General features: G+C 65.7%; 112 protein-coding genes and 1 tRNA gene (1 of these 113 cut by a window edge). 59 read left to right on the top strand and 54 right to left on the bottom strand.

Annotated features, from left to right (window positions below; translation table 11 throughout):
• The 5 genes from hpf to lptC form a co-directional block, all read right to left on the bottom strand.
• On the bottom strand, positions 1–196 hold the 5' end (the start) of the coding sequence (gene hpf / locus GGR00_RS08130) for a ribosome hibernation-promoting factor, HPF/YfiA family (protein WP_055981365.1). It extends 389 nt beyond the left edge of the window; the window shows 196 of its 585 coding nt (coding positions 1–196); it begins with the start codon at positions 194–196; the stop codon falls past the left edge of the window.
• A 280-nt stretch (positions 197–476) separates the two neighbouring features.
• Positions 477–2,012 (bottom strand): RNA polymerase factor sigma-54, encoded by a 1,536-nt coding sequence (rpoN, locus tag GGR00_RS08125; RefSeq protein WP_184699114.1) that lies wholly within the window; start codon positions 2,010–2,012, stop codon positions 477–479.
• A 196-nt stretch (positions 2,013–2,208) separates the two neighbouring features.
• Positions 2,209–3,030: an LPS export ABC transporter ATP-binding protein gene (gene lptB, locus GGR00_RS08120; protein WP_055981359.1), complete on the bottom strand. Its 822-nt coding sequence runs from the start codon at positions 3,028–3,030 to the stop codon at positions 2,209–2,211.
• Complete coding sequence (locus tag GGR00_RS08115; protein ID WP_184699113.1) at positions 3,030–3,611, bottom strand: LptA/OstA family protein; 582 nt, start codon at positions 3,609–3,611, stop codon at positions 3,030–3,032. Before GGR00_RS08115 ends, lptB begins: the two co-directional genes overlap by 1 nt.
• Positions 3,580–4,299, bottom strand: a complete 720-nt coding sequence (lptC, locus tag GGR00_RS08110; RefSeq protein WP_055981352.1) for an LPS export ABC transporter periplasmic protein LptC — start codon at positions 4,297–4,299, stop codon at positions 3,580–3,582. Before lptC ends, GGR00_RS08115 begins: the two co-directional genes overlap by 32 nt.
• 265 nt (positions 4,300–4,564) lie before the next feature.
• Between lptC and sppA the strand changes: the two genes are divergently transcribed.
• The 12 genes from sppA (at position 4,565) to GGR00_RS08050 (ending at position 15,146) form a co-directional block, all read left to right on the top strand.
• Positions 4,565–5,539, top strand: a complete 975-nt coding sequence (sppA, locus tag GGR00_RS08105) for a signal peptide peptidase SppA (RefSeq protein WP_184699112.1) — start codon at positions 4,565–4,567, stop codon at positions 5,537–5,539.
• 42 nt (positions 5,540–5,581) lie between these two features.
• The gene (locus GGR00_RS08100; protein WP_055981346.1) at positions 5,582–5,866 is read left to right on the top strand and encodes an integration host factor subunit beta; all 285 of its coding nucleotides are present in this window, start codon (positions 5,582–5,584) and stop codon (positions 5,864–5,866) included.
• A 41-nt stretch (positions 5,867–5,907) separates the two neighbouring features.
• Positions 5,908–6,240, top strand: a complete 333-nt coding sequence (locus GGR00_RS08095) for a lipopolysaccharide assembly protein LapA domain-containing protein (RefSeq protein ID WP_055981343.1) — start codon at positions 5,908–5,910, stop codon at positions 6,238–6,240.
• 37 nt (positions 6,241–6,277) lie between these two features.
• On the top strand, positions 6,278–7,243 hold the full coding sequence (gene lhpI, locus GGR00_RS08090; RefSeq protein ID WP_184699111.1) for a bifunctional Delta(1)-pyrroline-2-carboxylate/Delta(1)-piperideine-2-carboxylate reductase: 966 nt from the start codon (positions 6,278–6,280) through the stop codon (positions 7,241–7,243).
• 154 nt (positions 7,244–7,397) lie between these two features.
• Positions 7,398–8,492 carry an RsmD family RNA methyltransferase gene (locus GGR00_RS08085; protein ID WP_184699110.1) on the top strand — a complete coding sequence of 365 codons (1,095 nt, stop codon included), beginning with the start codon at positions 7,398–7,400 and terminating at the stop codon, positions 8,490–8,492.
• The gene (locus tag GGR00_RS08080; RefSeq protein WP_055981329.1) at positions 8,489–9,325 is read left to right on the top strand and encodes a TrmH family RNA methyltransferase; all 837 of its coding nucleotides are present in this window, start codon (positions 8,489–8,491) and stop codon (positions 9,323–9,325) included. Before GGR00_RS08085 ends, GGR00_RS08080 begins: the two co-directional genes overlap by 4 nt.
• Before the next feature lie 9 nt (positions 9,326–9,334).
• Positions 9,335–9,826 carry a signal peptidase II gene (gene lspA / locus GGR00_RS08075; RefSeq protein WP_055981327.1) on the top strand — a complete coding sequence of 164 codons (492 nt, stop codon included), beginning with the start codon at positions 9,335–9,337 and terminating at the stop codon, positions 9,824–9,826.
• A gap of 355 nt (positions 9,827–10,181) precedes the next feature.
• Entirely contained in the window at positions 10,182–10,871 is a 690-nt protein-coding gene (locus tag GGR00_RS08070) for an SH3 domain-containing protein (RefSeq protein WP_184699109.1), read from the top strand.
• A gap of 91 nt (positions 10,872–10,962) precedes the next feature.
• The gene (locus GGR00_RS08065; protein ID WP_184699108.1) at positions 10,963–13,251 is read left to right on the top strand and encodes a PAS domain-containing hybrid sensor histidine kinase/response regulator; all 2,289 of its coding nucleotides are present in this window, start codon (positions 10,963–10,965) and stop codon (positions 13,249–13,251) included.
• A gap of 150 nt (positions 13,252–13,401) precedes the next feature.
• Complete coding sequence (gene olsB, locus GGR00_RS08060) at positions 13,402–14,283, top strand: l-ornithine N(alpha)-acyltransferase (protein ID WP_055981321.1); 882 nt, start codon at positions 13,402–13,404, stop codon at positions 14,281–14,283.
• A gap of 3 nt (positions 14,284–14,286) precedes the next feature.
• Entirely contained in the window at positions 14,287–14,640 is a 354-nt protein-coding gene (locus GGR00_RS08055) for an MmcQ/YjbR family DNA-binding protein (protein WP_184699107.1), read from the top strand.
• Between the two features lie 29 nt (positions 14,641–14,669).
• A complete protein-coding gene (locus GGR00_RS08050; protein WP_184699106.1) occupies positions 14,670–15,146 on the top strand; it encodes an SRPBCC family protein in 477 nt (158 codons plus the stop codon).
• 26 nt (positions 15,147–15,172) lie between these two features.
• Here GGR00_RS08050 and GGR00_RS08045 read toward each other — a convergent pair whose 3' ends face one another.
• From GGR00_RS08045 to grpE, 3 genes are all read right to left on the bottom strand, one after another.
• The gene (locus GGR00_RS08045) at positions 15,173–16,474 is read right to left on the bottom strand and encodes an NAD(P)/FAD-dependent oxidoreductase (protein WP_184699105.1); all 1,302 of its coding nucleotides are present in this window, start codon (positions 16,472–16,474) and stop codon (positions 15,173–15,175) included.
• Between the two features lie 69 nt (positions 16,475–16,543).
• The gene (locus GGR00_RS08040; RefSeq protein WP_055981311.1) at positions 16,544–17,176 is read right to left on the bottom strand and encodes a trimeric intracellular cation channel family protein; all 633 of its coding nucleotides are present in this window, start codon (positions 17,174–17,176) and stop codon (positions 16,544–16,546) included.
• A 119-nt stretch (positions 17,177–17,295) separates the two neighbouring features.
• Entirely contained in the window at positions 17,296–17,973 is a 678-nt protein-coding gene (gene grpE, locus GGR00_RS08035; protein WP_280137975.1) for a nucleotide exchange factor GrpE, read from the bottom strand.
• Between the two features lie 210 nt (positions 17,974–18,183).
• Here grpE and GGR00_RS08030 point away from each other — a divergent pair, with 210 nt between their 5' ends.
• Positions 18,184–18,381, top strand: a complete 198-nt coding sequence (locus GGR00_RS08030; RefSeq protein ID WP_184699103.1) for a hypothetical protein — start codon at positions 18,184–18,186, stop codon at positions 18,379–18,381.
• A 37-nt stretch (positions 18,382–18,418) separates the two neighbouring features.
• Here the strand turns inward: GGR00_RS08030 and GGR00_RS08025 are convergent, their stop codons facing one another.
• The 5 genes from GGR00_RS08025 to cysG are packed head-to-tail and all read right to left on the bottom strand — an operon-like array spanning position 18,419 to position 23,147.
• On the bottom strand, positions 18,419–18,958 hold the full coding sequence (locus GGR00_RS08025; protein ID WP_184699101.1) for a DUF934 domain-containing protein: 540 nt from the start codon (positions 18,956–18,958) through the stop codon (positions 18,419–18,421).
• 11 nt (positions 18,959–18,969) lie between these two features.
• Complete coding sequence (locus GGR00_RS08020) at positions 18,970–19,728, bottom strand: phosphoadenylyl-sulfate reductase (RefSeq protein WP_184699099.1); 759 nt, start codon at positions 19,726–19,728, stop codon at positions 18,970–18,972.
• Entirely contained in the window at positions 19,703–21,373 is a 1,671-nt protein-coding gene (locus GGR00_RS08015) for a nitrite/sulfite reductase (protein WP_184699097.1), read from the bottom strand. Before GGR00_RS08015 ends, GGR00_RS08020 begins: the two co-directional genes overlap by 26 nt.
• A 20-nt stretch (positions 21,374–21,393) precedes the next feature.
• Positions 21,394–21,699 carry a DUF2849 domain-containing protein gene (locus tag GGR00_RS08010; protein WP_055981290.1) on the bottom strand — a complete coding sequence of 102 codons (306 nt, stop codon included), beginning with the start codon at positions 21,697–21,699 and terminating at the stop codon, positions 21,394–21,396.
• The gene (cysG, locus tag GGR00_RS08005) at positions 21,696–23,147 is read right to left on the bottom strand and encodes a siroheme synthase CysG (RefSeq protein ID WP_184699095.1); all 1,452 of its coding nucleotides are present in this window, start codon (positions 23,145–23,147) and stop codon (positions 21,696–21,698) included. The genes GGR00_RS08010 and cysG overlap by 4 nt, the downstream gene beginning before the upstream one ends.
• Before the next feature lie 444 nt (positions 23,148–23,591).
• Between cysG and GGR00_RS08000 the strand changes: the two genes are divergently transcribed.
• Positions 23,592–24,041, top strand: a complete 450-nt coding sequence (locus GGR00_RS08000; RefSeq protein WP_184699093.1) for a baeRF12 domain-containing protein — start codon at positions 23,592–23,594, stop codon at positions 24,039–24,041.
• Positions 24,042–24,235: 194 nt separating this feature from the next.
• Complete coding sequence (gene ybaL / locus GGR00_RS07995; protein ID WP_184699091.1) at positions 24,236–26,044, top strand: YbaL family putative K(+) efflux transporter; 1,809 nt, start codon at positions 24,236–24,238, stop codon at positions 26,042–26,044.
• Positions 26,045–26,122: 78 nt separating this feature from the next.
• On the opposite strand, the gene GGR00_RS07990 is transcribed toward ybaL, so the two are convergent.
• From GGR00_RS07990 to GGR00_RS07955, 8 genes are all read right to left on the bottom strand, one after another.
• On the bottom strand, positions 26,123–26,977 hold the full coding sequence (locus tag GGR00_RS07990) for an outer membrane beta-barrel protein (protein WP_184699089.1): 855 nt from the start codon (positions 26,975–26,977) through the stop codon (positions 26,123–26,125).
• A gap of 193 nt (positions 26,978–27,170) precedes the next feature.
• Entirely contained in the window at positions 27,171–29,366 is a 2,196-nt protein-coding gene (locus GGR00_RS07985) for a transglycosylase domain-containing protein (protein ID WP_184699087.1), read from the bottom strand.
• Positions 29,367–29,555: 189 nt separating this feature from the next.
• Positions 29,556–29,789 carry a hypothetical protein gene (locus tag GGR00_RS07980; protein ID WP_055981271.1) on the bottom strand — a complete coding sequence of 78 codons (234 nt, stop codon included), beginning with the start codon at positions 29,787–29,789 and terminating at the stop codon, positions 29,556–29,558.
• Positions 29,790–30,020: 231 nt separating this feature from the next.
• Entirely contained in the window at positions 30,021–30,221 is a 201-nt protein-coding gene (locus GGR00_RS07975; protein WP_184699085.1) for a hypothetical protein, read from the bottom strand.
• A gap of 35 nt (positions 30,222–30,256) precedes the next feature.
• Complete coding sequence (locus GGR00_RS07970) at positions 30,257–30,505, bottom strand: hypothetical protein (protein WP_184699082.1); 249 nt, start codon at positions 30,503–30,505, stop codon at positions 30,257–30,259.
• Between the two features lie 71 nt (positions 30,506–30,576).
• The gene (locus tag GGR00_RS07965) at positions 30,577–30,876 is read right to left on the bottom strand and encodes a hypothetical protein (protein ID WP_184699080.1); all 300 of its coding nucleotides are present in this window, start codon (positions 30,874–30,876) and stop codon (positions 30,577–30,579) included.
• A 186-nt stretch (positions 30,877–31,062) separates the two neighbouring features.
• A complete protein-coding gene (locus tag GGR00_RS07960) occupies positions 31,063–31,680 on the bottom strand; it encodes a ribonuclease D (protein ID WP_055981695.1) in 618 nt (205 codons plus the stop codon).
• Between the two features lie 77 nt (positions 31,681–31,757).
• Entirely contained in the window at positions 31,758–33,146 is a 1,389-nt protein-coding gene (locus tag GGR00_RS07955) for a M20/M25/M40 family metallo-hydrolase (RefSeq protein WP_184699078.1), read from the bottom strand.
• 322 nt (positions 33,147–33,468) lie between these two features.
• Here GGR00_RS07955 and GGR00_RS07950 point away from each other — a divergent pair, with 322 nt between their 5' ends.
• The 3 genes from GGR00_RS07950 (at position 33,469) to GGR00_RS07940 (ending at position 37,520) form a co-directional block, all read left to right on the top strand.
• On the top strand, positions 33,469–33,699 hold the full coding sequence (locus GGR00_RS07950; RefSeq protein ID WP_184699076.1) for a hypothetical protein: 231 nt from the start codon (positions 33,469–33,471) through the stop codon (positions 33,697–33,699).
• A 223-nt stretch (positions 33,700–33,922) separates the two neighbouring features.
• On the top strand, positions 33,923–36,889 hold the full coding sequence (gene polA / locus GGR00_RS07945; RefSeq protein ID WP_184699074.1) for a DNA polymerase I: 2,967 nt from the start codon (positions 33,923–33,925) through the stop codon (positions 36,887–36,889).
• A 1-nt stretch (position 36,890) separates the two neighbouring features.
• Positions 36,891–37,520, top strand: coding sequence for a LysE family translocator (locus GGR00_RS07940; RefSeq protein WP_184699072.1), 630 nt, complete (start codon positions 36,891–36,893; stop codon positions 37,518–37,520).
• A 3-nt stretch (positions 37,521–37,523) separates the two neighbouring features.
• On the opposite strand, the gene GGR00_RS07935 is transcribed toward GGR00_RS07940, so the two are convergent.
• The 4 genes from GGR00_RS07935 to GGR00_RS07920 all read right to left on the bottom strand — a co-directional run bounded on the left by GGR00_RS07935 (position 37,524) and on the right by GGR00_RS07920 (position 41,320).
• Positions 37,524–37,937: a Fur family transcriptional regulator gene (locus tag GGR00_RS07935; protein WP_055981692.1), complete on the bottom strand. Its 414-nt coding sequence runs from the start codon at positions 37,935–37,937 to the stop codon at positions 37,524–37,526.
• A gap of 373 nt (positions 37,938–38,310) precedes the next feature.
• Positions 38,311–39,363: an L-glyceraldehyde 3-phosphate reductase gene (mgrA, locus tag GGR00_RS07930; protein WP_184699070.1), complete on the bottom strand. Its 1,053-nt coding sequence runs from the start codon at positions 39,361–39,363 to the stop codon at positions 38,311–38,313.
• Between the two features lie 55 nt (positions 39,364–39,418).
• Positions 39,419–40,561 (bottom strand): Gfo/Idh/MocA family protein, encoded by a 1,143-nt coding sequence (locus GGR00_RS07925; RefSeq protein WP_184699069.1) that lies wholly within the window; start codon positions 40,559–40,561, stop codon positions 39,419–39,421.
• A 12-nt stretch (positions 40,562–40,573) separates the two neighbouring features.
• Positions 40,574–41,320, bottom strand: coding sequence for a sugar phosphate isomerase/epimerase family protein (locus GGR00_RS07920; protein WP_184699068.1), 747 nt, complete (start codon positions 41,318–41,320; stop codon positions 40,574–40,576).
• Between the two features lie 494 nt (positions 41,321–41,814).
• Here GGR00_RS07920 and GGR00_RS07915 point away from each other — a divergent pair, with 494 nt between their 5' ends.
• Positions 41,815–42,870 carry a LacI family transcriptional regulator gene (locus tag GGR00_RS07915; protein ID WP_082496727.1) on the top strand — a complete coding sequence of 352 codons (1,056 nt, stop codon included), beginning with the start codon at positions 41,815–41,817 and terminating at the stop codon, positions 42,868–42,870.
• Here GGR00_RS07915 and gndA read toward each other — a convergent pair.
• The 3 genes from gndA to GGR00_RS07900 all read right to left on the bottom strand — a co-directional run bounded on the left by gndA (position 42,867) and on the right by GGR00_RS07900 (position 46,000).
• Positions 42,867–44,285, bottom strand: a complete 1,419-nt coding sequence (gene gndA / locus GGR00_RS07910) for an NADP-dependent phosphogluconate dehydrogenase (RefSeq protein WP_055981242.1) — start codon at positions 44,283–44,285, stop codon at positions 42,867–42,869. The genes GGR00_RS07915 and gndA overlap by 4 nt on opposite strands.
• Before the next feature lie 151 nt (positions 44,286–44,436).
• Positions 44,437–44,877, bottom strand: coding sequence for a Fur family transcriptional regulator (locus GGR00_RS07905; RefSeq protein WP_055981239.1), 441 nt, complete (start codon positions 44,875–44,877; stop codon positions 44,437–44,439).
• 103 nt (positions 44,878–44,980) lie between these two features.
• Positions 44,981–46,000 (bottom strand): substrate-binding domain-containing protein, encoded by a 1,020-nt coding sequence (locus GGR00_RS07900; protein ID WP_184699066.1) that lies wholly within the window; start codon positions 45,998–46,000, stop codon positions 44,981–44,983.
• A gap of 354 nt (positions 46,001–46,354) precedes the next feature.
• Here GGR00_RS07900 and GGR00_RS07895 point away from each other — a divergent pair, with 354 nt between their 5' ends.
• The 5 genes from GGR00_RS07895 to GGR00_RS07875 all read left to right on the top strand — a co-directional run bounded on the left by GGR00_RS07895 (position 46,355) and on the right by GGR00_RS07875 (position 52,885).
• Positions 46,355–47,710: an ABC transporter substrate-binding protein gene (locus GGR00_RS07895; protein ID WP_055981233.1), complete on the top strand. Its 1,356-nt coding sequence runs from the start codon at positions 46,355–46,357 to the stop codon at positions 47,708–47,710.
• A gap of 192 nt (positions 47,711–47,902) precedes the next feature.
• Positions 47,903–48,919: a carbohydrate ABC transporter permease gene (locus GGR00_RS07890; RefSeq protein WP_184699064.1), complete on the top strand. Its 1,017-nt coding sequence runs from the start codon at positions 47,903–47,905 to the stop codon at positions 48,917–48,919.
• 1 nt (position 48,920) lies between these two features.
• Positions 48,921–50,075: a carbohydrate ABC transporter permease gene (locus GGR00_RS07885; RefSeq protein WP_055981227.1), complete on the top strand. Its 1,155-nt coding sequence runs from the start codon at positions 48,921–48,923 to the stop codon at positions 50,073–50,075.
• Positions 50,076–50,080: 5 nt separating this feature from the next.
• Positions 50,081–51,745 (top strand): beta-galactosidase BglA, encoded by a 1,665-nt coding sequence (bglA, locus tag GGR00_RS07880; protein ID WP_184699062.1) that lies wholly within the window; start codon positions 50,081–50,083, stop codon positions 51,743–51,745.
• Positions 51,746–51,775: 30 nt separating this feature from the next.
• Positions 51,776–52,885: an ABC transporter ATP-binding protein gene (locus tag GGR00_RS07875; protein ID WP_184699061.1), complete on the top strand. Its 1,110-nt coding sequence runs from the start codon at positions 51,776–51,778 to the stop codon at positions 52,883–52,885.
• A gap of 197 nt (positions 52,886–53,082) precedes the next feature.
• On the opposite strand, the gene GGR00_RS07870 is transcribed toward GGR00_RS07875, so the two are convergent.
• The 4 genes from GGR00_RS07870 to GGR00_RS07855 form a co-directional block, all read right to left on the bottom strand.
• The gene (locus GGR00_RS07870; protein WP_184699059.1) at positions 53,083–53,925 is read right to left on the bottom strand and encodes a metal ABC transporter permease; all 843 of its coding nucleotides are present in this window, start codon (positions 53,923–53,925) and stop codon (positions 53,083–53,085) included.
• 178 nt (positions 53,926–54,103) lie between these two features.
• On the bottom strand, positions 54,104–54,964 hold the full coding sequence (locus GGR00_RS07865) for a metal ABC transporter permease (RefSeq protein WP_184699055.1): 861 nt from the start codon (positions 54,962–54,964) through the stop codon (positions 54,104–54,106).
• On the bottom strand, positions 54,961–55,875 hold the full coding sequence (locus GGR00_RS07860; RefSeq protein WP_184699053.1) for a manganese/iron ABC transporter ATP-binding protein: 915 nt from the start codon (positions 55,873–55,875) through the stop codon (positions 54,961–54,963). Before GGR00_RS07860 ends, GGR00_RS07865 begins: the two co-directional genes overlap by 4 nt.
• Positions 55,872–56,732, bottom strand: coding sequence for a metal ABC transporter substrate-binding protein (locus tag GGR00_RS07855; RefSeq protein WP_377863434.1), 861 nt, complete (start codon positions 56,730–56,732; stop codon positions 55,872–55,874). Before GGR00_RS07855 ends, GGR00_RS07860 begins: the two co-directional genes overlap by 4 nt.
• Positions 56,733–57,008: 276 nt before the next feature.
• Here GGR00_RS07855 and GGR00_RS07850 point away from each other — a divergent pair, with 276 nt between their 5' ends.
• Positions 57,009–57,230 (top strand): DUF2171 domain-containing protein, encoded by a 222-nt coding sequence (locus GGR00_RS07850; RefSeq protein ID WP_055981204.1) that lies wholly within the window; start codon positions 57,009–57,011, stop codon positions 57,228–57,230.
• A gap of 9 nt (positions 57,231–57,239) precedes the next feature.
• On the opposite strand, the gene GGR00_RS07845 is transcribed toward GGR00_RS07850, so the two are convergent.
• Genes GGR00_RS07845 through GGR00_RS07835 form a run of 3 tightly spaced genes read right to left on the bottom strand, consistent with a single transcriptional unit; the run spans position 57,240 to position 59,970 of the window.
• Positions 57,240–58,742 (bottom strand): S8 family serine peptidase, encoded by a 1,503-nt coding sequence (locus tag GGR00_RS07845; protein ID WP_184699051.1) that lies wholly within the window; start codon positions 58,740–58,742, stop codon positions 57,240–57,242.
• Positions 58,739–59,401: an anti-sigma factor gene (locus tag GGR00_RS07840; RefSeq protein ID WP_184699048.1), complete on the bottom strand. Its 663-nt coding sequence runs from the start codon at positions 59,399–59,401 to the stop codon at positions 58,739–58,741. The genes GGR00_RS07845 and GGR00_RS07840 overlap by 4 nt, the downstream gene beginning before the upstream one ends.
• Entirely contained in the window at positions 59,398–59,970 is a 573-nt protein-coding gene (locus GGR00_RS07835) for a sigma-70 family RNA polymerase sigma factor (protein WP_055981680.1), read from the bottom strand. The genes GGR00_RS07840 and GGR00_RS07835 overlap by 4 nt, the downstream gene beginning before the upstream one ends.
• A 254-nt stretch (positions 59,971–60,224) precedes the next feature.
• Here GGR00_RS07835 and nhaA point away from each other — a divergent pair, with 254 nt between their 5' ends.
• Entirely contained in the window at positions 60,225–61,400 is a 1,176-nt protein-coding gene (gene nhaA, locus GGR00_RS07830; RefSeq protein WP_055981198.1) for a Na+/H+ antiporter NhaA, read from the top strand.
• Between the two features lie 97 nt (positions 61,401–61,497).
• Here nhaA and GGR00_RS07825 read toward each other — a convergent pair whose 3' ends face one another.
• Together GGR00_RS07825 and GGR00_RS07820 are read right to left on the bottom strand one after the other, a co-directional pair.
• Complete coding sequence (locus GGR00_RS07825) at positions 61,498–63,183, bottom strand: amidohydrolase (protein ID WP_184699046.1); 1,686 nt, start codon at positions 63,181–63,183, stop codon at positions 61,498–61,500.
• A 394-nt stretch (positions 63,184–63,577) separates the two neighbouring features.
• A tRNA-Arg gene (locus GGR00_RS07820) sits at positions 63,578–63,654 on the bottom strand.
• A gap of 263 nt (positions 63,655–63,917) precedes the next feature.
• Between GGR00_RS07820 and GGR00_RS07815 the strand changes: the two genes are divergently transcribed.
• Both GGR00_RS07815 and GGR00_RS07810 read left to right on the top strand, forming a co-directional pair.
• Entirely contained in the window at positions 63,918–64,505 is a 588-nt protein-coding gene (locus tag GGR00_RS07815) for an IMPACT family protein (protein ID WP_184699044.1), read from the top strand.
• Positions 64,506–64,652: 147 nt separating this feature from the next.
• Positions 64,653–65,054, top strand: a complete 402-nt coding sequence (locus tag GGR00_RS07810; RefSeq protein ID WP_055981190.1) for a (R)-mandelonitrile lyase — start codon at positions 64,653–64,655, stop codon at positions 65,052–65,054.
• A gap of 46 nt (positions 65,055–65,100) precedes the next feature.
• Here the strand turns inward: GGR00_RS07810 and GGR00_RS07805 are convergent, their stop codons facing one another.
• Complete coding sequence (locus tag GGR00_RS07805) at positions 65,101–66,054, bottom strand: D-alanyl-D-alanine carboxypeptidase family protein (protein ID WP_184699437.1); 954 nt, start codon at positions 66,052–66,054, stop codon at positions 65,101–65,103.
• A gap of 311 nt (positions 66,055–66,365) precedes the next feature.
• On the opposite strand from GGR00_RS07805, the gene GGR00_RS07800 reads away from it, so the two are divergent.
• From GGR00_RS07800 to GGR00_RS07790, 3 genes are all read left to right on the top strand, one after another.
• Complete coding sequence (locus GGR00_RS07800) at positions 66,366–67,451, top strand: hypothetical protein (protein WP_184699042.1); 1,086 nt, start codon at positions 66,366–66,368, stop codon at positions 67,449–67,451.
• A gap of 72 nt (positions 67,452–67,523) precedes the next feature.
• Entirely contained in the window at positions 67,524–68,132 is a 609-nt protein-coding gene (locus tag GGR00_RS07795; protein WP_184699040.1) for a nucleoside triphosphate hydrolase, read from the top strand.
• Positions 68,133–68,224: 92 nt separating this feature from the next.
• Positions 68,225–68,542: a hypothetical protein gene (locus GGR00_RS07790; protein WP_184699038.1), complete on the top strand. Its 318-nt coding sequence runs from the start codon at positions 68,225–68,227 to the stop codon at positions 68,540–68,542.
• A 24-nt stretch (positions 68,543–68,566) separates the two neighbouring features.
• On the opposite strand, the gene GGR00_RS07785 is transcribed toward GGR00_RS07790, so the two are convergent.
• From GGR00_RS07785 to GGR00_RS07775, 3 genes are all read right to left on the bottom strand, one after another.
• On the bottom strand, positions 68,567–69,271 hold the full coding sequence (locus tag GGR00_RS07785) for a glutathione S-transferase N-terminal domain-containing protein (RefSeq protein WP_055981176.1): 705 nt from the start codon (positions 69,269–69,271) through the stop codon (positions 68,567–68,569).
• Between the two features lie 165 nt (positions 69,272–69,436).
• Positions 69,437–70,648, bottom strand: a complete 1,212-nt coding sequence (locus tag GGR00_RS07780) for a beta-ketoacyl-[acyl-carrier-protein] synthase family protein (RefSeq protein WP_184699036.1) — start codon at positions 70,646–70,648, stop codon at positions 69,437–69,439.
• Position 70,649: 1 nt separating this feature from the next.
• Complete coding sequence (locus tag GGR00_RS07775; protein ID WP_055981169.1) at positions 70,650–70,904, bottom strand: acyl carrier protein; 255 nt, start codon at positions 70,902–70,904, stop codon at positions 70,650–70,652.
• A 199-nt stretch (positions 70,905–71,103) separates the two neighbouring features.
• Here GGR00_RS07775 and GGR00_RS07770 point away from each other — a divergent pair, with 199 nt between their 5' ends.
• The 12 genes from GGR00_RS07770 (at position 71,104) to GGR00_RS07715 (ending at position 79,275) form a co-directional block, all read left to right on the top strand.
• The gene (locus tag GGR00_RS07770; RefSeq protein ID WP_184699034.1) at positions 71,104–71,958 is read left to right on the top strand and encodes an urease accessory protein UreD; all 855 of its coding nucleotides are present in this window, start codon (positions 71,104–71,106) and stop codon (positions 71,956–71,958) included.
• 15 nt (positions 71,959–71,973) lie between these two features.
• Positions 71,974–72,276, top strand: coding sequence for an urease subunit gamma (locus GGR00_RS07765; RefSeq protein WP_184699032.1), 303 nt, complete (start codon positions 71,974–71,976; stop codon positions 72,274–72,276).
• 7 nt (positions 72,277–72,283) lie between these two features.
• A complete protein-coding gene (locus tag GGR00_RS07760) occupies positions 72,284–72,544 on the top strand; it encodes a DUF1272 domain-containing protein (RefSeq protein ID WP_184699030.1) in 261 nt (86 codons plus the stop codon).
• A gap of 13 nt (positions 72,545–72,557) precedes the next feature.
• A complete protein-coding gene (locus tag GGR00_RS07755; protein ID WP_055981158.1) occupies positions 72,558–72,863 on the top strand; it encodes an urease subunit beta in 306 nt (101 codons plus the stop codon).
• The gene (ureC, locus tag GGR00_RS07750; RefSeq protein ID WP_184699028.1) at positions 72,863–74,575 is read left to right on the top strand and encodes an urease subunit alpha; all 1,713 of its coding nucleotides are present in this window, start codon (positions 72,863–72,865) and stop codon (positions 74,573–74,575) included. The genes GGR00_RS07755 and ureC overlap by 1 nt, the downstream gene beginning before the upstream one ends.
• A gap of 161 nt (positions 74,576–74,736) precedes the next feature.
• Positions 74,737–75,282, top strand: a complete 546-nt coding sequence (locus GGR00_RS07745) for a peroxiredoxin (protein WP_184699026.1) — start codon at positions 74,737–74,739, stop codon at positions 75,280–75,282.
• A 224-nt stretch (positions 75,283–75,506) separates the two neighbouring features.
• Complete coding sequence (locus GGR00_RS07740; RefSeq protein ID WP_184699024.1) at positions 75,507–75,962, top strand: DUF29 domain-containing protein; 456 nt, start codon at positions 75,507–75,509, stop codon at positions 75,960–75,962.
• Positions 75,963–76,154: 192 nt separating this feature from the next.
• Positions 76,155–76,721, top strand: a complete 567-nt coding sequence (locus tag GGR00_RS07735) for an urease accessory protein UreE (protein ID WP_184699022.1) — start codon at positions 76,155–76,157, stop codon at positions 76,719–76,721.
• The gene (locus tag GGR00_RS07730) at positions 76,690–77,385 is read left to right on the top strand and encodes an urease accessory protein UreF (RefSeq protein WP_184699436.1); all 696 of its coding nucleotides are present in this window, start codon (positions 76,690–76,692) and stop codon (positions 77,383–77,385) included. The genes GGR00_RS07735 and GGR00_RS07730 overlap by 32 nt, the downstream gene beginning before the upstream one ends.
• Entirely contained in the window at positions 77,382–77,822 is a 441-nt protein-coding gene (locus tag GGR00_RS07725; RefSeq protein WP_055981150.1) for a DUF3995 domain-containing protein, read from the top strand. The genes GGR00_RS07730 and GGR00_RS07725 overlap by 4 nt, the downstream gene beginning before the upstream one ends.
• Positions 77,819–78,454: an urease accessory protein UreG gene (gene ureG, locus GGR00_RS07720; protein WP_184699020.1), complete on the top strand. Its 636-nt coding sequence runs from the start codon at positions 77,819–77,821 to the stop codon at positions 78,452–78,454. Before GGR00_RS07725 ends, ureG begins: the two co-directional genes overlap by 4 nt.
• A 62-nt stretch (positions 78,455–78,516) precedes the next feature.
• Entirely contained in the window at positions 78,517–79,275 is a 759-nt protein-coding gene (locus tag GGR00_RS07715) for a class II aldolase and adducin N-terminal domain-containing protein (protein ID WP_184699018.1), read from the top strand.
• A gap of 339 nt (positions 79,276–79,614) precedes the next feature.
• On the opposite strand, the gene GGR00_RS07710 is transcribed toward GGR00_RS07715, so the two are convergent.
• Entirely contained in the window at positions 79,615–80,250 is a 636-nt protein-coding gene (locus GGR00_RS07710; RefSeq protein ID WP_184699016.1) for an HAD family hydrolase, read from the bottom strand.
• 99 nt (positions 80,251–80,349) lie between these two features.
• A complete protein-coding gene (locus tag GGR00_RS07705) occupies positions 80,350–80,529 on the bottom strand; it encodes a hypothetical protein (RefSeq protein ID WP_244487921.1) in 180 nt (59 codons plus the stop codon).
• A gap of 132 nt (positions 80,530–80,661) precedes the next feature.
• On the opposite strand from GGR00_RS07705, the gene gcvA (GGR00_RS07700) reads away from it, so the two are divergent.
• Together gcvA (GGR00_RS07700) and GGR00_RS07695 are read left to right on the top strand one after the other, a co-directional pair.
• Complete coding sequence (gcvA, locus tag GGR00_RS07700) at positions 80,662–81,555, top strand: transcriptional regulator GcvA (protein ID WP_055981136.1); 894 nt, start codon at positions 80,662–80,664, stop codon at positions 81,553–81,555.
• Between the two features lie 184 nt (positions 81,556–81,739).
• A complete protein-coding gene (locus tag GGR00_RS07695; RefSeq protein ID WP_184699014.1) occupies positions 81,740–83,143 on the top strand; it encodes an MATE family efflux transporter in 1,404 nt (467 codons plus the stop codon).
• A gap of 35 nt (positions 83,144–83,178) precedes the next feature.
• Here GGR00_RS07695 and asnB read toward each other — a convergent pair whose 3' ends face one another.
• The 9 genes from asnB to speB form a co-directional block, all read right to left on the bottom strand.
• Positions 83,179–84,699 (bottom strand): asparagine synthase (glutamine-hydrolyzing), encoded by a 1,521-nt coding sequence (gene asnB, locus GGR00_RS07690; protein WP_184699012.1) that lies wholly within the window; start codon positions 84,697–84,699, stop codon positions 83,179–83,181.
• A 150-nt stretch (positions 84,700–84,849) separates the two neighbouring features.
• Positions 84,850–85,650 carry an ABC transporter permease gene (locus GGR00_RS07685; RefSeq protein ID WP_055981130.1) on the bottom strand — a complete coding sequence of 267 codons (801 nt, stop codon included), beginning with the start codon at positions 85,648–85,650 and terminating at the stop codon, positions 84,850–84,852.
• On the bottom strand, positions 85,647–86,501 hold the full coding sequence (locus tag GGR00_RS07680) for an ABC transporter permease (RefSeq protein ID WP_184699010.1): 855 nt from the start codon (positions 86,499–86,501) through the stop codon (positions 85,647–85,649). The genes GGR00_RS07685 and GGR00_RS07680 overlap by 4 nt, the downstream gene beginning before the upstream one ends.
• Positions 86,498–87,535, bottom strand: a complete 1,038-nt coding sequence (locus GGR00_RS07675; RefSeq protein WP_184699008.1) for an ABC transporter ATP-binding protein — start codon at positions 87,533–87,535, stop codon at positions 86,498–86,500. Before GGR00_RS07675 ends, GGR00_RS07680 begins: the two co-directional genes overlap by 4 nt.
• A gap of 176 nt (positions 87,536–87,711) precedes the next feature.
• Complete coding sequence (locus GGR00_RS07670; protein WP_184699006.1) at positions 87,712–88,800, bottom strand: ABC transporter substrate-binding protein; 1,089 nt, start codon at positions 88,798–88,800, stop codon at positions 87,712–87,714.
• 66 nt (positions 88,801–88,866) lie between these two features.
• Positions 88,867–89,514 (bottom strand): amino acid ABC transporter permease, encoded by a 648-nt coding sequence (locus GGR00_RS07665; RefSeq protein WP_184699004.1) that lies wholly within the window; start codon positions 89,512–89,514, stop codon positions 88,867–88,869.
• Positions 89,511–90,179 (bottom strand): amino acid ABC transporter permease, encoded by a 669-nt coding sequence (locus tag GGR00_RS07660; RefSeq protein ID WP_055981113.1) that lies wholly within the window; start codon positions 90,177–90,179, stop codon positions 89,511–89,513. The genes GGR00_RS07665 and GGR00_RS07660 overlap by 4 nt, the downstream gene beginning before the upstream one ends.
• A 2-nt stretch (positions 90,180–90,181) precedes the next feature.
• Positions 90,182–90,985: a transporter substrate-binding domain-containing protein gene (locus GGR00_RS07655; RefSeq protein WP_055981110.1), complete on the bottom strand. Its 804-nt coding sequence runs from the start codon at positions 90,983–90,985 to the stop codon at positions 90,182–90,184.
• Positions 90,986–91,077: 92 nt separating this feature from the next.
• A complete protein-coding gene (speB, locus tag GGR00_RS07650; protein WP_055981107.1) occupies positions 91,078–92,139 on the bottom strand; it encodes an agmatinase in 1,062 nt (353 codons plus the stop codon).
• Between the two features lie 208 nt (positions 92,140–92,347).
• Between speB and gcvA (GGR00_RS07645) the strand changes: the two genes are divergently transcribed.
• The 8 genes from gcvA (GGR00_RS07645) to GGR00_RS07610 all read left to right on the top strand — a co-directional run bounded on the left by gcvA (GGR00_RS07645) (position 92,348) and on the right by GGR00_RS07610 (position 101,516).
• Positions 92,348–93,310 (top strand): transcriptional regulator GcvA, encoded by a 963-nt coding sequence (gene gcvA / locus GGR00_RS07645; RefSeq protein WP_055981104.1) that lies wholly within the window; start codon positions 92,348–92,350, stop codon positions 93,308–93,310.
• Between the two features lie 167 nt (positions 93,311–93,477).
• Positions 93,478–94,782, top strand: a complete 1,305-nt coding sequence (gene pncB, locus GGR00_RS07640; RefSeq protein WP_184699002.1) for a nicotinate phosphoribosyltransferase — start codon at positions 93,478–93,480, stop codon at positions 94,780–94,782.
• Positions 94,783–95,157: 375 nt separating this feature from the next.
• Positions 95,158–96,597 (top strand): hypothetical protein, encoded by a 1,440-nt coding sequence (locus GGR00_RS07635; protein WP_184699000.1) that lies wholly within the window; start codon positions 95,158–95,160, stop codon positions 96,595–96,597.
• Positions 96,598–96,762: 165 nt separating this feature from the next.
• A complete protein-coding gene (locus tag GGR00_RS07630) occupies positions 96,763–98,067 on the top strand; it encodes an ABC transporter substrate-binding protein (protein WP_055981094.1) in 1,305 nt (434 codons plus the stop codon).
• Between the two features lie 167 nt (positions 98,068–98,234).
• Positions 98,235–99,116: a branched-chain amino acid ABC transporter permease gene (locus GGR00_RS07625; protein ID WP_184699435.1), complete on the top strand. Its 882-nt coding sequence runs from the start codon at positions 98,235–98,237 to the stop codon at positions 99,114–99,116.
• The gene (locus GGR00_RS07620) at positions 99,113–100,078 is read left to right on the top strand and encodes a branched-chain amino acid ABC transporter permease (protein WP_184698998.1); all 966 of its coding nucleotides are present in this window, start codon (positions 99,113–99,115) and stop codon (positions 100,076–100,078) included. The genes GGR00_RS07625 and GGR00_RS07620 overlap by 4 nt, the downstream gene beginning before the upstream one ends.
• Positions 100,075–100,812 carry an ABC transporter ATP-binding protein gene (locus GGR00_RS07615; protein ID WP_184698996.1) on the top strand — a complete coding sequence of 246 codons (738 nt, stop codon included), beginning with the start codon at positions 100,075–100,077 and terminating at the stop codon, positions 100,810–100,812. The genes GGR00_RS07620 and GGR00_RS07615 overlap by 4 nt, the downstream gene beginning before the upstream one ends.
• On the top strand, positions 100,809–101,516 hold the full coding sequence (locus GGR00_RS07610) for an ABC transporter ATP-binding protein (protein ID WP_184698994.1): 708 nt from the start codon (positions 100,809–100,811) through the stop codon (positions 101,514–101,516). The genes GGR00_RS07615 and GGR00_RS07610 overlap by 4 nt, the downstream gene beginning before the upstream one ends.
• Before the next feature lie 131 nt (positions 101,517–101,647).
• On the opposite strand, the gene GGR00_RS07605 is transcribed toward GGR00_RS07610, so the two are convergent.
• Both GGR00_RS07605 and pncA read right to left on the bottom strand, forming a co-directional pair.
• Positions 101,648–103,072: a sodium:proton antiporter gene (locus GGR00_RS07605; protein ID WP_184698992.1), complete on the bottom strand. Its 1,425-nt coding sequence runs from the start codon at positions 103,070–103,072 to the stop codon at positions 101,648–101,650.
• Between the two features lie 56 nt (positions 103,073–103,128).
• Complete coding sequence (pncA, locus tag GGR00_RS07600; RefSeq protein ID WP_055981079.1) at positions 103,129–103,728, bottom strand: bifunctional nicotinamidase/pyrazinamidase; 600 nt, start codon at positions 103,726–103,728, stop codon at positions 103,129–103,131.
• 210 nt (positions 103,729–103,938) lie between these two features.
• Between pncA and GGR00_RS07595 the strand changes: the two genes are divergently transcribed.
• Genes GGR00_RS07595 through GGR00_RS07570 form a run of 6 tightly spaced genes read left to right on the top strand, consistent with a single transcriptional unit; the run spans position 103,939 to position 110,949 of the window.
• Positions 103,939–104,796, top strand: a complete 858-nt coding sequence (locus tag GGR00_RS07595; RefSeq protein WP_055981076.1) for an FAD binding domain-containing protein — start codon at positions 103,939–103,941, stop codon at positions 104,794–104,796.
• Positions 104,793–107,552, top strand: coding sequence for a molybdopterin-dependent oxidoreductase (locus GGR00_RS07590; protein ID WP_184698990.1), 2,760 nt, complete (start codon positions 104,793–104,795; stop codon positions 107,550–107,552). The genes GGR00_RS07595 and GGR00_RS07590 overlap by 4 nt, the downstream gene beginning before the upstream one ends.
• Positions 107,549–109,084 carry a 6-hydroxynicotinate reductase gene (locus GGR00_RS07585; protein ID WP_184698988.1) on the top strand — a complete coding sequence of 512 codons (1,536 nt, stop codon included), beginning with the start codon at positions 107,549–107,551 and terminating at the stop codon, positions 109,082–109,084. The genes GGR00_RS07590 and GGR00_RS07585 overlap by 4 nt, the downstream gene beginning before the upstream one ends.
• Positions 109,081–109,950 carry a UPF0280 family protein gene (locus GGR00_RS07580; protein ID WP_184698986.1) on the top strand — a complete coding sequence of 290 codons (870 nt, stop codon included), beginning with the start codon at positions 109,081–109,083 and terminating at the stop codon, positions 109,948–109,950. Before GGR00_RS07585 ends, GGR00_RS07580 begins: the two co-directional genes overlap by 4 nt.
• A complete protein-coding gene (locus GGR00_RS07575) occupies positions 109,943–110,524 on the top strand; it encodes an amino acid synthesis family protein (RefSeq protein ID WP_184698984.1) in 582 nt (193 codons plus the stop codon). The genes GGR00_RS07580 and GGR00_RS07575 overlap by 8 nt, the downstream gene beginning before the upstream one ends.
• Complete coding sequence (locus tag GGR00_RS07570) at positions 110,521–110,949, top strand: MarR family winged helix-turn-helix transcriptional regulator (protein ID WP_184698982.1); 429 nt, start codon at positions 110,521–110,523, stop codon at positions 110,947–110,949. Before GGR00_RS07575 ends, GGR00_RS07570 begins: the two co-directional genes overlap by 4 nt.
• Positions 110,950–111,187: the final 238 nt, after the last annotated feature.

Below are 111,187 nucleotides of genomic sequence, written 5' to 3'. Positions count from 1 at the left end.
TCGCTTGCAACGACATGCCCGAATCGAGCCGCACCACGCAATCGGCGGTGTAGCGCGAGCCAGCCTTCACGACGTTGACGTGTCCGGAGAATCCACGATCAAAATATTTACCGATCGCTTCGCCGATACGTCCTTCGATGCGCGCACGAAACGCATCGCCAACATCCATGTGCTTTCCTGATATACGCAGGCTCATCTGAAAACTGACCTTTTCTGTTCAGACTTCAAACTGGTCCGAGTTTATACCCGTGGCCGATGCAAACAAGCTTTGCCTCGCTTGCCACACCGATTTTAAGTCCGAACCTGTCGGCTGATCTTGGGCCACCACCTGGCAGTCGCTGGCTCGTGTCGCAAGCCATCCTGTGCCGCATCTTTCCTTGGCGGGCTCAGCCCTCTTCATGCGGGCGGGCTTCTAGACACTTCATTAGGGATTGTCAATCAAGGGCCCGGATCGGGCCAAAAACATCACTTTTCGGCTAGCTGGCGGTGCCTGCGATCGCCCGCTTTTCGCGCCGGCGCTGGACCGACGAGGCAATGTTCATGCCCTCGCGGTATTTGGCGACGGTGCGGCGGGCGATGTCGACGCCGCTTTTCTTGAGGATATCCACAATGGCATCGTCGGACAGCACGTCGGAAGCCTGCTCCTCCTCGATCATCTGCCTGATCCGGTCCCTGACGGCCTCCGAGGAATGGGCATCGCCGCCTTCGGCAGACGCGATCGAGGCGGTGAAGAAGTAGCGCAGCTCGAACACGCCGCGCGGCGTCAGCATGTATTTGTTGGCGGTGACGCGGCTGACGGTGGATTCATGCATGCCGATGGCATCGGCGATGGTGCGCAGGTTGAGAGGCCGGAGATGGCGCACGCCATGGACCAGGAAGGCATCCTGCTGGCGGACGATCTCGGCTGCGACCTTGAGGATGGTCTTGGCGCGCTGGTCGAGGCTGCGCGTCAGCCAGTTGGCGTTCTGCAGGCACTCGGTGAGGAAGTTGCGCTCGCCCTGGTCCTTGGTGCGGCCCGTGACCTCGGCGAAATAGACCTGGTCGACCAGCACGCGCGGCAACGTCTCGGGGTTGAGCTCGACGGCCCAGCTGCCATCGGCAGCCTGGCGTACCTCGACGTCGGGCACGATGGTGTCGGCAGAACCGCCGGCAAAGCCCCCGCCGGGCCTGGGGTCGAGGGCACGGATCTCGGCCAACATGGCAAGCAAATCCTCCTCGTCGACGCCGCAGAGGCGCTTGAGGGTCTGGAAATCGCGCTTGGCCAGCAGTTCGAGATTGTCGACCAGTGCCGCCATCGCCGGATCGAGGCGGTCGCGGCGCGCGAGTTGGATGCGCAGGCATTCGGCCAGATCGCGCGCAAACAGGCCGGCCGGATCGAAATCCTGGCAACCGGCCAGCACCTTGAGGACAAAAGGCTCGTCGACGCCGAACCGCGCGGCGATCTCGGCGGCTTCGCCACGGAAATAGCCGGCTTCGTCGAGCCAGTCGGTCAGTTCCGAAGCAACCAGCCGCTCCGCCGGATCGACAAAGGCGAATGAAATCTGCTCGCCGACATGATCGCGCAGGGTGACGGCTGCTGCGGCCATATCCTCCATGTCGAAGCCTTCGGACGAGCCGCCGGGGCCGGAACCGGCGGAAGCCGACTTCCACTGCATGGCAAGATCGGGGCCCATCCGCTCGACAGCGCCGGGATCGTCGGGAAACAGGTTCTCGAGCGAGGTGTCGAGCTTTTCCGAGATGGCCTCGGAGCTCCAGCCGGCCTCGCCTTCGAACCAGTCGTCGCTCGGCGCAGCATTGGCCTCGCCCGGCGCCTCGATCTTCGGAAACTGGTCGCCTGAGGGGTCTTCGGGCGCTTCCGCGCGCTCCAGCAGCGGATTGCGCTCGATCTCGTCGTCGATGAAGCGCTCCAGTTCGGCGTGGGTGAACTGCAGCAGCCGGATCGACTGCATCAGCTGTGGCGTCATCACCAGGGACTGCGACTGCCGTAGCTGGAGTTTTGCCGACAGCGCCATTGTTCAGAGTCACCGATCCCGAGCGAGGACGGCCGAAAACCGGCACGCCTACCATGTGGGATAGAACTGGCCCAGCTTTTGCATGTCAAGCCGATTGGGGCTTATTTGCCGTGCAGGACGCCGCCGACGTGCCGCACCCACACGCTATGGCCACAAACCGCCGCCCACTTCGCGCGCAGGCGGCGGCGGAGCCGGATCAGAGGGTGAAGCCCTCGCCGAGATAGAGGCGGCGGACGTCGGGATTGGCGACCACTTCATCGGCGCGGCCATGGGTCAGCACCTCGCCGGCATGGATGATGTAGGCGCGGTCGATCAGACCCAGCGTCTCGCGGACGTTGTGGTCGGTGATCAGGACGCCGATGCCGCGCTTGGTCAGGTGGCGGACCAGTTGCTGGATATCGGCGACGGCGATGGGGTCGATACCGGCAAAGGGTTCGTCGAGCAGCATGTAGTTGGGCCGGCTGGCCAGGGCGCGGGCAATTTCGAGACGCCGCCGCTCGCCACCCGAAAGGGCAATCGCCGGCGACTTCCTAAGATGGCTGATATGGAACTCGTCGAGCAGCGCATCGAGCGACTTCTCGCGCTCCTTGCGGCTCTTCTCGACCACTTCGAGGATGGCGCGGATGTTGTTTTCGACCGACAGGCCGCGGAAGATCGAAGCTTCCTGCGGCAGGTAGCCGATGCCGAGGCGCGCGCGTCGATACATCGGCATCGCCGTGACGTCGAAACCGTCGATCTCGATGGTGCCCTGGTCGACAGGCACCAGGCCGGTGACCATGTAGAAGCAGGTCGTCTTGCCAGCGCCGTTGGGGCCGAGCAGGCCGACGGCCTCGCCGGCGCGCACCCCGAGCGTCACGCCGCTGACCACCTGCCTGCCCTTGTAGCTCTTGGTCAGGCCCTTGGCGATCAGCGTGCCCTGGAACTTGCTGTTCTTGGCAGTGCCCATTGTCGCGGGCGCGGCAAGCTTTTGCGCCGAGCCAGGCTTCAGACGCGACAACAGCGGGGATGCTTCCGTCATTATTTTTTCTGCGAACCCGGCGTAATCGACATCATGACGCGGCCATTGCCCTTGGCGCCCTTGTCGCAGCCATCGACCTGGGCAAGGCCGGTCTTCATCTGCACGGTCAGCTTGCAGCCGACCAGGACATTGTCGCCCTCGGACAGGACGACTTCCTTGCCGGACATCACCAGCACCTCGGTCTTCATGTCGAACGTACCGCGATCGCCGGTGGCAACCTGCTTGTCGGATTTCACATAGACCTTGTTGTCGACCTCGAGCCGGTCGATGTTGGCCGAGCCGGTCGCCGCCGAGCCGCCGTCCTTGGCGTAATAGACGGTCATCTTGCCCGACTTCATGACGGTCGGGCCCTGGGTGACGCTGACATTGCCGGTGAAGATCGCCAGGTTCTCCGATTCGCGGACCTCGAGCTTGTCGCTCTCGATCTGGATCGGCTGGTCACCAGACAGCTTGAGGCCCGAAAGCCTGCTCTGGCTTTCCTGGGCGTAAGCACCCGTCACGCAAAGCGCTGCCCCTGCGCATGCTAGGGCGGCCAATGACCGCCAAGACCTAATTTGCCGCACTCCCGCCTCCGCTGCCATTCTGTGCCGCCTTCATTCGCGCCGGATCGATGTCCATGCGCACACGCTTCTCAAAGACGACAACCTTGCCGTTCTCAAGCATCGACATCGAATCGGACGTGATCCGCGAACCGTCAAGGCTTATTTCGACGGGTTCCTCGGTCTTCATCGCACCGCTGCCCATGTCGAGATACGCCGATTTGAGCTTGGCGACCATTCCGTCGCTGGTCTTTACCGTCACTTGTTCGGTCAGATTGAGCGTATTGCCTTCGCGGTCGTAGATGCCGCGTGCCGCATCGACCGAGGCGACGTTCTCCGCCGAGATCGGCAGATTGGCGTCAATGCCATGCAATTCGACGACGCCCTGGTTGGACGGATCCTGCACCGCTCGGTCGGCGGTCATCGAATAGGGCAGATTGTCCCGGGTGAAACCGCTGAGCTGGGGCTTGGCCATAACCAGCTTGCCTTCCGAGAAGGCAGCCCCTTCGGCCTTGACCTGGAGGGAAGGCGGTGCGGCAAGATAGGAATAGCCGCCGAACAGGGCGGTAAGCGCCACCGCGGCGGCCGGCAAGGCGCGCTTGAGGAAACGGACCCGGCGCGAATGCCGCGCCGCAAGGTCGAAGGCATCGGCGCGCGACGTCGCAAGCGCGATCGCGGTGTCCACCGCAACGCCGCTTCCGCCGCCGCTCGTCTCGATTGGTCGCGCCAACGCAAATGTCCTTCTTCGAACTATCCAGGCCGCACTCAGGCCGGCACGGTGAAACGGATGAAAGCCACAAAAATATGACCATAAGGTCAAAGAGTTGCGGCCGAACGCGCAAAAGCCGCGCGCCGGCTGCCGTAATGCAAACCCGAATATGGCTATTTACCTTACAAATCCAAGGTCCCGCAACGGCAGCTGCGTCAGGAAAGCGGTGGCTCTCGCCAAACCGTTGCGATAAAAGCGCAGGCTTGCACAGCATGCGAGGCCCGCAATGTCCATGAAAGCCGACGATCTGATCGACCGACGCCGGTTGCGGCGCAAGCTCACTTTCTGGCGTATCGCGGCCTTCGTCATCGCCGCAGCGGCCATCATCGGCCTGTCGACATGGCTTGCCGGCGAGCGAATTCCCGGTGTCGCCAGCGCTCACATCGCCAAGATCAAGATCGAAGGCACCATCACCGAGGACGAGGACCTGCTCGACCGGATCGACCAGGTGCGCAAGTCCGCCTCGGTCAAGGGCGTGATCCTGTCGATCGATTCGCCCGGCGGCACCACCGCCGGGGGCGAGGCGATCTTCGATGCCGTGCGCAAGCTGGCCGCCGAAAAGCCCGTCGTCGCCCAGGTCGGCACGCTGGCGGCATCGGCCGGCTACATGATCGCCTCGGCCACCGACCACATCGTGGCGCGCAAGTCGTCGATCGTCGGCTCGATCGGCGTGCTGGTGCAGTTTCCCGACCTGACCGGCCTGATGGACAAGCTCGGCATCAAGCTGGAAGAAGTGAAGTCGTCGCCGCTGAAGGCCGAACCCTCGCCCTTCAACCCGACGACCGACGAAGAGCGCGCGATGATGCGCAACATGATCCTCGACAGCTACGACTGGTTCGTCGGCATCGTCGCCGAGCGCCGGTCGATGTCGAAGGCGGAAGCCACCGCACTCGCCGACGGCTCGGTGTTCACCGGGCGTCAGGCGCTTGCCAAGAAGCTGATCGACGAAGTCGGCGGCGAAGACCAGGCCATCGCATGGCTCGGCACCAAGGGTGTCGACGCCAAGCTGTCGGTGGTCGAGTGGAAGCCGGCCGGCAGCGGCAGCATGTTCCTGCCGAAGGCGCTCGCCCAGGCACTTGGCCGCACGCTCGGTGTCGGCGACTTCTCCTCGGAACTGATCAGGGAAATCGGCGCGGAACGCTTGTTCCTTGACGGTATGCTGTCGCTCTGGCAGGCTGAAAAAGCCGTGTCAGGCGACTGAAAAACAAACAAAATCATCATAATCTCGACGGGGACCGCGCACATGATCAAGTCTGAACTGGTGCAAATCATTGCGACTCGCAATCCGCATCTTTTCCTGCGGGACGTCGAGAACATCGTCAGCGCCATCTTCGACGAAATCACCGATGCGCTGGCCGACGGCAACCGTGTCGAATTGCGCGGCTTCGGCGCTTTCTCGGTCAAGAACCGCCCCGCCCGCACCGGCCGCAACCCGCGCACCGGCGAATCCGTCGAGGTCGAGGAAAAGTGGGTGCCGTTCTTCAAGACCGGCAAGGAACTGCGCGAGCGCCTGAACTCGGCGAAATAGGCCGGCGAGCAGCCAACCCGGGGGCTCAAACGGGAAGACTTATGTTCAATCGCTTCATGCTCATCATCGTGTTCGTGCCGGTGGCGATCGTGCTCATCGCACTCGCCGTGGCCAACCGCGCCGCGACCGCCTTCACGCTCGATCCGTTCAACCCGGGCAACCCCGCGCTGACCGTGCAGGTGCCGCTGTTCGTGCTGCTGTTTCTGGCGCTGGCGCTCGGCGTGATCCTCGGTGGGGCGGTGACCTGGTTCAAGCAGGGCCGCTACCGCAAGGTGGCGCGCCAGCGCGGGCTCGAAGCCGAAAGCCTGCGCCAGGCGGCAGCACAGCGCCCGCCAGTTGCGCCGCAAGGCCCAGCACTGCCGCGCCCCAACTGATCCGCTCCGGCGCCCGGCGCCATTCAGGGAGACTTCCATGCTGCACTTCTCAGCCGGCGACATCGACCGGGCGCTGACCTTTCCCGGACTGGTCGAGACGTTGCGGACCGCCTTCCGCGACGGCGCGGTGCAGCCGGTGCGCCACCATCACACCGTCGAGCGCGCCCAGGGCACGGATTCGACGCTGCTGCTGATGCCCGCCTGGACCGACTTCAAAGCACCGGGGGCTGCCGCCGAAGGCCATATCGGGGTCAAGATCGTTACCGTCTCGCCCGACAACAACGACATCGCCAAGCCCGCCGTGGTCGGTCTCTATCTCCTGCTCGACGGGGTCACCGGCGAGCCGCAGGCGCTGATGGACGGACCACGCCTGACGCAATGGCGCACGGCCTGCGCCTCGGCGCTCGCTGCCAGCTACCTGGCGCGCGAGGACGCCTCGAAACTGCTGGTGATCGGCGCCGGCGCGCAGTGCCAGTTCCTCGCACGCGGCCACGCCGCGGTGCGGCCGATCAAGGAGATCCGCGTCTGGAACCGGACGCTTGCCAATGCCGAGAAGCTCGCCGCCTCGCTGCGTGGCGACGGTTTTGAGGCGAAAGCCGTGTCGGATCTCGACGCCGAACTCGGCTGGGCCGACATCATCACCGCCGGCACGATCTCGACGGTGCCGCTGGTCAAGGGCGCGAAGCTCAAGCCGGGCTGCCACGTCGACCTCGTCGGCGGCTTCACGCCCGGCATGCGCGAGGCCGACGACGACGCCATCGGCAGGGCACGCGTCTATGTCGACACCCGCGCCGGCGCCACCAAGGAAGCCGGCGACATCGTGCAGCCGATCGCCTCGGGCGTGCTCAAGGCCGACGACATCGTCGCCGACCTGCATGAACTCGCCCGCGACCAGAAGCCGGCGCGCCAGTCCGCGGACGAGATCACCCTGTTCAAGTCGGTGGGCGCCGCCCTCGAGGACCTCGCCGCCGGCATCGCCGTCTACAAGGCACTCAAGGCATAGCCGTCACGAACTCCGGCATGCATGGCACAGCACGCTTCCGGCGGCACGACGAGCCCTGCCGGAAGTCAGCCCCTCCGGGCGCGCGACAGCCCGTCCGGTTGCGGTGGGCGGTACCCTGTGTCAAAAGCGGCCAACCATCCGGAGACGCCGTTCCTTGAAGCACCCGCGTGACAAACGCCGCGACAGCCGCCCGCAGCCACCCCGCAAGGGCGGCGCTGCTCCCGTGCAGGCACGCGACCGCGTCGAGCGGCCACAGGAACGCAAGCCGGAACCGCAGCGACCTGCACCGCGCCAGGACCACCAGGCGGAGCCGAAGGCCGAGCCGCGCAAGCTGGTGCGCCGGGAAGGCGCGCTTCCGGCCGAGCGCCTGCCGCTGATCCTCGAGGTGGCGCCCAACGACGATTACGCCCTTTTGGACAGCGGCGACGGCCAGAAGCTCGAACAATATGGCCCCTACCGAATCGTCCGGCCCGAGGGCCAGGCGATCTGGCAGCGCGCGCTGCCCGCCAGGGACTGGGATCGCGTCGACGCCATCTTCACCGGCGACACCGACGAAGAAGGCCTTGGCCGCTGGCGTTTCCCGAAAGCGCCGCTCGGCGAGACCTGGCCGATGCGCCATGACGGCTTGCACTACCAGGGCCGCTTCACCTCGTTCCGCCATGTCGGCGTCTTTCCCGAGCAGGCGACCCACTGGGACCACATGGCCCGGCTGATCGAAACCGCCAAGCGCCCGGTCAAGGTGCTCAACCTGTTCGGCTACACAGGCCTCGCCTCGCTGGTCGCCGCACGCGCCGGCGCCGAGGTCACCCATGTCGACGCCTCCAAGAAGGCCATCGGCTGGGCGCGCGAGAACCAGGAGATGGCCGGCCTCGCCAGCAAGCCGATCCGCTGGATCTGCGAGGACGCGATGAAATTCGTCGAGCGCGAGGAGCGCCGCGGCAGCCGCTACGACATCATCCTGTTCGATCCCCCGGCCTATGGCCGTGGCCCCAAGGGCGAGGTCTGGCAACTGTTCGAGAGCCTGCCGGCAATGACCGACATCTGCCGCTCGATCCTGACACCAAAGCCGCTGGCCGTGGTGCTGACCGCCTATTCGATCCGCGCCTCGTTCTTCGCCATCCATGCGCTGATGCGCGACACCTTCACCGGCATGGGCGGCACCATCGAATCGGGCGAACTCGTCATCCGCGAGAAATCAGCGGGACGCGCACTTTCGACATCGCTTTTCTCACGCTGGGTAGCCCAATGAGCGAACACCGCACCGGGGCGCCTGGCCGCGTCAAGGAAGTGACCAGCCTGGCCAACCCGCTGGTCAAGGACATCAAGGCGCTGGCGCTGAAGAAATTCCGCGACCAGCAGAACGCCTTCATGGCCGAAGGCCTGAAGCTTGTCATCGACGCGCTCGACCTCGGCTGGACGATCAAGACGCTGATCTTCGCCAAGACCGGGCTCGGCAATCCGGCCATCGAGAAGGTCGCGGCGCGCACGGTGGCTTCCGGTGGCGACGTGCTCGAAGTCTCGGAAAAGGTCCTGACGGCGATCACCCGCCGCGACAATCCGCAAGCCGTGGTCGGCGTATTCACCCAGCGCTTCGTGCCGCTCAAGGACATCCGCCCGAAGAGCGACGACGTCTGGGTGGCGCTCGACCGGGTTCGCGATCCGGGAAATCTCGGCACGGTCATCCGCACCGTCGATGCCGTCGGCGCCAAGGGCGTGATCCTGGTCGGCGAAACCACCGACCCGTTCTCGCTTGAGACCGTGCGCGCGACCATGGGCTCGATCTTCGCCGTTCCCGTCGCCAAGACCACCCCCGAAGCCTTCCTCGCCTGGCGCAAGGAATTCCCCGGGACCGTTGCCGGAACCCACCTCAAGGGCGCGGTCGATTACCGCTCCGTCGATTTCGGCAGCCGCCCGGTCCTGCTGATGATGGGCAACGAACAGCAAGGGCTGCCGGACAATTTGGCAAACGCCTGCGACAGGCTGCTGCGCATCCCGCAGGCGGGCCGTGCCGATTCGCTCAACCTGGCGGTCGCCACCGGGGTCATGCTGTTCGAGATCCGGCGCAACGCCCTGAAGCTTTAGGAGCATCGTGTGAAGCCAGCCGCATTCTACGGGCTCGTGACGGTCATCGCCGTCGCCATCGACCAGTGGATCAAGGTGCTCGTCGAAGCCAACCTGGTGATGCAGGAGAAGGTCGACGTGCTGCCGTTCCTGGCGCTCTACCGCACCTACAACACCGGGATCGCATTCTCGATGTTCTCGAATGTCGGCGACACCGGCCTGATCGTGCTGACCGGCATCGTCATCGCCTTCGTGAGCTACCTGGCTGTCCGCACGACTCCGGAGCAGACCATATCGCGCTTCGGCTTCGCGCTGATCGTCGGCGGCGCGCTCGGCAATCTGATCGACCGCACCGTCTACGGCCACGTCATCGACTACATCCTGTTCCACACGCCGGTGTGGTCGTTCGCCATCTTCAATCTTGCCGACGTTTTCATCTCGCTCGGCGCGGCACTCGTGGTTTTGGACGAGTTCCTGGGCTGGCGGCGCAGTCGGCGTCCGACGGCCACGTCCGACGAATAGTCCAGGCCTTCACCGGCAACGCCGGGCCGGCCCGGGGGCGAATCAAGTTGTCTTACGTTCTGTTATCACAGCGTGAAGTTAGACGGAATTTTCCCAGAGACTTCATTTAGCGGTTAAGAATTTTTTGACGATGGTCGCAATCGGGTCCAAGCTCTGCCACAATCGGTGATCATGGTGCGTTCGGCGGACGTGCCGAAAGGCACCGCCTAAACTGTCTTGCGGCCACGTGGCGAAGATTTGCGGGTCGAAACGACAGGTGGGGACGCTCGATATTGCGAGCGCTTGGGGCCTGAGTGGAGAGTTGCTTGTGAAAATGCCCTTCGGGTTGGGCGCAGCGAATCAGCCGCGCTCCGCTATGATGTTCACAAAGACCGAGCCAGCCTCGTGGCGCGAGAATGCGCCCAACCGTGGCCTGGTCTGCGGCGTCCTTGCCATGACCGCGCTGATGAGCATAACCGCCGTATCGGCGCTGTTCATCCTGCCGCATATGGGCCAGCACTCCGCCGACGCGGTTCAGCAAGAGGTCCAGCAGGCCGCCGCCGAACCGGCACGGGAAAAGATCACCACCATCACCGCCGAGCCGACCGGCCGCAAGGAGCGGGTCGCCACCTCGCGCAGTTCGATCCTGGTCTCCGAAGCTTCCGCATCGGAAGCGCCCGACATGCCGCTGGCCGCCGATCCGCGCTGGGCGCAGGTCGTGGCCGCAGGCGCAACCCAGCCGCTCGAAGCGATGCCGGCCATTCCCGGCGCCGAAAAGGTGATCGCAAAAGATCTTAGCGAAACCGCACCGCTCGCGCTGGCCAAGACCGATCCGGGCGAGACTTCCGCCGTCAGGGCGCTCCAGGCCGAGATCAAGACCAGCGAAGGCACGCGCGGCGGCACGGTCAAGCGGTCGGTGAACATGCGCGCCAAGCCCCAGAAAGGCGGCGCGGTTCTGGGCGTCATACCTGCCAAGACCGCCGTCGAGGTGGTTTCGTGCACGCAATGGTGCGAAATCGTTTTCAACGGCAAGCGCGGCTACGTCTACAAGAGTTACGTCCAGTAGTTCGCACGATCCCGACCCAAAAGCGCGCGACCGCTAAAATTCGAACTATCCGCCAAAATCTTCCCTAAGCTCTCCGCGCTATGATTCCGCCATGACGACGGAATCCGAAACAGCGGAAGGAAAGACGACGCAAGGTGGCGCCGATATCGGGGCCGGCCCAGCAACGTCGCACCGTCGCATCATCACACCGCCAGCGCTGGCGCCGGAACTGCCAAAGGAGCCACCGCGCGGCCTCTATTTCGTCACGCTGGTGGCTGTTCTGGTGCTTGCAGGCCTCTCCCACCTGACCGGCGCGCCCACCTTCATCAGCCTCGGCCTGTTTGCAGCCGGGCTCAGCGGCCTGGTGCTGCTCGCCCGCAGCCTGGGCGAGCGCGAGCGCGCCGCGGAGGCGATCACCGAAAGCGCCTCGCGCAGCCGCGCCGAGATCGAAAACCTCGCCGACCGCATGTGGGAACTGCAGGAAAGCGAAGAGCGCTTCCGCGGCCTCATCGACGCGCTGGGCGACCTGGTCGTGCACCGCGACCGCGACGGGCGCATCGTCTATGCCAATAAGGTGTTCGCCGATCTCGTCGGGCAGGATCAGCGCGATCTCGCCGGCCGGACCCTGTCTGAAATCGGCGTCGACGTCGGCGTGGTGCCGGACGCGGCCTTCTCGGACGGCGAATGCCTGAGTTCGACCGATGTCGGTATCCGCTCGGCGGGCATGGTGCGCTGGTTCTCGTGGATTGAACTGTCGGTGCGCGACAAGAACAGCAACGCGGTGTCGCATCGCGCCATCGCCCGCGACATCACCGCCCGCAAGCGTGCAGAAACGGCGCTGATCAGCGCGCGCGAGCGAGCCGAATATGCGAGCCAGGCCAAGTCGCGCTTCCTCGCCACCGTCAGCCATGAGATCCGCACCCCGATGAACGGCATCATGGGCATGGCCAAGCTGCTGCACGACACCGAGCTGTCGCCGGAACAGCGCACCTATGTGGGTGCTGTCTCGACCTCGGCAAGCGCCCTGCTGGCGCTGATCGAGGACCTGCTCGACTACTCCAAGATCGAGGCCGGCCGTTTCGACCCCGAGCCCCAGCCTATGTCGCCGCGCGAAATCGCCGACAATGTGATCGAGTTGTTGGCCGCGCGCGCATTCGGCAAGGGCATCGGCCTCGGCTGCCACGTCGCGCCCAACGTGCCGCAGATGATCACCGCCGATCCCGGCCGCGTGCGCCAGGTGCTGCTCAACCTGATCGGCAACGCCATCAAGTTCACCGACGCGGGCGGCGTACGCCTGACGGTCGAGCGTACCGGCGACGATCACCCCGGCAGGATCCGCTTCACCGTCACCGACACCGGCGCCGGCCTGCGCGCCGAAGACATGGAGCGCATCTTCGAAGAGTTCGAGCAGGCCGACGGCACCTCGACCCGGTCACATGGCGGCGCGGGCCTCGGTCTCGCGATCTCCAAGCGCCTCGTGAACTCGATGGGCGGCACGATCGCCGCGCGGAGCATGCCCGGCGAGGGCTCGGAGTTCTTCTTCGACCTGCCGGCCTATGGCGCCACCGACGGCACGCCGGCGAAAACCGACATCCTGGCCGGCCGCTGCGCCGTGATCCTGTCCCGGAACACCACCGAGGCCGAAGCGATCGCCGATACCATCCGCGCCCATGGCGGCCAGGCCAATGTCGTCGTCACCCCTGAGCAGGCGGCAGCCATCGCCGATGGCTGCAACGCGATCCTGGTCGACGCGGCGATGGAAGAAAACGACGGCCGGGTGCTCAGGCAGTTGCGCGAAAACGGCTTTGCGGCAAGCGAGGCGGTGACGCTGATCGCACCGACCGACCGCGGCCTGCTGGGCGAACTGCGCGCCAGCGGTTACTCGACCTTCCTCGCCAGGCCGGTGCGCGCCGAAACGCTGCTGCGCGTTCTGCTGGCGAAGCAGGATGGCCTGCAGCCGCAGCCGGCGAGCCGCCACGCCGCGGCAAAGCCGGCCGCGAGCCGTCACCTGCAGGGCCTGTCGGTGCTGATCGCCGAAGACAACGAGATCAACGCCATGCTGGCCCGCGCCGCATTGCTGAAGGCGGGGCACCGAGTCGATGTCGTCAACAACGGCAAGGCCGCCGTCGAAGCCGTGACGGGGGCCGCCCGCAAGCGCCGCTACGACGTCGTGCTGATGGACATGCACATGCCGGTAATGGACGGGCTGGACGCGATCTCTGCCATCCGCAGGCACGAAGAACAACATGGCCTGGCTGCGGTGCCGATCATGGTTCTGTCCGCCGACAGCCAGGAAAAAACCCGCCATGCCGTGCTTGCCCACGGTGCCAGCGGCTTCGTCACCAAGCCGCTCGATCCCGACGTGCTGATCAATCTCGTCGAGCAACGGGCAGCGGCCTAAACTGCAACCGACTGATTTTCCTAGCCGGCTAGACTGTGTTGCCGACCGACCAAGCCTTGCCCGGGCGGGTCGATCACGATACTGTCACAATCCTGTAGCACCGACACCGTATCCCCGCGCCAGGAGGGATGGCTCGAAGGAGAATCACCCGTGCATACAGCCTTGCCGGACAGTGACACTCAGAAAGCCAATGGCGCCAAGGTGACCGTGCCTTCCAAACCCCTGTTGCCCGAAGCGCCGCTTGGACGGATCGGAACGCTCGAGGTTCGCCTCGCGCGCAACGAATCAGAGATCGCCGCCGCCCAGGAAGTGCGCTACCGCGTGTTCTTCGACGAGCTCGGCGCGAGGAAGCAGGCCCTGCACTCGATCGACCGCCGCGACGCCGACCGGTTCGACGACATCTGCGACCATCTGCTGGTCTTCGACACCTCGATTGCCGGCCCCGAGCATCGCCGCATCGTCGGCACCTACCGCCTGCTGCGCCAGGAACGCGCGACGGAAGCCGGCGGCTTCTATTCCGACGACGAGTTCGAGCTCAACAAGCTGATCGCCCGGCACCCGGGCCAGCGCTTCCTGGAACTCGGACGCTCCTGCGTGCTGCCGGAATACCGCTCCAAGCGGACCATCGAGGCGCTGTGGCAGGGCATCTGGGCCTATCTCAACCGCTACGACATCGACGTCATGACCGGCTGTGCCTCGTTCCACGGCACGATACCGGCGGCACATGCCGAAGCGCTGACCTATCTCGCCCACCACTGCCGCACCAGCGCCGACTGGGATGTGCGGGCGGTGGCAGGCCGTTATTGCGAGATGGACCTGATGCCGATCGAGGCGGTCAATGCCAAGGCGGCGATCACGGCCATGCCGCCGCTGGTCAAGGGCTACCTGCGCGTCGGCGCCAAGATCGGCGATGGCTGCGTGATCGACCACGACTTCGGCACCGTCGACGTCTTCGTCGTCATGCCGGTCAAGGAAATCGGCACCCGCTACATCAACTATTACGGCGGCGAAACGCAGCGTTTCGCGGCGTAGGCGGTGGCTGAAGACCTCCAGCCCGCCTTCGATAAGCTGCGACAAGCAGCCGAAGGGCTGGCGGAGGTGGTCGAGGGCACGTCCTACGGCACACCGTCGCTTCACGTCCGCAAGAAATTCCTCTGCCGCGTCAAGGACGCCGACACGGCTGCGGTGATGTGCGCGCTGGAGGAGAAGGAGATGTTGATGGAGGCAGATCCGCATCTCTATTTCGAAACCGCCCACTACAAGGGCTGGCCGGTCGTGCTGGTGCGCGTCCACGACATCCCGCCCGATCAGTTGCGGACCCGTCTCGAACGCGCCTGGCTGATGCAGGCACCGAAGAGCCTGGCCAAGGCACGGCAAGCGGCGGGCTGATCAGACAGCGGGACGGGGCGGAGAAGCACATGGCAAGCACGGAGCAGACCAGACGCACCGACACCGGGTCGCGCCTCATCAAGGCTGCGCCCTCGGTCATCTACCGCGCGCTGGTGGAGCCGGAGGCTGTGGCCAGCTGGCGCCCGCCAAAAGGCATGCGGGGGGAAGTCCTGGCCTTCGATGCGCGCGAGGGCGGCAGCTTCCGCATGGCCTTCATCTACGAGGACGCCGGACGGCACGGCAAGACCAGTGACAACGCCGACGTGTTCGAGGGCCGCTTCGCCGAACTGGTGCCTGACAAGCGGGTGGTCGAACTTGTCGCGTTCGAATCGGACGATCCCGCCTTTGCCGGGACGATGCGGATCGTGACCACGCTTGAACCGGTCGATAGCGGCACGCTGGTCAGCGTCAGCTGCGAGGACGTGCCGCTGGGAATCGGCGAGGACGACCATCGCGAGGGGATCGCCTCGTCGCTCGAAAACCTCGCCGCCTTCGCCGAAACATAGAGCCGGCTTGCGCCGGCCGCGCAGCTTTACCCGATCCTGCCCGAAACCGGCGGCTCGGCCTGCCTGCCCAGCGACTGTTCCGCCGCATCGCCTTGGGTGATCAGCCGCGCGCTGCGCTGGTTGCGGGCATGGATCCAGAGCCAGTTGATCGCCACGCTGAGCCGGGCGCGCGAGCCGATCAGGAAGTAGATATGGGCAGCACCCCATAGCCACCACGCCAGCGCGCCGCGCAGCCTGATGCGGCCGAAGTCGATCACCGCGCGCCGCTTGCCGATCTGGGCGAGGCTGCCCTGGTGGCTGTAGCGGAACGGCATCGCTTCGACCTTGCCGGCCAGCCGTGCCTTGATGATGGCGGCGACGTGCTTGCCCTCCTGCTTGGCCGCCGGCGCGATGCCCGGCACCGGCTTGCCGTTCGGGCCCGCCACGGTCACCGTATCGCCGACGGCAAATATCTCGGGATGGCCCGGGACCGTCAGGTCGGGCATCACCTCGAGCCGCCCTGCCCTGTCGGCAGGCGCGCCCAGCCACTCGGCCGCCGGCGAGGCGCGCACCCCTGCGGCCCAGATGATCGTCTTCGTCGGCAGCCTGACGTCGCCATAGGTGACGCTGTCGGCGGTGCAGTCGGAAACCGCGCGTCCAAGCTCGACCTCGACGCCGAGCTTGCGCAACGAACGCAGCGCATAGTCAGAGAGCTCGTCAGGGAAGCCTGCGAGCACGCGCGCCCCGGCCTCGATCAGCACGACACGGGCCCTGGCCGTGTCGATGTTGCGGAACTCGCGCGGCAGCGTGTCGCGCGCCAGCTCGGTGATCGTTCCGGCCATTTCCACCCCGGTGGGGCCGGCACCGACGATGACGAAGGTCAGCAATGCCGCCTGCCTCAGAGGATCGGTCTCCCGCTCGGCCTGCTCGAAGGCCAGAAGGATGCGCCGCCTGATCGTCGTGGCATCCTCGAGCGTCTTCAGGCCAAGGGCGAAGGCCTCCCACTCGTCATGGCCGAAATAAGCGTGGCGCGCACCGGTCGCCAGCACCAGCGTGTCATAGGGCACCGCCTGACCGTCCTGGAGCAGCACGCTGCGCCGCCCGGCATCGACGCCGGTCACCGTCGCCAAAACCGTGGTGACCTCGGGCCTGTCGCTGACCAGCGAGCGGATCGGCCACGCAATCTCCGAAGTCGCCAGCGAAGCGGTCGCCACCTGGTAGAGCAACGGCTGGAAAAGATGATGGTTGCGCCGGTCGATGAAGGTGATGCTGACGGGCGCACCGGCCAGATCCTTGACGACTTCCAGTCCGCCGAATCCGGCGCCGACGACCACTATCCGATGCTGCATCGATTCTGTCCTCTGCCTTGCCGAGACCCCGTAAGACCGGCTTTCCTGACAGGTATATAGGTTGGCGGCTCAGGGAATGTCTTCAGGTCTCCGGCCGGGGCGGCTGCGGTAGGCGGGAAAGGTCCAGCCGAATTTCAGCGCCCCGCCGCGCACCATGAAGGCGGCGACGAAGGCAACGACGGCCGAGACCGCAGGCGGCAGTTCGGCCAGTTCGGCCAGCGTGTAGATGCCGGCACCGACCATCGCGGCCGAGACGTAGATCTCGGGCTTGAGCAGGACCGACGGCTCGCCGGCAAGCAGGTCGCGCAGGATGCCGCCGAAAGTGGCGGTCAGCATGCCCATTATGACGGCCACCGTCGGCGAACCCGTGGCTTCCAGGCCCTTGGCCGCGCCGATGGCAGCATAGGCCGCCATGCCCAGGGCATCGAGCCAGAGCAGCAGCTTGTAGCGGGATTCAACGAGATGGGCGGTGAAGAAGACGAGCACCGCGACCGCGGCGCAGACCAGGACATAGGCCGGGTTGACCACCCAGAACACCGGCAGGCCGAGGATGACGTCGCGCACGGTGCCGCCGCCGATGCCGGTGAAGCTCGCCAGGAACAGGAAGCCGATGACATCGAGCTCCTTGCGCGAGGCGGCAAGCGCGCCGGTGGCGGCAAACACCGCCACGCCGGCGTAATCGAGATAGAGCAGCGGATTCATGCGGAAAGCGAATAGGGCGTGGTGATCAGCGAATAGAAAGAGGCCATGGCATCCCCCGGATTTACCGGCAGAATAGCCGCCAATTTCCTATTCGCTACTCCCTATTCGCCATTCGCCGCTTACGCGTCCTTCTCGGCCTGTTCGTTGACCGGGCCGGGCTCGGCAGGGGTCTCGCCGACATGCTTGGGACCGCCCTTGGCGACGCCGACCATGGCCGGGCGCAGCACGCGGTCGCCGATGGTGTAGCCGGACTGCACGACCTGCACGACCGTGTTGGCCGGCACGTCGGGATTGGGCACCTCGAACATCGCCTGGTGGAAGTTGGGATCGAACTTCTCGCCCTGCGGGTCGAGCTTGCGCACGCCATGGCGCTCGAGCGCCGAGAGCATGGAGCGCTCGGTCACCTCAACGCCTTCGATGAGGCTGGCAAGTCCGGCGCCGCCGGCAGCCTTGGCCTCGTCGGACACCGCCTCGATGGCGCGGCGCAGATTGTCGGACACCGAAAGCATGTCGCGGGCGAAATTGGCCACCGAATAGGCGCGGGCATCCTGCACGTCGCGCGCAGTGCGGCGGCGCAGGTTCTCCATTTCCGCCACCGTGCGCAGGTTGCGGTCCTTCAGTTCCTCGTTTTCTTTCAGCAGCCGCACGACGGCTTCGTAGTCGCCATCGATGCCGCCCTCGATCTTTTCGGCCTGGGCCTCGACAGCCGCCGTCTCATCGAGCGTGCGTTCGTCTTTTGCCTGGTCGCTCATCGCCAATTCCCGTTGTTCGGATACGTTGGAAGTTGCGCCCGATATCGAGGTTCGGTGCCCAAAAATCAAGGGGCAAGGGTCGCCGGGGCGCGATGCCGCGGCTTTCGCCGCCACTCGCGGCGGCCGGACAAGGTCCGATGCTTCAACGTTAATTCAAGTTTTACCATACCGGCGGACCATTGCCATGGCGGGGATCGGTTTGGGAACCATTTGCATCTGGCAGGAGTTTTGCCGAGAAAGTACAGGTCCTTTGCCATGCCGAGCAGACGCATCACCAAGACAGCGGCCAAGCTGGCGACAAACATCCGCAGCGAACTCGCCACGGAGAGCAACCTGCGCGTCCTGGAAGCGTTGCCCGCATTCCAGACCGAAGACCACCTGCCGCAGAAGCTGCGCCGCCTGCTCGACCAGCTGGAGACCGCCGAGCGGCGACAGCCTCAACCCAAGCGGTAGATCAGGGGCCAAGCGGTAAGTCAGGCCAAGCGGCAGATCAGGCCTTGGCCGGCACCCGCCGCCATGAATAGCCGGCGCCCTGGCCCGCGGGCTTTGCCGCAGGCTGGTAGTGCAGCGGCAAGCCGCCCACCTGCCCGGCTTCCAGCCGCTTCAGCAGCACCGGATGCGAAACCTCGAACTCATTGAAGCCGACCCGCAGCATGTGCGGCAGCTGGTCGATCAGCACCTGTCCGGTCGCGCGAACGGCACCTTCAAAACCATGGCGGCTGCGCAGCAGCTGAGCCTTGGAAAAGGAGCGGCCGTCGTTGAAGGCCGGAAAGGCAAGCGCCACCAGCGACAGCTGGTCGAGCAGATCGACGATCGAGTCCAGCTGATCGCCCGGCTGCAGCAGCACGCCGAGGCGCTCCCTGGCGGCCTCGCGCTGCTCGGGATCGAGTTCGAGGAAAGCGGGCAGCGGCAGGATCACGCGACGGTTGCCGGCCAGGGCACCGGCATCCTCAGCATGTACCCAGCCATCGTCGCGGAAACCCTCGGAGGTCCACAGGCGGGTCCTGCTCTCGGCTGTCGCTTCGGTCATATGCAAGTTTCCTAAAGGGAGGCGTCGGTCAGCGAATGTTCGAGGCCGGAGAGATGTATACCACATTCGGTCTTGCCCTGGCCGGCCCAGCGTCCGCTGCGGGCATCGTCGCCGGGCTTGACCGGCTGGGTACACGGGAAACAGCCGATCGACAGGTAACCGTAGGCGACCAGCGGGTTTTCGCGCAGAGCATGCTTGCGCATGTAATCGGCGAGATCCGACGTCGTCCAGCGCGCCAGCGGATTGATGCGGAAGCGCGGACCGATCTGCTCGATCACCGGCAAGGCGGCGCGGGTCGACGCCTGGAACCGCTTGCGGCCGGTAAACCAGGCCCTGAACGGCTCGACGCCGCGTGCCATCGGCTCGACCTTGCGCACGTCGCAGCAGGCGTCGGTGCTGGTCTGGTGCAGATTGCCGGTCGGGTCGATGCGGGCCAGGGCCGCCTCGTCGGGCGTGATGACCCTGATGTCGGTCAGGCCGAAATCGGCGGCCAGCGCATCGCGATAGTCGAGCGTTTCGCCGAAATGCTTGCCCGTATCGAGGAAGATCACCGGCAGGTTGCGATCAACCTCGGCGATCAGGTGCAGCAGCACCGCCGAATCCGCGCCAAACGAGGAAACGGCAGCAATTTCGCCGGCAAAGCGGTCGCCGGCCGTGCGCTCGATGATCTCCAGGGGCGACAGGTTCCCATAGAGTGCGTCGAGCGATGCGGCCTCGGCCAGAACCTGCGCTTCGATGTCGCCGTCAGGCGGCCTTGGCTTCGCTAGCATAAAGCGCCTCCTTGAACGGCGCGGGGCCGATGCGGCGATAGGTGTCGAGGAACTTTTCCGACCGGTCGAGCCGGATGGCAAGATAGGTCTCGACGATCGTCTCGATGGCGTCGGTGATCTCTTCCGGGCCGAAGCCGCGGCCGATGATCTCGCCGACCGAGGTGTGCTCGTCGGCCGAACCGCCAAGCGTCACCTGATAGAGCTCCGCACCCTTCTTTTCCACCCCCAAGATGCCGATGTGACCGACGTGGTGGTGGCCACAGGCGTTGATGCATCCAGAAATCTTGAGCTTCAGCTCGCCGATGTCGCGCTGGCGCTCCAGTGAGGCGAAGCGCTTCGAGATTTCCTGCGCCACCGGGATCGAACGGGCATTGGCCAGCGCGCAATAGTCGAGGCCCGGGCAGGCGATGATGTCGCTGATCAGGTTCGAATTCGCGGTGGCGAGGTCGATCGCCACCAGCGCGTCGTAGACCGCCTTCAGGTCGGTGCGGGCGACATGCGGCAGGATCAGGTTCTGCTCGTGGCTGACGCGAATTTCGTCGAAGCCGTATTTCTCGGCGATGTCGGCGACGGCCTCCATCTGGCTGTCGGTGGCATCGCCCGGGACTTCGCCGATGCCCTTGAGCGAGATGGTGACGGCGGCGTAGTCGGGATTGCGATGGGTGAAGACGTTCTGGTCGACCCAGTCGCCGAAGCTCTTGGAATCGAGCCTGGCCAGCTTGACGGCCTCGTCGCCCTCGGGCCGCGCAGCCAGCGGCGGCGGCGCGAAGTAGGACTGGATCGCCGCGACATCGGCCTCGGGCAGCTTGAGCTCGCCGTCCTTCAGCGCCTGCCACTCATGCTCGACCTGACGGATGATCTCGTCGACGCCGGTCTCGTGGACCAGGATCTTGATGCGCGCCTTGTACTTGTTGTCGCGGCGGCCATGGAGATTGTACACGCGCAGGATCGCGGTGGTGTAGGACAGAAGGTGCTGTTCCGGCAGGAAGTCGCGGATCTTCTTGGCGACCATCGGCGTGCGGCCCTGACCGCCGCCGATATAGACGGCGAAGCCGAGCTCGCCCTTGTCGTTCTTCTTCAGATGCAGGCCGATGTCGTGGGTCTGGATGGCGGCGCGGTCGCGCTCGGCGCCGGTCACTGCGATCTTGAATTTGCGCGGCAGGTAGGAGAACTCGGGATGCACCGAGGACCACTGCCTGAGGATCTCGGCATAGGGCCGCGGATCGGCGACCTCGTCGGCGGCTGCGCCGGCAAAGTGGTCGGCAGTGACGTTGCGGATGCAATTGCCCGAGGTCTGGATGGCGTGCATCTCGACCGAGGCGAGGTCGGCCAGGATCGCCGGAATGTCGGACAGGGCCGGCCAGTTGAACTGGATGTTCTGACGCGTGGTGAAGTGGCCATAGCCCTTGTCGTACTTGCGGGCGACGTGACCGAGCATGCGCATCTGCTTCGAACTCAGCGTGCCGTAGGGCACGGCGATGCGCAGCATGTAGGCGTGGAGCTGGAGATAGACGCCGTTCATCAGGCGCAGCGGCCGGAACTGGTCCTCGGTGATCTCGCCGGCAAGGCGGCGCTCGACCTGGTCGCTGAAATCAGCGACGCGGGCCTTCACGAAATCATGGTCGAACTCGTCATAGCGGTACATGGTCGTTTTCCGGTCTATCTTCAGGCGGCGCCGGCCGAAGGCCGGGCCTGCTTGCCAAGGTCAAGGCGGTTGGTCGGGCCGGCGGCGCGGATCACCTCGCGCAGCCGCAGCGGATGGATCGTGCCGCCGACCAGCGACACATCGATCAGATTGACGTCGACCACCTCGTTGTTGTCGTGGGCGGCCTTGCCGATCGCCTCGAGGCGGGCTTCGCCAGCCTTGTCGTCGACGGTCTCGGCAACGTCGATGGTCTCGGCCCAGGTGCCGTCGGCCGCGAACCACACGGCCTCGCCGTCGGTCAGCCGGTTGGCGGTCAGAATCTTCATGCCCTGCTTCCTTCGAGCGCCGCGCGCGCGGCCTGTTCGTGCCTGTGTGCCGCCAACGGCTCGGAAAGTTCGAAATTGGCGCCGGCGACGGCATCGCCGATGATGGTCATGACAGGTCCGTCGAGGTCGCTGCGCGCTTCGAGCGACGGCAGGTCGGCGAGCGTGCCGTGGAAACGGCGGCGGTTCTTCAGGCTGGCGTTCTCGACGACGGCAACCGCAGTGTCGGGCGACAGCCCGGCGTCGATGAGCCGGCCGGCGACATCGGCAGCCACCGAGCGGCCCATGTAGACGGCGACGGTGGCGCCCGAGATGGCGAGCTTGGCCCAGTCGGGCAGCGAGCCGCCCTTGAGATCATGGCCGGTGGTGAAGACCATCGAGGAAGTGACGCCGCGCAGCGTCAGCGGCAGCTCGAAATCGGCGGCGGCGGCAAAGGCCGACGTGACGCCAGGCACGACCTCGTAGGACACGCCGGCATCGCGCATCGCCTGCATCTCTTCGCCAGCACGGCCGAAGACCAGTGGATCGCCGGACTTGAGGCGCACCACGCGCCTGCCGGCCTGGGCCAGCTCGACCAGCAGATCGTTGATCTCGGATTGCGTCTTGGAATGGCAGCCCTTGCGCTTGCCGACCGGAAGGCGTTCGGCGTCGCGGCGGCCCATCGATACCACGGCCTCGGGCACCAGCGCATCGTGGACGATGACATCGGCCTCCATCAGCAGGCGGTGAGCACGCAGTGTCAGCAAATCCTCGGCGCCGGGGCCGCCACCGACGAGCGCGACATGGCCCTTGATCGACCCCTTCTGCAGCAGCAGTTCGGTTGCCGCGTCATGGGCCTGAGCAAGGGTGCCGCTGTCCAGCGTCCGCGCTGGCGCGCCTTCGAAGAACTCGCGCCAGAAGCCACGGCGGGCACTGCCCTTGGGCAGGATACGCTCGACGGCGTCGCGGAAGCCGGCACCCAGCGTGGCCAGCGCGCCGAGCTGCGGCGACAGCATGCGGTCGACGCGGGCGCGGATCATCTGGGCGAGGACAGGCCCTGCCCCTTCGGTGCCGATGGCGACCGCAACCGGCGCACGGTTGACCAGCGCAGGGGTGAAGAAATCGCAGAGCTCGGGACGGTCGACGGCATTGACGACGATGCCCAGTTCGCGAGCGTCCGCGGAGATGCGGCGATCGAGCGCTTCGTTGCCGGTGGCCGCAAAGACCATGACGGCGGGCCCGATCAGCGAGGCGGCGTAGGCGGCGTGGATGCGGGTGGCGCCGTTGGCGGCAATCCAGTCACGGAGCTGCGGCTCGACATGGTCGGCGATGATGCGTATCTCGGCGCTCGACTGGCCGAGCAGCCGCGCCTTGGCCAGTGCCTCGTCGCCGCCGCCGACGATGACCACGGCTTCGCCTTCGACCTTGAGGAAGATCGGGAAGGCGTTCAACTTGGCAGCGGCTTGGGTCATGACGCGAGGGTTTCCGGAATACCCGTCATTTCTAGCCGCCATTGCTGCGCTGCAGAAGAAACGCACTCGCGCGCCCCGAGATGGGAGGCAATCGCTTTTGCCCTCGCCCCAGCCTGAGGAGAAAAATATTCCACCGCGACGCTACCGGGGTAATTCCATCCGCTTCATCGCCGCTGCGGCCGTTGGAAGCCTGGCTGCCCCGATGATGCCGACAATCGCGCGCATTCAGGGGGTCCGCAGCCTGGTGCTGCCTCGATGGGCCGCCAATGGGCCATGCTTGCCGGCGCGAAGACGATGAAGCTCCGAAAAGCGTTTTTCCTAATATCTACCAAATTAGTAGAATTACGCACGGCACCCTTCGCCGCCATCTCCGCCGTCATCCGGAACCGTGGCGTCGCCCTCGCGTTCCCATGTCAGTGCAATGCGGACAAGAAGGAGCACGAGATGACGCACATCAATCTGAAGCACGGGATCTGGGTGCTGGTGGCGGATGGCGAAAAGGCGCTGTTCCTGAAGAACCGGGGCGATACCAAGTATCCGAATCTCGAGGTCGTGCGCGAAATGGAGCAGGACAACCCGCCGACGCGCGAACAGGGCAGCGATCGCCCCGGCCGCTACAGCGACGGCCCGTCGATCCACCGCAGCGCGGTGGACGATACCGACTGGCACAGGGTCGCCAAGGAGCGCTTCGCCGACGAGATCGCGCAGCGGCTCTACAAGTTTGCCCATGCCGGCGATTTCCGGGAGATCGTGCTGGTGGCGCCGCCGCTGGTGCTGGGCGAATTGCGCAAGAAGCTGCACAAGGAAGTGGACGAACGCATCTCGGCCGAGATTCCGAAGACGCTGACCAATCACAGCGTCGCCGACATCGAGACGATCCTGATGGCGGCCTGACCCGCGAAAGTAGTTGCCCAGCAACCAGACGACCTGTGCCGGCAGCGATTGCCGGCATTTTTTTCGGCGCGGGCGCAGTTTCTTGGTCGCATAGGGTTGCGCAGGTTCCCTTCGGTCCACCATATTGGAAATGCAGCGGATTTCACCGCCGCACCCCACACAATATTGACTTTCCGAAAGGTGCCGCCGGGACAATGCCGCATGACACGCCCCTCATCGCAACTATCGTCGCCGGTCTGGGGCTGGCATTCATCTTCGGCGCTCTCGCCAACCGCTTCAAGGTGCCTCCGCTCGTCGGATATCTGATCGCCGGCGTGCTGGTCGGACCGAACACGCCCGGTTTCGTCGCCGACCAGGAACTGGCGCTGGAACTCGCCGAGATCGGCGTCATCCTGCTGATGTTCGGCGTCGGCCTGCATTTCTCGCTCAAGGACCTGTTGTCGGTGCGCGCCATCGCGGTGCCCGGCGCGGTGGTACAGATTTCCTTTGCCACCGTGCTTGGCGTCGGCCTTGCCTGGATGCTCGGCTGGTCGCTGGGCGCGGGCCTCGTCTTCGGCCTGGCGCTGTCGGTCGCCTCGACGGTGGTGCTGCTGCGCGCGCTGCAGGAGCGCCGCATGATCGAGACCGAGCGCGGCCGCATCGCCGTCGGCTGGCTGATCGTCGAGGACCTCGCCATGGTGCTGGCGCTGGTGCTGCTGCCGGCGCTGGCCGGCGTGCTCGGCGGCGAGCAGCAGGCGGCAACGCAATCGCCCAACATCCTGGCCTTGCGCTTCGACGTCGGCGTGTGGGGCGTGCTCGGCATCACGCTCGCCAAGGTCGTGGCCTTCGTCGTGCTGATGATGGTCGTCGGCCGCCGCATCATCCCCTGGCTGCTGCACTACGTCGCCCATACCGGATCGCGCGAGCTGTTCCGCCTCTCGGTGCTGGCCATCGCGCTCGGCGTCGCTTTCGGCGCCGCCAAGCTGTTCGGCGTGTCGCTGGCACTCGGCGCCTTCTTCGCCGGCATGGTGATGAGCGAGTCCGAACTCAGCCACCAGGCAGCCGAAGAGACGCTGCCTTTGCGCGACGCGTTCTCGGTGCTGTTCTTTGTTTCGGTCGGCATGCTGTTCGACCCGACCAGCCTGCTCAGCAACACCTGGCCGATCCTCGGCACGCTGTTCATCATCCTGATCGGCAAGTCGGTCGCCGCCTTCCTGATCGTCATCGCCTTCGGCTATCCGATCGCAACCGCGCTCATCATTTCGGCGAGCCTGGCCCAGATCGGCGAGTTTTCCTTCATGCTGGCCGGTCTCGGCGTCAGCCTCGACCTCTTGCCCGAGCAGGGGCGCGACCTGATCCTCGCCGGCGCGATCCTGTCGATCGTGCTCAACCCGCTGGCCTTCGCCGGCGCGGCTCGGCTCAAGCCATGGCTCGAAAAGCGCGCCGGCAACGTGCCGGAAACAGTCGAGGCCGTTCCCATCGGCCCCGCGACCGAACCTGGCGAGGTCGCAACCATAACGGCCGTGCCGGTCAAGGACGACGAGGACGCGCCGCCGCCACCGACCAAGATGACCGGCCACACGATCCTGATCGGCTACGGCCGCGTCGGCTCGCTCGTCGGCCAGTCGCTCAAGGCCGCCGGGATCGAGTTCCTGGTCATCGAGGATGCCGACAAGACGATCGCCAAGCTCAAGTCCGAAGGCATCGAGACGGTGGCCGGCAACGCGGTGAAAGGCGAGGTGTTCGCCTCCGCCAATGCCGCCGGCGCCAAGCGGCTGATCCTGGCGATCCCGAACGCGTTCGAAGCGGGGCAGATCATCCTCAAGGCCAAGACGACCAATCCCGAGATGGTCATCATCGCGCGCGCCCATTCCGACGCCGAGGTCGACCATCTCACCGGCCTCGGCGCCGACAAGGTGATCATGGGCGAACGCGAGATCGCCCGCGGCATAGTGGAGCAGGTGATGACAAGCGTCTCGCCGGCGAACACGCCCACGCCCGAGACACCGCCTGCCGCGGCCTGACCGGGCGCACAGTCAAGCCAATCGAAAAAGCCGCGCAGTCGCCTGCGCGGCTTCTTTTCTTTGTATCAGGCTGTACGGTCAGCCGCCGACGAAGGGCAGGACGAAATTCGGCCGGTAGGTGTCCATCGTGGCGCCGTTGCGGTCCTCGTCGAGCAGCGTGCCGCTGCCGAAGCTGGCGCGCAGGCCGACCGAGAACTTGTGCAGGTCCAGGCTGTCCGATGCCTCCGATATGGAGACGTTTTCATACTGGTAGCGACCGAAGACCGACCATGGGGTGTCGGTGAAACGGTAGGTCGCCTGCAGCGCCAATGCGACGACGTCGAGATCCGCATCCGTGCCGCCCTGAGTGAGATTGACCCTGTGGAAGCCAAGCTCGGCGTCGAAGCGCAAATTGTCCTGCGCAAAGTAGCGCGCCACGCCGCGAATACCCATCAGATCGACGTCGACGGGGATCCCGTCAACTTCAAGCCCACCGTAGTAGGCCTGACCGTAAATGGTGACGTTGCCGAAATAGGCCTGGGCCTCCGGACCGACCTTCCAGTCCCAGATGTCCTGGTCGGGGCCACCGCCGGGCAAGCCATATGTCTTGACCTCGGCGAAGCCGCCAACGGCATAGGATGCCGGATCGCGCCAGTTGAGATGCAGGGCACCGCCGATGCTGTGCAGCCTGTTGCCTTCGATATCGATGGCATCGACGGTGAGATCGCCCTGTGCGTTCCAGCGTTCGGCGAAGGGCACGTTGACGCGCGCGGCGCCGCCATAGGCCCAGATGTCACCCTCGTCGAATTCGTCGAACCACACGCCGCCGCCGTAGATTTCACCATAGCCGGAGACCTGGCGGATGACGGTCTCGTCGACCGGCGCCAAGGCATCTGCGGCAAAAGCGGATGTGGTCAGCGCTGCAAGGCAGACGCTCGATAAAAAGGTCTTCACGGATGGCCCCTCGCCTGAGATTCGATGAGGCAACATACATCTCTAAATTAGAGATTCGTAATAAGATGAGCGCATGGCAGGCCACAACCCTGGCGGGTTTCCGCCGACCTGAAGCATTCGGGCAACACTATGGCCTCGAGTCCGGCCGCGCCGCGGGACAGGGACCTTTCACAAGCAGACGGATGGCCGGCGTCTAGTTGCCCATGATGACGTCGAGAATAGAGGTCTCGCGGCGCTGGACGGGACCGCCGACGTCGGCGGGCGGCACCGGGCGGCGGATCGACGCCGTCGGCTCCTGCGCCATGCCGCCGGCGTCGCCGACCTGCTGACGGACCGGTTGGGGTGCTGCCGGGAAGGTGTTCTCGTCGAATGGCTGGTCCTCGACGGCGACAGCGGGGGCCGCGGGCTGCGGCGTCCAGGAGCCCGGCAAGGCGGCCACCGGAACGCCTTCGTGCGCGGCGACCATGAACTCATGCCAGGCCAGCGCCGGCAGCGCGCCGCCGGTGACCTTCTTCATCGGCTTGCCGTCGTCGTTGCCGAACCACACGCCGGTGGTCAGATTGGCGGTATAGCCGACGAACCAGGCGTCGCGCGAATTCTGGCTGGTGCCGGTCTTGCCCGCCGCCGGCCATGCGAAGGCTGCCTTCTTTGCCGTGCCCTCCTCGACCGCGCCCGTCATCATCGCGTTCATCATGCCGACCACTTCGGGGCTGATGACGCGCGGGCCGCCGCCAGCCGTGTTCTCGTAGAGCACGTTGCCGTCGGTCGTGGTGACACGGCGGATCATGTGCACCTCAGGGCGGTAGCCGCCGTTGGCGAACGGCACATAGGCCGCCGTCAGCTCCAGCGGCGTGACCTCGGAGGTGCCGAGCGAGATCGAGACATTGGGCTGGAGGTCGGATTCGATGCCCATGCGATGCGCCGCCTCGACGACCGCGTTGGGGCCGACCTCCATCGCAAGCTGCGCCGCCACCGAATTCAGCGACTTCGCCAGCGCGGTCTTCAGCGTCACCCGGCCATAATACTTGCCGTTGTAGTTTTCCGGCGTCCACTTGCCGATCTTGATCGGCGCGTCGTTGCGCATGCTGTCGGGCGTGCGCCCCTGTTCCAGGGCCGCCATGTAGACGAACGGCTTGAAGGCCGATCCCGGCTGGCGGCGCGCCTCGGAGGCGCGGTCGAACTGGCTGGTCGAATAGTCGTAGCCGCCGACCATGGCGCGGACGGCGCCCGAATTGTCGATCGACACCAATGCGCCCTGGCTGACATTGAGCTTCTGTCCGCTCTCGTCGATCAGCCGGCGGATCGATTTCTCTGCAAGATCCTGCAAGGTCATGTCGACGGTGGTGTCGACGATGATGTCGAAGCGCACCTCGCCGATCAGGCCGGGCAGTTCCTCCATGACGCGGTCGGCGACGTAGTTTTCCGAACCGGTCCAGAACGAGGCGGCGCGCGTGGCCGGCGCGCTCATCGCCGTCTTCAGCTCCTTCTCGCCGATCATGCCTTCGCCGCGCATTGCCCCCAGAACGAGCTGGGCGCGGGCCTCCGCGGCCTTGGGATCGCGCGCCGGCGACAGGCGCGAGGGCGCCTTGAGCAGGCCGGCCAGGAGGGCTGCCTCGGACAAGGTGACATCGCGCGCGGACTTGCCGAAATAGCGCCGCGAGGCCGCTTCGACACCGTAGGATCCCGAGCCGAAATAGACCCGGTTGAGATACATTTCGAGGATCTGGTCCTTGGTGTGCTTCTGCTCCAGCCACAGCGCCAGCAGCACCTCCTGGACCTTGCGCTCGAGCGTGCGGTCGGGCTTGAGGAACAGGTTCTTGGCGAGCTGCTGGGTCAGCGTCGAGCCGCCCTGGGTGAAGCGGCCGTGCAGGACCCTGGTCGACAGCGCGCGCGCCAGGCCGATCGGATCGAAGCCGAAATGCGAATAAAAGCGGCGATCCTCGATCGCCATGACCGCCTGCGGAATGTAGGGCGACATCTCGTGCAGGCCGACGGCCTCGCCGCCGGTCATGCCGCGATTGGCGACAAGCCTGCCGTCGACGCCGATGATCTTGATGTTGGGCGAACGGTCGGGGATCGCCCAGGTCGTCGAACTCGGCATCTTGGCGCCGTAGTAGATGACGATGCCGGCAGCGGCGATGCCGCCCCAGATGGACAGCACGAAGCCCCAGTAGACCAGCCGGCCGAAGATGCCGAACATGCCGCGCCTGGGTTTTTTCGAGCGGCCGCGCGGCGTCGACCGTGCCTTGGACGATTTGCGCTTGGCCGGGGTCTTGCGGCGGCTGGGCACGACACGGTCCTCCTCGCGCACCGAAAAGACGTCGTCCTCCGGCTCATCGCGCGGTCCATCGAAGCGGGGTTCGATGCGTCTGTCGTTTCGGTTCGCCATACCTGTTTGTCCGGCCCCCATGCCAATGGCGTTCCGGTTGGACAGTAAATGCGGCGATTTAAGGGGGCGTTAAGTCAAGCCGGCTCGCGGCCTGTGGGCAAAGCGTGGCCAGGCGCCACGCGCAGGCAGCGCTCGACGCGGCAAAGCCGCCGTTCGTTCGAACGGCGGCGGCCACGGACGCAGGCGCGATCAACCCGGGATCGGATCGTTGGGACGCGGGTCGTTCGGCTTGTCGGGACGGTCCGGCCGGTCGCTGCTCTTGTAGCAAGGGCTCGACGGGTCGTTCTTGTTGCAGCAGTTGCTGCTCTCGAGATAACGAGGATCCTTCGGCTTCCATTCGCAGCGGCGGATTTCGGTCGACTGACAGGCAGTCACGGCGGAAGCCGCGACCATGGCCAGTATGATGTTGCGCAGTGCACTCATGGTTCTCTCCTTTGAAACAGATTTGTCCACCTCACGAAGCTTGGTCGGCTCGAGGGGAGAAAAGGTTCAAAGGGCGGTGGAGAAATTTTTCGCGCGCCTGAGGCCATCAGCCTTGGACGGGGGCAGGATCGCGGGTCGCCACAGGTTGCGGACGACGAAAAGGGGGCAAAGCGTCCGGCTTCGGGCAAGGCCCGGTCAGACACCTGGCAAGCGCGGGCTAACGGAGCGCGTTCAGGGACCGGTCGTCTTGTTGAGAGCGGCCGAGACCCGCTCGCGCAGCAACTCGGCCATGTCGGGGTTCATGTGGAGACGCACGCGGCCGCCGCGCGCGTCGACCAGCGTCACGGCAACGCCGTCGAGGCTGGACTCAGGTGCGGGCTCGACGCCTGCGACCATGAACTCGTGTTCTTTCCGATCGGGTTTTTCGGCCATGGTTCTTCTCCCGGCTGGCTATGCCGAGCATACGCTCATTCGTCGTCGTCGTCGCCACCGGGTGCCGCCCACGAATGCGGGACAATGCGTTTCTGGGTGTCGCTGTCGACATAGGCCCACCAGCCTTCGTCGCTTTCGTCCCACTGCCCGCCGGCCGCCTTCAGGCGGTCGAGCGACCGGTACTGGGCGACGGACTCGTTTTCCTGGCCGTCACGGTCGGTCCAGTAGACCGTGACCTTGGAACCGTCCGTCGGGGCGGTGGAGATCGGTGTCTTGGCGCTCATCGGGATCCCTCAGATTTGCTAACCAACGATAGCCGACCGCGCGGCCCGGTAAAGCCACGCGGCAGCAAAAGTCAGCGGCGGGTCAGCAGCGCCGCAAGCAGACCGAAGACCGCCACGCCAACAAGCGCCGTCGTCATCGGATTGTCCTGGGCTGTCTTCTGCGCCGCGCGGGCCTGCTTGCGCATGGCCGGCAGGGCGTCGGTGAAGCGGTCGTAGAAGCCGTCATAGAACTCGGACGCACTCTCGCGGCCTTCCGCCAATGCGCTTGCGCTGCGTTTGGACATCGCCTTCGTCAGCGACGAGACCTGCTTGGTCAGCTGGGCAACCTGCGCTTCGAGGTCGGACTGGATTTCTTCACGGGTCGTGGCCATTCGGATGCATCCTTTCACTGTGCACGACCCCGAAAATCGATCCCGATTTTTCGGAAAGGATCATGCACGATTTAAAAGTCTTGCAGCGTCCTTTGCGCGTCCCAAATGACGCGCTGCGCTGCAAGGTAACGCATCCCAAACGGCCAAACCTGTCCGTTCGTTCCCTCAAAGCAGGCTGCCGCAGCGTCAGCTATGGGCGAAAATGTCTTCCTCGTCCCAGCCCATCAGGTCGAGCTTGGCGCGGGTGGGCAGGAAGCGGAAGCAGGCCTCGGCCTCCCTGGTGCGGCCGTCACGCTCCAGCCTGCCGGCCAGCACGTCGCGCAGCCGGTGCAGGTAGAGCACGTCGGAAGCGGCGTATTCGAGCTGCTCGGGCGACAGCGTCTCGGCGGCCCAGTCGGACGACTGCTGCTGCTTCGACAGGCTGACGCCCAGCAGTTCGTTGCAGATGTCCTTGAGGCCGTGGCGATCGGTGTAGGTGCGGGTCAGGCGTGAGGCGATCTTGGTGCAGAACACCGGCTCGGTCACGACACCGAAGGCGTTGTAGAGCACGGCGATGTCGAAGCGGCCGAAATGGAACAGCTTCGTCACCTTGCGGTTCCTGAGCAGGCTCGTCAGGTTCGGCGCCTTCTTCTGCCCGGGCGCGATCTGGATGACGTCGGCGGTGCCGTCGCCGGGCGAGATCTGCACCACGCAGAGCCGGTCGCGATGCGGGTTCAGCCCCAGCGTCTCGGTGTCGATGGCGACCGCATCGACGTCGTAGTGCGTGAGGTCGGGCAGGTCGTGCTTGTGGAAGCGGATGGTCATCATTGTCTCCGATCGCGGCTTGGCTTCTCCCTTGCCGCGATCGGAAGAAAAATCAACAGAAAGTTGATCTTAGGCGGTCACGAACGGGTCAGCGCCTCGAGAATGCGGGCCCAGGAGCGCTGGCCCTTGTGGAACGAGTTCAGGTCGTACTTCTCGTTCGGCGAATGGATGCGGTCGTCGGCGAGCGCGAAACCGACCAGCAGCGACTCCATGCCGAGATAGGTCTGGAAGTCGCCGACGATCGGGATGGAGCCGCCCATGGCGATCATCACCGTCTGCTTCGACCACTCATCCGAGAGCGCGTCCTTGGCCTTGGCGAGGAACGGCGAGTCGTAGGACAGCTGGATCGCCGGCGAGCCGCCATGCTTCTCGAACTCGACGCTGCAATCGGCGGGAATGCGCGCGCTGACGAACTCGCGGAAGGCAGCGCGGAGCTTTTCTGGGTCCTGCTTGTGGACGAGGCGGAACGACACCTTGGCCGAAGCCTGGGATGCGATCACGGTCTTGAAGCCCTTGCCGGTGTAGCCGCCGATGATGCCGTTGAACTCGGCGGTCGGACGGGCCCAGACCAGTTCGAGCACCGAACGGCCCTTTTCGCCCGAGGGAATGGACAGGCCAACCTCGCCGAGGAACTTCTCGGCGGTCTCGCCGAGCGTCTCCCACGACTTCAGGATCTGCGAAGGCGTCTCCTCGACGCCGTCATAGAAGCCGGGAATGGTGACGCGGCCGGTTTCGTCGTGAATGTCGGCCAGCACCTTGGCCAGGATGCGCACCGGGTTGGCGGCGGCACCGCCATACTCGCCCGAATGCAGGTCGCGGTCGGCGGCGTGAACGGTTATCTCCTCGCCGACGAGACCGCGCAGCGCGATCGAGATGGCGGGCGTCTCGCGATCCCACATGCCGGTGTCGCAGACCATGGCGAAATCGGCCTTGAGTTCTTCCGCATTGGCATCGAGGAACGGCTTGAGCGACGGCGAACCCGACTCTTCCTCGCCCTCGAACAGGAGGGTGATCTTGCACGGCAGGCCGCCATGGACCTCCTTCCAGGCGCGGCAGGCCTCGACGAAGAGCATCAGCTGGCCCTTGTCGTCGGACGAACCGCGGCCGGTGATGACCTTGATGCCGCCTGCGATTTCCTTGATCTTGGGATCGAAGGGATCGTCTTCCCAGAGGTTCAGCGGATCGACCGGCTGGACGTCGTAGTGGCCGTAAAACAGCACGTGCGGCGAACCGGCAGGGCCGTCGTGATGAGCGACCACCATCGGGTGGCCCGGCGTGTCGCGGACGCTGGCGTCGAAGCCGATCGACTTGAGGTCGGCGACCAGCCATTCCGCGGCCTTGCGGCAATCCGACGAAAAGGCCGGGTCGGTGGAGATCGACTTGATGCGGAGCAGGCCGAACAGGCGCTCCAGGGACTGGTCGAGATTCTTGTCGAGACGGTCGAGGACCGGCGAGAGAGCGGACATTTGAGTGCCTTTCGATTCTTCTGCGGCGCAACCTAGTTGGCCAAAGGGAAAACGAAAAGCCGGCAGGATTGGGCCAACGGCCAAGGCTGCATGACGATCGCGGCAATGTCGGGATAAAAAAGTGCCGCCGTGGTGGAGGGGGGAGCCACGGCGGCACATTCTTCAAACGGTGCGGCAGCCCGGAGAGGGGGATGAGGCTGCCGCAGGGTCCGGATAGGCGGGGGACGGGCCTGAGACCGGACTTCGGCAAAAACTGCCGATGCCCATTATTTGTTCCTTTGAACATGGCGATTCAAGGGCACGAAGATTACACTTTTGTAACATGCGCGTGATCGGCCCTGCGCGCGCCATCGGCCCCTCCGACGCCACCGAGGTATTCATCGACCGGCAAGCCGCCGCTGCTGTGGGCACTGAAATCGATGTCATGGATAGCGAAGGAAAAGCTCTCCAGATCAATGTCGAAAAGGCAGGCCGCGACACCGGCGATACCCATGACTGGGTTGAATTCTTCCCCAACGTAAAGTACCCACTGGCAATCCTGGTCCCGACTTGAAGGATATCATCGCCCTGGGGCCTTGATTGCCGTTGCAACCGCAGCGAAGAATGGAAAAGCTTCGCCATGACCTGCCGCCGCCAACCGGCACCCGCGAGCGGCAAGGCAGGCCGCCCGTTCGGCAACGACGAGTATGCGGCGCGGGCAAAGGACTTGTCAGTAGACGGCGGCAGGACCAGCTTGACCATGGACAGCCGCGCTATGCCAAGCTACCCGTATCGCCATGAAAAAAGGCGATCATCTCTTTCTTGTCGACGGCTCCGGCTACATCTTCCGCGCCTATCACGCGCTGCCGCCGCTGACCCGCAAGTCCGACGGCCTTCCGGTCGGTGCCGTCTCAGGTTTCTGCAACATGTTGTGGAAGCTGATGCTGGACGCGCGCAACACCGAAGCTGGGGTCGTGCCGACCCATTTCGCCGTCATCTTCGACTATTCCTCGAAGACCTTCCGCAACGAGCTCTATCCCGAATACAAGGCCAACCGCTCGGCGCCGCCGGAAGACCTGATCCCGCAATTCGGCCTGATCCGGCAGGCGACCAAGGCTTTCGAGCTGCCCTGCATCGAGATGGAGGGTTTCGAGGCCGACGACCTGATCGCCACCTATGCCAGGCTTGCCTGCGAGGCGGGCGGTGACACCACCATCGTCTCCTCCGACAAGGACCTGATGCAACTCGTCGGTCCAAGCGTCACAATGTACGACCCGATGAAGGATCGCCAGATCAACATCCCCGAGGTCATCGAGAAGTGGGGCGTGCCGCCGGAAAAGATGATCGACCTGCAGGCGCTGACCGGCGACTCGGTCGACAACGTGCCCGGCGTGCCCGGCATCGGCCCGAAGACGGCAGCACAGCTGCTGGAGCAGTTCGGCGACCTCGACACGCTGCTCGCCCGCGCCTCCGAGATCAAGCAGGACAAGCGCCGCCAGTCGATCATCGACAACACCGAAAAGGCACGCATTTCGCGCGAGCTGGTGCGGCTCAAGGTCGACGTGCCGGTAGCCGATGGACTGGAAGACTTCGTGCTTCAGCCACCCAACGGGCCGAAGCTGATCGGCTTCCTCAAGACCATGGAATTCACCTCGCTGACGCGCCGCGTCGCCGAGGCCACCGGCACCGAGGCCGGCGAGATCGAGGCTGTGCCCGTCGCCGTGCAATGGGGCGCCGATGCGCATGGGCCCGATGTCGGCGCGGGTGCGGCACCAGCGGCGGCTCCTGCTGCGCGTGCGAACGGCGGCAACGCCGCTGCCGCAGCCTCGTCCGCCGCTGCCGAAAACGGCAACGTGGCCGACACCCCGACCGCCCTCGCAAACCGGCTGGCCGAAACGGCGGCGTCGCAGAAGTTCGACCATGCCGCCTATGCCACCATCCGCGACCTGGCGACCCTGACGCAGTGGATCGCCGAGGCAAGGGAGGCCGGCGTCGTTGCCTTCGACACCAAGACCACTTCGCTCGACCCCATGCAGGCCGAGCTGGTCGGCTTTTCGCTGGCAGTCGCGCCCGGCCGCGCCGCCTATGTGCCGCTGACCCACAAGAGCGGCCGCGGCGATCTTCTCGGCGGCGGGCTGGTCGAAAACCAGATTCCGGTGCGCGACGCGATCGCCGCCCTCAAGCCGCTGCTCGAAGACGCCTCGGTGCTCAAGGTCGCGCAGAACCTGAAATACGACCTCGTGGTCCTGGACCGGCACGGCATCGACCTCAGGTCGTTCGACGACACCATGCTGTTGTCCTACGTGCTCGACGGCGGCACCAGTGGCGGCCACGGTGCGGATTCCCTGTCGGAAAAATGGCTCGGCCACACGCCGATCCCGTTCAAGGAGATTGCCGGTTCGGGCAGGAATGTCGTCGGCCTGGACGAGGTCGATATCGACAGGGCCACCGCCTATGCCGGCGAGGATGCCGACGTGGCGCTGCGGCTGTGGCGCGTGCTCAAGCCGCGCCTCGCCGCCAAGGGCGTGGTCTCCGTCTACGAGCGGCTGGAACGGCCGCTGGTGCCGGTGCTGGCCCGCATGGAGCAGCGCGGCATCTCGGTCGACCGCCAGATTCTGTCGCGACTGTCGGGCGAACTGGCCCAGGGCGCGGCCCGTCTCGAGGACGAGATCAACGCCATCGCCGGCGAGCGCTTCAACATCGGCTCGCCCAAGCAGCTCGGCGACCTGCTGTTCGGCCGCATGGGCCTGCCCGGCGGCACCAAGACCAAGACCGGCCAGTGGTCGACCTCGGCCCAGGTGCTGGAAGACCTTGCCGCCGAAGGCCATGAACTGCCGCGCAAGATCGTCGACTGGCGCCAGCTGACCAAGCTGAAATCGACCTACACCGACGCCCTGCCCGGCTTCATCAATCCCGACACCAAGCGCGTCCACACCTCCTACGCGCTGGCCGCCACCACCACCGGCCGGCTGTCGTCGTCGGACCCGAACCTGCAGAACATCCCGATCCGCACCGCCGAAGGCCGCAAGATCCGCACCGCCTTCATCGCCGACAAGGGCAACAAGCTGATCTCGGCCGACTACAGCCAGATCGAGCTGCGCGTGCTCGCCCATGTCGCCGACATCGCCCAGCTCAAGCAGGCCTTCGCCGACGGCGTCGACATCCACGCCATGACGGCGTCCGAGATGTTCTCGGTGCCGGTGGAGGGCATGCCCTCGGAGATCCGCCGCAGGGCCAAGGCGATCAATTTCGGCATCATCTACGGCATCTCAGCCTTCGGCCTCGCCAACCAGCTGTCGATCCCGCGCGAGGAAGCCTCCGACTACATCCGGAAGTATTTCGAGCGCTTCCCCGGCATCCGCGCCTACATGGACGAAACCAAGGCGTTCTGCCGCGACAACGGCTATGTCGAGACCATCTTCGGCCGGCGCATCCACTATCCGGAAATCCGCTCGTCCAACCCGTCGGTGCGTGCCTTCAACGAACGCGCCTCGATCAACGCCCGCCTGCAGGGAACGGCCGCCGACATCATCCGCCGCGCCATGATCCGCATGGAGGACGCGCTTGCCACCGCCAAGCTGTCGGCGCGGATGCTGCTGCAGGTGCACGACGAACTGATCTTCGAGACGGTCGAGACCGAAGTCGAGGCGACGATCCCCGTCGTCCGCCATGTCATGGAAAACGCCGCCATGCCGGCGGTGTCGATGTCGGTGCCGCTGCGCGTCGACGCCCATGGCGCCCATAGCTGGGACGAGGCCCACTGAGATGGAGTTCGCGACGTCGCCGGATGCGTCGACGCTCGCCTCCTTCGCCCTGACATCGCTGATCATCGAGCTGACGCCGGGGCCGAACATGACCTACCTGGCGCTGGTGTCGGCCGGCGAAGGCCGGCGCGCCGGTTTCGCCACCGTGGCCGGCATCGCGCTCGGCCTCGCCGTCGTCGGCGTGGTGGCCGGGCTCGGCGTCACCGAGCTGATCCACACCTCCAACCTGCTCTACGAAGGCCTGCGCTGGAGCGGCGTGCTGTTCCTGCTCTACCTCGCCTATGAAGGCTGGCGAGGCCCTGGCGACGCGGCCGCCGAAAGCGGCGACCCGGGCCGGCGCTACTTCACGCGCGGGCTGGTGACCAACCTGCTCAATCCAAAGGCTGCGGTGTTCTATGTCGCGGTGCTGCCGACATTCATCGTCGCCGAACGGCCGGTGCTGGCGCAAACGCTGACGCTGACCGCCATCTATGTGGCGGTCGCCACCGTCATCCATTGCCTGATCGTGGTGCTGGCGAGCCAGCTGGAGCCCCTGCTCAACAACCCGAAGGTCGAAAAGGTCGCACGACAGGCGCTGTCGGCGCTTTTGGCGGCCGTGGCGATCTGGTTCGCGTTCTCGACGGCGCGCTGACCGTCAGGCGGCAATCGCGGCGCATTTGGCGCAAGTGCCGCGAAACTCGATGACCGCCTTCTTGGCGACGAAGCCGGTCGAGCCGACCCAATCGTCGAGCTGCTTGCCGACCAGTTCGTCGGACATCTCGATGACCTGGCCACAGGTGTCGCAGATGGCGAAAGCAGTCATGCGGTGGTTGTGATGGCTGTGGTCGTGCGGCTCGGAACAGGCGACGAAGGCGTTGAGGCTTTCGAGGCGGTGGACGAAGCCGTCCTTCACCAGCACCTCGAGCGCACGGTAGACCTGCAGCGGCGCGCGAAAACCATGCTCGCGCAACTGGTCGAGCAGCGTGTAGGCGCTGAGCGGGCCGCGTGCCGCTTCCAGTTTGTCCAGAACCATTCGCTGGTTCTTCGTCAGCGTAGCCCGCGCCGCCATCTTTCCGCTTTCACCTTCCTCGGCCGGGCCGATGCCCGGACGGAACAATCCATCGCCCCAAGATGGCGATTGGACACAGGTTTTGCTAGCGCGTCCCGCCGGCAAAGACAATGTTGGAGCACTTCGGGCAGATGTCGCACCTGTGGCGAACACCCTGACCAGACTTGAGCGCCCCGTACCCCCACCCCTAACCCCTCCCCACAAGGGGGAGGGGGATTGGCCGGCGGCGCCATACGCGAATCTCGAAAGACGACAGCCTTCAAAGGCTTTGAGTGGCGCAACGGTGCCGTTTCCCCTCCCCCTTGTGGGGAGGGGTAAGGGGTGGGGGTATCCTGACAAACGCAGCCGCGCCGAAGGACACGCCCCAGCCCCCCTACTTCTTCTGCCGCGCCGGGCCTTCGCGCTCGGCCGAGCGTGCCCAGAGGTTGATGTCGGCGTCGCGCGCATACTGGTCGATCTCGGCCAGCTCGGCATCGCTGAAGGCCAGGTTCCTGACCGCACCGACGCAATCCTCGACCTGCTCGGGACGGCTGGCCCCGATCAGCGCAGAGGTCACGCGGCCGCCGCGCAGCACCCAGGCCAGCGCCATCTGCGCCAGCGTCTGGCCGCGGCGCTCGGCGATGGCATTGAGCGCACGGATGTTGGCAAGCGTCTTGTCGCTGAGGAAAGCCTGCCGCAGCGACTTGCCCTGCGACGCACGGCTGCCTTCCGGCACGCCCTGGAGGTACTTGCCGGTCAGCATGCCCTGGGCCAGCGGCGAGAACACGATCGAGCCGATGCCGAGCCCGTCCAGCGCATCGAGCAGGCCGTCGTCCTCGACCCAGCGGTTGATCAGCGAATAGCTGGGCTGGTGGATCAGGCACGGCGTGCCGAGCCGCTTCAGGATGTCGGCAGCCTCGCGGGTGCGCTGGGCGTTGTAGGACGAGATGCCGGCATAGAGCGCCTTGCCAGAGCGCACGGCATGGTCGAGCGCGCCCATCGTCTCTTCGAGAGGCGTGTCAGGGTCGAAGCGGTGCGAGTAGAAGATGTCGACGTAGTCGAGGCCCATGCGCTTGAGGCTCTGATCGAGGCTCGCCAGCACATATTTGCGGCTGCCCCACTCGCCATACGGCCCGGGCCACATGTCGTAGCCGGCCTTGGTGGTGATGATCATCTCGTCGCGCAGGCCGGCGAAATCGGTGCGCAGGATCTCGCCGAAGGCGGTCTCGGCCGAACCGTGCGGCGGGCCGTAGTTGTTGGCGAGATCGAAATGGGTGATGCCGAGATCGAACGCCTTCTGGCAGATGGCGCGCTTGGTCTGGTGCGGCGTGTCCTCGCCGAAATTGTGCCACAGGCCAAGGGAGATCGCGGGCAATTTGAGGCCCGACCTGCCGACGCGGTTGTAGACCATGTTTTCGTAGCGGTTTGCGGCCGGCTGCCAGGTCATGATGCTGTCCTCGAAGAAGGGGAATCGGCGGATGACGCCGTCCCCTTCTCTTAGCCTATTTTGCCGATGCCAGCAGCCCCCTTGCTGCGGCGGGGCCGAGCCGCTCGGGCCGTTCGCAGGTGGTCTGCATGTCGACGAATTTCCTCGTCTCGCCCGATTTCAGGATTCCGGTCATGACGTCGATGACGTGGTTGGCGAGCTCCAGCGAGCAGCGGTGCGGCCTGCCCTGCAGGATCGCCAGCGCCATGTCGGCGAGGCCTGCTGTACGGTAATTGGCCATCATGCCTTCCGGATGCTTCTCGTTGGCTATCGAGAACGGGTGGTCCCACCTCGGCAGCGTCTTCACCGGCTTTTCACCCCTGGTGTAACGCAAGTCGCCGCCGAAGAAATTGGGGTCGGGCATGTGGATGGTGCCGGCCTCGCCATAGAGCTCCATCGGGGCATGGCCGCTGTGCCAGACGTCCCAGCTGGCATTGAAGGTGAAGACAGCGCCGGCGTCGAATTCCATCAGGGCCAGGATCGTCGTCGGCGTCGTCACCGGTATCCTTTCGCCGGCGCGCGGCTTCGACGAGATCGTCCGCTCCTTGGCCGGGATCGAGGCCAGTGCGGCGACACGCTTCACCGGACCGATGAGCTGCACCAGATTGGCGATGTAGTAGGGCCCGAGGTCGAGGATCGGGCCGCCGCCCGGCTGGAAGAAGAAATCCGGGTTGGGGTGCCACTGCTCCATGCCGTGGCTCATCACATGGCAGGTGCCTGACGTGATCTTGCCGAGCTTGCCGCTGTCGATCAGATGCCGCGCCAACTGGTGCGACCCGCCGAGGAAGGTGTCGGGCGCCGAGCCGATGCGGACGCCCTTCCTGTCGGCGCGCCTCTTGAGGTCGAGACCGTCCTTGATCGCCAGCACGAAGGGCTTTTCGGAATAGACGTGCTTACCGGCCTCGATGGCCAGCTTCGAGACCTCGTAATGCACGGCCGGAATGGTCAGGTTGACGATGATGTCGATGTCGGCTGACGCCAGCAGCCCCTCGACCGTCTCGGCGCGCAGCTTGAACTCCTTCGCCCGGCTGCGTGCGGCATCCATGTTGATGTCGGCGCAGGCGCGCATCTCGATGCCGCGGAACTGAGGTGCGTGCTGAAAATAGGTCTTCGAGATATTGCCGCAGCCGATCACCCCGACGCCAAGTTTCCGTGCCATGCGATGCTCCCCCTAGAAGGTCCTGGCAGCTTCGATCGACCGCTTTGCGAAGCGGTCGAAATCGGCTGGATTGTCGTGCTCCATGACGAAAAGGCGGGCCGGCGTACGGTTGCGCAGCGCGATCACCAATCCGGCCCAGTCGACGATGCCGTGACCGACGTCCGACCAGCCGTCCTCGCCGGCCGCCTCGCCCTGCTGCGCGATGTCCTTGACGTGGGCGGCGACGATGCGCGGGCCGAATTCCTCGATCCAGTGCAGCGGGTCAGAGCCGCCTCGAATCACCCAGGCGACGTCCATTTCCCAGCCGAGGTCGGGCGCCGCCTCCAGCAGGAGACGCTGCGGCACCGATCCGTCGTCGAGTGGCTGAAGCTCGAAGTCGTGGTTGTGCCAGGCAAAGTCGAAGCCTGCGTCCCTGGTTTTCGCGCCGATGGCGGCGAGACGCCTGCCGAAGGCGCGCCAGCCTTCGGCATCGGCCGGGCGGTCGGTGGGCTCGAGCCACGGACAGGCGATCAGCTCCATGCCGAGCGTCCCGGCGATGCCGGCGGCCCTGGCAAAATCCTGCTCCAGCAGGTTCATGTCGAAATGGCCGCTCGGCATGGCGAGGCCGCTCTCGTCGAGCAGGGCGCGGAAGGCCACGGCATCTCCGTAGACCGCGCCATAGCCCTCGACCTGGCGATAGCCGAGTGCAGCAAGGGTCTTCAGCACCTTGCTCCAGGGCTGGAAATTGCGGGCGCTGTAGAGTTGAAACGACCAGTCCATCTCATTCGTCCGGTTGGTTGCGCATGCGGTTCGTCCTGGCCGGCGCGACTCGAAACCGGCGGGCAAAAAGTGCCGAATCAGCTCGGCCGCGACAGGCGGCAGGCAAAAAGTTGCCGTTCCAGTCGCTGGAGACTTGCAACCTGTAACGTTACAGGTCTGAAGTGTAATTCAACTCGCGCGCCGACGCAATGGCCAGCGCGGCCAGCGAGGCGACTTTCTTCGGGTCCCGAACTAAAGCATCGTCGTTTCCGACGACAAGAACGCGGCCCGACTTGGGCATAACAGGCGATTTTCATTGTCAAATCGCCGAAGCATCCGGCGCGGGGTGTCGGCATCGCCAGGCACATCTGCCACCCGAACCTGAGCGCGCTTAACGTTCGGCACGGCCTCCGAGGGGATCGAGCTGCAACGTTACAGTTCTTGCCTGAAAAGCTTGCATGGTCCATGATGCAAATGCGATATGCGCCGAACGGAAAACACGGCGGGCAGCGGCGATGAACGACAAGACAGCGCCGGATGAAAGTGCCGCGCAGGTGACCGGGGGCGAGACCAGCCCGCCGACGCTGAAGACCATCGCCTTCATGACCGGGCTTGGCGTCACCACGGTTTCGCGCGCCCTTAAGGACGCCCCCGAAATCGGCGCGGCGACGCGGCAGCGCGTGCAGCTTGTCGCCAGGCAGATCGGCTATCGCCCCAACCGCGCCGGGGTGCGCCTGCGCACCGGCAAGACCAATGTCATCAGCCTGGTGCTCAACACCGAGGAACAGATCGGCGGCTTCGTCTCCGACCTGATCTACGGCATCTCGGAAGCCCTGGCACCGACGCCATACCACCTCGTGGTGACGCCCTACTCGCGCACCAACGACCCGCTCGAACCGGTTCGCTATGTCATCGAAACCGCATCCGCTGACGGCGTCATCATCTCGCATATCGAACCCGACGACCCACGCGTGCGCTACATGACCGAGCACGGCATGCCCTTCGCCACGCACGGCCGCACCCACATGGGCATCGAGCATCCGTTCCACGACTTCGACAACCGCGCCTATGCGCGCGAGGCGGTGCAGAAGCTTGCCGCGCTCGGGCGCAAGCGGCTGGCACTGCTCGCCCCACCCTCGAACCTCAGCTACTACACCCACATGCGCGACGGCTTTGCCGATGCCTTGATGGAGCATGGCTTGAGCGAGGTGCCGTTCCCGACGGCCACGGTCGACCATTCGATCGAAGACATCCGCAAGCTCGCCGCCGAGTTGCTGCTTCGGCCCAACCGCCCGGACGGTTTCGTCAGCGGCGCCGGTGCCGGCACCTTCGCGCTGGTGGCGGGCGTCGAGGACGCCGGCTTCAAGCTCGGCCAGGACGTCGACATCGTCTCGAAGCAGACATCTAAACTGCTGCACCTGCTGAGGCCGCAGCTTTACGTCGTCAACGAGGACGTCCGGCTGGCCGGAGCGGAACTCGCCCGCGCCGTGCTTGGCCGCATCGCAGGACGCGACCTCGCATCACTGCAGAGCCTGAGCCAGCCGAGCGCGGTGGAAGCCTACGAGGGCTAGCTGCCGCTCCCCCACGGGCCATGATGGGCGCCCGGCACATCGATGCGCTCGAAGCCGTGGGCGCCGAAGAAGTCGCGCTGCGCCTGCGTCAGGTCGGTCGAACCGCGGCCTTGGCGATAGCTGTCGAAATAGGCGAGCGCCGACGACAGCGCCGGCACCGGCAATCCGGCCTCGGCGGCGCGGGCGACGATGCGGCGGAGCGACGGATGCGCCTTGCCCATCATCTCGACGAAGGCCGGCACCATCAGCAGATTGGTCGACGGATCGGCCTTGCCGAAGGCCTCGGCGATGGTGTCGAGGAACTGCGAGCGGATGATGCAGCCGGCGCGCCAGATCTTGGCGATGGTCGGCATCGGCAGGTTCCAGCCGAACTCCTTCGAGGCGCCGGCCATGACGGCAAAGCCTTGCGCATAGGCGGCGATCTTGCCGGCAAACAATGCGAGCTCCAGGTCGCCGAGCACCTCGTCCCTGCCGCCGGCGAACTTCAGGGTGTTGGCGCCATAGGCCTTTTCCGCCGCCAGCCGTTCGTCCTTCATCGACGACAGCACGCGCGCCGCCACCGCCGCCTCGATCGCGGTCGCCGGGATGCCGAGCTGCTGCGCCTCGATGACCGACCACTTGCCGGTGCCCTTTTGGCCGGCGCGGTCGAGGATGACGTCCACCACCGGACGCCCGGTCGCGGGATCGTCGGCTTCGAGCACGGACGCCGTGATCTCGATCAGGTAGGATTCCAGCCTGCCCTTGTTCCAACCGGCGAAGACGGGTGCGATCTCCTTCGGCTTCATGCCGAGCCCGTCGCGCAGGATGCCGTAGATCTCGGCGATCATCTGCATGTCGGCATATTCGATGCCATTGTGGATGGTCTTGACGAAATGCCCGGCACCGTCGGTGCCCAGCCAGGCAGCGCAGGGCTCGCCCTTGAACTTGGCCGAGATCGCGGTCAGCACGCCTTCGACGCGCGTCCAGGATTCGGGCGTGCCGCCGACCATGATCGAGGGGCCGTGGCGGGCCCCCTCCTCGCCGCCGGACACGCCCATGCCGATGAAGGTCAGGCCCGAGCCCTCGAGCTCCTTGAAGCGGCGCATGGTGTCGCGGAAATTGGCGTTGCCGGCGTCGATGACGATGTCGTTGGCCGACATCGTGCCGCGGAGCGCCGCGATCTGCTCGTCGACGGGCGCACCCGCCAGAACCATGATGATGACCGGCCGCGGCGGGCGGATGGCGGCGGTAAGTTCCTCGATCGAAGCACAGGGCACGACCATGTCGCGCAAGCCGCCAGCCTGTTCGAGGAAGGCCTGGGTCCGCGCCGGCGTGCGGTTGAAGACGGCAATGCGATGGCCCTTCTCGGCGATGTTGAGCGCCAGGTTCGAGCCCATCGTTCCAAGCCCGATCAGTCCGATTTCGGCTTTTTCCATGGTTGCTGTCCTGTCTGCTGATTGCGCTGGCCTCGGGTGGCGGCATGATTGACCGCGCCCGTGCCGAGGTCAACTCGCGGCACCTTCAGGCGCCTGCAACGGCCGATCAACTCGTCGTGCCCTGACCTTGCGTCACCGATCCCTGCCGGCATCAGTCCTTGCGGCGGCGGCCGTAGAGCTCGAGCCGGTGATGGACGATGTCGTAACCGAGCTGGCGGGCGATTTCCTGCTGCAGCTGCTCGATCCTGTCGGAGCGGAACTCGATGACATTGCCGGTGTCGATGTCGATCAGGTGGTCGTGGTGATCGCCGCCGGCCTGCTCAAATCGCGACGGCCCGCCCTCGAAGGCGTGGCGGTGGATGGCGCCCATCTCCTCCAGCAGCTTCATCGTGCGGTAGACCGTGGACAGGGAGATGCTCTTGTCGATGGTCTCGGCGCGGCGAAAGATCTCCAGCGCGTCGGGATGGTCTTCCGTTTCCCCCAATATGCCGAGGATGATCTTGCGCGGCCGGGTGATGCGGATGCCCGCCTTGCGCAACGCCTTCTCATAGTCAGTCTTTTTCGAAACGGGCTTGGCGGCGGTTTTCATCATGGCGCGACTATGTGCCAGATGACACCCAGTTGCAAAAGATTATGTACGTGTTCATCCCCAGATGATCAGCCGCGAAGACGGCTCCGCGCGGAACCGCATCCCGCTATCGTGCGCCCGCAATCGAGCCGCGCACCACGAGATCGACAGGCCAGACCTCGCCGCGGGCACCGTCCTCCAGTCCCGAGATGCGGGCGGCGAGCCGCTCGGCGACGCGTGCGCCGGCAGCGCGGATCGACGAGCGCGTCGTCGTCAGCGGCACGGAGAAGTGTTCCGGCTTCAGCCAGGGAAAGACGTCGTCATGGCTGACCAGCGACAGGTCGCCGGGCAGCGACAAATTGAGGTCGCGCGCCGCCCTGACCACCCCCAGCGCCATGATCAGGCTCGAGCAGACGATTGCCGTCGGCGCGTCGGACGCCTCGAGCAGGCAGCGGGCGGCGCGATAGCCGTTCTCCTCGGTCATGACCTCGGAGCGAATGTGCCTGAAATCGAGTGCCAGCCCGCTTTCGGACAGGGCCCGCCTGACGCCGCGCTCGCGGAAGATGGCGAAGGTCTGGGTGTCGTCGCCGTTGATCACGGCAATGCGCTTGTGGCCGAGCTGGATCAGCAGCCGCGTCGCGTCGTGGAAGGCGCCCTCGTTGTCGATGTCGATGAAGGGATAGTCGAAATCGAGGCCCTCGCTGCGGCCGTGCACGATGAAGGGGATGCCGAGCTGGTGGGCAAGGGCGATGCGGCTGTCGGCGGCGCGCGGCGCGGACATGTAGAGCGCGTCGACCTGCTTGTTGGCGACGATGCGGCGGTAGGTCGTCTCCTCGTCCTGGGCATCGGCCGGGCTCAGCACCAGGTCGAGTTCATGGCCGCGGGCATAGTCGCCGAGGCCCGACAGGAACTCGACGAAGTGAGGGTCGATGTCGACGGCGGCGCCCGTCGGCATGACGTAGCCGATCATGCCGGCCTTGCCCGTCGCCAGCCTGCGGGCGCTGGGGTTCGGACGATAGCCATGGCGCTTGGCCGCCTCCACGACGCGCCGGCGCGTTTCCTCATTGACCTCGGGATAGCCGTTGAGCGCACGGCTGACCGTCGTCTGCGAAAGCTGGAGCATGGTCGACAGTTGCTTGAGGTTCACCTCGGCTCCAATTCCCAAAGCGCTTTAGATATGGCTCTGTCCGGTCGCCGAACCAAGTAGCCGTGTCACTTCCGCAAGACTAGGCCGTTGGCTGCTTGGTTTGAAGCGAAATTAACTGCTGCACCGCCCAAAAAGCATGCTGCGCCGCACATCCCCATAGCATTTAAATCGATTAATTCTCCCGACCTCTTGACTCTTTTCGATTCCAATGGCGTGATGCCGATAGCCAAAGCGCTTTGAAATGCCGTTGTGCGGTGTAGTTGCAGCTCGCGCAAGTCTGGGGCACAGTCGGGGCGGTGCAGGCGGGCGGAATGGAGGTTCCGTCCGGAGTTTTCGATCCACTGGGAGGAAGACATGAGGAAATCCCTGTTACTGGGCGTGGCATTGGCCGCCGTCGCCCTGAGCGCGCCCGCCTCGGCGGAGCTGAAGTTCAAGCCGGGCGAGGACGCCCGTTTCACCTGGGCCAATTTCGAAGAACTCAAGAAGGTCGACCTGAAGGGCGAAACGCTCTCGATCTTCGGACCGTGGCGCGGCGAAGACGAGGCACTGGCCCGCTCCGTGCTCGAATATTTCAGCGAGGCCACCGGGGCCACGATCAACTACTCGTCGTCCGAGAACTACGAACAGCAGATCGTCATCGACACCCAGGCCGGCAGCCCGCCCAACATCGCCATCCTGCCGCAGCCCGGCCTCATCCAGGATTTGGCATCCAAGGGCCTGCTCACCCCGCTCGACGAGGGCACAGCCAACTTCGTCAAGGAAAACTACGGCGCCGGCCAGTCCTGGGTCGACCTCGGCACCTACAAGGACAAGGAAGGCAAGCCCGGCTTCTACGGCTTCCCGTTCAAGGCCGACCTGAAGTCGCTGGTCTGGTATGTGCCGGAGAATTTCGAGGAAGCCGGCTATGAAGTTCCCAAGACATGGGAAGAGATGCAGGCCCTGACCGACAAGATCGTCGCCGATGGCGGCGTGCCGTGGTGCATCGGCCTCGGCTCGGGCGGCGCCACCGGCTGGCCGGCGACGGACTGGGTCGAAGACATCATGCTGCGCACCCAGGCGCCCGACGTCTATGACAAGTGGACCCGGAACGAGATCCCGTTCAACGATCCGGCCGTGGTCGGCGCGCTCGACATCTTCGCCAAGATCGCCACCAACGACAAATATGTCGACGGCGGCAAGGCGGCCGTCGCGGCGACCGACTTCCGCGACAGCCCGAAGGGCCTGTTTGCGGTGCCGCCCAAGTGCTACCTGCATCGCCAGGCGTCGTTCATCTCGTCCTTCTTCCCCGAAGGCACCAAGCTCGGCGAGGATGCCGACTTCTTCTACCTGCCGCCGATGGCTTCCAAGCCCGAGCTCGGCAACCCGGTGCTCGGCGGCGGCACGCTGTTCACGATCGCCAAGGACTCCAAGTCCGCGCGCGCCTTCATCGACTTCCTGAAGATGCCGCTGGCCCATGAGATCTGGATGGCCCAGTCGGGCTTCCTGACCCCGCTCAAGACAGCGAACAAGGAGGCCTATGGCAACGAGGCGCTGAAGAAGCAGGGCGACATCCTGGTCAACGCCTCGACCTTCCGCTTCGACGGCTCCGACCTGATGCCGGGCAAGATCGGCGCAGGCGCATTCTGGACCGGCATGATCGACCTCGTCGGCGGCAAGCCCGCAGCCGATGTCGCCGCCGACATCCAGAAGAGCTGGGACGCGATCAAGTAAGAGCGTCTTAGTTCGCCCCCTCGTCCTGCCGCTTCGCGGCCGCCTTCTCCCCTGGGGAAGGCACCGGCGGCGCCGTCCCGGTCCCTCTCCCGCTGGGAAGAGGTGCCCCGGGCGTCGCGGAGAGCGGATGAGGGGGCGTCTTTCCATCCCTGCAGTCTGTTCGAACCAGCCCGTTGAAAAGGGACTGATCCCATGACGGCACAGATAGTTTCAGCCATTTTCACCATCATCATCGGCGTCGGCGGCTGCGTCGTCTATTACTGGGGCGCCAACAAGATCCTCGACGCGGTCTTCCCGTCGCGCGGCGTCTCGGGCGCTGCCGCCGTCGACAACCTCCGCCGCCAGGGCCTCATCCGGCCATGGCTGTTCGTCGGCCCGGCGATGCTGATCGTCACCGTCTATCTCGTCTATCCCGTGATCGAGACGCTGAGGCTGTCCTTCATGGACCGCAGCGGCGAGAACTTCGTCGGGCTCGCCAACTACAGCTGGGCCTTCGGCGACCGCGAGTTCCGCAACTCGATCTTCAACAACCTGCTCTGGCTCGCCGTCGTTCCGGCCGCCTGCACCTTCTTCGGCCTGATCATCGCCGTGCTCACCGACAAGATCTGGTGGGGCAACATCGCCAAGAGCCTAGTCTTCCTGCCGCTCGCCATCTCGTTCGTCGGCGCCAGCGTGATCTGGAAATTCGTCTACGAGTACCGCGCCGAGGGCCAGACCCAGATCGGCATCCTCAACGCCGCCGTGCAGTATCTCGGCGGCAATCCGCAGGTGTGGATTTCGACGCCGTTCTGGAACAACTTTTTCCTGATGGTCATCCTGATCTGGATCCAGACCGGCTTTGCCATGGTCATCCTGTCATCCGCCCTGCGCGGCATTCCCGAGGAGACAATCGAAGCCGCAGTCATCGACGGTGCCAACCCGTTCCAGATCTTCTGGAAGATCATGGTGCCGCAGATCTGGGGCACCATCGCCGTCGTCTGGACGACCATCACCATCCTGGTGCTCAAGGTCTTCGACATCGTGCTGACGATGACCAACGGCCAGTGGAACAGCCAGGTTCTGGCCAACCTGATGTTCGACTGGATGTTCCGCGGCGGCGGCGACTTCGGCCGTGGTGCTGCCATCGCCGTCATCATCATGCTCGCCGTCGTGCCGATCATGATCTGGAACATCCGCCAGGCCAATCGCGAAGGCGGGGGAGGACACTGAGATGGCCAGTTCAAGCGGAAAGTCCTTCCTCGGCCGTTTCGGCGTCCACATCGCGGTGCTCGTCTTCGTCGCCATCTGGACCATCCCGACGCTCGGCATCCTGGTCAGCTCGCTGCGCGACAAGGACCAGCTCATCGTCTCGGGCTGGTGGACGGCACTGTCGACCTCGTCGCAGACCGAAGCCGGCCGCACCGACGCCGCCGACAAGCAGGTCGAGAAGGACGGCAAGTTCCACATCATGGGCAATCTGTTCGGCGCCGGCGATGCGCGCACGATCACGGCCTTCGGCACCAAGGCGCAGCAGCCGACGCAATACGAGGCCGGCGCGGTCGCAGATCTCGGCGACGGCGTGACGCTGCAGGTCAATGACGACGGCTCCTACGTCATGTCCTCGCCCAAGGCGTTCGAGGGCAGCCGCGGACAGCGCGTCTATTTCTCCGCCTCGTCGCCGCCGCGCTTCACCACCGACAACTACCAGACGGTGCTGTTTTCGGAGGGCATCGGCCGGTCCTTCATCAACTCGCTGACGGTCACCATTCCGGCGACCATCATCCCGATCCTGATCGCCGCTTATGCCGCCTATGCGCTGGCCTGGATGCGCTTTCCCGGCCGCGCACTTCTGATCGCCGTCATCATCGGCCTGCTCGTCGTGCCGCTGCAGATGTCGCTGATCCCGCTGCTCAAGCTCTACAACGGCGTCGGGCTGTTCTTCGGCGTGCCGGCCAAGACCTATCTCGGCATATGGCTGGCGCATACCGGCTTCGGCCTGCCCTTCGCCATCTACCTGCTGCGCAGCTACATCGCCGGCCTGCCGCGCGAGATCATGGAGTCTGCCCGCATCGACGGCGCCAGCGACTTCGAGATCTTCGTCAAGATCGTGCTGCCGCTGTCCTTCCCGGTGCTCGCCTCCTTCGCCATCTTCCAGTTCCTCTGGGTCTGGAACGATCTTCTGGTAGCGATGGTGTTCCTCGGCTCGGGCTCCGACCAGCTGGTGCTGACCGGCAAGCTCAACGCCCTGCTCGGCTCGCGCGGCGGCGACTGGGAAATCCTCACGACCTCGGCCTTCGTCACCATCATCGTGCCGCTGATCGTGTTCTTCTCGCTTCAACGTTATTTCGTCCGCGGCCTGCTCGCGGGCTCGGTCAAGGGAGGCTAGCTCCGATGCAGTCCGCTGTGCGCAAAATCGAAAATCCTGTTCCCGCCGCGGATCGCGACTGGTGGCGGGGGGCGGTGATCTACCAGATCTACCCCCGCAGCTTTCAGGACTCCAACGGCGACGGCATCGGCGACCTGAAGGGCATCATCTCGCGGCTGGCTCACATCGCCGACCTCGGCGCCGACGCCGTCTGGATCTCGCCCTTCTTCAAGTCGCCGATGAAGGATTTCGGCTACGACATCTCGGACTATCTCGACATCGACCCGATGTTCGGCACGCTGGCCGACTTCGACGTGATGATATCGGAGGCGCACCGGCTCGGCCTCAAGGTGATGATCGACGGCGTCATCTCGCACACCTCCGACCTGCATCCCTGGTTCCGGGAAAGCCGGGCGAGCCGCGACAACGCCAAGGCCGACTGGTACGTCTGGGCCGACGCCAAGCCCGACGGCAGCCCGCCCAACAACTGGCTGTCGATCTTCGGCGGCTCGGCCTGGCAGTGGGACACCAGGCGCATGCAGTATTACCTGCACAATTTCCTGTCCGAGCAGCCCGACCTCAACTTCCACAACCGCGACGTCCAGGACGCACTGCTCGACGTCACCCGCTTCTGGCTCGACCGCGGTGTCGACGGCTTCCGCCTCGACACGATCAATTTCTACTTCCACTCGGCCGGCCTCGAGGACAATCCCGCACTGCCGCCCGAAGAGCGCAACGACCAGACCGCACCCGCGGTGAACCCCTACAATTTCCAGGACCACATCTACGACAAGAGCCGGCCCGAGAACCTCGAATTCCTCGCCCGCTTCCGCGCCGTGCTCGACGAATATCCGGCTGCCGCTGCCGTCGGCGAGGTCGGCGATTCCCAGCGCGGCCTCGAAGTCGTGGCGTCCTACACCGCCGGCGGCGACAAGGTGCAGATGTGCTACGCCTTCGACTTCCTGGCGCCGGAAAAGATCTCGGCCGCCAAGGTACGCACGGTGCTCGAAGACTTCGGCAGGGCCGCCAGCGACGGGTGGTCGTGCTGGGCCTTCTCCAACCACGACGTCGTCCGCCACGCCTCGCGCTGGGGCATGGGCGAGGCCGACCGCACCGCCTATCTCAAGGTGGTCTCGGCGCTGCTGATGTCGCTGCGCGGCTCGGTCTGTATCTACCAGGGCGAAGAACTCGGCCTGACCGAGGCCAATCTCGCCTTCGAGGACCTGCAGGACCCCTACGGCATCCGCTTCTGGCCCGAGTTCAAGGGCCGCGACGGCTGCCGCACGCCGATGGTGTGGAACAAGGACGCGGCCAATGGCGGCTTCTCCAAGGCCAAGCCCTGGCTGCCGGTGCCGGCGGAACATCTCGCCAAGGCGGTCGACACCCAGATAGGCGACGCCGCCTCGCTGCTCGAACACTACCGGCGCTTTCTCGCCTTCCGCCGCTCGCATCCGGCACTTGCCAAGGGCGACATCTCTTTCCTCGACACGCAGGGCGACACGGTCGCCTTCAGCCGCCGCGAGGGTAATGAGGAGATCGTCTGTGTCTTCAATCTCGGCAGCGCGCCGGCCACGGTCGATCTCGGGGGCAAGAGCCTGCAGCCCCTGGCGGGACACGGGCTCGATGGAAAGACAGACGCCGGCGCGGTCCGGCTCGGCGGTTACGGCGCCTGGTTCGGGCGCTTCGCCTGACCGACGTTGAACGAAATCTGGGAGGAAACCATGGCCGATCTAACGCTCAGGGACGTCAAGAAGTCATACGGTAATCTCAACATTCTCCACGGCATCGACCTCGACATCAAATCGGGCGAATTCATCGTCTTCGTCGGCCCTTCGGGTTGCGGAAAGTCGACGTTGCTGCGCTCGATCGCCGGGCTCGAGGAGATCACCGGTGGCACGCTGGAGATCGCCGGCGAGAAGGTCAACGACGTGCCGCCGTCCAAGCGCGGCATCGCCATGGTGTTCCAGTCCTACGCGCTCTATCCGCACATGACGGTCTACGACAACATGGCCTTCGGCATGAAGATCGCCAAGGAAAGCAAGGCCGAGATCGACAAGCGGGTGCGCGCCGCCGCCGAGATCCTGCAGCTGACCAAATATCTCGACCGCCTGCCCAAGGCGATGTCGGGCGGCCAGCGCCAGCGCGTCGCCATCGGCCGCGCCATCGTGCGCAACCCGAAGGTCTTCCTGTTCGACGAGCCGCTGTCCAACCTGGATGCAGCACTCCGCGTCGCCACCCGCATCGAGATCGCCAAGCTCAAGGAATCGATGCCCGAGACGACGATGATCTACGTCACCCACGACCAGGTCGAGGCGATGACGCTGGCCGACCGCATCGTCGTGCTCAAGGACGGCCGCATCGAGCAGGTCGGCACGCCGATGGAGCTCTACAAGCATCCGGGCAACCTGTTCGTCGCCCAGTTCATCGGCTCGCCGGCAATGAACATCCTGCCGGCCACCATCGAACGCGCCGGCGAGACGAGCCTCGTGTCACACCTCGCCGGGCGCAAGTCGCCGGTGCCAGTGGCCACGCCCTCCGACGCCCAGGGCAAGGCCGTCAGCTTCGGCGTCCGGCCCGAGGACCTCTATGTCGCGACCGGCGACGACTTCCTGTTCGAGGGCATGGTCGACTATGTCGAACAGCTCGGCGAAGTCCAGCTCGTCTATGTCGACATCGGCCGGCCGGACCAGCCGCTGACCGCCAAGCTGCCCGGCAATGTCGAGATCAAGCGCGGCACGGTGATCCGCCTCGCCGCCAGCGCCGACGATTTGCACATCTTCGGCGGCGACGGCCGCTCGTATGCCCGGCGGCGCACTGCGGTCGCGGCCTGAGCTTTTTGCCCTGCCCCATGTGGGGAGGGTCGGCGCTGAAAGCGCCGGGGCGGGGGTAGGGGCTGGACGTCGAGGTCCCCCTCTCCCCGTTCTTCACGGGGAGAGGGTAAGGGTGAGGGGCAATCTGCAACGCTTGCGCCGCCCCTCATCTGCCTGCCGGCATCTTCTCCCCGTAATGACGGGGAGAAGAGCACCAATCACTCCACCGTCACCTGCCGCTGCTTCAGCTCGGTCCGCCGCTTGGAGACGAAGAACGCGACGACAAACGTCAGGCTCATCAAAAGCACGATTGTCGGCGCCGGCGCGCTGTCGATGAAGAAGCTGAGATAGACGCCGGCGAACGAGCACAGCACCGCCACCAGCACCGACACCGTCAGCATGCGCTCGAAGCGGTCGGTGAGAAGATAGGCGATGGCGCCGGGCGCGATCAGCATGGCGATGGCGATGATGATGCCGACCGCCTTCAGCGCCCCGACGATGGTCAGCGACAGAATCGTCAACAGCCCGTAGTGCAGCAGCCTGACCGGCAGGCCGATGGCCTGGGCGTGCTGCGGGTCGAAGGCATGCAGCAACAGGTCGCGACGGAAGATGCCGATCGCCCCGGTGGCGATCAGCGCGATCACGGCGGTCTGGCCGACGTCGCTCCAGCTCACGCCCAGCATGTCGCCGAACAATATGTGGTCGAGATGCACGTCGGTCTGGATCTTGGTGTAGAGCACGATGCCGAGCCCGAACATGCCGGAGAAGACGATGCCCATGACGGTGTCTTCCTTGATCCGGCTGTTCTGCTTGAGGTAGCCGGTCGCCAGGGCGCAGGTCATGCCGGCGGCGAAGGCGCCGATGGCAAGGGGGATGCCGGCGATGTAGGCCAGCACCACGCCGGGCAGCACCGCATGGCTGATGGCATCGCCCATCAGCGACCAGCCCTTCAGCACCAGGAAACACGACAACAACGCCATCGGCACTGCCACCAAGAGCGAGATGGCAAAGGCCTGCTGCATGAAGGGGAAGGCAATGGGGAGCGTGAGGGTTTCGATCATGGCTGTGCCTCGCGTTGCGAAGACACGCGGCCTTCAAAGCCCCTCATCCGCCTGCCGGCACCTTCTCCCCGTGAAGGACGGGGAGAAGGGAGAAGCGGCAGCGTCGGCGATCCCCCTCTCCCCGTCATTACGGGGAGAGGGCAAGGGTGAGGGGCAGCGATGACTGTCACAAACTCGCTCATGCCCCCGCCTCCAGCTCCTGCCGCGCCCTTCGCCTTGCCGCCAGCATGCCGTGCTTGGGCGCCAAGACGAACGCCGTGAGGAAGATCAGCGTCTGCGCCACCACGATGATGCCGCCCGTAGCCCCATCGAGAAAATAGCTCGCATAGGCGCCGACGAAGCTGGTCACGCTGCCGATCACAACGCTGATGACGATCAGCCGGGGAAAGCGGTCGGTGAGCAGGTAGGCGGTCGCGCCCGGCGTCACCACCATGGCGATGACCAGGAACGCGCCGACGGTCTGGAGTGCCGCCACCGTCGAGGCCGACAGCAGCATGAAGAACAGAACCTTGAGCCTGTCGGGGTTGAGGCCGATCGAGCGCGCGTGGTTCTCGTCGAAGAAGGCGACCATCAGGTCCTTCCACTTGGCGAGCAGGATGACCAGCGAAATGCCGCCGATCAGCGCCAGTTGCAGCGTGTCGGCCGGCGTCACCGCCAAGATGTTGCCGAGCACGATGGTCTGGATGTTCACCGAGGCCGGCGACAGCGAGATCATGAACAGGCCGAGGCCGAAGAAGGAGGTGAAGATCAGGCCGATGATGGCGTCTTCCCTGAGCTTGGTGCGCTGGTTGAGGAACAGCATCGCGCCGGCCGCCAGCCCGCCCGACAGGAAGGCACCGAGCGCGAAGGGCAGGCCGAGCATATAGGCGCCGGCGACACCCGGCACGATGGAGTGCGAGAGCGCATCGCCGATCAGCGACCAGCCCTTGAGCATGAGATAGGCCGAGAGGAAGGCGCAGACGCCACCGACCAGTGCCGACACCCACATGGCGTTGACCATGTAGCCATAGCCGAACGGCTCGAGGAGCGTGGCGATCATTTCTTGCGCCCGCCCTTCCTGTCCGTGGCGTCCTTCTCGGCGCCGTCGCCATAGATGACGAAGGGGCGTTCGTCGTCGGTCAACACCGTCACCTGGCGCGTGTCGGCGGCATCCTGGTGCAACTCGGCGCCGCCGAGGATGAACTGGCGCAGCACCCCGCCGAAGGCCTTTTCCAGATTGGCCTTGGTGAAGGTCTCGGCGGTCGGGCCGGCGGCCAGCACGGTCCGGTTGATCAGCACGGCACGGTCGCAGAAGCGCGGCACAGAACCCAAATTGTGGGTCGACACCAGCATCACCCGGCCTTCGTCGCGCAGGCCCTGCAAAAGCGCGATGATCGCTTCTTCAGTGCGCACGTCGACGCCGGTGAAGGGTTCGTCGAGCAGGATCAGCTCGCCCTCCTGCGCCAGCGCGCGCGCCAGGAAGACGCGCTTCTTCTGACCGCCCGAGAGCTCGCCGATCTGGCGCTTGCGGAAGTCGGCCATGCCGACGCGTTCGAGCGCGGCATCCACCGCCTCGCGATCGATGCCGCGCGTCATGCGCAGGAAGTTCATGTGGCCGTAGCGGCCCATCATCACCACGTCCTCGACCAGGACCGGAAAATTCCAGTCGACGTCCTCGCTCTGCGGCACATAGGCGACGAGGTTTTTCCTCAGCGCCTCGCGGCCGGGATGGCCCAATATCTCGACGCTGCCGGTGGCGAGCGGGACGAAGCCCATGATCGACTTGAACAGGGTCGACTTGCCCGAGCCGTTGACGCCGACCAGCGCCGTGATGGTGCCGCGCGGAATGGCGAAGGAAGCGTTGCGCAGGGCGGTGTGGCCGTTGCGGTAGGTCACAGAGATGTTGTCGACGCTCAGGCCGTCGCCGGCCTGCACCTGGGCCGCGGGGCGGCCCTTCAGCGGCACGTTCATTGGGCAAGTCCCTTGACGATGGTCTGGGTTGTGACGCTGAGCAGGTCGAGATAGGTCGGCACCGGGCCGCCTTCGTCGCTCAGCGAGTCGACATAGAGCACGCCGCCATATTTGGCGCCGGTTTCCCGCGCCACCTGCTCGGCCGGCTTGGACGACACCGTGCTTTCGCTGAACATCGCCGGGATGCCGTTGGCCTTGACGAGGTCGATCACCTTGCGCACCTGCTGGGGCGTACCTTGCTGGTCGGCATTGATCGGCCAAAGATAGACCTCCTTCAAGCCGAAATCGCGGGCGAGGTAGGAAAATGCGCCCTCGCTGGTGGCGAGCCAGCGGCGCTGCTCGGGAATGGTCTCGATGGCCGTGTGGATCGGCGCGACCGTTGCCTTGATCTTCTCCGCATAAGCGGCGGCGTTCTTGGCATAGGTCTCGGCATTGGCAGGGTCCTTCTCGGCGAAGGCCTTGCGGATGTTCTCGACATAGACCAGCGCCGCCTCGGGCGACATCCAGGCATGCGGGTTGGGCTTGCCGGTATAGGGGCCCTCGGCAATGCCCATCGGCGTCACCCCGTCGGAGACGACGGCCTGCGCGACGCCATCGAGGTTTTCGAAGAACTTCTCGAACCACAGCTCGAGGTTCAGCCCGTTCCACAGCACCAGGTCGGCCTTCTGGGCGCGCATGATGTCGCCCGGCGTCGGCTGATAGTTGTGGATCTCGGCATTGGGCTTGGTAATCGATTCCACCTCGGCAACGTCGCCGGCGACGTTGCGGGCGATGTCGGCGATGACGGTGAAAGTGGTCACCACTTTCATCTTGCCGCCGGCTTCGCTGTCCTGGGAGCAGGCCGAAAGCCCGAGCATGGCCGCGAGCATGGCGATGGCGGCAAGGGTGGTGCGTAGCGCTGTCATGGGGGTCCCGTTCGAGAATGCGCGCCGCTCAGGCGGCAGATACGTTGCCATTACCTAATGGCAGCCGGCCTGCCTGTCAATGCAATTGCAAATCGTTTGCAACAAGAAGTGCGAATTTCGGCCAAGGCAAGTTCGATCCGTGCATCCAATCGGGACCTAGCGCGTTTTCGTTTGCAATCCCAGACAAGGAGAACGGTCGTGTCAGCCAGCACAGCAATTCGCGAGCACATGGAAGTCATCGGCGCCGACGGCGTGCACATCGGCACCGTCGACAAGGTCGAGGACGGGCGCATCAAGCTCACGAAACGGGACAGCGGCGAAGGCAGCCATCGCGGCCATCATCACTACATCTCCATGGCGCTCGTTGCAGAGACCGAGGGGAATAAGGTGCGCCTGTCGGCCAATGCCGACGTCGCGGTGACCTTCGAAGAGGAAAGCAAGCCGGACTGAGGCGAGCCCCTACTCCCGGGCGGCTTCGGCGGCCTTGGTGTTGATCAGGCCGAAACCGAAATCGGTGTCGCGGCCCTTGTCGCCAAGGTCGGTGGCCGTGGCGGCGAGCGCCTTTTCGATCGAGTCGGCCGAGCGCCCAGGCTCATTGTGCAGCAGGTTAGCGATCGCGCCGCTGACCACGGCTGCGGCAAACGAGGTGCCCGTCACCAGGTCGGTGCCGCCGCCGACCGGCGCCATGAGATCGACGCCGGGGGCCGAGATGTAGACATAAGGCCCGCGATTGGCCTGCTTCATCAGCGCGTCCTTGGCGTCGGTCGCCGTCACCGCGATGACACCCTTGTAGGCAGCAGGGTAGCCATAGGGCGCGCCGGGACCATTGTTGCCAGCGGCAGCGACCAAGATCATGCCGCGGGCGCGGGCGCCACGGCTGGCCTGCTCCAGCAGCGCGTTCTTGGGCCCGACGAAGCTCATGTTGACGATCTGGACGTTCTGCTCGGCGGCCCAGTCGAGCGCGTTGAGAATGATCTCCATGTTGGACTTGCCGCCTTCGAAGGCGCGGGCATGGAAGATCTTCGAGCCCGGCGCCATGCCCTTGAACGGCCCCGTGCCGGCGATCAGGCCGGCGACCGAGGTGGCATGGTCGCGGGCGGTGACGGTCACCCCCGGCATGGCGTCGAAGCTCCCCGCGACAACGCCCTTCAGCGCCGGATGGGTGTCGTCGATGGCGGTGTCGATGACCGCGACGCTGACGTTCTCGCCATTAGCGGCGGCCTCGTCGAGCGCGATACGCTGGAAGGCGAAATTGGGCACCGCTGCCGCCTGCTGCAACTCGTAGATGTGATTGGGCTCGCGTGTCGTGGTGCGGCCGTCGCCGGCGAGCTGCGCAAGCACCGTGCCGACCGGACGGCCATCGGGGATGCCGTAGCGGACGAGACTGGTGCCGAGCAGGGCCGACAGTCGCTGCGACCGGATTTCCAGGCCATAGGCGGCAGCGACAGCCTGGGCGACAGGCGCACCGCCATCAACGGTGACCAGCACCTCGTCGGGCACGAAGGCGCCCGCTATGGCACGCGGCGGTGCGATGATCGCCGCTCCGGGCGGAGGCACATCAGGTGGCGGCGGTGTCGGCGTTCCGCCCGCCTGGGTGCCGCCACCAGACGGATCGGGGCTTGCGGCGGCCGGGTCGCGCAGCGGGTTTGGCGTCGGCACCGGAACAGCTGCCTGCCCGCCGGATGCGACACCGGGAAAGTCGCCGGGATTGGGAAAGAGGTCGACGAGCAATTCGGGCAAGCCGACCGCCCGGGGCGGGATTCCGCTACCATCGGCCGGGCCGCCTGGCGTCGGGCCGGCGCCGGGCTGCAGGCAATCGACGCTTGTTGCGGCAGTCGTTCGGTTGAGGCAATCCAGCTGCTGCGGCGTCAGGCTGGGATCGTTGGTCTGGGCAAGAGCAGGCGCGGCGGCAAACAATGTCGCCGCCAGCATCAACCCTGTAACCTGCCCCGGCAGTGTCATCCCGCTGGCTTCCTTCCCGCCGTTACCGTATCGGCGAAGGGTGCCGCCGCGATCAGGCCGACGATGCGGTCGTAGTCGGCGACGGTCTCGGCGGGAATGGCGACGCGGAAGACGCCGCTTGCCGTCGGGCCGTCGATGATCGCCGCCCCGTTGTCGCCGAGCAGCGCGGCAATGTCGGCCATCCTGGCATCCGGCTTGAACGTGACCAGCGCGAAGGGCAGCTTCGACTGCTCCTCGCCGGTGCCGGCGACCTGAACATCGTTGCCGCGGCCGCCGGGTTCGAGCACCGACTGCACCATGACCAGCGCCAGCAAGGCCGCAGCCGCACCCCAGGCGACGCCAACAGGCAGGCCCATGAACCTTTCCCAGACACGCGACAGCAACGACTGCGCCTGCGGCTCGCGCACCGGCCCGGCTTCGGCATCGAGCATCCTGGAGAAGCGGCTCAGCGCATCGGCCGGCGGGCGGATCACCTCGTTGGACGCCATTGTGCCGGAGAACTCTGCCTCGGCGGCCTCGAGGGCGGCGGGTGCGGCCGGATCGCTGGCGAGCCAGTCCTCGACAGTCGCCAGTTCGGCGCCTTCCAGCGTACCGTTCAGGTAGAACGGCAGCAGCGTTTCGATCTCGTCGCGGCGGGACATCTTCTCGGCAGCGCTCATGGCCAGCCCCTGTCGTATCCGGCGGCCTTCAAGGCTTCGCCAAGCTTCTTGCGGGCATAGAACATCCGCGTCTTCACCGTCGCCACCGGAATGTCCAGCACCTCGCCGATCTCGGTCACCGACTTGCCGTGATAATAAGCGAGGTCGATGACGGTGCGATGCTCCTCGGCCAGCGCATCGACGAAGCGGCGCAGGGCTGCGCCCTTGTCCAGCTTCATCGTCACCACTTCCGGGGTGTCCGAGCCGTCGGGCACGGCGGCTGCATCGTCGTCGTCGAGCCAGTCCTCCTTGCGCTTGCGCAGCGACGACAGCGCCTTGAAGCGGGCGATGCCGAGCAGCCAGGTCGAGACTTCCGAACGGCCTTCGAACTGCGGCGCCTTGCGCCACAACTCCAGGAACACTTCATTGGCAACGTCATCCGCCATGGCTTCCGACCCCGTCTGGCGCGCCACGAAACGGTAGACCCGTGCGTGGTGGCGCGTGAACAGGAGCCGCAAGGCGGCGCGGTCGCCGTTCGCGACCCGGCTCACGAGATCACGATCGGACATGGGGTCTGATGCGATGTTCATGGCCGGTGCAACCGCCGGGCTCCTGTCTGCTTGGTCGTCGTTGGCCGCAAAAAGGTTCACCGGAATGTTTCGGACGAAACGAAGCTAGCCGAACTTTGCCGGCATGGCCAGCGGGCGCGAGACGAGGACAAACACCGGTCGGGTTGCGATCGGCGTCCCCAGATGCCATATCCACGCTGGGTGTTCGCCTTGTGCGGGCAGGTTCCAGCGCTGGTCGGGCCGTCAGCGCCGAGAGCCTGTGTCCGGAGACGCCCATGACCAATCCCGTAAATCGCCAGCCAAGCGCCCTGCGCCGGTTCCTGGACAATCAGTCCTCTGCCGGACTGATCCTGATGGGGGCTGCCGCGCTGGCGCTGGTCGCCGCGAACTCGCCGCTTTGGCCCGCCTATGATGGCCTGCTCCGTACCTATGTCGGACCGATGTCCGTCTCCCACTGGATCAATGACGGGCTGATGGCGGTGTTCTTCCTGCTGGTCGGGCTGGAGATCAAGCGCGAGGTTCTCGACGGGCAGTTGTCCACCTGGTCACGACGTGCGCTGCCGGGCATCGCCGCATTTGGCGGCATGGTCGTGCCTGCCTTGATCTACCTGGCGTTCAACGCCGGTCCGAGTGCACGCGGATGGGCTATCCCCGCGGCCACAGACATTGCCTTCGCACTCGGCGTCATGTCGCTGCTCGGCGACCGGGTTCCGGCCTCGCTGCGCGTCTTCCTCGCCGCGCTGGCGATCATCGACGACCTCGGCGCGGTGGTCATCATCGCGCTGTTCTACACGGCAGGCCTGTCGCTCCCGGACCTCGCGGGCGCAGCCGCCGTGATCGCGGTGCTTTTCGGGATGAACCGGTTCGGCGTGAAACGACTGACGCCCTATCTGCTGCTCGGGCTGGTCCTGTGGGTGTTCGTGCTCCGCTCCGGCGTCCACGCCACGCTGGCCGGCGTGATCCTCGCCTTCACCATTCCCCTCAGGCCCACGCCCGGCCACCCGGACGACGAGAGCAAGAGCCCGCTGCACCACCTCGAACACCGCCTGCATGTGCCGGTCGGCTTCCTGATCGTGCCGATTTTCGGCCTGGCAAATGCCGGCGTGCCTTTCCTCGGCCTGCCGGCGGAAGCCCTGGCCGCACCCGTGACGATGGGCGTCGGGCTCGGGCTTCTGGCCGGCAAGCTTGTCGGCGTGTTCGGCCTTTCAACGCTGGCGATACGCCTTGGCGTCGCGGATCTTCCGGTCCATGCAAGCTGGCTGCAACTTGCGGGCACGGCCTTCCTGTGCGGCATCGGCTTCACCATGAGCCTGTTCATCACGCTGCTGGCCTTCGAAGGCGACGTCGACCTTCAGGCACAGGCGAAGATCGGCATCCTGCTGGGCTCGCTCGCCGCGGGGCTGGTCGGCTACCTGCTGCTCCGCGTCGCAGCTCCGGACGCGGCCCGATGACCTGACCACCCCGCTCTGTTCACGCAGTTTCGGGGCGCTTGGCGACGATTTGTTCGAACCGGGGCGGATGCAGCACATCCGCTCCTGCGCCAGGCTCCTATTCCTCGAACATCTCGTCGGGATCATAGACCGGCTTGCCTTGCAGCAGTGTCGCCACGACCCTTGCCTTGCCGATCTGCGCGACCGGAATGGCCGTGATGTCGCGGTCGATCACCACGAGGTCGGCGAATTTGCCGACCTCGAGCGAACCGGTCGTCCTGTCCTGGTGCAGCAGGCGCGCCGGGTTGATGGTCATCCATTCGATGGCGGTGGCGACATCGGGCGCGCCTTCGCTCTTGCGCGTGAGCGCCGCCTGTATCTTGACCAGCGGCGACAGTTCGTCGGCGTCGAAATCGCTGCTCATCACCACCTCGGCGCCCGTCGCCGTCAGCGACGCTGCCGGCAGCATGCGGTCGGCGCGGTCGCCGATGAACTGGCGGATGAACTTGTTGTATTCCGGATCGATCGAACTCGGCGCCAGCTGGAAATCGGCAACCACGCCGAGTTGCTTGAAACGGGGATAGTCCGCCTTGTCGAGCAGATAGAGGTGGGTCAGCCGATGCGGTCCGGGCTTGGGATCGGACTGCTCGATGGCGTCGAGGGCGAGGCGCGCGCCGCGATCTCCGGTCACATGGTAGTGCAGTTGGAAGCCCGACTTCGACAGCTCCCGGGAATAGCGATCCAGCGTGTCGACATCGAAATAGAGGAAGCCGCTGTCATGGCCGTGATCGATGCCGGCACCCTTCAGATAGGTTTGCAGCACGGCACCGGTGCGCTGCTCGAGAATGCCGTCGACATAGATCTTGGCCTGGTTGAAGCGCAGCAGGCTGGCGGGGTCGTTGGAATAGAGCTTGTTCAGCGCCGCCATCTGCTCGTCGAAGGGCAGGTCCGGATAGACATAGAGCGCATTCGACGCGCGCACCGTCAGCGTGTCGTTGGCCACCGCCTTCTGCCAGACCTTGAGGTGGCCCTGCGGCCAGAACCCGCCGGCGTCGCTGACCGAGGTGATGCCGTTCTCGGCCAGGGTCCGCAACGTCGGCAACAGGCTTTCATAAGCGAATTCGACGTTCTCCGGCGTGTCGGGAAAGGCCAGGTTGCGCAGTTTCTGCTGCGCGTTCTCCAGCACGACGCCGTTGGGCTCGCCGGTCCCGGCATCGCGCAGGATGATGCCTCCAGGCGGATCGGCGGCCATCGCGTCATAGCCTGCGGCCTGCATCGCGGCCGAGTTGGCCCAGGCGCCATGGCCGATGTCGTCGAGGATCAGCACCGGCCTGTCCGGAGAGATCTCGTCGAGCAAGGCTCTTGGGTTGTCGCTCTGGTCGAGCAGGTTCGTCATGCTGACGCCCGACCCCAGCACCCATTCGGTCTTGCTGGACTTCACGCAGTCGCGAACCGCATCGAGGGTGTTGTCGAGCGTGTCGAAGGGTTCGAACTCGCACAGGATCTCGTTCACGCCGGCTTCGATCAGGTGCATGTGCGCGTCTTGGAAACCGGGCAGCACCGACATGCCGTCGAGGTCGATCACATCGGCGTCCTTGCCCGCTGCGGCCAGCGCCGCCTCCTTCGTGCCCACGGCCAGGATGACGCCGTCATCGTCGATGGCAATCGCCTGCGCCGACGGCGCGGCCGGATTGACCGTGTGAACCCTGGCGTTGGTCAGGACCATCGGCTTTGCCAGGGCCGGAACCGTCGCCAAGCCCCCGGCAAGGATCGCCGCCGCCGTCTTGATGCCGCTGCTGGTCATTCGGTGTTCTCCTGGATGGGCGCCCCAACCTAGGCGCCGACGGGAACGCCGTCCATGGCGCCGGGTCGTCGGGTACCGGCGGGCCCGGACCGGCGGGAAGGCCCTATTTCTTCAGAGCGGCAAAATCCTTGGAGACCTTGTCGCCGTCCGACAGCCGGGACGGCTCAGCAACCCGACTTTCGCCACGATGCAGACTGGCGCGAGACAGTCGACGGCGATCGTATTGTGTTGCGATCCTGCGGGGAGTTCCGGAGGCGACATGACGGACTCGCGCCGAGTCATGTGCCTTTTCGCTTTTCGAATTGAAGCCATTTCAGGGTTCCAGTGCGTCCAGATTGCCCGCAGTGGAATGCATTCAATTCAAAAAGCGTACGGACGGAAAACTTCCGCCAATTGGCGCACCCGACAGGATTCGAACCTGTGACCTCTGCCTTCGGAGGGCAGCGCTCTATCCAGCTGAGCTACGGGTGCTCGTCGGTGGCAACCACCGAACACGCCCGGCGCACCGGACGACGCGCGTTCATAGCCGATGCGGCGGCAGGCTTCAACGGGGGAAATGGAGTTGCGCGACACGCACGGCAGTCGCGCACCCGAGGCGGCAGTTGTGGCGAGCAACGCACGCGCGTGCCGCGCCTTGCCTCGTCCCTGGCCGAGACAGAGACAGAAGCGGGGTGCCGGCGCACGCCGGAGCAGATTGACGAGGATCGCCATGCATTGTCTAACCGCCCCCAGCCATGTTCACCCTCGCGCACATCGAAAATTTCGCCCAGGACGTCAAGAAAAGCCGCTTCCTGGCGGTCGCCGGTCCGGTGGCCGACGAGGCTGCGGCCAAGGCGTTCATCGCCGCCCATTCGGATGCGTCGGCCAACCACAATTGCTGGGCCTGGCGCACAGGCCAGGCGTACCGCTTCAGCGACGACGGCGAACCCAGCGGCACGGCGGGAAAGCCGATCCTCCAGGCGCTCGACGGCCAGGCGCTCGACAATGTCGCGGTCGTGGTCACGCGCTGGTTCGGCGGCGTGCTGCTCGGCACCGGCGGGCTGGTCCGCGCCTATGGCGGCACCGCTTCGGCCTGCCTGCGCGCGGCCGCCAAGGTGCCGCTCGTCACCACCGTCGACGCCGTGGTGACCCTCGACTTCGCCGACCTGGCGATCGTCCAGGCGAGGTTAGCCGCCCTGCCTGGCGTCCGCACCGTCGTCGAAACCTTCACCGCCACCGGCGCTGTGCTGACCCTTGCCCTGCCCGAAGCCGATGCGGCGGCCATCGCCGGGATGGTCGTCAACCTGAGCAGCGGGCGGGCAACCGTGGCATTGCCCGACTGATTCCCGGTGCGGGCCTTGCAGCATGCCAGCCTGGGCGCGGCACGGATGGCGCTGGCCGGGAAACGGCCATAAGCTCGGGCAAGACACCCCCAGCCCGCGCCGCCGGCCGTCGCTTGCGCCACCATCTGCCTGAAAGGAGATTGCGAAATGGACATCAAACGCTGCGGATCGCGGCCGTCGGCAACCCCCTCGCCCGACTACTTCACCGGCGCCGTGCGCCAGGACCCGCTCATCGAGGCGCCGGCGCCGGCCATGGTCCGCGCCGTCAGCGTCACCTTCGAGCCCGGTGCCCGGACAGCGTGGCACACCCATCCGCTCGGCCAGACCCTGGTCGTGACGTCAGGCTGCGGCTGGGTCCAGGTCTGGGGCGGCGAGGTGCAGGAAATCCACAACGGCGACGTCGTCTGGTTCGCGCCCGGCGAAAAGCACTGGCACGGCGCCACGGCAACCACGGCGATGACCCACATCGCGATCCAGGAAGCGCAGGATGGCCGCGCCGTCGACTGGCTCGAGCATGTCAGCGCCGCGCAATACAAGGCGCCGGCCTGAGCCAACCCATGCTAGCCCCGGCGGATCGAGCGCCGGGGGACGCGCGTCAGTAGATTCCGGCCGCCGGCACCGGTTCCGGGGCCGCCGGCAGGCCCGGAGGCGCCGGCATCGCCGTCGCGGCGGGCATCGCAACCGCCGTCTCGGTCGGCATCTGCACCGGCTGGGCCGCGGGCGCCGGCTGGAACAGCGACGACGCCACGCTGCCACCCGAAGCCTGCGGCATGTAGCGCACGATCAGTTCCTCGACATGGGCGTTGCGCTTGCGCGCGCTGTCGCCGCCCATCACCACGATCACCAGCTTGCGGCCGCCGGCATTGACCGAAGTGACGATGTTGAAGCCCGACGCCCTGATGTAGCCGGTCTTGATGCCGTCGACGCCATTGACCCGGCCGAGCAGGTCGTTATGGCCGCGCACCCGCTTGCCGCGGAAATTGAAATCGGTGGCCGAGAAATAGTAATAATGCTGCGGGAAATGCTTGCGCAGCGCCATGCCGAGCACGGCCATGTCGCGCGCGGTGGTGCGCTGGGCGGCATCGGGCAGGCCCGACGCATTGCGGAACACCGTCGAGGTCATGCCGAGCTGGCGCGCCTTCGACGTCATCTGGCGGGCAAATCCCTCCTCCGAACCGCCGAGATATTCGCCGACGGCCACCGCCACGTCATTGGCCGACTTGGTGGCGAGCGCGCGGATCGCCGCTTCCAGCTCGATCTGCTCGCCACGCTTGAAGCCGAGCTTGGACGGCGGCTGCGCCGCCGCGTTGGCCGACACCGGGATCAGCGTCGTCTTGGCGACCCGACCCTGCTGCATCGCCTCGAAGGTCAGGTACAGCGTCATCATCTTGGTCAGCGAGGCGGGATAGCGCGGCGCCGTCGAATAGGCCTGGAACAGCGTGCGCCCGTTGGAGGCGTCGACGACGATGGCGGCATATTTTTCCGGCGCGGCCGGCGGTGCGACATCAAGCGCCTCCGATGTGGCGCAGCCGGCGAGCAGCACGGCCATGGCAAACAGCGCTGCGACCTGGCGGAGAAGCCGGGGCACTGGCAGCTGGAACGACCCGGGGAAGCGCGGAAGCAGGAAAACTTGGGCTAGCAACGAAAAACCTGTCGGTGGTCGCCAAAAACTCTGGCTGAGTGAGATGCCGGCCGGCAACAACAGCCGGAAACTACAGAATGTACGCCAAGCCGTCCATTTGGCTCGACGCGCCAGGCTCATGTTGCGCGGACGGTGTTGACTATTGGTTACACCTGCAAGCTTGCGCCAGCCGTGAAAAAGCGGCTTGTCTGGTGCAGCAACAGCGGGTGATTTGGCAGATGAACGTGCATCGATTGCAGGCCGGGGGCATTTCCGTCGCACTGGACCTCTCGGTCGGCCACCTCGCCGATCTGGCCATCGACGCCGGCGGGCGCAGCATCAGGCCGCTGCATCGCGCGCCGTGGATCGACAGGCCGGACCTGCCGGAAGGGCTGCCGGCGGGTGTCGCCAGGCTGTCTGGCGATTTTCTCTGCGCGCCGTTTTCGCGCAGCGACGTCGAGGCAGCACCGCTCCATGGCTGGCCGGCCAACAGCGCATGGGACCTCGTCTTCGATGAAGCCATTCCGGGCGGCCGCCGCGCCGGCTTCCGGCTGCAGCACAAGGTGATGGGCGCGACGGTCGACAAGACGCTCATCCTGCGCGACGGCCATCCCTTCCTTTACCAGGAACACAGCTTCACCGGCGGTTCCGGCGCGATCTCCGTCGCACATCACCCGATGACGGAGATGCAGGCAGGCGGGCGGCTGGCGTTTTCGCCGAAGCGGCTGGCGACGACTCCGCCGGATGCGACCGAACCCGACCCGGCGCGCGGCAGCCATCTGCTCGCCTACCCCGCCCGCAGCACCGATCTGGCGCGCTTTCCCGACGCTTCGGGCGGCGAGGTCGACCTCGCCGACTACAGCGCCAGCCGCCGGCACGAGGATTTCGTCACGCTTGTCGAAGCCGACCACGGCGGCATGGGCTGGACGGCGGTGGCGCGCAAGGCCGAGGGTGACGTCGTGCTGGTGCTGAAGAACCCGGACGAGCTGCCCGTTACCATGCTGTGGATCAGCAATGGCGGCCGCTACTACGCGCCGTGGAACGGCCGGGCCGGTGCCCTCGGCATCGAGGACGGCCGCACGGCGATCGGTCATGCCGCCTCGCTCGGTGACAACTGGCTGCGGCGCGAGGGCGTGGAGACCGCCTTTGCGCTCGGCGGCCATGTTGCCTTCCGCCAGGTCGTCGGCGCCCTGCCGCTGGAAGGCGGGCAGCCGCCGGTTTCGATCACTCCCGGCGCGGGAACGCTGCGGCTGGCATTCGCGGACGGCAGCACCCGCGACACCGCCTTCGACGATCAGTTCCTGCGAATTGCAAAACGCACTTGAACTGGAACCTTCGCCGCCTCAATTTTGTCTGATGCTCCAGCAGGATGCCAAACGAGACCATCGGGAAGGCCCATGTCAGAGATAGCCCATATCGCAGCCACCCTTTTCAAGCGCGCCCATCACGCCGAGCGCTTCGTCATCGGCATCGCCGGGCCGCCCGGTTCGGGCAAGTCGACGCTGTCGGCGGCGCTGCGCGACGTGCTGCCCGAAGGTTCGGCTGCCGTAGTGCCGATGGACGGCTTCCACTTCGACGACAAGGTGCTCGAGACGCGTGGACTGAGCGCGCGCAAGGGCGCACCGGAAACCTTCGACTTTGCCGGCTTCGAAGTGCTGCTCAAGCGGCTGCGCGCCGCCGAACCCGACATTGCCATTCCGGTGTTCGACCGCAGCATCGAGCTGTCGCGCGCCGCGGCCGAGATCGTCGGCGCCGACGTCAAGTTCATCCTCGTCGAAGGCAATTACCTGCTGCTCGACGAGGAGCCCTGGCAGCGGCTCGAATCCCTGTTCGACTTCACCATCTTCGTCGACGTGCCACGCGAGGAACTCGAACGGCGCCTGGTCGAACGCTGGCGCGAGCATGGCCGGTCCGACGCCGACGCCCGCAACTGGATCGATACCAACGACATGCCCAACATCGACCGCGTGCTCGCGGCGCGGCGCAAGGCCGACCTGGTCATCTGAGCCAGCCGGAACCGAAGCCCGGATTGCCCGTTGTCTGATGGGTACGACCTGCAGATGCGGGTCCGGACATTCGGAACAGCGAGGTGATGGCCATGGTTACCAAGGCGAAGAAAGCTGCCCCCAGGTCGGGCAAGGCCCTTCAGTCGAAGGTGGGCGCAGGGCCGGCAATGGCCGAACGGTCGAAAGACGCGGCCAAGCCGGCGTTCGGCAAGGCCGCGCCAAGAAAGGTGACGCCTGCGGCCGATAAGCCGGCGAAGGCTGGCAGCCCGAAGACGCCCGCCGCCGACAAGCGGCCATCGGTGGCCGCCCGGATGATGCGCAAGGTCAAGGGCGTGGCAACCGGCGTGGCCGGCATCGCCGCCTCGGTGATCACCCGCGACGGCGGCAAGGCGAAAGCCAAGGCCAAGTAGACCAAGCCCCGGCCAGCGCGATTTTCAGGAACGCGCGGGGATGTTCAGCCCGGCCTGCACCGCCGGCCGCGCCAGTCCGCGTTCCAACCATGCCGCGACATTCTCGAAGCTCTTGAAGCCGACGATGTCGCCCGCTTCATAGAAGCCGATCAGGTTGCGCACCCAGCCGAGCAGCGAAATGTCGGCAATGGTGTAGTCGTCGTCCATGATCCACTTGCGGCCGGCAAGGCGCTGGTCAAGTACGCCGAGAAGCCGGCGCGACTCGTCGCGGTAGCGTTCCAGCGGCCGCTTGTCGGCGATCTCGCGGCCGGCGAACTTGTGGAAGAAGCCGAGCTGGCCGAACATCGGGCCGACGGAGGCCATCTGAAAGAACACCCACTGGATCGTCTCGTAATGGCGGGCGCGATCGGCGGGGATCAGGCGCCCGGTCTTCTCGGCGAGATAGAGCAGGATCGCGCCCGATTCGAACAGCGCCAGCGGCTTGCCGCCGGGGCCGTTGGGATCGATGATCGCCGGAATCTTGCCGTTCGGGTTCAGCGCCAGGAACTCGGGCGTCCAGCTCTCGTTCTTTCCGATGTTGATGGCGTGGGCCTCATAGGGCAGGTCGAGCTCTTCCAGCGCGATCGACACCTTGACGCCATTCGGCGTCGGGAACGAATAGAGCTGGATGCGGTCGGGGTGCTGCGCCGGCCAACGCGCGGCAATCGGAAATGGAGTGAGATCGCTCATCGACGGTTCCTCGTGGGGGTGGGCCGGCGCGGAGCGCTGACCGGAATGGTGGGGCACGCAAGAGTTAGGCATGCAGGCGCGCTGCATCAATTAGGCATGCAGGCGCGCTGCATCAATATGCAAGCGCGCTGATTTGTCCCTACGCAACGTGGACGAAGGCCGCTCTCAGGCTGCCTTCACCGCCACCACGGCGTTGGTGCCGCCAAAGGCAAATCCGTTGCTGATCGCCACACGCACCGGGCGCGCCTTGGCGACATTGGGCGTCACGTCGAGGTCGCAGTCGGCATCCGCCTCGCGATAGTTGGCGGTCGGCGGCACCAGCCCTTCGCGCACCGCCATGACGCAGGCTATCATTTCGAGCGCACCCGAGGCGCCGAGGCAGTGGGCGTGCATCGACTTGGTCGACGACACCGACAGCTTGTGCGCATGCGCGCCGAACACGCGCTTGATGGCCGCGGTCTCGATCTGGTCGTTGGCCTTGGTGCCGGTGCCATGGGCGTTGATGTAGTCGACCTCTTCGGGCGCCAGGCCGGCATCGTGCAGGCAGGCGCGCATGGCGGCGGCCGGGCCTTCCACAGTCGGCGCAACGATGTCGGAGGCGTCGCCCGACATGCCGGCTCCGGCGAGCTCGGCCAGGATGGTGGCGCCGCGTGCGACGGCATGTTCGTAAGTCTCGAGCACGGCCATGCCCGCGCCTTCGCCAAGCACAAGGCCCTGGCGGTCGGCCGAGAACGGACGGCAAGTGTCGGGCGAGAGCACGCGCAGCGCTTCCCAAGCCTTGACGATGCCCCAGACCAGCGGCGCATCGGTGCCGCCGGCGACCATCACGTCGGCACGGCCGGCGCGCAATTGATCCATGGCGGTGGCGAATGCGTGGTTGGAGGACGAACAGGCGGAGGTGGCGCCAAAGACCGGGCCGCGCAGACCGAGATTCATGCTGACCTGGCCGGCTGCGGCACCCGGCATGACCTTGGGCACGGTGAAGATGCCAGCGCGGTTCCTGCCCTCGAGCAGGATGGCGCGGTAGTTTTCCTCGATCGCTTCCCAGCCGCAGACGCCGACGCCGACGACGGTGCCCATCCGGTAGGTGTTGGTCTCGTCGGAGGTCAGGCCGGCATGGCGCATCGCCTCGCGCGCCGCGATCACGGCAAGCAGGCTGAAGCGGTCCATCGACACCAGCTGCTTGCGGTCGATGCCGTGGTCGGGCAGTTCCTTGATCTCGGCGCCGGTGCGGGTCTTGAGATCGTGCAATGGCGATTGCACGATCGGGCCGATGGCAGAGCGGCCATTGCGCAGGCCGTCCCAGATGGCAGCCGCGTCGGTGCCGAGTCCGCACAGCCCGCCGAGGCCGGTGATGACGATGCGCTTGCGATCCATGTCAGGCTTTTTGTGCAATCAGGCCGCGTACGGCTTCAACCATGTCGCCAACATTCTTGAGGCTGCTCCAGGCATCGGCCGTGTTCATCTCGATCTCGATGCCGTATTCCTCTTCGAGATCGAAGATGATCTCGGTCAACTCGAGAGAATGGATGCCGAGCGCGGTCAATTCGGTATCAAGCGTGATCTCTTCGCCGCCGGTCTCTGCATGCGCCTTGATCTTGTCGATGATTTCCGTTGCCAGCTTGTCAGCCATCAGTACCCTTCCCCAGAACTCTCTTACACTTGCCGGGCATGCGTCACGCGATTGTCGCGCCGGGCCTGTTGCAGGCCCGAATTGCACTGTTCGCCCCCGAAATGAGCCAAAAAGGCATCCCTCTATAGAAACGGAAACGCCGTGAGGCAACAAGCTATATGTCGACAAACGCGTCGTCTCGGCTAAACCTCAGGGCGTCATGACCTTCAACGTATCCCTATCCGCGGCGGCGGACGCAGCAGCGATTTCCTCGCAACGCGTGGCCGCACGCGCCCGCATCGAGATCGAGCATCGCGCCGGGCGCAGCCGCCTCGCCCGCCTCTACCAGGACGGCGCGGCCAAGATCAGGCTGCCCGACACCGGGGTTGAGCCGCTGGAGGCGGTGCTGATCAACATGGCCGGCGGACTGACCGGCGGCGACCGTATCGGATGGGAGGTCGCCGTCGGTGCCGATGCACGGGCGTCGATCACCACCCAGGCGTGCGAAAAGGTCTACCGCGCTCTGGCCGGCCGGGCCGAAGTGGACGTACGGCTGACGGTCGGCCATGGCGGCCGGCTTGCATGGCTGCCGCAGGAGACGATCGTCTTCGACCGCTCGGCCTTCTCGCGTTCGCTCGACGTCGACCTCGCCGCAGGCGCCGAGGCGCTGGTCGTCGAAGCGACGGTCTTCGGCCGCAGCGCCATGGGCGAGCGCGCCAGGAGCGGCCTGTTCCGCGACCGCTGGCGCATCCGCTGCGAGGGAAAACTCGTCCACGCCGAAGAATTTTCGGTCGGCCCCGAGATGGAAACGATGCTCGCCAAACCGGCATCGGCCGGTGGGCGCATCGCCATGGCAACGCTGCTCTTGATCTCCGGCGAAACCGAGGTCTTGGTGGAACCGGCGCGGCGAATCATCGGCGACGATGGCGGCATCAGCGCCTGGAATGTGGCCGGAACTGGCAAGCTTCTTGCGAGGCTTTACGCCGAGGACGGCTACCAGCTACGTAAACGACTCATGCCCCTGGTCGCCCTGCTCAACGGACAGGCAGGCTTGCCCAGACTGTGGTCACTCTAGGATTTCGGTGCCCGAATGAACCTGACGCCAAGGGAAAAGGACAAGCTCTTGATCGCCATGGCGGCGATGGTGGCGCGCAAGCGGCTCGAACGCGGCGTCAAGCTCAACCATCCCGAGGCGGTGGCGCTGATCTCCGACTTCATCGTCGAGGGCGCGCGCGACGGCCGCCCCGTCGCCGAGCTGATGGAAGCCGGCGCCCATGTCATCACCCGTGCCCAGGTCATGGAGGGCATCGCCGAGATGATCCACGACGTCCAGGTGGAGGCCACCTTCCCCGACGGCACCAAGCTGGTCACCGTGCACGAACCCATTCGCTGAGGCCGCCATGCTCGAACTGCGTCCCAACTGCGAATGCTGCGACCGCGACCTGCCGCCCGAAGCTGCCGACGCGGTGATCTGCACCTTCGAATGCACCTTCTGCAGCGACTGCGCGAAAGGTGTGCTGGGCGGCACCTGCCCCAATTGCGGCGGCAATTTCTCCGCCCGGCCGATCCGGCCCGCTGCCATGCTTGCGAAATACCCCGCCTCGACCAAGCGCGTGCTGAAAGCCGAAGGCTGCGCGCCATTGCCAAGAAATGCGGCTTGAGGAGCTCCCGGCCATGATCCCCGGCGAAATCATTCCCGCCCCCGGCTCGATCGAGCTCAACAAGGGCCAGCCGACGGTCACGCTCAAGGTCGCCAACACGGGCGACCGGCCGATCCAGGTCGGCAGCCACTATCATTTCTACGAGACCAACAACGGCCTGAAATTCGACCGCGAACAGGCGCGGGGCATGCGGCTCGACATCGCCGCCGGCACCGCCGTGCGCTTCGAGCCCGGCCAGGAACGTGACGTCACGCTAGTGCCGCTCGGCGGCAAGCGCGAGGTCTACGGCTTCCAGAAGAAGGTGATGGGAAAACTCTGATGCCAGCGAAGATCTCCCGTCCCGACTATGCCCGGATGTTCGGCCCGACGGTGGGCGACAAGGTGCGGCTTGCCGACACCGAGCTGTTCATCGAAGTCGAGAACGACTTCACCGTCTATGGCGAGGAGGTGAAGTTCGGCGGCGGCAAGGTCATCCGCGACGGCATGGGCCAGAGCCAGCTCAGCCGCGCCCAAGGGGCGATGGACTGCGTCATCACCAATGCGCTGATCCTCGACCACACCGGCATCTACAAGGCCGATGTCGGCCTCAGGGACGGGCGCATCGCCGCCATCGGCAAGGCCGGCAACCCCGATACCCAGCCTGGCGTCACCATCATCATCGGCCCGGGCACCGAGATCATCGCCGGCGAAGGCAAGATCCTGACGGCTGGCGGCATCGATACCCACATCCACTTCATTTCGCCGCAGCAGGTCGACGAGGCGCTGAATTCGGGCGTCACCTGCATGGTCGGCGGCGGCACCGGCCCGGCGCACGGCACGCTCGCCACCACCTGTTCGCCCGGCCCATGGAACATCGCCCGCATCATCCAGGCCTTCGACGGCCTGCCGATGAACATCGGCGTGTTCGGCAAGGGCAATGCCTCGCTGCCGGGCGCACTGGAAGAGATGGTGCTGGCCGGTGCCTGCGGCCTCAAGCTGCACGAGGACTGGGGCTCGACGCCGGCGGCCATCGACACCTGTCTTTCGGTCGCCGACGCCTACGACATCCAGGTGGCGATCCACTCCGACACGCTGAACGAAGGCGGCTTCGTCGAAGACACGGTCGCAGCCTTCAAGGGCCGCACCATCCACTCCTTCCACACCGAAGGTGCCGGCGGCGGCCATGCGCCCGACATCATCAAGGTCTGCCAGTATCCCAACGTCATCCCGGCCTCGACCAACCCGACGCGGCCGTACACGGTCAACACCATCGCCGAGCATCTCGACATGCTGATGGTCTGCCATCATTTGTCGCCGTCGATCCCCGAGGATATCGCCTTCGCCGAAAGCCGCATCCGCAAGGAGACGATCGCGGCGGAAGACATCCTGCACGACCTCGGCGCCTTCTCCGTCATCTCGTCGGACAGCCAGGCCATGGGCCGCGTCGGCGAGATGATCATCCGGACATGGCAGACCGCCGACAAGATGAAGCGCCAGCGCGGCGCATTGCCGGGCGAAAAAGGCGACAGCGACAATTTCCGCGCCCGCCGCTACATCGCCAAATACACCATCAATCCGGCCATCGCGCATGGCATGTCGCGCGAGATCGGCTCGATCGAGGTCGGCAAGCGCGCCGATCTCGTGCTGTGGAACCCGGCCTTCTTCGGCGTGAAGCCCGACATGGTGCTGCTCGGCGGCTGGATCGCTACGGCGCCGATGGGCGACCCCAACGGCTCGATTCCCACGCCGCAGCCGAGCCATTTCCGCCCGATGTTCGGCGCCTATGGCAAGGCGCTGACCAACAGCTCGATCACCTTCGTGTCGAAGGCCGGGCTGGAGGGCGGCCTGCGCCAGCGCATCGGCGTGGAAAAGCAGATGGTGGCCGTCGAAAACACCCGCGGCGGCATCGGCAAGCGCTCGATGATCCTCAACGACGCGATGCCCGTGATGGAAGTCGATCCGGAGACCTACGAGGTGCGCGCCGACGGCGAACTGCTCACCTGCGAGCCGGCGACGGTGCTGCCGATGGCGCAGCGCTACTTCCTGTTCTGACGGATTCCTGCCCGTGGGGCAGGCCCGCGACCTGATGCCACGGCGGCAATGCTGGAACAGCCTCCGGCCAATTGTTATCTAGCCTCCGCTAGCAAAAATTCGGCAGGACCACCGAGCCCCAAGATCGGGGGGCTTCTGCCATCTTGGAAATGGAGACATACATGTTCGGGAAGAAAGTTCCTTCCGTCACCTTCCGCACCCGCGTGCGCGACGAGGCCGTCGGCGGCCCCAATCCCTTCCGCTGGGAAGACAAGACCTCGGCCGACTATTTCGACGGCAAGCGCGTCGTGCTGTTCTCGCTGCCGGGCGCCTTCACCCCGACCTGCTCGACCTACCAGCTGCCCGACTTCGAGAAGCTGTTCGGCGAGTTCCAGGCCCAGGGCGTCGACGAGATCTACTGCCTGTCGGTCAACGACGCCTTCGTCATGAACGCCTGGGGCAAGTCGCAGAACCTCGATAAGGTGAAGCTGATCCCGGACGGCTCGGGCGAATTCAGCCGCAAGATGGGCATGCTGGTTGCCAAGGATAATGTCGGCTTCGGCATGCGCTCGTGGCGCTATGCCGCCGTCATCAACAACGGCCGCATCGAGAAGTGGTTCGAGGAAGAAGGCTTCTCCGACAATTGCGACAGCGATCCCTACGGCGTTTCCTCGCCGCAGAACATTCTTGAAGCACTGAAGAACGACGACGTCGCCAAAGCCGCATAAGCACCAGCGCTTTCGCCAAGATCGAACCCCGGCCGCACCCGCGCGCCGGGGTTTTTTCATGAATAGGGTCAAGCTGGATTGCACACGGTTTGACAATTGCAAAAACCCGTAAGTATCCCGCGAAAGGGAAAATAGCGTGATTTGACCGGGATTGCCGATCTTGTCAGGCTCCACTTGCTCCAAAGCTGTTGGCGGATCGCCTGTTTCAGCGCAGGATACGTGCCATGAACAAGATTTTCGGCAAACCGCAATTGACGCCCTACGGGGCCGACTATGCTCGCTGGTGCGCAGAGCAAGGCGCACTGCTGCGCGAAGGAAATCTGCAGGCGCTCGACCGGGAAAATCTCGCCGAGGAGATCGAAAGCTTGGGGCGCAGTGACAAACGCGAAATCGAAAGCAGGCTCAATGTGCTGCTTGTCCATCTTTTGAAATGGCGGTTTCAGCCGGATCAGCGGGCGGGAAGCTGGAAAGCAACGATTACCGAACAGCGTTGGCGGATTTCGCGGGTGGTCAAGGACAGCCCAAGCCTGAACAGCTATCCTAGGAAGGTTCTGGCCGAGGAATATGCGCTTGCACGGTCGAACGCCGCCACCGAAACCGGACTGCTTGCAGACGCCTTCCCGTCAGATTGCCCTTTCAGCATTAGTCAGGTCCTCGATTTGGAGTTCTTCCCGCAGTAATTGGCCGCAAATCGAGGTGTCAGCACCTGTGCTGGTGGCACTTTGTCGCCATCGCCGCCCGCGGCGGGCAATTCCAACGCGCCATCATCACGGCTACTGTAACCCGTCAGATATCGCGGTTTTGGTCCTGTTCGACACCATCGCCCGAACAGGCTAAAGCCCCGACTTCACGTGAAAGGAAAGAGCTTACCGATGCTGCGCGCCTCCCGTTTCATTCGCGCCGAGACCATCCGTGCCGACGCGCAGCGCCCGCTGCCGTTCGACCTTGCCGTGCTTGCCCATGACGAACGCCACATCCGCCGCCGCGCCATCGAACTGGTCCATGGCGACCGCGTGCTGGTCGACCTGGCCGAGCCAGTGGTGCTCGAAACCGGCGATGTGCTGGTGCTCGACGACGGGCGCCACGCCGAGATCTTCGCCGCCGACGAAGAGCTCTACGAAATCCGCGCCCGCGATGCGGTGCACCTGACGCAGCTCGCCTGGCATATCGGCAACCGCCACCTCGCGGCGGCGATCGAGGCCGACCGCATCCTGATCCTGCGCGACCACGTCATCAAGGCGATGCTCGAAGGCCTGGGTGCCAGGGTCCGCGATGTCCTGGAGCCGTTCGAAACGGTGCGCGGCGCCTATTCCGGCCAGGGCCACGACCACGGAAACGGCCATGCCCACGGCCATTCGCACGACCACGGGGATCACCACCACGATCACGGTGACCATCACCATCATCATGGCGGCGGCCACCATCACCATCATGACTGAGCCTGGCAAGGGTGCCGCGCTGCTGCGGCTGATGGCGTGGCTATCGCCGGCATTCCCGGTCGGCGGCTTCTCCTACAGCCATGGCCTCGAACGTGCCGTGAATGACGGGCTTGTTGCCAGCCGCGACGACCTGGCCGTATGGCTGACCGCGCTCGCCGAACTCGGCTCCGGCTGGAACGACACGGTGCTGTTCGCGGAAAGCTGGCGCCGCGCCGGCACCGACGGAAACCTTGTCGAAATTGCCGAACTCGCCGAAGCGCTGGCCGGGTCGCGCGAACGACACATGGAAACGATGCTGCAGGGACAGGCCTTCCTCGCCGCCGCCTCGGCCTGGCCGCATCCGGTGCTCGAAAGACTGCCGGCAGAGTGCGCCTATTGCGTTGCCGTAGGCGCGGTTGCAGGGGCCCATGGCGTTGCCCTCGAGGATGGGCTTGCGGCCTGGTTGCAGGCGTTTTCGACCAATCTCGTCCAGGCGGCGATCCGCCTCGGCGTCGTCGGCCAGGTCGCAGCGACGGGCATCATTGCCGGGTTCGAACCGACGGCCCTGACGGTCGCTTCCCGTGCCGCGCGCTCGAGCCTCGACGACCTCGGCTCGGCCGCCATCGCCTCCGACATCGTGGCCATGCGCCACGAAACCCAGCACTCAAGGCTTTTCCGCTCATGACAAACGTCGCCTTCGCGCTCGCCGCGGTGCTCTACCTGCTCACCTCGCTGCACGTCTATTGGGGCCTCGGCGGCGTCTGGCCCGGCACCGACCAGGCCTCCTGCGCCCGGGCCATCGCCGGCTTCCGCGGCATCGACGCCATGCCCACGCCCTTCGCCTGCTTTACGGTTGCCGCCTGCCTGCTGCTGGCGACGCTGTGGCCGCTGGCGCTGGTCGGCGTGTTCGCCACGCCCTTTCCAAGGGAAGGCCTGGCTGCCTCGGCGCTGATGATCGCGCTGGTCTTTCTCGGCCGCGGCATCGCCGGCTTCACCCCGGCATGGCGTCGACTGACGCCGGAAATGCCCTTCGCCCGGCTCGACCGGCTGTATTATTCGCCGCTGTGCCTGTTCATCGGCGCAGGCTTCGCCTTCCTCGCCATCAAGGGATTCCAGCCATGACCTCGAAAAACGGCCCGCTTCGCATCGGTATCGGCGGCCCCGTCGGCTCGGGCAAGACGACGCTGACCGAGAAGCTGTGCAAGGCGCTGCGCGACGAGTTCTCCATCGCGGTGGTCACCAACGACATCTACACCAAGGAGGACGCGCTGCTGCTCGCCCGCCTGCAGGCGCTGCCGGAAGAGCGCATCATGGGCGTGGAGACTGGCGGTTGTCCGCACACCGCCATCCGCGAGGACGCCTCGATCAATCTGCAGGCCATCGCCGAGATGAACCGAAAATTCCCCGACCTCGACATCGTCTTCATCGAGTCGGGCGGCGACAATCTCGCGGCCACCTTCTCGCCCGATCTCGCCGACATCACGCTCTATGTCATCTCGGTCTGCCAGGGCGAGGAGATCCCGCGCAAGGGCGGCCCCGGCATCACCCGTTCCGATTTCCTGGTCATCAACAAGAGCGACCTCGCTCCTTATGTGAACGTCAATCTCGAGGTGATGGAAGGTGACGCCGCCCGCCAGCGCGGCAAGCGCCCGTTCGGCTTCACCGACCTCTCGCGCGGCAAGGGGCTGGAGGCGGTCATCGACTTCATCGTCGACAATGGCGGGCTGAGGCTGGACCAGCGGATTCCGGCCTGATCGGCGGTTGCCGCGCTGGTCATGACACGGCATTCTTCCTCCAGCCAGCGAGGGAGGAAGAGATGGCCGTCACCCAGCTCAAGCAGACCAACCTGCCGTTCTACGAGGAGCGCGTCGACCTTGCCTGCGCCTTCCGCTGGACGGCCAGGCTCAACATGCACGAGGCGGTGGCCAACCACTTCTCTCTCGCCGTCAACGACGATGGCTCAAAGTTCCTGATGAACCCCAACCAGGTTCATTTCTCACGCATCAAGGCGAGCGACCTGCTTCTGATCGACGCCAACGACCCCGAGACCATGACCGGGCCGAACGCGCCGGACCCGACCGCCTGGGGCCTGCATGGCGCCGTCCACCGCAACTGCGCGCACGCACGCTGCGTCATGCATGTGCACTCGATCCACGCCACCGTGCTCGCCTCGCTCGCCGATTCCACCCTGCCGCCGATCGACCAGAACACGGCGATCTTCTTCCGCCGCCATGTCGTCGACGGGCACTATGGCGGGCTCGCCTTCGAAGAGGAGGGCGAGCGCTGTTCCAGCCTGCTCGCCGACCCCAAGGTCAAGGTGATGATCATGGGCAATCACGGCGTGCTGGTCATCGGCGACAGCGTCGCCGACACCTTCAACCGGCTCTATTATTTCGAGCGCGCCTGCGAGACCTACATCAAGGCCTTGTGGACCGGCCGGCCGCTGCGGACGCTGTCCGACGAGATCGCCGAAAAGGCGGCGCTGGAACAGGAAGACTACCCCGGCCAGGCCGAACGCCACCTCGCCGAGCTCAAGGCCATCCTCGACGAGCAGGAACCGGTCTACCGGAACTGAAAGGCGGGCGGCCTCGCGTAGTGCGCATCATCTGCAACGTAACGGCATGGATCCCCGGGTCTACGCAGTCGCTTCGCTCCTGCTCCGCCCGAGGATGACGAGTTTGGGTGGCGTCACCACCAATCGCGAACGGTCGTGCATGCGCGGACGGTTCAACGGCTGACGGGTTCGTTGGCTGACAGTTCTCGTATTTTCGGGAGCGACGTTCACGATGTGCGAGGGGCTCCCTCCCTTCGTCATCCTCGGGCGGAGCAGGAGCGAAGCGAACTGCGCAGACCCGGGGACCCATGCTGTGACATCTCCACCAAGACAACCGCCCCAGGCAGGTTCGAAAGCCAGTCACCCCAACCCGAGCAGCGCCCGCACTTCCTCGGCACTGTGCGCCACCAGCGCGCCGGGCGGGCCGTCGATCCTGTCCTGCGGCCAGAAGATGGTGCGCATGCCGGCGGCGACGCCGGCGATGGCGCCGGTGACGCTGTCTTCCATCACCGCGGTATCTGCCGGGTCGATGCCGGTCAGCCAGGCGGCGCGCAGATAGGGCTCGGGATCGGGCTTGCCGTTGCGCACGTCATTGCGGCTGATGGTCTTCATCGCCGGCTCGTGAAGGCCGACGGCCCGCAGGTTGACGTCGACCACCATGCGGTCGGAATTCGAGACGATCGCCTGGGTCACGCCCCTGGCCTTCAGGTCGCGGAAAACCTCCATCGCGCCCTCGCGCGGCAGCAGGCCCGGCGCGTGCCCCATATAGTGGGCGTATTTCAGGTTGATCCAGTCGTCGAATTCAAGGCCTAGGCCGAATTGCTCGCGCAGCACCTCATAGACCGGCCGTGCCGCCTGACCGACGACACGAGCGTGCAGGTCGACCGGCGGCTCGACGCCGGCGCTGCGCAGTGCTGCGACCAGCGATTGCTCATGCAGCGGCTCGCTGTCGATCAGCGTGCCGTCCATATCCCAGTACACTGCCTTCGGTGTCATCTGACCGGTCCTCGTTCACCCCCTTGCTCATAAGAGCTTTGGCGGCGGAAATGAACCGTTCATATGACCTTCGAGGACACATGCGCATGCGTCCGGGCTTCAGAGGCGCCGGCCGCAGGGGTTGTTGCCGTCGAGAAAGCCGACGTCGCGCTTGAGGTGGTCGGAAAGGTCCCTGGCATCGAGGACACGGCGCCGGGAACGCACGCCGAAGGCGGCAGCCAGCCTTGCCGTCCAGCTGATCTGCTCGCAATGGACAAGACTTGCCTGTAGCGTGGCCATGATCGTCATCCTTATGAGATGCTTGAAGATTGCTGATGCGTTGGCCTACATATTGGTTTGTAATGATTGGCATTTCCAATCGAACGTCGATCACGACCCATTAAGAGCCCTTATGCATAGGATGCCTTGGGCATGAGCCTGCAACTGCCGCCGCTGACGGCGCTACGGGTCTTCGAGGCTGCCGCGCGCCATGGCAGCTTCACCAAGGCCGCGGCCGAACTCGGCATGACCCAGGCGGCGGTGAGCTACCAGATCAAGCTGCTGGAGGAGCGGGTGGGCACGCCGCTGTTCCTGAGGAAACCCAGGCAGGTAGTGCTGACCGAAACCGGCAGCCGCCTTGCGCCGGCCGTCAGCGACGCCTTCGACATACTGGGCGAAGCCTATGCCGCGGCGCGCGCCGGATCGGGCGGCACATTGTGCATCTCCACCGTGCTGACCTTCGCCTCCAACTGGCTGGCGCGGCATATCGGCTCGTTCCAGATGCGCCACCCCGCCATTGCCGTGCGGCTCGACACCTCCAGCCACATGGTCGATTTCGCGCGCGAGGAGGTCGACATCGGCATCCGCTCGGGAGACGGCGCATGGCCGGGCCTTGTCGCCCACCTGCTTTTCCGCGCCCAGTACACGCCGATGCTCAGCCCACGCCTCGCCGACAGCATCGGCGGGGTGAAGGAGCCGGCCGACCTGCTCAAGCTCCGCATCCTCGATCCGACGGATGTCTGGTGGAAGCGCTGGTTCGAACTGGCGAACGTGCCGATCGACAGCCTCGAAGGGCGACCCGACACCTCGATGGGCTCGCAGGCCTATGAGGCGAACGCGGCGATGGCCGGCCAGGGCGTGGCGATCCTGACGCAGAAATTCTTCACCAACGAAATCGCCGAGGGCCGGCTGATCCAGCCCTTCGACATCGTCGGCGACGACGGCCATGCGTACTGGCTGGTCTATCCCGAAGCGCGCCGCAACGTGCCCAAGATCCGCGCCTTCCGCGAGTGGATCCTGCCCGAAATCGCCGACTTCGGCGGCTGAACGGCAGCGCCGTGCGCCGCCACTCGACGTCCTGCTGGCTCAATGCTTGGCCGCCCTGACGGCTTGCCACACCGGGCGGTTTGCTTCAAAAGCGGACCACGGCGAGGCAAAATCGGGTGTTTTGAGGCCGAATCGCACGATATCTGCGGCATTTCTCGCGATATCGGCACGAAAGACGGAAAACATGTCTGCGATCGAAACCGGCGCGCAATCACCGGCCAGTCCTTGGCGTGGCGAGCTCCGCGCAATGCTGGCGCTGGCCTGGCCGATGATCCTCACCAACCTGGCGCAAACCGCCATGACCGCCACCGACGTGATGATGCTCGGCCGGCTGGGGCCTGATGCGCTTGCCGCTGGCGCGCTCGGCTCGAACCTCTATTTCGCGCCGCTGATCTTCGGGCTCGGCCTGATGTACGCGACATCGCCGATGATGGCGGCCGAACTCGGCCGCAAGGCCCATTCGGTGCGCGATGTCCGCCGCACCGTTCGCCAAGGCCTGTGGCTGGCGGTCCTGATCTCGATCCCCATCTGGGCCCTGCTGTGGTACACCGAGGCGATCCTGCTGGTCATGGGCCAGGACCCCAAGCTCGCCGAACAGGCCGGCATCTATGTCCATCACCTGCAATGGGCGGCGCTGCCGTTCTTCGGCTACATCGTCCTGCGCTCGTTCATCTCGGCGCTCGAGCGTCCCGGCTGGGCGCTGGTCATCATGGCGGTGGCGGTCGCAGCCAACGCGCTCGGCAACTGGCTGCTGGTGTTCGGCAAATGGGGCTTCCCCGAGATGGGCATCGCCGGCTCCGGTCTTGCCACCAGCATTGCCAGCGCCATGATGTTCGTCGGCATGGCCGTGGTGGTGATGACGGAGAAGAAATTCCGCCGCTACCGACTGTTCGGGCGCTTCTGGCGGGCCGACTGGCCGCGTTTCATGGCCTTGCTCAAGCTCGGCGCGCCGATCTCCGGCATCCTCGCCTTCGAGGTCACCATCTTCAATGCCGCCGCCTTCCTGATGGGGCTGATCAATTCGGCTTCGCTCGCGGCGCACGCCATCGCCATCCAGATCTGCGCGGTGACCTTCATGATCCCGCTCGGGCTCGGCCAGGCCGTCACCGTGCGCGTCGGGCTCGCCTTCGGCGCCAAGGACCATGACGGCATCACCCGTGCCGGCTGGACGGCCTATGTGCTCGGCGTCGGCTTCATGGCGTTGATGGCGATGGTGATGGTGTTCTGGCCGCACCTGCTGATTTCGGCCTTCATCGACATCGGTGACCCGGCCAACGCCCAGGTCATCGGCCTGGCGGTCAGCTTCCTGGTGTTCGCGGCGCTGTTCCAGGTGGTCGACGGCGCCCAGGCGGTGTCGGCGGGCCAGTTGCGCGGGCTGCAGGACACGACGGTGCCGATGATCCTCGCCGCCATCGGCTATTGGGGCGTGGGCCTGCCGCTTGGCATCGTCCTTGCTTTCCATTTCGGCTTCGAGGGCCGCGGCATCTGGATCGGCCTTTTCTCCGGCCTCGCCGTGGTTTCGGTGCTGCTGTTGTGGCGCTGGCTCAGGCGCGAGAAACTCGGCCTGATGGACAAGCAGGTAATCTGACGGACGAGTGATCCGGCAGGCGCCGCGCCTGCCGGCTAGGCCACCGCCATCGCGACGCGGTTCGATTCCCACTTGCCCGCCGCCATCATGATGCGGTCGGGATCGACATAGCTTTGCCGCAGCAGGCTTTCATAGACCGCGCCCTCGGCGGCGCGGTCTAGCGGCCCGGCCGCGCCGGTCATCGCCTGCAACGCCTCGCCCAGCGCCGCCACTGCGCCGGAGCCTTCGTCGAACTGCGCCTTCTTGCGCCAGACCAGGTCATGCGGCAGCAGATCGGCGCAGGCCTTGCGCAGGATCCATTTTTCCGTCGTCGGCCCTGTGCTCTCTGGCGAGGCCGGGTCGGTGCGCCTCAGCTTCAGCGTCGCCGGAATGCTCTGGGCGAAGTCGATCAGCTCGCGGTCGAGGAAGGGCGTGCGCGCCTCCAGGCTCTCGGCCATGGTGACGCGATCGACGCGCTGGAGGTTGATGTTGTGCATGGTGCCCAGCGACCGCGTCAGCTCGTCGGCCAGCTCGCGCGGCCGGTCGACATAGGCGTGGTGGTAGGTGTAGCCGGCAAACAGCTCGTCGGCGCCCTCGCCGGTCAGCACCGCCTTGACATGGCGCCGCGCCAGCCGGGCGGCGAAATGGGTCGGCACCGCCGAGCGCACCAGATCGATGTCGGCGCTTTCGAGATGGTAGATGACATGCGGCAGCACAGCCGCGACCTGTTCCGGCGTAAACGCATGCTCGAAATGCTCGGTGCCGAGGTGGTCGGCGACGCGGCGCGCGGCGATGAGATCGGGGCTGCCGGCCAGGCCGACGGAAAACGTCTTCAGCCGTTTCGGCAACTGCCGGGCGGCGATCGCCGCGATGATCGAGCTGTCCAGCCCGCCCGACAGGAACGAACCGACCTCGACGTCCGCCACCATCCACTTGGCCACCGCTTCTTCCAGCACCAGCCGCAGCTCGCGCCAGGTCAGTTCCTCGCTGATTCCGGGTTCGGCATCCGCCGCGCCGTGCGGCATGCGATACCAGCGCCGCATGCCGCCCTGGCTGTCGAACATGGCGCCGGGTTCGAGCGCCTCGACCCTGGCGACATCGACACCATCGAAGGCCTTGAGCTCTGAGGCGAAGGCAAGCCCTTCGCCGATATGGGCGACATAAAGCGGCTTGATGCCGAGCGGGTCGCGGGCGGCGACGATGCGATCCGGCGTCGCCAGCACGAAGGCGAACATGCCGTCGAGCCGCGACACCCAGCGCAGCGCGTTCCTACGGAAAAGATGCAGCACCGTCTCGCTGTCGCTGCGGGTCTGGAAGGCGCTCTCGCCGAGGATCGCCCTGAGGTCGGTGTGATTGTAGATCTCGCCGTTGACGACCAGGATGTTGTCGCCCTGGTAGATCGGCTGGGCACCGTTTTCGGGACCGATGATGGCAAGCCGGGCATGCGCCATCACGACAGGGATATTCCTGGGTCGCACCACCTCCAGCGCGTCGGGCCCGCGGTGCTCCATCTTGCGGATCATCCGCGACGCCAGCGCCTCGTCGTCGAGGTTCCAGAGGCACACAAATCCGCACATGGCGCTTCGCTCCCGCATGGCCGCCGGGTGTCTGGTCGGCATGTAAGCGATGCTAGGAGCGGCAGCCGCCTGGCGCGACAACCAGGCGACTGGCAATTGTCACTCAGGCGACACCCTTCGAAAGGGTGCCGCCCGACCGTTGAATGCCCGTCAGGTCTCCGACGACATCGCGCCCAAGAGCCGCCTGATGTCGCCGAACTTGGCGATCAGGCCGAACACCAGCGCCGCCACCGCGACGAAGAACACCGACACCGACGCCATGGTCGGCGTGTAGCCGTAGCGCAGGGCGTTGAATATCTTGATCGGCAGGGTTTCGAGCGTGAAGCCGATGGTCATGTAGGCGACGATGTATTCGTTGAGCGACAGCACGAAGGCGAAGGCATAGCCCGAGACGAGGTAGGGCCGGATCAGCGGCAGCACCACCGTCTTCAGCACGGTGCGGTCGTCGGCGCCCATCGTCGCCGCCGCCTCGACCAGCGAGCGGTCGATGGAGGCGAAGCCGAGCGACAGCGTCACCAGCGGCAGCGTGACGAAGAAGATCGCGTGGCTGATGACCGCCGTCCAGGGCTGGCCGTAGAAGCCCGTCGTCGCCCAGAAGGTCAGCATGCCAAGCGCAGTGATGACCGGCGGCAGGATAAAGGGGGCGAGCCCCAGGATCTGGAACACGTTGGCCCATGGCGCGATGCGCCGCCACAGGAACCAGGCCAGCGGCAAGGCGATGGCGACCGCGAGGGCGGCTGCGGTCACCGCCAGCGACAGCGAGGCGATCAGTGCCTTGCGCCACTCCGGATCGGCGAAGATCTGCGCGTACCAGGCCAGCGAAAAACCTTTCGGCGGGAAGGCCAGGTCCTGCTTCTCGTTGACCGAGACGCCGGCGACGACGATCAGCGGCGCTGCCAGGAACAGGGCAATGGCGACGAAATACAGCCGGCGAAGGAATGTCTGTCTCACAGCGCGTTCTCCCTGCGTCCGACGAGCAGCGTCAGCCCCACCAGCGCCAGCGACATCAGCACCAGGAACACCGCCATTGCAGCGGCAAAGGGCATGTTTGACTGGTAGATGGCCTGGTCGGTGATCAGGACCGACAGCGTCCAGTGCGACGGCCGGCCGAGGATCTGCGGCAGGAGGTACGAGCCCAGCGCAAAGACGAAGACCATGATCAGCGTGGCGACGATGGTGTTGCGCAGCGCCGGCACGACGACGTTCATGAATGCCCTGACCGGCGAGGCGCCGAGCGTGCGCGCGGCTTCAAGCAAGGTCGGGTCGAGCCTTACGAGGGCGGGATAGAGCACCAGGATGGTGTAAGGCAGCGCCTGGTAGACCATGCCGGTCAGCACCGCCCAGAAGCTCGGCAGCAGCGCCACCGGCTCCTTCATCAGGCCGATGGCGACGAACAGGTTGGTGATGCCGGCAGTGCGCGAAAACAGCGTCGACCAGGCAAAGCCGATGATGACCTCCGACAGCGACAGCACCGACAGCAGGCAGACGAGCCAGACCGTCTGGACCTTGCGCGGCCGCCTGGTCAGAAGGAAGGTGAAGGGGAAGGCGATGACCACGCAGCAGATCGCCACCATCACTGCCAGCATCAGCGAGAAGCCCAGCACCTTGGCGAAGAACAGGCTGAGGAAGCGGGCATAATTGGTGAAGACGAAATCGGGCGTGTAGAAGCCCGAGGGATCGCGCTGGAAGAAGCTGACGGCGATCATCGTCGAGAACGGGATAACGAAGAAGACGATCAGCATCAGCCCGGGGAAAAACAGCGGGCTGTAATCGGCCAGGGATTTCGGCGCCTCGCGTTTCATGACTTGAGCACCACGCAGGCTTCGGCCGGCAAGGTCACGCCGACCTGCTGGCCGGCGACGACGTCGGGCCGCTCGCGCGGCGTGGCCACCGCCACGATGATCTTGCCGCCGGCCTCGACGAAGGTCTCGATGGTGCCGCCGAGATCGCGCACGAAGGTGACCGTGCCGGCGATCGCGTCGCCGCCAACCGGGCCGAGATGCACGTCTTCGGGCCGTATCGACACCGACGCCCTGGTCAGGCCCTCGGGCATGGTCAGCCCGGGGATTGCCTGTCCAAGCACCGAGACACGGCCGACGCGGTCGACTTCCGCGTCGAGCAAATTGGTCATGCCGATGAAGTCGGCGACGAAGGCGTCGGCCGGCCTGCGGTAGATCTCGATCGGCGGGGCCGCCTGCAGGATCTTGCCGTGTCCCATGACGACGACGAGGTCGGCCATGGTCATCGCCTCGCGCTGGTCGTGGGTGACGACGAAGGTGGTGATGCCGAGGCGCTGCTGCAGCTGGCGCAGCTCGACCTGCATCGCCTCGCGCAGCTTGGCGTCGAGCGCCGACAGTGGCTCATCGAGCAAGAACAGCTTCGGCGACAGCGCAAGCGCACGCGCAATGGCGACGCGCTGGCGCTGGCCGCCGGACAGCTTGGCCACTGGGCGGTCGGCGAAGCCGGGCAGATGGATGAGCTTCAACAGCTCGTCCGAGCGCTTCTTCTGCTCGTCGCGCGAGGCACCGCGAATACGCAAGGGATAGGCGATGTTGTCGCCGACCGACAAATGCGGAAACAGCGCCAGCGACTGGAACACCATGCCGAGATTGCGCTTGTGCGTCGGCACCGGCGTGATGTCGGTGCCGTCGAGCAGGATCTCGCCGCTGGACGGATCCTCGAGGCCGGCAATCATGCGCAGCAGCGTGGTCTTGCCGCAGCCGGACGGGCCAAGCAGGCAGACGAACTTGCCATGCGGCACCGAGAGGTTGGCCGTGTCGACGGCCTTGAAGTTGCCGAATGACTTGGTGATGTCCTTAAGCACGAGTCCGGACATGAGGGGGCCTTGAAACGTTGGAGCGGCGTTGCGGAAAGCGTCTCTTCTCCCCGTTCACGGGGAGAAGATGCCGGCAGGCAGATGAGGGGCGGTGCGAGCCTTGCCGCGCTGGCTCTGCCCCTCATCCGGCCCTATGGGCCACCTTCTCCCCGTAAACGGGGAGAAGGGAAAGGCGCTCAGCCGACGATCAGCTCGGTCCACTTCTGGTTAATCCAGTCGGCCTTGGTGGTGTAGAGGTCGTAGCGCGGGATGATCGGCGGAATGTCGGACGAGACGGCGGCGAACTCTTCCGGCTTGAGGTCGAGAACCTCTTTCTTGAGCGTCGGCGCGGTGCCAACCTTGCGCGACATCAGCGCCTGCACGGCCGGCTGGCTCATATGGTCGATGAAGACATGCGCTTCATCGACCATGGTCGAGGCGCGCGAGATGACCCAGTTGCCGGAATCCTGGATGCCGCCTTCCTTGGGGAACGTCGAGCGCACGGGCTGGCCGTCAGCCGCGGCCAGGCCGGTGACGTCGTGGTAATACTGGCCCATCGGGATTTCGCCCGACTTCAGCGCCTGTTCGAACTGCGCCTCGTCGCGATACCACAGCCGGACATTCGGCTTGACCTCGGCCAGCTTCTCGAACGCCTTGAGGATGCCTTCCTCGGTGTCGAGCGCCTTGGTACCGCCCATGAAGGTGGAGGCCGTGACCTCGAGCAGGAAGGAGTTGGAAGCCAGCGCCAAAAGCCCGAGCTTGTCTGCGTTTGCCGGATCCCAAAGGGCGGCCCAGGAGGTCGGCGCCTCCTTGAACACGTCCGTGTTGGTCACCAGTGTGATGTACCACGCCACGGCGCCGATGCCGGCGATGCGGCCGTCAGGATATTTGTTGACGAAGTGATCGAGCAGATTGCCGTGGTTCTTGATCTTGGCCGCATCGATCGGCGTCCACAGTTCGGTCGCCTGCCCCTTCAGCGTCGAGGTCTGCGACATCATCGAAATGTCGGCGGGCGCCTGGCCTGCTTTGGCCGCCTGCTCCAGCTGCACCAGCCAGGCCTCGCCGGTCGGCTCGGCGATCGACTCGACGGCGATGCCGGTCGCCTTGGTGAATTCGGGGAAGATGTGCTCGTCGAAGGACTTCTTGAAGTAGCCGCCATAGACGCCGATCTTGATCGACCTGTCCTGGGCGCGCAGGACCGAGGGCATGGCAAGCAGGCTTGCCGACGCGACGCCGGCACCGAGCACGGCGCGGCGGCTGATCCGATGGTTCAGTATCTTGGTCATCTTCATTCTCCTCATTTGTTGCCGGCTTTGTGCCGGCTGTTCCCAATTGTTATGATGGAGTGTCGTTCAGCGTGCTGCGGCGCGGGCCTCCAATGAACGGGCATACTGGGTCAGCGGGTAGCAGAGCACGAAGAAGATCAGCGCCACCAGCCCGTAGACGGTGAATGGTTCGAACGTCGCGTTGTTGATGGCGTTCGAGGTCCTGAGCAGTTCCTCGAAACCGATGATCGAGGTCAGCGCCGTCGCCTTGATCAACTGGACCAGAAAGCCGACGACCGGGGCGCGGGTGATGGCAAAGGCCTGCGGCAGGATCACCAGGCGCAGCTCCTGGACATAGTGCAGGCCGAGGCTGGCACCGGCATCCCACTGGCCGCGCGGCAGGGCATCGACACCGCTGCGCCAAATCTCGGCGAGGTAGGCGCTGGCAAAGAAGGTCAGGCCGAGCACGGCGGCCGTCCACGGCTCGATGCGGAAGCCGAGCATCGGCAGGCCGAAGAACATCAAAAACAGCTGCATCAGCAAGGGCGTGCCCTGAAACAGCGCGATGTAGCCGCTGGCGAAGCGGCGCGCCCACCTGGCCTTGGAGATGCGCAGGAACAGGATGAGGACGCCGACGATGCCGCCGCCGACAAAGGCCACGATCGACAGCAGCACGGTCCAGCGGGTAGCGAAGAGCAGGTTGCGAAGTATGTCCCAGAAGGTGAACTCGATCATGACACACCCGCCGAGAGCGTGCGCCGGCCGATGCCGACGAGGAAACGGCGCAGTGCGATCGACAGGCCGAGATAGATCATCGCGACGACGAAGTAGGTCTCGAAGGGGCGGAAGGTCCGTGCCTGCAGCATGTCGGCTTCGTAGGTGAGTTCGCTGACTGCGATCTGCGACACCACCGAAGACTCGAGCATCATGATCACGATCTGGCTCGTCAGCGCAGGGAAGATGACCTTGAGCGCCTGCGGCAAGACGATCTTTACGAAGACCTGGCGCGGCCGCAAGCCCAAAGCCAGGGCGGCTTCGCGCTGGCCTTTCGGCACAGCGTCGAGGCCGGCGCCGACGATTTCTGTGGTGTAGGCCGCCATGTTCAGCGTCATCGCCAGGATGGCGGCGACGATCGGATCGAGCCGGATGCCGATCGCCGGCAGGCCGAAGAAGATGAAGAACAATTGCACCAGGAACGGCGTGTTCCTGATCACCTCGACATAGACCGTGATGGCGCGCTTCAGCCATGTCGGCCCGCTGCGCCGCCCGGCCGCCGCCAGCACGCTGATCAGCGTCCCGGCAATCGTCGTCACCACGATCAGGAAGACCGTCATGGCGGCGCCGCGGGCGATTGCGCCCACGGCCCCTTCAAGCCAGCCGAAGTCGAGGCTGTAGCCCACGATCAATCCTTGAGGTTCTCGGGGTTGAGCGGGGTCTTGAGCCAGGCTTCCGACGCGGTGTTGAGACGGCCGTCGGCGAGCATCGCAGCCACCGTGTCGTTGATGACCTTCTTCAGGCCTTCCTCGCTCTTGTTGAGACCGATATGCGACGGCGAGGTGAGGAGCTGGAACTTCTGCTCCGGCTTCAGCGCCTCCTGACGCGCGAGCACCTGGGCGCCGACGTCGTTGCCGACCACCATCAGCTGGGTCTGGCCGGAAATGAAGGCCTGGATGACGGCGTTGTAATTGTCGAAGCGCTTGATGTCGGCGCCGGCGGGTGCCGCCTCAGTCAGCGAGGTGTCCTCGAGCGTGCCGCGATTGACGGCGATCGACTTCTCGGCGAGGTCGTCCTTGCCGGCAACCTTGAGCTCGGCAGGGCCGATCACGGCGATGTAGTAGGGCGCATAGGCCGCGGCGAAGTCGATGACCTGCTCGCGCTCCTTGGAATAGCCGACACTCATCAAAAGGTCGACGCGCTTGTCGGTCAGGTAGGGAATGCGGTTCTGACCGGTGACCGGCACCGGATTGAGCTTGACCTTCAGCGCGTCGGCGATTGCCTGCGCCACGTCCATGTCATAGCCCTTGAGGCTCATGTCGGCGCTGGCCGAGGAGAAGGGCGGAAAATCGGCAAAGACGCCGACATTGATCTGGCCGGCCTTGGCGATGTCCTCGAGCGCGTCGGCATGGGCCGGCTGGGCGGCGAGGGCCGCTGTTACGGCGACAAGCAAGGCGGCGGCAGTCGATCTGAGTGTCGTCTTGATGTTCATGTCGTGAATCCCTCGGAATGTCTGGTTGTTGAAGTGTCGCGATAGCACCTGGCCGCCGCTTCCAGAACAGCGGCCAGTCGAAATTGCTGTGGTCAGGCACCCTTGCCGGTGACGAAGGGGCTGAACAGCATCAGGCTGAGGATTTCGAACAGCACCTGGGCGCCGGCATGCGCGGTGTTGGTGGTCGAGTCGTATTGCGGCGCCACCTCGACGACGTCGCCGCCGACAAGGTTGAGGCCCTTGAGGCCGCGGACGATCTCCAGCACTTCGCGCGTTGTCAGCCCGCCCACTTCGGGCGTTCCGGTGCCCGGCGCAAAGGCCGGGTCGAGGCTGTCAATGTCGAAGGAGAGATAGGTCGGGCCGTCGCCGACGATCTTCTTGGCCTTCTCGATGACGGCCGGGATGCCCATGCCGCTGATCTCCTCGGCATGGATGACTGTCATGCCGGACTCGTAGGAGAACTCCCACAGATATTCGGCCGAACCGCGGATTCCGATCTGGATGACGCGGGTGGGGTCGAGCACGCCGTCGAGCACCGCGTTGCGGAACGGGCCGCCATGGTGGAACTTGGTCAGGTCGTAAGCGCCGCCGGTGTCGCAATGGGCATCGATGTGGATCATGCCGACCGGGCGCTTCTTGCCCACCGCCTTGAGGATCGGATGGGTGATCGAATGGTCGCCGCCGACCGACAGCGGCACCACGCCGGCGTCGACGATCTGGCCGATGCGGCGCTCGATGTCCTCATGGCTGAGCTCGAGGCGATAGCGGCTGCGGAACGGCACGTCGCCGATGTCGGCGACACGCAGCTCCTGCACCGGGGCGCAGTCGAGCACGTGATTGTAGGGACCGATACGCTCGATGGTGCGCAGCGCGCGCGGGCCGAAGCGCGAGCCCGGACGGTTGGTGACGCCGAGATCCATCGGCACGCCGATCATTGCCACCTGCAGGTCGCCGAAATCGGGATTGTCGTTGTCGACCTGGAGATAGGGTGCGGTCAGGAAGGTCGGCACGCCCGAATAGGGCGCCAGCCGCGTGCCCGCCTTGTTGAAGATCTTGTCGGCGACACGGCGAAACTTCGGGTCGAACAGATCGCCGCCATGGCCTTCGCCGTATTTCTGGCGCAGCTCGGCAAGCTTGTTGACGTCGAAACCCATGATTGCCTCCTCGTAAGTCGCAATGCGGGAATGATCGCCTGCGGCCGTCCGCTCCCGGCGGCCAGCCTGTACCTCGTGTTCCCCGCATGCTTTTTGGTTGTTATTGCAGCGAGTTTCCGGCAGCGCCGTTGAAATAGCAATTGATAATGTTAAGGTCTATCGTGTGAGAATTTCTCACAATGGACCGTCCCTCCCAGGCGGAGATTTCATGTCCCGGCGCCTGCCCCCGCTCAACCCGCTGCGCGCCTTCGAGGCGACTGCGCGTCATGGCTCGCTGACCAAGGCGGCGGGCGAACTCAACGTCACCCATGGCGCCATCAGCCACCAGATCCGGGCGCTGGAGGCGACGCTCAAGGTCAAGTTGCTGGAGCGCGCCGGATCGCGGCTCAAGCTGACCCCGCAAGGCGCCGAGCTGCTGCCTGCGGTGACCGGCGCCTTCGAAAGCATCGCCTCGGCCACTGCGCGCATGACGCGGCCGACGAGTTCGGGCAAGCTGACGGTCAGCTGCGTGCCGGCGCTGCTGTCGCTCTGGCTGGTGCCCCGGGTCGGCGGCTTCACCTCGCAATATCCCGGCATCAGCCTGCGCCTGAACGCCTCCAACGATCCACGCGACATCCATGCGCCCGACGTCGACGTCTGCGTGCTCTATGGCGACGGCAGCTGGACCGATTGCTGGCTGAAGAAATGGTCGACGCTGGAGCTGTTCCCGGTCGTCAGCCCGACGCTGATCAACAACCGGCCGATCCGCAGTGTCCGCGACCTTGCCGACCACGTGCTCCTGCATGCCGACGACGGCCGCGAATGGCACACCTGGCTTGCGGCCGCCGACGCGCTCGACCTCCGGCCGGTGCAGCAGCATCACATGTCGGGCGCCAGCCTGACCACCGAAGCCGCCGTCCACGGCCACGGCCTGGCACTGGGCGACAGCGTCACCGCGTCGAGCATGCTCGCCAGGGGACAGCTGGTGACGCCGTTCAATCTGTCGGTGCCGGCGGTCGACGCCTTCTACGTCGTCTGCCGCAACGAGGTGAAATCGGCGCCCATCGCCCAGGTCTTCATCGACTGGCTGTTCGCCCAGCGCGAGGAATTGCCGGCGCGCACCGAACAGGCCGTCACCGGCCAGATCAGCATCCGCAAGCGGCGCGGGCAGAAAGCGACGGCGACGGGCTAAGCATTGGGGCCGCCTCGTCTTTCTTGTGCTGCCGATGCAACGATAGGGCCACGGTTGCTTTTTTCTCGTCGGCAGCTTGATCGCTCCGGCGCTATATCCCAATGCTATCAGCGAGGATGCGGTCCAGACCCCTGCGGCGGGGGATCGCCAAGGAGGAATGAAGCGGCATGGCCAGGACCGATATTGCACGGCGGGTGTACAACCACACCTGGAAGCTCGATCCGATCGTCCGCTCGCTGCTCGACACGGACTTCTACAAGCTGCTGATGCTGCAGATGATCTGGGGCATGCACCCCAAGGTCAACGCTACCTTTTCGCTGATCAACCGCGCCACCTCGGTCAAGCTCGCCGAGGAGATCGACGAGGGCGAGTTGCGCGAGCAGCTCGACCATGCGCGCACCCTGCGCTTTTCCAAGAAGGAAATGATCTGGCTCGGCGGCAACAATTTCTACGGCCGCAAGCAGATCTTCGAGCCGGAGTTCCTGGCCTGGCTCGAGAACTTCCAGCTGCCGCCCTACCATCTGGAAAAGCGCGACGGCCAATATGAGCTGACCTTCGCCGGCCCCTGGGTGCTCACCTCGATGTGGGAGATCCCGGCGCTCGCCATCATCAACGAGCTGCGCTCGCGCTCGGCGATGAAGGCGTTCGGGCCGTTCGCGCTCGATGTGCTCTATGCCCGCGCCAAGGCCAAGATGTGGGACAAGACCGAGCGGCTGAAGATGCTGCCCGAGATCAAGATCTCCGACTTCGGTACCCGCCGCCGCCACTCCTTCCTGTGGCAGCGCTGGTGCGTCGAGGCGCTCAAGGAAGGCATCGGCGACGCGTTCACCGGCACCTCCAACGTGCTTCTGGCGATGGACACCGACCTCGAGGCGCTCGGCACCAACGCGCACGAGCTGCCGATGGTCTATGCCGCACTCGCCAACAGCGAGGACGAGCTCAAGCAGTCGCCCTACACGGTGCTGCGCGACTGGCAGCGCTATTATGGCGGCAACCTCCTGATCGTCCTGCCCGACGCCTTCGGCACCGCTGCCTTCCTGCGCGACGCGCCCGACTGGGTCGCCGACTGGACCGGCTTCCGCCCCGACAGCGCCCCGCCCATCGAAGGCGGCGAGCGCATCATCGACTGGTGGCGCAAGAAGGGCCAGGACGCGCGCTCGAAGCTCTTGATTTTCTCTGACGGCCTCGATGTCGACACCATCATCGAGACCTACCGCCATTTCGAGGGCAAGGTGCGCATGTCCTTCGGCTGGGGCACCAACCTGACCAACGATTTCGAAGGCTGCGCGCCGAAGGAAACCGACAGGCTCAACGCCATTTCTCTGGTCTGCAAGGTCACCGAAACCAATGGCCGCCCGGCGGTCAAGCTGTCGGACAACCCGGCCAAGGCCACAGGCGACAAAAAGGAAATCGCGCGTTACTTGCGCATCTTTGGTGAGAAGGACCGGGTGGAGCAGTTGGTGAAGGTTTAGGGTGGTAGCCCTGCGCCCGGCAAGTTCGGGAGGCGTACCCATGGGTTCGCGCTTTTCTGAACGACAATCACCCCGTGCAAGCTGCCGCAGTCCGCCTCAGCCGCGATCCTTCGCACGCCCCTCTGCGCTGCCGGCCAATCACCACTTTGCAGCATTGATCCTTGCGAACTCGTAGAATGGGCGCCGCCGGCGACGAGACTAATCTCCCCCCTTGCGGGGGAGATGGCCGGCAGGCCAGAGGGGTTGCGAAGGATCACGACGCTGAACGTTTGCTTTGTAGAGCTACGCAACACCGCCAGCGTCGCTGTCACCGGCCCATTGACAGTCTCGGGCACTCTTCCCGCGCCTCCGGCCATATGGCACATCGGGAGCGTGATGCGGGGACCCACGACAACGAGAACCATCCAACGCACGGCCGCAGCGCTTGCTGCCTGCGCTGCGACCGCATGGCAAACCTCCCCTGCCCTCGCCCATGCCTCCGACCGGGGCCACGTCCTGCTGCTGCCGACCGGGCACTACATAGCCGGCGCAGCTTTGGCGGTGGCGGCCTCCTTCCTGGTGCTGGCGCTGCTGCCGCCGGAACGGCTGACGAGCTTCTGGCGCAAGCGTCTGCCGCTCGGTTCGATCCCCGACCTGCGGCTGCCGGTCAGCCTCGTGTCCTTCGCCTTCTTCGCAACGCTCACCGCCGCCGGGATCACCGGCAGCCGCGACCCACTGTCCAACCCGCTGCCGCTGACCGTCTGGACGCTGCTCTGGGTCGGGCTGACCCTGGCCCAGGGCCTGCTCGGCAATCTGTGGGCCTGGCTCAACCCCTGGTACGGGCCGTATCGGCTGGCCTGGAAGGCGCTCGGTGCGAAGGAAGACAGCCCACTGCGCCTGCCCGAATGGGTCGGCTACTTCCCAGCCTTTGCCCTGTTTCTTGCCTTTGCCTGGTTCGAGCTGATCGACCCGGCGCCCGACGACCCGGCACGGCTCGCCATCGCAGCCGGCACCTACTGGCTGTTCTCATTCGCCGCCATGCTGATCTTCGGCTTCGAACGCTGGAGCCGGCAGGGCGAGTTCCTGTCGGCCTTCTTCGCCATGATCTCGCGCTTCGGCATCTTCGAGGGCAAGCAGGACGGGCCCCGGCTGCGCCTCGCCTTGTGCTGGCCCGGCGCCAAGCTCAACGAGGCCGAGGCGCTGCCCCCGTCGGGCGCGCTGTTTCTGCTGGCGACACTGGCTTCGGTCTCCTTCGACGGCTTTTCCAAGACCTTCTTCTGGCTCGGCCTCAACGGCATCAACCCGCTCGAACTGCCCGGCCGCACAGCACTCGTCGCCACCAACAGCCTGGGCCTCGCGGTCATGCTCTTCCTGCTCGCCGCTGTCGGCCTGCTTGCCGTCCTGGTCGGCGAAAGGCTGGTGCGCAGCAAACAGCCGCTTCGGCAATCCGCCGGCCTGTTCGTCTGGTCGATCGTGCCGATCGCGCTGGCCTACCATTTCTCGCATTACCTGACGGCGTTCTTGGTCAATGGGCAATACGCGCTGGTGGCGCTGTCGGACCCGTTCGCGCGCGGCTGGAACCTGCTCGGCACCGCGCACATGCCGGTAGAGGCCGGCATCGCCATGGGCGCGCATTCCGCCTGGATGCTGTGGAACCTTCAGGCGGCGGCCATCGTCGGCGGACACGTGCTGGCGGTGCTCGTCGCCCACCTGCTCGCCTGGCGGCTGCACCCCTCCGCCGCCCGTGCCTCGCTCAGCCAGTTGCCGCTGACCCTGCTGATGATCGGCTACACCGTTTTCGGCCTCTGGCTGCTCTCGACAGCCACCGCCGGATAGTGCAAATGCAGCTGGTTTTGACCTTGGGGAAGCAACTATTGCCACCTCCCGGGATTGGTGATCTAGTTTGTATACATGCGATTTTTCGTCCCGGCACAAGGTCCGGGGGAAACGATTTCACATCCACGCGAACGTTGGTCAAAACGCACGGCAAGGGGATAGGGCATGACTGACAGCAAACGCTTCTTCGACCTCGGCAAATCGGGACTGACGCGCCGCACCGCACTCAAGGGCCTCGCCGCGGGTGCCGGCCTGATGGCGGCACCCGGTTTCGTGCGCTATTCGCAGGCGCAGTCGTCGGCGCCGATCAAGATCGGCTTCCAGGCCCACCGCACCGGCATCGGCGCCGCCTACGGCCGCTGGTACGAAAAGACCACCAACGCCGCCGTCAAGCTGATCAACGACGCCGGCGGCATCAACGGCCGGCCGGTCGAGATCATCGTCGAGGACGATGGCACCGATCCCAAGCGCGGCGCCGAGGTGGTCGGCAAGTTCGCGTCCCAGCACAAGACCGACATAGTCTTCGGCACGCTGTTTTCCCATGTCGTCGTCGGCTCGGCGCCGACCGCCGGCGAGCTCAAGATCCCCTATTACGTGGTCAGCGAGGGCTATCACGTCGCCTCGGGCAAGCTGAACCGCTGGGTCTTCCAGCCCGGCATCACCGACGTGCGCTCGCAGGTCACCTCGGTCGCGCCCTGGGTCGCGGCCAACCTGGGCAAGAAGGTGACGATGATCTATCCGGATTATGCCTTCGGCTACGACCACCGCGACTATTTCGCGCCCGCCATCAAGGCACAGGGCGGCGAGGTGGTGGCGCAGATCCCGATCCCGCCGACCGAAAGCTCGTTCACCAAGTACCTGCCGCAGATCCCCGCCGACACCGAGGTCCTGTACCACGTCATGGTCGGCCCCGGCGTTTTGACCTTCGTCAAGGAACTCGGCGAGTTCTACGGCTCGAACAAGCCCCAGCTGTTCGGCTTCATCGATTCGCTCGAAGCCGTCGACATCAACAGCCCAGGCCTCGAATTCCTCGACGGCAGCCATTTCTGGGAAGGCTCGCCGCGCTACGCCCAGGCCAATGACAGCGAAGCGATGAAGGCCTACCGCGCAGCCGTCGGCATCGACGACAACGGCGCTTCGACGACGGACGCCAAGGACGTCTCGACCGCCGCCCACATGTTCGGCTGCTGGGAGACGCTCTACGTCATCAAGAAGGCGATGGAGGATTCCGGCTACAAGGGACCGGAGGACCGCGCAAAGCTGGTCGAGGCGACCGAGGCGCTGACCGAGTTCAAGGACGGCCCCGAGCATCCGCAGGGCGACAAGACGTTCAACGGCAAGATCCACCAGGTCTTCGGCCACCAGAACATCTCCAAGGTCGAGGGCGGCAAGCTCAACGTCGTCCACCGGACCTCGATCGAGGACGGCATGTACGAGCCGGAAGGCGACTACACGACGCAGCCGCTGTGAGCTGAAGGCCCAATGCCGGTGCTGCCCCTCATCCCCCTGCCGGGACCTTCTCCCCGTGGAACGGGGAGAAGGAAGACGGCCGCAACGCCGACGCCCCCCTCGCCCCGTTTACGGGGAGAGAGTAAGGGTGAGGGGCAGCGCTGTCCTTGCCGGACAATCGACACCTGATGGCCTTCTTCCCGCATCTCCTGCTTGCCACGCTCGAAGGGCTGGTCACCTCGGCGGTGCTGGCGCTGACGGCGCTCGGCCTGTCGCTGGTGTTCGGGGTGATGCGCATCGTCAACGTCGCCCATGGCGAGTTCTTCATGCTCGGCGCGGTGCTTGCCTGGGCGATCACCACTGCCGTGAGCGGCCACCCGGCGCTCGGCTTCGCCGCCGCCCTGGTGCTGTCGCCGCTGATCGTCGGCGCCATAGCCTGGGTGTCGGAGCGGCTCGTGCTGCGGCGGGTCGAATACAACCCGGAGGCGACGATCGTTGCCACCATCGGCCTGCTCTACATCATCCAGCAGCTGGCGCTGACCTTCTATGGCCCCGAGGCGCGGCCGGTGGCGCCGCCCTTCAACGTCCGCATCCAGCTGCCCTGGTTCGGCTATTCCGGCTACAAGCTGTCGATCATCGCGGCCTCGGCGCTGCTGCTGCTTGCCACCTGGCTGGTGCTGACCCGCACGAGGATCGGCCTCATCATGCGGGCGACGCAGTATGACCGCGAAACGGCGCAGGCCTTCGGCATCCCGGTGGGCCGCGTCTATGGCGCGGTGTTCGCGCTCGGCGCCATGCTGGCGGCAATCGCCGCCGTGCTGATCGTGCCGATCCAGCAGGCGCATTACCTGATGGGGCTCGACCCGCTCCTGCTGTCGTTCATCGTCGTCATCATCGGCGGGCTCGGCTCGCTGCGCGGCACGGTCATCGCGGCGCTTCTGATCGGCGTGTCCGACGGCATCATCTCGATGTTCTTCTCGCCGACGCTGGCCAAGATCATCGCCACGCTCGTCGTCGCCATGGTGCTGGTGTTCCGCCCGCAGGGCCTGTTCGGAACGGCAACGAAATGACCGGAGAGGGAGAAGCGGCAAGGGTCTACGCGTTGCATGTGGCGGTCATCGCCCTGCTCGTCGCGCTGAACTTCGTGCTGCCCGAATATCATCATGGCGTCCTGGCGCGGGTGCTGGTGCTCGCCGTCTTCGCCATGGGCTACAACCTCTTGTTCGGCTATGTCGGGCTGCTCAGCCTCGGCCATGCGATGTTCTTTGCCGCCGGGCTCTATGGCGCCGGCCTGCCGCTCTATCATCTCGGCTGGGGCGTCGTGCCGGCCTTTGCCGGTGGCATTGGGGCAGGGTTCGTCGTCGCGCTGGCCGTCGGGCTGCTGGCGCTTCGCACGTCCGGCGTCGCCTTCATGATCGTGACCATGATGTTCGCCCAGGTATTCTACCTCACCACGCTCTATTTCGGCGAATGGACGCGCGGCGACGAAGGGCTGGTGCTGCAGCAACAGGCGCGGCGGATCACGCTCGGCAGCGGGACGCTCGACCTGACCAACCCGGTGACGCGCTATCTCACGGCGGTGGCGCTGTTTGCCGCGGCCCTGTTCGCCACGCTTGCCATCGTGCGCTCGCGCCACGGCCGTGTCCTCGTTGCCATCCGCGAGAACGAGGAGCGGACGAGGATGCTCGGCTACGACACCTTCGCCAACAAGCTGACGGCGGTGGTGATTTCGGGCATCATCTGCGCCGCAGCCGGTGCCGCCTACGCGCTTTTGTTCGGCTATGTCGGCTCGACCTTCGCCTCGGTGCAATATTCGATCCTGCCGCTGCTCTGGGTGCTGCTCGGGGGCGCTGCGACGACGCTCGGGCCGCTGATCGGCACGCTGTTCATGTACTACGTCATCGACATCACCAGCGGCTTCACTTCGGCCTACATGCTGGTTGTCGGCGCGATGCTGATCCTGCTGGTGTTATGGTTCCGCAAGGGCATTCTCGGCACCTTGCGCGAGCGCTGGCTCGGGTGGCTGCCATGACGGCGCTGCTGACCACGACAGGGCTGTCGCGCCATTTCGGCGGCCTGCGCGCCGTCGACGACGTCGACTTCTCGCTCGAGCCGGGCGAGATCCGGGCGGTGATCGGCCCCAACGGTGCCGGCAAGACGACCTTCGTCAGCCTCGTCTGCGGCCGCTACGCGCCGACCTCCGGCAGCATCGTCTTCGACGGAGAGGACATCACCGACATGCCGGCGCATATGAGGGTCCGGCGCGGCATCGCCTACACGTTCCAGATCACCAGCGTCTTTGCCAATCTCAGCGCCTACGAGAACGTGGCCCTGCCGGTGCAGCGGACGCTGACCGACGGGCGTTCGCGCGGTGCGGTGCGGCAGGGCGCGATGGAGGCGCTGGAGCGCGTGGGGCTCGCAAACCGCGCGCACGAGCCGGCAGGTGCGCTGGCCTACGGCCACCAGCGCCTGCTCGAGGTGGCGATGGGCCTGGCGCTCAAGCCGCGGCTGCTCATCCTCGACGAGCCGACGCAGGGCCTGTCGGACGGCGAGATCGAGAACTTCATCGCCCTGGTGCGCGAGATCGCCAGGGATGCCACCGTGCTCCTGATCGAGCACAACATGCAGGTGGTGATGGAACTGGCCCGGCGCATCACCGTGTTCAACGCCGGCAGGATCCTGGCCGAGGGCAGCCCGGCCGAAATCCGCGCCAACAGCGCCGTTCAGGAGGCCTATCTCGGCACCGTGCGGGAGGCCGGCGCATGAGCGCGGCGCTGACGATCGGCGGCCTCGACTGTTTCTACGGCGAGGTGCAGGTGCTGCACGGCCTCGAGCTCGAGTTGCGCAAGGGCGAGGTGTTGTGCCTGCTCGGCCGCAACGGCGCCGGCAAGACGACGACGCTGAAGACGATCATGGGGCTGGTACCGGCGCGTGCCGGCTCGATCAAACTGGCCGCGCGCGAACTGACCGAACTTGCGGCGCATGAGGTGCCTAAGGCGGGCGTCGCCTACGTGCCGCAGGGCCGCCGCCTGTTTGCCGAACTGACGGTGGCCGAGAACATCGAAATCGGCCTGATGACGCGCAACAAGGGCAAGGCCGTGCGGGAAAGCGTCCTCGACCTGTTTCCGCTGCTGCGCGACCGGCTCAGGCAGCGCTCCGGCACGCTGTCGGGCGGCGAACAGCAGATGCTGGCGATGGCGCGTGCTTTGTGTCTCGAACCCGATGTGCTGCTGCTCGACGAGCCGACCGAAGGGCTGATGCCGTCGATGATCGCCAGGATACGCGAGACCGTGGCCGGGCTGCGCGATCGCGGGGTCTCGACCATCCTGGTCGAGCAGCGGGTGGACGCGGTGCTGTCGGTTGCCGACCGTGTCGCCTTCATCGAGAACGGCCGCAACCGCGAGACAGTGGACGTCGCGCAGTTACGCGACGACCCGGCGCTGGTGCGCCGCTATGTCGGCGTAGGGTAATCGGATTGCCCCTCATCCCCTGCCGGACCTTCTCCCCGTCATGACGGGGAGAAGGATGCCGGCCGCAACGGTGACGCCCCCTCGCCCCGTCCTTCACGGGGAGAGGGTAAGGGTGAGGGGCAATCTCGCCCTCAGCCGAAGAACACGAAGCCCGCGATCAGGAAGGTCGGGATCAGCACAAGCCCCGACCAGAGCATGTAGCCGAAAAAGCCCGGCATCCTGATCCCGCTCTCGCGGGCGATGGCATAGACCATGAAATTGGGCGCGTTGCCGATGTAGGTGTTGGCGCCCATGAACACCGCACCCGCCGAGATCGCCGCCAGGGTGCTGGCAAACGTGGTCATCAGCACCTTGGGATCGCCGCCGGCGAGTTCGAAGAACACGAGGTAGGTTGGCGCATTGTCGAGAAACGACGACAATGCGCCGGTCAGCCAGAAATAGGCGAGGTCGTTCGGTGCGCCGGTCGGCCCGGTGACCATCGCCACCAATGGAGCGAAGGCCCCGTCCAGGCCCGCCCGCAGGATGGCGATGACCGGCACGATGCAGATGAAGATGCCGGCAAACAGCTTGGCCACCTCGAGGATCGGGCCCCAGTTGAAGCCGTTGGCGGCGCGATACTCCTTGCGGGTGATGCGCAGCGAAACCAGCGCAAGCACCACGATGATGGCGTCGCGGACGAGATTTTGCAGCTCGACGTGCACGCCCTGGATGGTGAAGGCCGTGCCCGGCTTCCACGACGCCGACAGCAGGATGGCGCCGACGACGCCGGCGAGCAGGACGATGTTGGCGCGGCCGCGGATGCGGACCCTGGAGTCCGGCGTCGGGTCCTTGATCTTGGGCTGGCCCTTCTCGCGGCTGTGCAGGAACCAGTCGAGGGCGAGGAAGACGCCGAGCACGATGCCGCCGACCAGCAGCGTCTCGCGCCACAGATTGGCCGTCGTCCAGAAGAAATCGACGCCGCGGAGGAAGCCGACGAACAGCGGCGGGTCACCGAGCGGCGTCAGCGATCCGCCGATGTTCGACACCAGGAAGATGAAGAAGACGATGACATGGGCGTTGAACGGCCGGTTGTCATTGGCGCGGATGATCGGGCGGATCAGGATCATCGACGCACCGGTGGTGCCGACCACCGAGGCGAGCGCTGCACCGATCAGCAGCAGCGCGCCATTGACCATCGGCGTGCCGTGGATATTGCCGGCAACCAGGATGCCGCCGGCGATGGTGAACAGCCCGAACAGCAGGATGATGAAGGACATGTATTCGAGCAGCAGCGCATGCAGCACCGCTTCCGACGATACGCCGAGACCGTGGAACCACACCATCGGCAGGACGGCCAGTGCCGCCCAGCCGGCGGTGATCTTGCCGTAGTGATGCTCCCAGACGTGATGATAGAGCAGCGGCCCGGTGGCAATGCTGAGCAGCAGGCCGGCAAAAGGCAGTGTCCACCACAACGACATGGCCGCACCGGGCAGCCCTTCCGCTGCCAAGGCCGAACCAGCGGTCAGGAGCAGCCCGGACAGCGCCAAGGGAGCTGCCGCAATATGCACGAATTTCATGTCGTCCCCTCAAGCCGGCGCGAAACGCCGGTTCACCCTTACCCCAGAACGGATGCTCAAACGAGCCTGACGCCGGCGTCGCGCATCTTGCCGATCATGATGTCGAGCGAGCCGCCGAGATCGATGGCCCGGCAGGCATCGAGCCGCACCGTGGTGGAGAAACCCTGCCTGACCGCATCGAGTGCCGAATAGGCGACGCAAAAATCGGTCGCGAGGCCGACCAGGGTGATCGAATCGATGCCGCGTTCGTCGAGATAGCCGGCAAGGCCGGTCGGCGTCAGGTGATCGTTCTCGAAGAAGGCCGAATAGCTGTCGATGCCGCCACGAAAGCCCTTGCGGATGACCAGCTCGGACTTTGCCCAGGCGAGGCCGGAATGGAAATCGGCGCCCTTGCTGCCCTGGATGCAATGGTCGGGCCACAGCGTCTGCGCACCATAGGGCATGTCGATGGTCTCGAAGGGCTGCTTGCCTTGATGGCTGGAGGCAAAGCTGGAATGGCCGGCCGGGTGCCAGTCCTGGGTCAACAGCACATGCTCGGTGTTGCGGATGAGATCGTTGACCAGCGGCATGATCTCGTCGCCGCCAGCGACGGCTAGCGCGCCGCCGGGGCAAAAATCGTTCTGTATGTCGATGACGATGAGCGCATCACCAGCCATGGAGCCTCCATCAAACCTGCGTCGAGTGGAGCCGCCGTCCCGGCGGCCGCTGAAACTCGACCAGATGGCCGCCCGCGTCAACCGCCAAACTGGCCGCGGCGGTCCAAGGGGCCGGCCCTCACGCGACGTAACGGCTTTGACAAAAGGTCGCAGCGAGCTATCATTTGCATGCGAATGAGTTTTGTCCGGCGGCATGCCGGGAGGCATTGCGTGACCCGTTACGCGAAACCCAAGACGCTCGATGAAGCGCTCGCGCTGCTCAGCGAAGGGTCGTGGCGCATCCTGGCCGGAGCGACCGACTTCTACCCCGCCCTCGGCAGCCGCCCGCTGCAACAGGATGTCATCGACATCAACGGCATCGCCGCGCTGCGCGGCATCGCCTGGACCGACAGCCATCTCGTCATCGGCGCCCGCACAAGCTGGACGGAGTTGCTGCATACGCCGCTGCCGCCGGCCTTCGACACCCTGAAGCAGGCGGCGCGCGAAATCGGCTCGGTCCAGATCCAGAACGTGGCGTCGGTCGCCGGCAACATCTGCAACGCCTCGCCGGCGGCGGACGGCGTTCCGGCGCTGCTGGTGCTTGATGCCGAGCTTGAGCTGCGATCGCGGCACGCCACGCGGATCGTTGCGCTGCACCAGTTCGTCGTCGGCAACCGCAAGACAATCCTGCGGGACGACGAGATGGTGACCGCGGTGCGGGTCCCCAGGGCGACGACTGCCGGCAATTCGGCCTTTTACAAGCTTGGGGCGCGGCGCTACCTCGTCATCTCCATCGCCATGGCGGCAGCGCGCGTCGTCCTCGACGGCGAAGGACGCATGACCACGGCAGCGGTCGCGGTGGGTTCGTGCTCGGCGGTGGCGCAGCGGCTGCACGGGCTGGAGCGCGAACTGGCCGGCCAGCCTCCGGAGCTCATCGAACGGATCGTCGGCAGTGCTGCCTTCGTCGAATTGTCGCCGATCGACGACGTGCGCGCCACTGCCGGCTACCGGCGGGCGGCGGCGCGGGAAATCGTGGCGCGCGCGCTGGTGCAGGCGGCAGGCGCGAGCGACAAACGGGCGGCGGCATGAAAACCGAGCGCGCGCCGATCGGCTTCATCGTCAACGGCGCGCCGGCGTCGGTGTCGACAGCGCCGCTGCGGCGGCTGTCGTCGGTGCTGCGCGACGACCTCGGGCTCACCGGCACCAAGGTCGGCTGCGATGCCGGCGATTGCGGCGCCTGCACGGTAATGCTCGACGGCGAGCCGGTCTGCGCCTGCCTGTTGCCGATGGCTTCGGTGGAAGGTGCTGCGGTGCGAACCGTCGAAGGTCTCGGCGGCGGCGGGCTGTCTGCCCTCCAGGCCTCGCTGCTGGCCCATGGCGCAGCACAATGCGGCATCTGCACGCCGGGAATCCTCGTGGCGGCGACCGCGCTGCTCGAACGCAACGCGTCTCCCAGCGAAGCCGAGGTGCAGGATGCGCTGGGCGGTGTGCTCTGCCGCTGCACCGGCTATCGCAAGATCGTGGCAGCGGTCCTGGATGCGCATCGGCACCTGCCGGGCGGCGATCCGGATTTGCGCCTGCCGCCCGCAGGCCAGGCGGTCGGCGCCTCGCCGGTCAGGCTCGACGGCGTGGCGAAGGTGACGGGTGCCGAAAAATTCGGCGGCGATTCGTTCCCCGCGGATGCGCTGTCGGTGCTGGTCGTCCGCTCGCCGCACCACCGCGCCGCGTTCAGCTTCGGCGATCTCGACGCCTATATCGCCGGCAATGCCGGTGTCGCGGCCGTCTTCACCGCCGCCGACATTCCCGGCGTCAACTGCTTCGGCGTCATCCCGCCCTTCGCCGACCAGCCGGCGCTGGCCGATAGCGAGGCCCGGTTCCGCGGCGAGGCGGTGGCGCTGGTGGCCTGCGAAGGCTGGGTCGCCCGCGAACTCGACCTCGCCGAATTCCCGATACAATGGCACGAGCTGCCGGCAGCGATGGAGCCCGCCACGGCACAGGCGGCGGGCGCCGCGCTGGTCCATGCCCACCGGCCGGACAATATCCTGGTGCAGGGCGTGGCCGAGCGCGGCGATCCTGAGACGGCGCTTGCCAATGCCGCTGTCATCGTCTCGAGCGAGATCGAAACCTGCTATGTCGAACACGCCTATATCGAGCCGGAAGCCGGCTATGCATTCGTCGACGACGGCGTGCTCACCATCGTCGCCTGCACGCAGGCGCCGCACATGGACCGCGACGACACGGCGCGGGTCCTCGGTCTCGCGCCTGACAAGGTCCGCGTCGTGCCGACTGCGACCGGCGGCGGCTTCGGCTCGAAAATCGATGTCTCGCTGCAGCCGCTGATCGGCCTCGTTGCGCTGAAGACCGGCCGGCCGGCGGCCCTTGCCTATACGCGCACGGACTCGATGGCCTCGACCACCAAGCGCCATCCCGCCGCCATGCAGGCGACGATCGGCGCCGATGCCGACGGCACGATCCGCGGCATGGTCTTTTCCGGCGACTTCAACACCGGCGCCTATGCCAGTTTCGGACCCACAGTCGCCAACCGCGTGCCGGTGCATGCATCGGGCCCTTACGCCACGCCCAACTACCGCGGCGTCGCCCGCGCCATCCACACCAACGGCCCGGTGTCGGGCGCGTTCCGCGGTTTCGGCGTGCCGCAGGCGACGCTGATGCAGGAAACGCTGTTCGACGCGCTTGCCTATCGCCTCGGCATCGACCGCCTGCAAATCCGCTTGCAGAATGCCCTTCGAAACGGCTCCGAAACGGTAACTGGCCAGCGGCTCGAAGCCGGCGTCGGCATCGCCGACTGCCTCACTGCTCTCGCGCCACACTGGACGCGCGCACTGACGGACGCGGACATCTTCAATGCTTCGCAGAGCGTCGTCCGGCGCGGCGTCGGCATCGCCTCGTGCTGGTATGGCTGCGGCAACACCTCACTGCCCAACCCCTCGACCATCAAGCTCGGCATCACGCCCGATGGCAAGGTGGCGCTGCACCAGGGCGCGGTCGACATCGGCCAGGGCTCGAACACGGTGGTTGCCCAGATCGCCGCCGACGCGCTCGGCCTGCCGCTTGGCGATTTCACGCTGCGCAGCGCCGACACCGCAATCACGCCCGATGCCGGCAAGACCTCGGCGTCGCGCCAGACCTATGTCTCGGGCAAGGCAGCGGAAAAGGCCGCACGCACCTTGCGCGAACGCATCCTGCGCTACGCCAACGTCTCCGCGGATGCATCGCTGCAATTGCTGTCCGGCGGGCTGCTTCTGGTGCATGAGGGCGGAGAACGGCGGCGCATCGACCTGGCGCTGCTTGCGCCCGATGGCGACGGCCTCGTCTTCGCCGCCGAGGAGAGCTACGACCCGCCGACCACGCCGCTCGACGCCAGAGGCCAGGGCAAGCCCTACGCGGTCTATGGCTATGGCGCGCAGATCGCCGAGCTCGAGGTCGACATGGCGCTGGGAACGGTGAAGCTGATCAAAATCACCGCCGCGCACGATGTCGGCAAAGCGATCAACCCGCTGCTCGCCGAAGGCCAGATCGAAGGTGGCATCGCCCAGGGCATCGGCATGGCGCTGATGGAGGAATACATCCCCGGCCGCACCGAGAACCTGCATGACTACCTGATTCCGACGATCGGCGATGTGCCGCCGATCGAGACCGTTCTGGTGGAAGTTCCGGACCCGGAAGGACCGTTCGGCGCCAAGGGCTTGGGCGAGCACGTGCTGATCCCGACGGCACCGGCGATCCTCAACGCCATCCGCCACGCCACCGGCGCTTCGGTCCGCAAGCTTCCGGCAAGCCCGACGCGTATCGTGGAGGCAATAAATCGGGCCCGATCGCGATGAACGAATTGTCCGAGCGCTTCGAAACGCATGAGGCCGGCGACAGGCAGGCAGGCGAGAAGCTGCGCTGCGATGCCTGCCCGGTCATGTGCTACATCGCCGAGGGCCGCACCGGCGCCTGCGACCGCTACGGCAATTTCGGCAACCGCATCGTGCGCTGCGATCCCGTGCGCGTGCTCGACTATGCCGTCGAGCGCGGCGCCCCGCTGGTGCCGTTCGGCGACGAGCCCTGGGACGGCGAACTGGTCAACACCGGCCGGCATTTCGTCACCGCCATCGGTTCCGGCACGACCTATCCCGATTACAAGCCAGCACCATTCATCGTCAGCCAGGAGGTCGAGGGCGTCGACCTTGTGACCGTCGTCACCGAGGGCATCTTCTCTTATTGCGGCGTCAAGGTGAAGATCGACACCGACCGCCATCTCGGCCTGGAGACAGCGACCGTGCGCGCCCAGGGCGAGGCGGTCGGCCATGTGACGACGGGCGAATACGGCTCGCAGATGCTGTCGCTCGGCGGCGTGCACCACCTGACCGGCGGCTCGAAATCCGAGGGGCGGGCGACCTGCGAGACCCTGCTCGAGCTTTGCAACAAGAAGCCGGTCGAGCTGACCATCGACGGCGGCGCGACCGTGGTCGTCGAAGCCGGCAAGCCCCCGGTCATCGACGGCCAGGCCGAACACCGCATGCGGGTCGGCTGCGGCTCGGCGACCATCGGCATGTTCGGCACGCAATGGCGTGGCCTGGTCGACGAGGTGGTGGTGGTCGACGATCACATCACTGGCGTCGTGTCCGAGCACCAGGCCGGCAAGGTGCTGGGCTGGGAAGACACGGGGATCCGGATCCTCGGGCGGAAATCGACGCCGGGGCGCTATTTCAAGGTATCGGAGCCCGGTCTCGGCTGGGGCGGCACGTCGATCTCCGATCCCCTCGCCATCCTCGGCGACTGGAACGCCAAGAAGGGCGCACGGCCCGGCCTGTCGCTGCTGATGGTGTCGACGACGGGCGAGCAGTTTGCCTACTACGAGCTGGACGAGGCGCTCAAGCCAGTCGAAAAGCCGTTTCCCGAACGGCTGCGCAAGTCGGTCGGGCTGATCGAGGACAATTGTGAGCCGGCTTTGTGCACCGTGCTGTTCGTCGGCGGCGCAGGCGGTTCGCTGCGCGCCGGGGTCACCGAAAACCCGGTCAACCTGACCCGCTCCGTCCATGGGCTGAAAACCTATGTCACCGTCGGCGGGGCGCCGGTCTATGTCTGGCCGGGAGGCGGCATCACGCTGATGGTCGACGTCACCCGCGTGCCCGATGGCGCCTTCGGCTACGTGCCGACGCCGGCGCTGGTGGCCCCGATCGAATTCACGCTGCGCAAGGACGACTACCTGGCGCTCGGCGGCTACGAGGCCGACATCCGCAGCATTGGCGACGTGCTCGCGCGCGGCGGCGAATACTTCAACGAGCGGGCCGTGGCAGCGGCGATGGCGGACAATCCCTGGCCGCCGCTGGTGCAACTGCGCCGGGCTAAGCCGGGCAGTTCGCCATGAACGGCGCGCAGGCACACTGGCTGCCGGACGGGCGCCGTCTGCATCTCAACCACGGGCCGATTGACCTGATCGTCGAGGGTTTCGGCGCGAGCGACGAACTGCGCGCCGCCTATGGCCAGGCGATCGAGCGCTTCCCGGCCATATTGCCCGAATTGGTCGCAGAGCTGGGCGAGCTGCGCCGCCCGGCTTCGACCAGCCCCCGGCACTTCGCCAGCGCGACGGCACGGCGCATGGAAGCGGCGGTCGCGCCGCTGGCGCGACGGTTCATCACGCCGATGGCCGCCGTCGCCGGCTCGGTCGCCGACGAGATGCTGGCGGCGATGGTCGCCGGGCGCCGGCTCGACCGGGCCTATGTCAACAATGGCGGCGACGTAGCGCTGCATATCGCGCCGGGCGCGCAGATGTCGGCGGCCATCGCCGGCACCGGCCATGGCCTCGCCGACCGGCTGACGATCCGCTGGCAGGATCCCGTGCGCGGCATCGCCACCAGCGGCTGGCGCGGGCGCAGCTTTTCGCTCGGCATCGCCGATGCGGTCACTGTCCTTGCGGCGAGCGCGGCAGCGGCCGACGCGGCGGCAACGCTGATCGCCAATGCCGTCGACCTGCCGGGCCACCTGGCGATCGCGCGGCGGCCGGCGCGCGATCTGGCTCCCGACAGCGATCTCGGCGACAGGCCGGTGACCACCGGTGTCGGTTTGCTGACGCCGCCGGAGATCGACCGGGCGCTCGACGCCGGGCTTACGGTCGCCGACCGGATGCGGCGGCAAGGGTCGATCCAGACTGCCGTATTATTCCTTGCAGGCGAACATCGTGTCAGCGGCATGCCGGCTGAGCGGTTCACGAGGGGGGTACTGAGCCATGCATGAGTTTCCGATCCGCAAGATCGCGGTCACCGTCGAAGAGATATTCCACGATGGCGGCCCGCCCGCCCAGCAGCCGCGCCGCCGCGCTGCGGCCCTTGCGGTGGTGAGGAACCCGTTTGCCGGTCGCCATGTCGAGGAGCTGCAGAGCGCCATGGACGACCTCAAGCCGCTCGGGCTGATGCTGACCGACCGGCTGATCTCGGCGCTCGGCGACGCCAGGACCATCGACGGCTATGGCAAGGGTGCCATCGTCGGCAGCGCCGGCGAGCTGGAACATGGCGCGCTGTGGCATGTGCCCGGCGGCTACGCCATGCGCGAAAGGCTGGGCGAGGCCAAGGCGATCGTGCCTTCGGCGAAGAAGCTCGGCGGTTTCGGCGCGCGCATGGACGTGCCGGTCGGGCACATCAACGCCGCCTATGTGCGCAGCCATTTCGACGCCATGGAAGTCGGCGTGCCCGACGGCCCGCGCCCAGACGAGATCGTCTTCGCACTGGTCATGACCTGCGGTCCGCGCATCCACGACCGCATGGGTGGATTGAAGGCCTCCGACATCAAGGCCTGGGATGGGCTGAGATGAGCCCGGAAGCGGTCGAGAACGACTATCGGCTGCAGGGGCAGATCGGCTTCGTCCTGCGCAAGGCGAACCAGCGCCACCTGGCGATCTTTTCCTCGCATATCGTCGACCTGACGCCGCCGCAATTCGCGGCACTGGCCAAGCTGCGCGACGTCGGCGAAACCTCGCAGAACCAGCTCGGCGGGCTGATCGCCATGGATGCGGCGACCGTCAAGGGCGTGATCGACCGGCTCGCCGCGCGCGGCCTGGTGCAGCTGGCCAAGCACGAGGTCGACAAGCGGCGGCTGATGGTGCGCCTGACCGGCGAAGGCCGCCAGATGATCGACCAGCTCGTGCCGGTGGCGCGCACGATCACCGAAGAAACGCTGTCGCCACTGTCCGCCAAGGATGCGGCGACACTGGTGGCACTGCTTTCGAAGATAAGCTGAGGGAGTAGGGAGTAGGGAGTAGGGAGTAGGGAGTAGGGAGTAGGGAGAACTTACTGCCTTGTTCTCTATTCTCTATTCTCTATTCTCTATTCCCTATTCCCTATTCCCTATTCCCTCATTTTCCCCCTCAATCGCCGTAGGGGACCCAGACGTTCTTCACTTCGACGGCACGGCGGAGGAAGGCTTCGCCTTGTGCGGTTGGCCAGTCGAGGCTGCGGCCGTGGCCGGTCCAGACGCG

This window comes from Aminobacter aganoensis (assembly GCF_014206975.1).
Taxonomy (GTDB): Bacteria; Pseudomonadota; Alphaproteobacteria; order Rhizobiales; family Rhizobiaceae; genus Aminobacter; species Aminobacter aganoensis.
Note: the sequence above shows the minus strand (reverse complement) of the source record. Positions and strands in the feature narration are given on the sequence as shown.

Bases quoted from the DNA above. Each gene is read 5' to 3' on its own strand.
- rpoN (WP_184699114.1), bottom strand. From the start codon at position 2,012: ATGGCGCTGTCGGCAAAACTCCAGCTACGGCAGTCGCAGTCCCTGGTG.
- lptB (WP_055981359.1), bottom strand. From the start codon at position 3,030: ATGACGGAAGCATCCCCGCTGTTGTCGCGTCTGAAGCCTGGCTCGGCG.
- GGR00_RS08115 (WP_184699113.1), bottom strand. From the start codon at position 3,611: ATGGCAGCGGAGGCGGGAGTGCGGCAAATTAGGTCTTGGCGGTCATTG.
- sppA (WP_184699112.1), top strand. From the start codon at position 4,565: ATGTCCATGAAAGCCGACGATCTGATCGACCGACGCCGGTTGCGGCGC.
- GGR00_RS08100 (WP_055981346.1), top strand. From the start codon at position 5,582: ATGATCAAGTCTGAACTGGTGCAAATCATTGCGACTCGCAATCCGCAT.
- GGR00_RS08095 (WP_055981343.1), top strand. From the start codon at position 5,908: ATGTTCAATCGCTTCATGCTCATCATCGTGTTCGTGCCGGTGGCGATC.
- lhpI (WP_184699111.1), top strand. From the start codon at position 6,278: ATGCTGCACTTCTCAGCCGGCGACATCGACCGGGCGCTGACCTTTCCC.
- GGR00_RS08080 (WP_055981329.1), top strand. From the start codon at position 8,489: ATGAGCGAACACCGCACCGGGGCGCCTGGCCGCGTCAAGGAAGTGACC.
- GGR00_RS08070 (WP_184699109.1), top strand. From the start codon at position 10,182: ATGATGTTCACAAAGACCGAGCCAGCCTCGTGGCGCGAGAATGCGCCC.
- GGR00_RS08065 (WP_184699108.1), top strand. From the start codon at position 10,963: ATGACGACGGAATCCGAAACAGCGGAAGGAAAGACGACGCAAGGTGGC.
- GGR00_RS08050 (WP_184699106.1), top strand. From the start codon at position 14,670: ATGGCAAGCACGGAGCAGACCAGACGCACCGACACCGGGTCGCGCCTC.
- GGR00_RS08045 (WP_184699105.1), bottom strand. From the start codon at position 16,474: ATGCAGCATCGGATAGTGGTCGTCGGCGCCGGATTCGGCGGACTGGAA.
- GGR00_RS08040 (WP_055981311.1), bottom strand. From the start codon at position 17,176: ATGAATCCGCTGCTCTATCTCGATTACGCCGGCGTGGCGGTGTTTGCC.
- GGR00_RS08030 (WP_184699103.1), top strand. From the start codon at position 18,184: ATGCCGAGCAGACGCATCACCAAGACAGCGGCCAAGCTGGCGACAAAC.
- GGR00_RS08025 (WP_184699101.1), bottom strand. From the start codon at position 18,958: ATGACCGAAGCGACAGCCGAGAGCAGGACCCGCCTGTGGACCTCCGAG.
- GGR00_RS08020 (WP_184699099.1), bottom strand. From the start codon at position 19,728: ATGCTAGCGAAGCCAAGGCCGCCTGACGGCGACATCGAAGCGCAGGTT.
- GGR00_RS08015 (WP_184699097.1), bottom strand. From the start codon at position 21,373: ATGTACCGCTATGACGAGTTCGACCATGATTTCGTGAAGGCCCGCGTC.
- GGR00_RS08010 (WP_055981290.1), bottom strand. From the start codon at position 21,699: ATGAAGATTCTGACCGCCAACCGGCTGACCGACGGCGAGGCCGTGTGG.
- cysG (WP_184699095.1), bottom strand. From the start codon at position 23,147: ATGACCCAAGCCGCTGCCAAGTTGAACGCCTTCCCGATCTTCCTCAAG.
- GGR00_RS08000 (WP_184699093.1), top strand. From the start codon at position 23,592: ATGACGCACATCAATCTGAAGCACGGGATCTGGGTGCTGGTGGCGGAT.
- ybaL (WP_184699091.1), top strand. From the start codon at position 24,236: ATGCCGCATGACACGCCCCTCATCGCAACTATCGTCGCCGGTCTGGGG.
- GGR00_RS07985 (WP_184699087.1), bottom strand. From the start codon at position 29,366: ATGGCGAACCGAAACGACAGACGCATCGAACCCCGCTTCGATGGACCG.
- GGR00_RS07980 (WP_055981271.1), bottom strand. From the start codon at position 29,789: ATGAGTGCACTGCGCAACATCATACTGGCCATGGTCGCGGCTTCCGCC.
- GGR00_RS07975 (WP_184699085.1), bottom strand. From the start codon at position 30,221: ATGGCCGAAAAACCCGATCGGAAAGAACACGAGTTCATGGTCGCAGGC.
- GGR00_RS07970 (WP_184699082.1), bottom strand. From the start codon at position 30,505: ATGAGCGCCAAGACACCGATCTCCACCGCCCCGACGGACGGTTCCAAG.
- GGR00_RS07965 (WP_184699080.1), bottom strand. From the start codon at position 30,876: ATGGCCACGACCCGTGAAGAAATCCAGTCCGACCTCGAAGCGCAGGTT.
- GGR00_RS07960 (WP_055981695.1), bottom strand. From the start codon at position 31,680: ATGACCATCCGCTTCCACAAGCACGACCTGCCCGACCTCACGCACTAC.
- GGR00_RS07955 (WP_184699078.1), bottom strand. From the start codon at position 33,146: ATGTCCGCTCTCTCGCCGGTCCTCGACCGTCTCGACAAGAATCTCGAC.
- GGR00_RS07950 (WP_184699076.1), top strand. From the start codon at position 33,469: ATGCGCGTGATCGGCCCTGCGCGCGCCATCGGCCCCTCCGACGCCACC.
- polA (WP_184699074.1), top strand. From the start codon at position 33,923: ATGAAAAAAGGCGATCATCTCTTTCTTGTCGACGGCTCCGGCTACATC.
- GGR00_RS07940 (WP_184699072.1), top strand. From the start codon at position 36,891: ATGGAGTTCGCGACGTCGCCGGATGCGTCGACGCTCGCCTCCTTCGCC.
- GGR00_RS07935 (WP_055981692.1), bottom strand. From the start codon at position 37,937: ATGGCGGCGCGGGCTACGCTGACGAAGAACCAGCGAATGGTTCTGGAC.
- mgrA (WP_184699070.1), bottom strand. From the start codon at position 39,363: ATGACCTGGCAGCCGGCCGCAAACCGCTACGAAAACATGGTCTACAAC.
- GGR00_RS07925 (WP_184699069.1), bottom strand. From the start codon at position 40,561: ATGGCACGGAAACTTGGCGTCGGGGTGATCGGCTGCGGCAATATCTCG.
- GGR00_RS07920 (WP_184699068.1), bottom strand. From the start codon at position 41,320: ATGGACTGGTCGTTTCAACTCTACAGCGCCCGCAATTTCCAGCCCTGG.
- GGR00_RS07915 (WP_082496727.1), top strand. From the start codon at position 41,815: ATGAACGACAAGACAGCGCCGGATGAAAGTGCCGCGCAGGTGACCGGG.
- gndA (WP_055981242.1), bottom strand. From the start codon at position 44,285: ATGGAAAAAGCCGAAATCGGACTGATCGGGCTTGGAACGATGGGCTCG.
- GGR00_RS07905 (WP_055981239.1), bottom strand. From the start codon at position 44,877: ATGATGAAAACCGCCGCCAAGCCCGTTTCGAAAAAGACTGACTATGAG.
- GGR00_RS07895 (WP_055981233.1), top strand. From the start codon at position 46,355: ATGAGGAAATCCCTGTTACTGGGCGTGGCATTGGCCGCCGTCGCCCTG.
- GGR00_RS07890 (WP_184699064.1), top strand. From the start codon at position 47,903: ATGACGGCACAGATAGTTTCAGCCATTTTCACCATCATCATCGGCGTC.
- GGR00_RS07885 (WP_055981227.1), top strand. From the start codon at position 48,921: ATGGCCAGTTCAAGCGGAAAGTCCTTCCTCGGCCGTTTCGGCGTCCAC.
- bglA (WP_184699062.1), top strand. From the start codon at position 50,081: ATGCAGTCCGCTGTGCGCAAAATCGAAAATCCTGTTCCCGCCGCGGAT.
- GGR00_RS07875 (WP_184699061.1), top strand. From the start codon at position 51,776: ATGGCCGATCTAACGCTCAGGGACGTCAAGAAGTCATACGGTAATCTC.
- GGR00_RS07870 (WP_184699059.1), bottom strand. From the start codon at position 53,925: ATGATCGAAACCCTCACGCTCCCCATTGCCTTCCCCTTCATGCAGCAG.
- GGR00_RS07865 (WP_184699055.1), bottom strand. From the start codon at position 54,964: ATGATCGCCACGCTCCTCGAGCCGTTCGGCTATGGCTACATGGTCAAC.
- GGR00_RS07860 (WP_184699053.1), bottom strand. From the start codon at position 55,875: ATGAACGTGCCGCTGAAGGGCCGCCCCGCGGCCCAGGTGCAGGCCGGC.
- GGR00_RS07855 (WP_377863434.1), bottom strand. From the start codon at position 56,732: ATGCTCGGGCTTTCGGCCTGCTCCCAGGACAGCGAAGCCGGCGGCAAG.
- GGR00_RS07850 (WP_055981204.1), top strand. From the start codon at position 57,009: ATGGAAGTCATCGGCGCCGACGGCGTGCACATCGGCACCGTCGACAAG.
- GGR00_RS07845 (WP_184699051.1), bottom strand. From the start codon at position 58,742: ATGACACTGCCGGGGCAGGTTACAGGGTTGATGCTGGCGGCGACATTG.
- GGR00_RS07840 (WP_184699048.1), bottom strand. From the start codon at position 59,401: ATGAGCGCTGCCGAGAAGATGTCCCGCCGCGACGAGATCGAAACGCTG.
- GGR00_RS07835 (WP_055981680.1), bottom strand. From the start codon at position 59,970: ATGAACATCGCATCAGACCCCATGTCCGATCGTGATCTCGTGAGCCGG.
- nhaA (WP_055981198.1), top strand. From the start codon at position 60,225: ATGACCAATCCCGTAAATCGCCAGCCAAGCGCCCTGCGCCGGTTCCTG.
- GGR00_RS07825 (WP_184699046.1), bottom strand. From the start codon at position 63,183: ATGACCAGCAGCGGCATCAAGACGGCGGCGGCGATCCTTGCCGGGGGC.
- GGR00_RS07815 (WP_184699044.1), top strand. From the start codon at position 63,918: ATGTTCACCCTCGCGCACATCGAAAATTTCGCCCAGGACGTCAAGAAA.
- GGR00_RS07810 (WP_055981190.1), top strand. From the start codon at position 64,653: ATGGACATCAAACGCTGCGGATCGCGGCCGTCGGCAACCCCCTCGCCC.
- GGR00_RS07805 (WP_184699437.1), bottom strand. From the start codon at position 66,054: ATGGCCGTGCTGCTCGCCGGCTGCGCCACATCGGAGGCGCTTGATGTC.
- GGR00_RS07800 (WP_184699042.1), top strand. From the start codon at position 66,366: ATGAACGTGCATCGATTGCAGGCCGGGGGCATTTCCGTCGCACTGGAC.
- GGR00_RS07795 (WP_184699040.1), top strand. From the start codon at position 67,524: ATGTCAGAGATAGCCCATATCGCAGCCACCCTTTTCAAGCGCGCCCAT.
- GGR00_RS07790 (WP_184699038.1), top strand. From the start codon at position 68,225: ATGGTTACCAAGGCGAAGAAAGCTGCCCCCAGGTCGGGCAAGGCCCTT.
- GGR00_RS07785 (WP_055981176.1), bottom strand. From the start codon at position 69,271: ATGAGCGATCTCACTCCATTTCCGATTGCCGCGCGTTGGCCGGCGCAG.
- GGR00_RS07780 (WP_184699036.1), bottom strand. From the start codon at position 70,648: ATGGATCGCAAGCGCATCGTCATCACCGGCCTCGGCGGGCTGTGCGGA.
- GGR00_RS07775 (WP_055981169.1), bottom strand. From the start codon at position 70,904: ATGGCTGACAAGCTGGCAACGGAAATCATCGACAAGATCAAGGCGCAT.
- GGR00_RS07770 (WP_184699034.1), top strand. From the start codon at position 71,104: ATGACCTTCAACGTATCCCTATCCGCGGCGGCGGACGCAGCAGCGATT.
- GGR00_RS07765 (WP_184699032.1), top strand. From the start codon at position 71,974: ATGAACCTGACGCCAAGGGAAAAGGACAAGCTCTTGATCGCCATGGCG.
- GGR00_RS07760 (WP_184699030.1), top strand. From the start codon at position 72,284: ATGCTCGAACTGCGTCCCAACTGCGAATGCTGCGACCGCGACCTGCCG.
- GGR00_RS07755 (WP_055981158.1), top strand. From the start codon at position 72,558: ATGATCCCCGGCGAAATCATTCCCGCCCCCGGCTCGATCGAGCTCAAC.
- ureC (WP_184699028.1), top strand. From the start codon at position 72,863: ATGCCAGCGAAGATCTCCCGTCCCGACTATGCCCGGATGTTCGGCCCG.
- GGR00_RS07745 (WP_184699026.1), top strand. From the start codon at position 74,737: ATGTTCGGGAAGAAAGTTCCTTCCGTCACCTTCCGCACCCGCGTGCGC.
- GGR00_RS07740 (WP_184699024.1), top strand. From the start codon at position 75,507: ATGAACAAGATTTTCGGCAAACCGCAATTGACGCCCTACGGGGCCGAC.
- GGR00_RS07735 (WP_184699022.1), top strand. From the start codon at position 76,155: ATGCTGCGCGCCTCCCGTTTCATTCGCGCCGAGACCATCCGTGCCGAC.
- GGR00_RS07730 (WP_184699436.1), top strand. From the start codon at position 76,690: ATGGCGGCGGCCACCATCACCATCATGACTGAGCCTGGCAAGGGTGCC.
- GGR00_RS07725 (WP_055981150.1), top strand. From the start codon at position 77,382: ATGACAAACGTCGCCTTCGCGCTCGCCGCGGTGCTCTACCTGCTCACC.
- ureG (WP_184699020.1), top strand. From the start codon at position 77,819: ATGACCTCGAAAAACGGCCCGCTTCGCATCGGTATCGGCGGCCCCGTC.
- GGR00_RS07715 (WP_184699018.1), top strand. From the start codon at position 78,517: ATGGCCGTCACCCAGCTCAAGCAGACCAACCTGCCGTTCTACGAGGAG.
- GGR00_RS07710 (WP_184699016.1), bottom strand. From the start codon at position 80,250: ATGACACCGAAGGCAGTGTACTGGGATATGGACGGCACGCTGATCGAC.
- GGR00_RS07705 (WP_244487921.1), bottom strand. From the start codon at position 80,529: ATGGCCACGCTACAGGCAAGTCTTGTCCATTGCGAGCAGATCAGCTGG.
- gcvA (WP_055981136.1), top strand. From the start codon at position 80,662: ATGAGCCTGCAACTGCCGCCGCTGACGGCGCTACGGGTCTTCGAGGCT.
- GGR00_RS07695 (WP_184699014.1), top strand. From the start codon at position 81,740: ATGTCTGCGATCGAAACCGGCGCGCAATCACCGGCCAGTCCTTGGCGT.
- asnB (WP_184699012.1), bottom strand. From the start codon at position 84,699: ATGTGCGGATTTGTGTGCCTCTGGAACCTCGACGACGAGGCGCTGGCG.
- GGR00_RS07680 (WP_184699010.1), bottom strand. From the start codon at position 86,501: ATGAAACGCGAGGCGCCGAAATCCCTGGCCGATTACAGCCCGCTGTTT.
- GGR00_RS07675 (WP_184699008.1), bottom strand. From the start codon at position 87,535: ATGTCCGGACTCGTGCTTAAGGACATCACCAAGTCATTCGGCAACTTC.
- GGR00_RS07670 (WP_184699006.1), bottom strand. From the start codon at position 88,800: ATGACCAAGATACTGAACCATCGGATCAGCCGCCGCGCCGTGCTCGGT.
- GGR00_RS07665 (WP_184699004.1), bottom strand. From the start codon at position 89,514: ATGATCGAGTTCACCTTCTGGGACATACTTCGCAACCTGCTCTTCGCT.
- GGR00_RS07655 (WP_055981110.1), bottom strand. From the start codon at position 90,985: ATGAACATCAAGACGACACTCAGATCGACTGCCGCCGCCTTGCTTGTC.
- speB (WP_055981107.1), bottom strand. From the start codon at position 92,139: ATGGGTTTCGACGTCAACAAGCTTGCCGAGCTGCGCCAGAAATACGGC.
- gcvA (WP_055981104.1), top strand. From the start codon at position 92,348: ATGTCCCGGCGCCTGCCCCCGCTCAACCCGCTGCGCGCCTTCGAGGCG.
- pncB (WP_184699002.1), top strand. From the start codon at position 93,478: ATGGCCAGGACCGATATTGCACGGCGGGTGTACAACCACACCTGGAAG.
- GGR00_RS07635 (WP_184699000.1), top strand. From the start codon at position 95,158: ATGCGGGGACCCACGACAACGAGAACCATCCAACGCACGGCCGCAGCG.
- GGR00_RS07630 (WP_055981094.1), top strand. From the start codon at position 96,763: ATGACTGACAGCAAACGCTTCTTCGACCTCGGCAAATCGGGACTGACG.
- GGR00_RS07625 (WP_184699435.1), top strand. From the start codon at position 98,235: ATGGCCTTCTTCCCGCATCTCCTGCTTGCCACGCTCGAAGGGCTGGTC.
- GGR00_RS07620 (WP_184698998.1), top strand. From the start codon at position 99,113: ATGACCGGAGAGGGAGAAGCGGCAAGGGTCTACGCGTTGCATGTGGCG.
- GGR00_RS07615 (WP_184698996.1), top strand. From the start codon at position 100,075: ATGACGGCGCTGCTGACCACGACAGGGCTGTCGCGCCATTTCGGCGGC.
- GGR00_RS07610 (WP_184698994.1), top strand. From the start codon at position 100,809: ATGAGCGCGGCGCTGACGATCGGCGGCCTCGACTGTTTCTACGGCGAG.
- GGR00_RS07605 (WP_184698992.1), bottom strand. From the start codon at position 103,072: ATGAAATTCGTGCATATTGCGGCAGCTCCCTTGGCGCTGTCCGGGCTG.
- pncA (WP_055981079.1), bottom strand. From the start codon at position 103,728: ATGGCTGGTGATGCGCTCATCGTCATCGACATACAGAACGATTTTTGC.
- GGR00_RS07590 (WP_184698990.1), top strand. From the start codon at position 104,793: ATGAAAACCGAGCGCGCGCCGATCGGCTTCATCGTCAACGGCGCGCCG.
- GGR00_RS07585 (WP_184698988.1), top strand. From the start codon at position 107,549: ATGAACGAATTGTCCGAGCGCTTCGAAACGCATGAGGCCGGCGACAGG.
- GGR00_RS07580 (WP_184698986.1), top strand. From the start codon at position 109,081: ATGAACGGCGCGCAGGCACACTGGCTGCCGGACGGGCGCCGTCTGCAT.
- GGR00_RS07575 (WP_184698984.1), top strand. From the start codon at position 109,943: ATGCATGAGTTTCCGATCCGCAAGATCGCGGTCACCGTCGAAGAGATA.
- GGR00_RS07570 (WP_184698982.1), top strand. From the start codon at position 110,521: ATGAGCCCGGAAGCGGTCGAGAACGACTATCGGCTGCAGGGGCAGATC.